Annotated in this window: 104 protein-coding genes, 1 tRNA gene and 1 pseudogene (2 of these 106 only partly in view); 74 read left to right on the top strand and 32 right to left on the bottom strand. The window is 53.0% G+C overall.

Annotation, left to right across the window (positions count from 1 at the left end; genetic code table 11):
- The 3 genes from IPM50_02135 to IPM50_02125 form a co-directional block, all read right to left on the bottom strand.
- Window positions 1–719 carry the 5' portion of a CDP-alcohol phosphatidyltransferase family protein gene (locus tag IPM50_02135; GenBank protein ID QQS33402.1) on the bottom strand. The gene continues 142 nt to the left of window position 1, outside the view, so 719 of the gene's 861 nt are visible here — the first part of the coding sequence; its start codon is at window positions 717–719; its stop codon lies off the left edge, out of view.
- Window positions 716–1324: a phosphatidylserine decarboxylase gene (locus IPM50_02130; protein ID QQS33401.1), complete on the bottom strand. Its 609-nt coding sequence runs from the start codon at window positions 1322–1324 to the stop codon at window positions 716–718. The genes IPM50_02135 and IPM50_02130 overlap by 4 nt, the downstream gene beginning before the upstream one ends.
- A 381-nt stretch (window positions 1325–1705) precedes the next feature.
- Complete coding sequence (locus IPM50_02125; GenBank protein QQS33400.1) at window positions 1706–2512, bottom strand: ZIP family metal transporter; 807 nt, start codon at window positions 2510–2512, stop codon at window positions 1706–1708.
- 398 nt (window positions 2513–2910) lie between these two features.
- On the opposite strand from IPM50_02125, the gene rsmH reads away from it, so the two are divergent.
- The 15 genes from rsmH (at window position 2911) to IPM50_02050 (ending at window position 22536) form a co-directional block, all read left to right on the top strand.
- Window positions 2911–3849, top strand: a complete 939-nt coding sequence (gene rsmH, locus IPM50_02120) for a 16S rRNA (cytosine(1402)-N(4))-methyltransferase RsmH (protein QQS34437.1) — start codon at window positions 2911–2913, stop codon at window positions 3847–3849.
- Between the two features lie 17 nt (window positions 3850–3866).
- Window positions 3867–4382: a hypothetical protein gene (locus IPM50_02115; protein QQS33399.1), complete on the top strand. Its 516-nt coding sequence runs from the start codon at window positions 3867–3869 to the stop codon at window positions 4380–4382.
- Between the two features lie 9 nt (window positions 4383–4391).
- Window positions 4392–6419 carry a penicillin-binding protein 2 gene (locus tag IPM50_02110; GenBank protein ID QQS33398.1) on the top strand — a complete coding sequence of 676 codons (2028 nt, stop codon included), beginning with the start codon at window positions 4392–4394 and terminating at the stop codon, window positions 6417–6419.
- Window positions 6409–7866 (top strand): UDP-N-acetylmuramoyl-tripeptide--D-alanyl-D-alanine ligase, encoded by a 1458-nt coding sequence (locus tag IPM50_02105; protein ID QQS33397.1) that lies wholly within the window; start codon window positions 6409–6411, stop codon window positions 7864–7866. The genes IPM50_02110 and IPM50_02105 overlap by 11 nt, the downstream gene beginning before the upstream one ends.
- 24 nt (window positions 7867–7890) lie before the next feature.
- Complete coding sequence (locus tag IPM50_02100) at window positions 7891–9033, top strand: phospho-N-acetylmuramoyl-pentapeptide-transferase (GenBank protein QQS33396.1); 1143 nt, start codon at window positions 7891–7893, stop codon at window positions 9031–9033.
- Window positions 9034–9046: 13 nt separating this feature from the next.
- Window positions 9047–10429 carry a UDP-N-acetylmuramoyl-L-alanine--D-glutamate ligase gene (gene murD, locus IPM50_02095; protein ID QQS33395.1) on the top strand — a complete coding sequence of 461 codons (1383 nt, stop codon included), beginning with the start codon at window positions 9047–9049 and terminating at the stop codon, window positions 10427–10429.
- A 7-nt stretch (window positions 10430–10436) separates the two neighbouring features.
- The gene (gene ftsW / locus IPM50_02090) at window positions 10437–11597 is read left to right on the top strand and encodes a putative lipid II flippase FtsW (GenBank protein ID QQS33394.1); all 1161 of its coding nucleotides are present in this window, start codon (window positions 10437–10439) and stop codon (window positions 11595–11597) included.
- Window positions 11590–12690: an undecaprenyldiphospho-muramoylpentapeptide beta-N-acetylglucosaminyltransferase gene (gene murG, locus IPM50_02085; protein ID QQS33393.1), complete on the top strand. Its 1101-nt coding sequence runs from the start codon at window positions 11590–11592 to the stop codon at window positions 12688–12690. The genes ftsW and murG overlap by 8 nt, the downstream gene beginning before the upstream one ends.
- 8 nt (window positions 12691–12698) lie before the next feature.
- Entirely contained in the window at window positions 12699–14081 is a 1383-nt protein-coding gene (locus IPM50_02080) for a UDP-N-acetylmuramate--L-alanine ligase (protein ID QQS33392.1), read from the top strand.
- Window positions 14082–14089: 8 nt separating this feature from the next.
- Window positions 14090–14926 (top strand): FtsQ-type POTRA domain-containing protein, encoded by an 837-nt coding sequence (locus IPM50_02075; GenBank protein QQS33391.1) that lies wholly within the window; start codon window positions 14090–14092, stop codon window positions 14924–14926.
- A gap of 3 nt (window positions 14927–14929) precedes the next feature.
- Window positions 14930–16165 (top strand): cell division protein FtsA, encoded by a 1236-nt coding sequence (gene ftsA / locus IPM50_02070; protein QQS33390.1) that lies wholly within the window; start codon window positions 14930–14932, stop codon window positions 16163–16165.
- A gap of 180 nt (window positions 16166–16345) precedes the next feature.
- Window positions 16346–17437: a cell division protein FtsZ gene (gene ftsZ, locus IPM50_02065; protein QQS34436.1), complete on the top strand. Its 1092-nt coding sequence runs from the start codon at window positions 16346–16348 to the stop codon at window positions 17435–17437.
- 9 nt (window positions 17438–17446) lie between these two features.
- Complete coding sequence (gene pdxA, locus IPM50_02060) at window positions 17447–18439, top strand: 4-hydroxythreonine-4-phosphate dehydrogenase PdxA (GenBank protein ID QQS33389.1); 993 nt, start codon at window positions 17447–17449, stop codon at window positions 18437–18439.
- Window positions 18440–18502: 63 nt separating this feature from the next.
- Window positions 18503–19492 (top strand): response regulator, encoded by a 990-nt coding sequence (locus tag IPM50_02055; protein QQS33388.1) that lies wholly within the window; start codon window positions 18503–18505, stop codon window positions 19490–19492.
- 86 nt (window positions 19493–19578) lie between these two features.
- Window positions 19579–22536: a valine--tRNA ligase gene (locus IPM50_02050; protein ID QQS33387.1), complete on the top strand. Its 2958-nt coding sequence runs from the start codon at window positions 19579–19581 to the stop codon at window positions 22534–22536.
- 13 nt (window positions 22537–22549) lie between these two features.
- On the opposite strand, the gene IPM50_02045 is transcribed toward IPM50_02050, so the two are convergent.
- A complete protein-coding gene (locus IPM50_02045; protein ID QQS33386.1) occupies window positions 22550–23041 on the bottom strand; it encodes a hypothetical protein in 492 nt (163 codons plus the stop codon).
- Window positions 23042–23158: 117 nt separating this feature from the next.
- Here IPM50_02045 and nadC point away from each other — a divergent pair, with 117 nt between their 5' ends.
- Window positions 23159–24016, top strand: coding sequence for a carboxylating nicotinate-nucleotide diphosphorylase (nadC, locus tag IPM50_02040; GenBank protein QQS33385.1), 858 nt, complete (start codon window positions 23159–23161; stop codon window positions 24014–24016).
- On the opposite strand, the gene IPM50_02035 is transcribed toward nadC, so the two are convergent.
- Complete coding sequence (locus IPM50_02035) at window positions 23972–24943, bottom strand: CPBP family intramembrane metalloprotease (GenBank protein QQS33384.1); 972 nt, start codon at window positions 24941–24943, stop codon at window positions 23972–23974. The two genes, nadC and IPM50_02035, sit on opposite strands and share 45 nt — an antisense overlap.
- 68 nt (window positions 24944–25011) lie before the next feature.
- Between IPM50_02035 and IPM50_02030 the strand changes: the two genes are divergently transcribed.
- Together IPM50_02030 and IPM50_02025 are read left to right on the top strand one after the other, a co-directional pair.
- Window positions 25012–27147 (top strand): HAMP domain-containing protein, encoded by a 2136-nt coding sequence (locus IPM50_02030; GenBank protein QQS33383.1) that lies wholly within the window; start codon window positions 25012–25014, stop codon window positions 27145–27147.
- The gene (locus tag IPM50_02025) at window positions 27148–28497 is read left to right on the top strand and encodes a sigma-54-dependent Fis family transcriptional regulator (protein QQS33382.1); all 1350 of its coding nucleotides are present in this window, start codon (window positions 27148–27150) and stop codon (window positions 28495–28497) included.
- Between the two features lie 54 nt (window positions 28498–28551).
- Here the strand turns inward: IPM50_02025 and IPM50_02020 are convergent, their stop codons facing one another.
- The 3 genes from IPM50_02020 to IPM50_02010 form a co-directional block, all read right to left on the bottom strand.
- Window positions 28552–30702, bottom strand: coding sequence for a M3 family metallopeptidase (locus IPM50_02020; protein QQS33381.1), 2151 nt, complete (start codon window positions 30700–30702; stop codon window positions 28552–28554).
- A 118-nt stretch (window positions 30703–30820) separates the two neighbouring features.
- A tRNA-Arg gene (locus IPM50_02015) sits at window positions 30821–30897 on the bottom strand.
- Between the two features lie 51 nt (window positions 30898–30948).
- Window positions 30949–31938 (bottom strand): VWA domain-containing protein, encoded by a 990-nt coding sequence (locus IPM50_02010; protein ID QQS33380.1) that lies wholly within the window; start codon window positions 31936–31938, stop codon window positions 30949–30951.
- A 223-nt stretch (window positions 31939–32161) separates the two neighbouring features.
- Here IPM50_02010 and IPM50_02005 point away from each other — a divergent pair, with 223 nt between their 5' ends.
- The 3 genes from IPM50_02005 to IPM50_01995 are packed head-to-tail and all read left to right on the top strand — an operon-like array spanning window position 32162 to window position 35995.
- Window positions 32162–32695, top strand: coding sequence for a hypothetical protein (locus tag IPM50_02005; protein QQS33379.1), 534 nt, complete (start codon window positions 32162–32164; stop codon window positions 32693–32695).
- A 52-nt stretch (window positions 32696–32747) separates the two neighbouring features.
- Window positions 32748–34487: a protein kinase gene (locus tag IPM50_02000; GenBank protein ID QQS33378.1), complete on the top strand. Its 1740-nt coding sequence runs from the start codon at window positions 32748–32750 to the stop codon at window positions 34485–34487.
- Window positions 34488–34507: 20 nt separating this feature from the next.
- Window positions 34508–35995 carry a tetratricopeptide repeat protein gene (locus tag IPM50_01995; protein QQS33377.1) on the top strand — a complete coding sequence of 496 codons (1488 nt, stop codon included), beginning with the start codon at window positions 34508–34510 and terminating at the stop codon, window positions 35993–35995.
- A 6-nt stretch (window positions 35996–36001) separates the two neighbouring features.
- On the opposite strand, the gene IPM50_01990 is transcribed toward IPM50_01995, so the two are convergent.
- Together IPM50_01990 and IPM50_01985 are read right to left on the bottom strand one after the other, a co-directional pair.
- On the bottom strand, window positions 36002–36607 hold the full coding sequence (locus tag IPM50_01990) for a hypothetical protein (protein ID QQS33376.1): 606 nt from the start codon (window positions 36605–36607) through the stop codon (window positions 36002–36004).
- A 418-nt stretch (window positions 36608–37025) separates the two neighbouring features.
- Window positions 37026–37715 carry a sigma-70 family RNA polymerase sigma factor gene (locus IPM50_01985; GenBank protein ID QQS33375.1) on the bottom strand — a complete coding sequence of 230 codons (690 nt, stop codon included), beginning with the start codon at window positions 37713–37715 and terminating at the stop codon, window positions 37026–37028.
- A gap of 240 nt (window positions 37716–37955) precedes the next feature.
- Between IPM50_01985 and IPM50_01980 the strand changes: the two genes are divergently transcribed.
- Complete coding sequence (locus IPM50_01980) at window positions 37956–38822, top strand: hypothetical protein (protein ID QQS33374.1); 867 nt, start codon at window positions 37956–37958, stop codon at window positions 38820–38822.
- Window positions 38823–38839: 17 nt separating this feature from the next.
- A complete protein-coding gene (locus tag IPM50_01975) occupies window positions 38840–40240 on the top strand; it encodes a hypothetical protein (GenBank protein QQS33373.1) in 1401 nt (466 codons plus the stop codon).
- A 47-nt stretch (window positions 40241–40287) separates the two neighbouring features.
- Here IPM50_01975 and IPM50_01970 read toward each other — a convergent pair whose 3' ends face one another.
- Complete coding sequence (locus IPM50_01970; GenBank protein QQS33372.1) at window positions 40288–41247, bottom strand: hypothetical protein; 960 nt, start codon at window positions 41245–41247, stop codon at window positions 40288–40290.
- A 128-nt stretch (window positions 41248–41375) separates the two neighbouring features.
- Between IPM50_01970 and IPM50_01965 the strand changes: the two genes are divergently transcribed.
- The gene (locus IPM50_01965; GenBank protein QQS33371.1) at window positions 41376–42494 is read left to right on the top strand and encodes an O-fucosyltransferase family protein; all 1119 of its coding nucleotides are present in this window, start codon (window positions 41376–41378) and stop codon (window positions 42492–42494) included.
- Window position 42495: 1 nt separating this feature from the next.
- On the opposite strand, the gene IPM50_01960 is transcribed toward IPM50_01965, so the two are convergent.
- Both IPM50_01960 and IPM50_01955 read right to left on the bottom strand, forming a co-directional pair.
- Window positions 42496–43344, bottom strand: coding sequence for a hypothetical protein (locus IPM50_01960; GenBank protein QQS33370.1), 849 nt, complete (start codon window positions 43342–43344; stop codon window positions 42496–42498).
- 45 nt (window positions 43345–43389) lie between these two features.
- Window positions 43390–44169 (bottom strand): PspA/IM30 family protein, encoded by a 780-nt coding sequence (locus tag IPM50_01955; GenBank protein ID QQS33369.1) that lies wholly within the window; start codon window positions 44167–44169, stop codon window positions 43390–43392.
- A 228-nt stretch (window positions 44170–44397) separates the two neighbouring features.
- On the opposite strand from IPM50_01955, the gene IPM50_01950 reads away from it, so the two are divergent.
- The 17 genes from IPM50_01950 (at window position 44398) to IPM50_01870 (ending at window position 67993) form a co-directional block, all read left to right on the top strand.
- Window positions 44398–45738, top strand: coding sequence for a hypothetical protein (locus IPM50_01950; GenBank protein QQS33368.1), 1341 nt, complete (start codon window positions 44398–44400; stop codon window positions 45736–45738).
- An 87-nt stretch (window positions 45739–45825) separates the two neighbouring features.
- A complete protein-coding gene (locus IPM50_01945) occupies window positions 45826–52119 on the top strand; it encodes a hypothetical protein (GenBank protein ID QQS33367.1) in 6294 nt (2097 codons plus the stop codon).
- Window positions 52120–52149: 30 nt separating this feature from the next.
- The gene (locus tag IPM50_01940) at window positions 52150–53151 is read left to right on the top strand and encodes a KpsF/GutQ family sugar-phosphate isomerase (GenBank protein QQS33366.1); all 1002 of its coding nucleotides are present in this window, start codon (window positions 52150–52152) and stop codon (window positions 53149–53151) included.
- 48 nt (window positions 53152–53199) lie between these two features.
- The gene (locus tag IPM50_01935) at window positions 53200–53889 is read left to right on the top strand and encodes a hypothetical protein (protein QQS33365.1); all 690 of its coding nucleotides are present in this window, start codon (window positions 53200–53202) and stop codon (window positions 53887–53889) included.
- Between the two features lie 54 nt (window positions 53890–53943).
- Complete coding sequence (gene der, locus IPM50_01930) at window positions 53944–55317, top strand: ribosome biogenesis GTPase Der (GenBank protein QQS33364.1); 1374 nt, start codon at window positions 53944–53946, stop codon at window positions 55315–55317.
- A 65-nt stretch (window positions 55318–55382) separates the two neighbouring features.
- Window positions 55383–56852 carry a redoxin domain-containing protein gene (locus IPM50_01925; GenBank protein QQS33363.1) on the top strand — a complete coding sequence of 490 codons (1470 nt, stop codon included), beginning with the start codon at window positions 55383–55385 and terminating at the stop codon, window positions 56850–56852.
- Window positions 56849–58033 (top strand): tRNA guanosine(34) transglycosylase Tgt, encoded by a 1185-nt coding sequence (tgt, locus tag IPM50_01920; protein ID QQS33362.1) that lies wholly within the window; start codon window positions 56849–56851, stop codon window positions 58031–58033. Before IPM50_01925 ends, tgt begins: the two co-directional genes overlap by 4 nt.
- Before the next feature lie 58 nt (window positions 58034–58091).
- Window positions 58092–58382, top strand: coding sequence for a preprotein translocase subunit YajC (gene yajC, locus IPM50_01915; protein QQS34435.1), 291 nt, complete (start codon window positions 58092–58094; stop codon window positions 58380–58382).
- Window positions 58383–58407: 25 nt separating this feature from the next.
- Window positions 58408–60096, top strand: a complete 1689-nt coding sequence (secD, locus tag IPM50_01910; protein QQS33361.1) for a protein translocase subunit SecD — start codon at window positions 58408–58410, stop codon at window positions 60094–60096.
- A 34-nt stretch (window positions 60097–60130) separates the two neighbouring features.
- Window positions 60131–61252, top strand: coding sequence for a protein translocase subunit SecF (gene secF / locus IPM50_01905; GenBank protein QQS33360.1), 1122 nt, complete (start codon window positions 60131–60133; stop codon window positions 61250–61252).
- A 266-nt stretch (window positions 61253–61518) separates the two neighbouring features.
- On the top strand, window positions 61519–62337 hold the full coding sequence (locus IPM50_01900) for a TonB family protein (GenBank protein QQS33359.1): 819 nt from the start codon (window positions 61519–61521) through the stop codon (window positions 62335–62337).
- 105 nt (window positions 62338–62442) lie between these two features.
- Window positions 62443–63189, top strand: a complete 747-nt coding sequence (locus tag IPM50_01895; GenBank protein QQS33358.1) for a MotA/TolQ/ExbB proton channel family protein — start codon at window positions 62443–62445, stop codon at window positions 63187–63189.
- 39 nt (window positions 63190–63228) lie between these two features.
- Complete coding sequence (locus tag IPM50_01890; GenBank protein QQS33357.1) at window positions 63229–63666, top strand: biopolymer transporter ExbD; 438 nt, start codon at window positions 63229–63231, stop codon at window positions 63664–63666.
- 45 nt (window positions 63667–63711) lie between these two features.
- The gene (locus tag IPM50_01885) at window positions 63712–64194 is read left to right on the top strand and encodes a biopolymer transporter ExbD (protein QQS33356.1); all 483 of its coding nucleotides are present in this window, start codon (window positions 63712–63714) and stop codon (window positions 64192–64194) included.
- Window positions 64195–64266: 72 nt separating this feature from the next.
- The gene (locus IPM50_01880) at window positions 64267–65232 is read left to right on the top strand and encodes a hypothetical protein (protein ID QQS33355.1); all 966 of its coding nucleotides are present in this window, start codon (window positions 64267–64269) and stop codon (window positions 65230–65232) included.
- 78 nt (window positions 65233–65310) lie between these two features.
- Window positions 65311–67518 carry a bifunctional (p)ppGpp synthetase/guanosine-3',5'-bis(diphosphate) 3'-pyrophosphohydrolase gene (locus tag IPM50_01875; GenBank protein QQS33354.1) on the top strand — a complete coding sequence of 736 codons (2208 nt, stop codon included), beginning with the start codon at window positions 65311–65313 and terminating at the stop codon, window positions 67516–67518.
- A 94-nt stretch (window positions 67519–67612) separates the two neighbouring features.
- Window positions 67613–67993, top strand: a complete 381-nt coding sequence (locus IPM50_01870) for a RidA family protein (protein QQS33353.1) — start codon at window positions 67613–67615, stop codon at window positions 67991–67993.
- A gap of 62 nt (window positions 67994–68055) precedes the next feature.
- Here the strand turns inward: IPM50_01870 and IPM50_01865 are convergent, their stop codons facing one another.
- Complete coding sequence (locus IPM50_01865) at window positions 68056–68250, bottom strand: 50S ribosomal protein L28 (protein QQS33352.1); 195 nt, start codon at window positions 68248–68250, stop codon at window positions 68056–68058.
- Window positions 68251–68374: 124 nt separating this feature from the next.
- Between IPM50_01865 and IPM50_01860 the strand changes: the two genes are divergently transcribed.
- Both IPM50_01860 and IPM50_01855 read left to right on the top strand, forming a co-directional pair.
- Window positions 68375–69622, top strand: a complete 1248-nt coding sequence (locus IPM50_01860; GenBank protein ID QQS33351.1) for a SurA N-terminal domain-containing protein — start codon at window positions 68375–68377, stop codon at window positions 69620–69622.
- Between the two features lie 76 nt (window positions 69623–69698).
- Window positions 69699–71597, top strand: coding sequence for an ABC-F family ATP-binding cassette domain-containing protein (locus IPM50_01855; GenBank protein ID QQS33350.1), 1899 nt, complete (start codon window positions 69699–69701; stop codon window positions 71595–71597).
- A gap of 40 nt (window positions 71598–71637) precedes the next feature.
- Here the strand turns inward: IPM50_01855 and IPM50_01850 are convergent, their stop codons facing one another.
- From IPM50_01850 to IPM50_01840, 3 genes are all read right to left on the bottom strand, one after another.
- Complete coding sequence (locus tag IPM50_01850; GenBank protein ID QQS33349.1) at window positions 71638–72864, bottom strand: M20/M25/M40 family metallo-hydrolase; 1227 nt, start codon at window positions 72862–72864, stop codon at window positions 71638–71640.
- A gap of 125 nt (window positions 72865–72989) precedes the next feature.
- Window positions 72990–74459: an IMP dehydrogenase gene (gene guaB, locus IPM50_01845; GenBank protein QQS33348.1), complete on the bottom strand. Its 1470-nt coding sequence runs from the start codon at window positions 74457–74459 to the stop codon at window positions 72990–72992.
- A gap of 67 nt (window positions 74460–74526) precedes the next feature.
- Entirely contained in the window at window positions 74527–75585 is a 1059-nt protein-coding gene (locus tag IPM50_01840; protein ID QQS33347.1) for a helix-turn-helix domain-containing protein, read from the bottom strand.
- A 186-nt stretch (window positions 75586–75771) separates the two neighbouring features.
- Between IPM50_01840 and IPM50_01835 the strand changes: the two genes are divergently transcribed.
- The 4 genes from IPM50_01835 (at window position 75772) to IPM50_01820 (ending at window position 78751) form a co-directional block, all read left to right on the top strand.
- Complete coding sequence (locus tag IPM50_01835; GenBank protein ID QQS33346.1) at window positions 75772–76164, top strand: BMC domain-containing protein; 393 nt, start codon at window positions 75772–75774, stop codon at window positions 76162–76164.
- Between the two features lie 51 nt (window positions 76165–76215).
- Window positions 76216–77928, top strand: coding sequence for an aldehyde dehydrogenase family protein (locus tag IPM50_01830; protein QQS33345.1), 1713 nt, complete (start codon window positions 76216–76218; stop codon window positions 77926–77928).
- Window positions 77928–78305: a zinc ribbon domain-containing protein gene (locus IPM50_01825; GenBank protein QQS33344.1), complete on the top strand. Its 378-nt coding sequence runs from the start codon at window positions 77928–77930 to the stop codon at window positions 78303–78305. Before IPM50_01830 ends, IPM50_01825 begins: the two co-directional genes overlap by 1 nt.
- Window positions 78306–78430: 125 nt before the next feature.
- Window positions 78431–78751, top strand: coding sequence for a BMC domain-containing protein (locus tag IPM50_01820; protein QQS33343.1), 321 nt, complete (start codon window positions 78431–78433; stop codon window positions 78749–78751).
- A gap of 3 nt (window positions 78752–78754) precedes the next feature.
- Here the strand turns inward: IPM50_01820 and IPM50_01815 are convergent, their stop codons facing one another.
- Both IPM50_01815 and IPM50_01810 read right to left on the bottom strand, forming a co-directional pair.
- Window positions 78755–79834: a VWA domain-containing protein gene (locus tag IPM50_01815; GenBank protein ID QQS33342.1), complete on the bottom strand. Its 1080-nt coding sequence runs from the start codon at window positions 79832–79834 to the stop codon at window positions 78755–78757.
- A 22-nt stretch (window positions 79835–79856) separates the two neighbouring features.
- Window positions 79857–80795 (bottom strand): VWA domain-containing protein, encoded by a 939-nt coding sequence (locus tag IPM50_01810; GenBank protein ID QQS33341.1) that lies wholly within the window; start codon window positions 80793–80795, stop codon window positions 79857–79859.
- Between the two features lie 262 nt (window positions 80796–81057).
- On the opposite strand from IPM50_01810, the gene IPM50_01805 reads away from it, so the two are divergent.
- From IPM50_01805 to IPM50_01795, 3 genes are read left to right on the top strand one after another with little or no spacing between them, the layout of a single operon-like run.
- Window positions 81058–82287 carry a type II secretion system F family protein gene (locus IPM50_01805; protein QQS33340.1) on the top strand — a complete coding sequence of 410 codons (1230 nt, stop codon included), beginning with the start codon at window positions 81058–81060 and terminating at the stop codon, window positions 82285–82287.
- A 12-nt stretch (window positions 82288–82299) separates the two neighbouring features.
- Window positions 82300–83964 carry a type II/IV secretion system protein gene (locus tag IPM50_01800; GenBank protein QQS33339.1) on the top strand — a complete coding sequence of 555 codons (1665 nt, stop codon included), beginning with the start codon at window positions 82300–82302 and terminating at the stop codon, window positions 83962–83964.
- Complete coding sequence (locus IPM50_01795) at window positions 83961–84644, top strand: hypothetical protein (protein ID QQS33338.1); 684 nt, start codon at window positions 83961–83963, stop codon at window positions 84642–84644. The genes IPM50_01800 and IPM50_01795 overlap by 4 nt, the downstream gene beginning before the upstream one ends.
- A gap of 6 nt (window positions 84645–84650) precedes the next feature.
- Here the strand turns inward: IPM50_01795 and IPM50_01790 are convergent, their stop codons facing one another.
- A complete protein-coding gene (locus IPM50_01790; GenBank protein QQS33337.1) occupies window positions 84651–85571 on the bottom strand; it encodes a pyridoxal-phosphate dependent enzyme in 921 nt (306 codons plus the stop codon).
- A 113-nt stretch (window positions 85572–85684) separates the two neighbouring features.
- Here IPM50_01790 and gndA point away from each other — a divergent pair, with 113 nt between their 5' ends.
- From gndA to IPM50_01775, 3 genes are all read left to right on the top strand, one after another.
- Window positions 85685–87091, top strand: a complete 1407-nt coding sequence (gndA, locus tag IPM50_01785; GenBank protein ID QQS33336.1) for an NADP-dependent phosphogluconate dehydrogenase — start codon at window positions 85685–85687, stop codon at window positions 87089–87091.
- A 1064-nt stretch (window positions 87092–88155) separates the two neighbouring features.
- Window positions 88156–88752, top strand: a complete 597-nt coding sequence (locus tag IPM50_01780) for a hypothetical protein (GenBank protein QQS33335.1) — start codon at window positions 88156–88158, stop codon at window positions 88750–88752.
- 326 nt (window positions 88753–89078) lie between these two features.
- Window positions 89079–89807, top strand: a complete 729-nt coding sequence (locus IPM50_01775; GenBank protein ID QQS33334.1) for a hypothetical protein — start codon at window positions 89079–89081, stop codon at window positions 89805–89807.
- A gap of 249 nt (window positions 89808–90056) precedes the next feature.
- Here IPM50_01775 and IPM50_01770 read toward each other — a convergent pair whose 3' ends face one another.
- Window positions 90057–90920, bottom strand: a complete 864-nt coding sequence (locus IPM50_01770; protein ID QQS33333.1) for a UDP-3-O-acyl-N-acetylglucosamine deacetylase — start codon at window positions 90918–90920, stop codon at window positions 90057–90059.
- A gap of 177 nt (window positions 90921–91097) precedes the next feature.
- Here IPM50_01770 and IPM50_01765 point away from each other — a divergent pair, with 177 nt between their 5' ends.
- The 10 genes from IPM50_01765 to IPM50_01720 all read left to right on the top strand — a co-directional run bounded on the left by IPM50_01765 (window position 91098) and on the right by IPM50_01720 (window position 99564).
- The gene (locus IPM50_01765; protein ID QQS33332.1) at window positions 91098–91367 is read left to right on the top strand and encodes a DUF4160 domain-containing protein; all 270 of its coding nucleotides are present in this window, start codon (window positions 91098–91100) and stop codon (window positions 91365–91367) included.
- A 3-nt stretch (window positions 91368–91370) separates the two neighbouring features.
- A complete protein-coding gene (locus tag IPM50_01760; GenBank protein QQS33331.1) occupies window positions 91371–91607 on the top strand; it encodes a DUF2442 domain-containing protein in 237 nt (78 codons plus the stop codon).
- A complete protein-coding gene (locus IPM50_01755) occupies window positions 91608–92183 on the top strand; it encodes a hypothetical protein (GenBank protein ID QQS33330.1) in 576 nt (191 codons plus the stop codon).
- Window positions 92184–92253: 70 nt separating this feature from the next.
- Entirely contained in the window at window positions 92254–92616 is a 363-nt protein-coding gene (locus IPM50_01750; GenBank protein ID QQS33329.1) for a four helix bundle protein, read from the top strand.
- A gap of 60 nt (window positions 92617–92676) precedes the next feature.
- On the top strand, window positions 92677–93081 hold the full coding sequence (locus IPM50_01745) for an EVE domain-containing protein (protein ID QQS33328.1): 405 nt from the start codon (window positions 92677–92679) through the stop codon (window positions 93079–93081).
- A 6-nt stretch (window positions 93082–93087) separates the two neighbouring features.
- Window positions 93088–94446 carry a hypothetical protein gene (locus tag IPM50_01740; protein QQS33327.1) on the top strand — a complete coding sequence of 453 codons (1359 nt, stop codon included), beginning with the start codon at window positions 93088–93090 and terminating at the stop codon, window positions 94444–94446.
- Window positions 94439–95926 (top strand): hypothetical protein, encoded by a 1488-nt coding sequence (locus IPM50_01735; protein QQS33326.1) that lies wholly within the window; start codon window positions 94439–94441, stop codon window positions 95924–95926. The genes IPM50_01740 and IPM50_01735 overlap by 8 nt, the downstream gene beginning before the upstream one ends.
- Before the next feature lie 93 nt (window positions 95927–96019).
- Window positions 96020–97645 carry an acyl-CoA carboxylase subunit beta gene (locus IPM50_01730; GenBank protein QQS33325.1) on the top strand — a complete coding sequence of 542 codons (1626 nt, stop codon included), beginning with the start codon at window positions 96020–96022 and terminating at the stop codon, window positions 97643–97645.
- Window positions 97646–97876: 231 nt separating this feature from the next.
- On the top strand, window positions 97877–98218 hold the full coding sequence (locus tag IPM50_01725; GenBank protein ID QQS33324.1) for a hypothetical protein: 342 nt from the start codon (window positions 97877–97879) through the stop codon (window positions 98216–98218).
- 89 nt (window positions 98219–98307) lie between these two features.
- The gene (locus IPM50_01720; GenBank protein QQS33323.1) at window positions 98308–99564 is read left to right on the top strand and encodes a hypothetical protein; all 1257 of its coding nucleotides are present in this window, start codon (window positions 98308–98310) and stop codon (window positions 99562–99564) included.
- A 10-nt stretch (window positions 99565–99574) separates the two neighbouring features.
- On the opposite strand, the gene IPM50_01715 is transcribed toward IPM50_01720, so the two are convergent.
- Complete coding sequence (locus tag IPM50_01715; protein QQS33322.1) at window positions 99575–100195, bottom strand: inorganic pyrophosphatase; 621 nt, start codon at window positions 100193–100195, stop codon at window positions 99575–99577.
- Window positions 100196–100334: 139 nt separating this feature from the next.
- Here IPM50_01715 and IPM50_01710 point away from each other — a divergent pair, with 139 nt between their 5' ends.
- From IPM50_01710 to IPM50_01695, 4 genes are all read left to right on the top strand, one after another.
- Complete coding sequence (locus IPM50_01710; protein ID QQS33321.1) at window positions 100335–100913, top strand: enoyl-CoA hydratase/isomerase family protein; 579 nt, start codon at window positions 100335–100337, stop codon at window positions 100911–100913.
- A gap of 78 nt (window positions 100914–100991) precedes the next feature.
- Complete coding sequence (locus tag IPM50_01705; protein QQS33320.1) at window positions 100992–101330, top strand: hypothetical protein; 339 nt, start codon at window positions 100992–100994, stop codon at window positions 101328–101330.
- 17 nt (window positions 101331–101347) lie between these two features.
- A complete protein-coding gene (locus IPM50_01700; protein ID QQS33319.1) occupies window positions 101348–101707 on the top strand; it encodes a four helix bundle protein in 360 nt (119 codons plus the stop codon).
- Between the two features lie 87 nt (window positions 101708–101794).
- The gene (locus tag IPM50_01695) at window positions 101795–102550 is read left to right on the top strand and encodes an enoyl-CoA hydratase/isomerase family protein (GenBank protein QQS33318.1); all 756 of its coding nucleotides are present in this window, start codon (window positions 101795–101797) and stop codon (window positions 102548–102550) included.
- Window positions 102551–102553: 3 nt separating this feature from the next.
- On the opposite strand, the gene IPM50_01690 is transcribed toward IPM50_01695, so the two are convergent.
- From IPM50_01690 to IPM50_01655, 8 genes and pseudogenes are all read right to left on the bottom strand, one after another.
- Window positions 102554–103405 carry a carboxypeptidase regulatory-like domain-containing protein gene (locus IPM50_01690; GenBank protein QQS33317.1) on the bottom strand — a complete coding sequence of 284 codons (852 nt, stop codon included), beginning with the start codon at window positions 103403–103405 and terminating at the stop codon, window positions 102554–102556.
- A 131-nt stretch (window positions 103406–103536) separates the two neighbouring features.
- Window positions 103537–103830, bottom strand: coding sequence for a putative addiction module antidote protein (locus tag IPM50_01685; GenBank protein ID QQS33316.1), 294 nt, complete (start codon window positions 103828–103830; stop codon window positions 103537–103539).
- Window positions 103823–104125 (bottom strand): annotated as a pseudogene (locus IPM50_01680) (type II toxin-antitoxin system RelE/ParE family toxin). Before IPM50_01680 ends, IPM50_01685 begins: the two are co-directional and overlap by 8 nt.
- A gap of 38 nt (window positions 104126–104163) precedes the next feature.
- A complete protein-coding gene (locus tag IPM50_01675) occupies window positions 104164–105531 on the bottom strand; it encodes a DUF1446 domain-containing protein (protein QQS33315.1) in 1368 nt (455 codons plus the stop codon).
- A gap of 67 nt (window positions 105532–105598) precedes the next feature.
- Window positions 105599–105928 (bottom strand): hypothetical protein, encoded by a 330-nt coding sequence (locus IPM50_01670; protein ID QQS33314.1) that lies wholly within the window; start codon window positions 105926–105928, stop codon window positions 105599–105601.
- Between the two features lie 29 nt (window positions 105929–105957).
- Window positions 105958–106365 carry a cobalamin B12-binding domain-containing protein gene (locus IPM50_01665; GenBank protein ID QQS33313.1) on the bottom strand — a complete coding sequence of 136 codons (408 nt, stop codon included), beginning with the start codon at window positions 106363–106365 and terminating at the stop codon, window positions 105958–105960.
- A gap of 3 nt (window positions 106366–106368) precedes the next feature.
- Window positions 106369–107097 (bottom strand): hypothetical protein, encoded by a 729-nt coding sequence (locus IPM50_01660; protein ID QQS33312.1) that lies wholly within the window; start codon window positions 107095–107097, stop codon window positions 106369–106371.
- Window positions 107098–107100: 3 nt separating this feature from the next.
- Complete coding sequence (locus IPM50_01655; GenBank protein QQS33311.1) at window positions 107101–107922, bottom strand: sterol desaturase family protein; 822 nt, start codon at window positions 107920–107922, stop codon at window positions 107101–107103.
- A gap of 219 nt (window positions 107923–108141) precedes the next feature.
- On the opposite strand from IPM50_01655, the gene IPM50_01650 reads away from it, so the two are divergent.
- Window positions 108142–108615 carry a heme-binding domain-containing protein gene (locus tag IPM50_01650; GenBank protein ID QQS33310.1) on the top strand — a complete coding sequence of 158 codons (474 nt, stop codon included), beginning with the start codon at window positions 108142–108144 and terminating at the stop codon, window positions 108613–108615.
- A gap of 171 nt (window positions 108616–108786) precedes the next feature.
- Here the strand turns inward: IPM50_01650 and IPM50_01645 are convergent, their stop codons facing one another.
- Both IPM50_01645 and IPM50_01640 read right to left on the bottom strand, forming a co-directional pair.
- Window positions 108787–109977: a putative metal-binding motif-containing protein gene (locus IPM50_01645; GenBank protein QQS33309.1), complete on the bottom strand. Its 1191-nt coding sequence runs from the start codon at window positions 109975–109977 to the stop codon at window positions 108787–108789.
- Between the two features lie 11 nt (window positions 109978–109988).
- A complete protein-coding gene (locus IPM50_01640) occupies window positions 109989–110639 on the bottom strand; it encodes a hypothetical protein (protein ID QQS33308.1) in 651 nt (216 codons plus the stop codon).
- Window positions 110640–111099: 460 nt separating this feature from the next.
- On the opposite strand from IPM50_01640, the gene def reads away from it, so the two are divergent.
- The 6 genes from def to IPM50_01610 form a co-directional block, all read left to right on the top strand.
- Window positions 111100–111630: a peptide deformylase gene (gene def / locus IPM50_01635; GenBank protein QQS33307.1), complete on the top strand. Its 531-nt coding sequence runs from the start codon at window positions 111100–111102 to the stop codon at window positions 111628–111630.
- 4 nt (window positions 111631–111634) lie between these two features.
- On the top strand, window positions 111635–111859 hold the full coding sequence (locus tag IPM50_01630) for a hypothetical protein (GenBank protein ID QQS33306.1): 225 nt from the start codon (window positions 111635–111637) through the stop codon (window positions 111857–111859).
- A gap of 164 nt (window positions 111860–112023) precedes the next feature.
- Window positions 112024–112659 carry a hypothetical protein gene (locus tag IPM50_01625; GenBank protein QQS33305.1) on the top strand — a complete coding sequence of 212 codons (636 nt, stop codon included), beginning with the start codon at window positions 112024–112026 and terminating at the stop codon, window positions 112657–112659.
- A gap of 18 nt (window positions 112660–112677) precedes the next feature.
- Window positions 112678–114246: an L-glutamate gamma-semialdehyde dehydrogenase gene (pruA, locus tag IPM50_01620; protein ID QQS33304.1), complete on the top strand. Its 1569-nt coding sequence runs from the start codon at window positions 112678–112680 to the stop codon at window positions 114244–114246.
- Between the two features lie 24 nt (window positions 114247–114270).
- On the top strand, window positions 114271–115176 hold the full coding sequence (locus IPM50_01615) for a hypothetical protein (GenBank protein QQS33303.1): 906 nt from the start codon (window positions 114271–114273) through the stop codon (window positions 115174–115176).
- Window positions 115177–115197: 21 nt separating this feature from the next.
- Window positions 115198–115343, top strand: the 5' end (the start) of a protein-coding gene (locus IPM50_01610; protein QQS33302.1) for a methionyl-tRNA formyltransferase. The gene runs 787 nt beyond the window's last position; 146 of the gene's 933 nt are visible here — the first part of the coding sequence; it begins with the start codon at window positions 115198–115200; its stop codon lies off the right edge, out of view.

The following is a 115343-nucleotide window of genomic DNA, read 5'->3' as shown; positions in this document are numbered from 1 at the left end:
AGCACAAGGAGAAAGCCCTTTCGGCCTTTGCTGCCCGTCTTTGCGCTCACGTAGCGGATCGTACTCACCATAAGAAGAGCCAAAATTCCGACGAGAGCCATTAGTGCGAATCCATAATACTTTGCGGCGGACTCGCCGAGTGTGGAAAGGGGCATCGGATGAAAATGCACTATCGCCGCAAGCAGGCCGCCGGCCGGAGGGATCGGTAAACCGACAAAATAGTTCTTGTCGACCTTGACAGCACCTTCCATCAGCACCCGCGGGCGCGTGGCCTGCAGATTGAAGCGGGCAAGCCGGAATGCCCCGCACATAAGGAATGCGAACAACAGGAATACACCAATGCCGTATGCACCGCTGTTCTCGTGAAATGTCGGAGCGAACGCCCAACTGAATATCAGTGCTGTGGGAGCGATGCCGAAGGTCAGGACGTCCGCCAAAGAATCAAACTGCACGCCTATCTCGGTCGCTGTGCGAGTTGCTCGAGCGATACGGCCGTCGAATGTATCGAAAAGTATCGCGAGTCCAATCGCGATGGCGGCACGATTGAAGTAAAAGGAAGCGTCCTCGGGCGCAGTTTTTACTAGATCGAATCCTCGGATCGAGTAGAGGACGGCAAAAAAGCCCATCGCTACATTCGCGGCCGTGAAAAGCGTAGGGAGGACATAGAGTCCTTTCTTAAGGCCTCTGTGAGGCGGTATTGAGTCCTCTTTTTCGCTCATAATTGCTCCGGGAGCCTCGCGATCAGCGTTTCACCGCCGCGAACGCGGTCACCGACCTTTACAAGTATCTCCGCCTCTTTTGGCAAAAGCAGATCGGTTCGGGAACTGAATTTTATAAGTCCGAATCGTTGGCCTCTTTCTAAAACATCACCCGCGGACGGCCAGCAAACAATACGTCTCGCCAAAATACCCGCGATCTGTGTGCAGACGATCCTATAGTTCCCGTTTCGGATCGTCAACGCATTCCTCTCATTGTGCAGGCTGGCATCGTCGCTGGTAGCAGGCCGTTTCTTACCCGGCGTGTAAGTAATATCGACGATCTCGCCTGCTATCGGCGAACGGTTGATATGCACGTCCAACGGAGATAGGAATACGCTCACGAACATTCCGCCTTCGCGGTCCTCAATTCTCGTCACTCGGCCGTCTGCTGCGGAAACGACGATGTTGGGTTCTGTCGGTATCACTCTTTCAGGATCGCGGAAGAAATAGGCCATGAATCCCGCAAGCAGGACAAATACCACGACGCCTGTCCAGATCTGAAATACACCAAAGACAAGGGCTGTGATGGCAGGAACCAACACGAAAGGAATACCGTCTTTTACCATATCGGCAACGATTAATGTTACACAAAATCACCCGATTATCGAAATTCGCAAAAAGGCCCGCCGCCTTTTTCAGGCGACGGGCCCGGAGGAGGAACGAATGAAGATCATTCAAGTGCGAACAGGATTATCCTTTGCATAGCTGTATGCGCACCACGCTGCTATGAGATGGACGACCCATCCCAAAAGCCCCGCGGAACCGATCCAGGAGAAACCGGTCAGCACTAGCCATATTATTCCGATAAGTATCCTACCGTTATAAATTTGACCGAGTCCGGGAATCAGTAAGCTCAATATTCCGGCCAGCAATGGTTCTCTCATTTCACTCAAATGCCTCCGTATGAAATTTACGAAGACCGTGCAGGGAAGTTTCAAGAATTTGGGTCAATGGCCGTGGCCGAGAATTTGATGCAGTAAGGATTGGGTGCCGAAAAACAATGCTACTCCTGCGATCACAGAGATCGAGACCAGCGGGCTCTTGCCGCCGTGGTGATTAACCTCAGGAATTAGATCGCTGGCAGCGACATAAAGAGTGACGCCCGCGGCGAGAGGTAATGCATATGCGACGGTGAATCCAAGATTTGCGCCTACCAAATAGAAAAGGATTACGCCGGCAAAGGTCATAAAACCGGTCAGCGATGTTGCGATAATTACCTGACGCACGCCCTTGCCGGCGGCAAGGACCATCGATCCGACAGTGAATCCCTCCGGAAATTTGTGAAGCATGACGGCAAGAAAGACCAAAAGGCCGACCCTAATGTCAATATGAGCGGCTGCTGCGATCGAAACCCCGTCAAAGAAAGTATGGATCAGCAACCCCGCAACCCCCGTATAGGCCGAAGATGTAGAGATCATCTCTCCGGCATGGACCTCTTCGCCTAGGTGGAAATGAGGAGCGATCGTATGTTCGGCAAATTGTGTGATGAGATAGCCCGCTATCAAGAGGGCCATCGGAATATATAGTTGTTCGGCGAAATGATCAGAGTTCTTGGCCCATATTTCAATTGTGTTAGGTAATAGCTCAAAGAACGTCACCGAGAGCATGAATCCTGCGCCGAGAGCCAGCAAATATCTAAGCGATTTCTTGTAAAAGACGTGAAGCCTGGAAGGGAAAAGAACCAGCCCGCCAAGGATATTCGCGCCGCCCGCCAACAGGCCAAAGATCAGGAGCTGTACGAATTCTGAAGACATCTGCTTCGTTCGAAAGACGTTCTATCTTACACAGCCTGACGAACAATGACAAAGGAAATTGCATTGACAGCGGCTCGGGCATGTGGAAATGGCCGCAAATTAGAAAATTCAGACAAATAATCGGCGCAAGTGCTTAAGAAAAGATTTAAACAGAATGAGCTAGGATTTTGCTTGACAAGTGTCTTAAGCCCAAGTAAACTTTGCATTAATTGAAGTACCTGATGTTTCATTCAGGTGGTCTCACGCTAAAAACTAAAGAAACTGTTTAATTAATTAAGCGCATTTGGTGATCGCGCAAGAGGGCTCGACGCCTCTGCCGAAATACCGGGAACGTGGTAGAAAATCTGACGAATGTGCCGGTCGAAAAGAATCAGTTCGATGAACAGCGACACGAGAACGTGCATATCCCAGTATTGTGTGAAGAGGTCATCCACCTGCTTGACGTAGGCAGTGGCGGCTTTTTCGTCGATGCAACGCTTGGGGTCGGCGGCCATTCGGAGGCGATATTGCAAGCCAATGCTGCGTGTACGGTGCTGGGAATTGATCAGGACCCGATAGCCCTTGAAATGGCAATGTCCCGTCTTTCTCGGTTTGGCGACAGATTCACGGCGGTGAGGTCGAATTTCGAAGATATGTCAAAGATCATCGCAGCGAAGGGGGCCGGTCAGCCGAGAGGTATCGTTGCTGATATTGGCGTTTCGTCGCTGCAGCTTGATGATCCGGCACGCGGATTCAGCTTTCGATACGACGCTCCGCTTGACATGAGAATGTCGGCCGACTCCGGAGGTCAGACCGCAGCGGAAATGATTGATCAAATGTCAGAGGCAGAGATCGCGGACATTATATATCTCTACGGCGAGGAGAGGTTCTCACGCCGCATCGCCAGACGAATAGTCGAACGCCGAGAGGCGGGCACACCTGTAGCAACGACGTTCGAACTCGCGAGCCTTGTAAGATCTGCGGTTCCGAAGAGCAAGAAGGAAAAGATCGACCCCGCTACGCGTACATTTCAGGCACTGAGAATTGCCGTAAACCGCGAATTGGACGTGCTCGAGCCTTTCATTCGCGACAGCATAGATGTGATCGCTCCGGGCGGCGTGCTGGCCATCATTACTTTTCACTCGCTCGAAGACCGAATTGTAAAGCATACATTCCAAAGGCTTTCGGGCAAATGTGTATGCCCGCGGCGGGCTCCTGTCTGCTCATGCGGAGCGGTCAAGGCCGGCGAGATCCTGACAAAGAAGCCGATAACGGCATCGGAAGCGGAAATGGCAATAAACCCGCGTTCGCGAAGTGCGAAATTACGCGGATTCAAGAAATTCGAAACGAACAACTGACCTCGGAGGCAACTAAAATGAACGGCAGAAAGAAACGTACACCACGAAGGACCATCAAGAAAAGATCGCGCACAAGGATCACGCCGAGAGCCGTGATAGTGATATGTCTTTTGGCAGCGTTTCTGGTTGCCGGCACCTTTTTCGCCGCCCAACAGCATTTTTACGTGGTTGACTACGGGATGAAGAACTCTCGCTTGAAAAAGCAGATCGACGACCTGGAGGCTGAAAAACGCCGCCTGCTTCTAGCCCGGGAAGTGGCGTTGTCACCGGCAGAACTAAAGCGTGCCGCAAAACGGCTTGGCGTGGTGCCCTCAACAGCAACATCTGACGAAACTGTGAAGGTCTCATCGATCGTCAAAGAAAAAGCCATGCCTCCAAAACCCGCTCAGAATGAGGAAGCCTCATCGGAAGGAAATCCATTTGTGGTAAAGACGGCGGCAACTGCTCCGAACGGCGGGGAAACAAGAGAGCGTAAGGCCGCCGCAAAGCCGTTGGCTGAACGCGGCGAATCACGGCAAAGGATCGCAAATTAGGAGGAGCAGATGCGGCGAAAAAAGAGTGCAAAACTTGACCGGCGGCATCAGGCCTTCACACGGTTCATGATCATTGTCGCAGTGATGGTGATCTGGATGCTCGGCGTTTCTGCAAGGCTCGTCCATCTGCAAGTGACCCAATCCGGATGGCTGCGCGAAAAAGCTCTCGATATTCGGCAGGATATAAAACAAACGAAGCTAATGCGCGGGTCGATCCTTGACCGAAATGGCCGGACCCTGGCGATGAGCGTTCGTGCCAGGACGCTGTATGCGGACGCAACCGAGGTAGAGGACGTGGGAGGCACGGCCGCCGCAGTTGCGAAGGCTCTTAAGATAGATGTCAAACAGCTTTCCGATGCTCTAAGAAAGGGAAAGGAAGGCGGCAAAAAGTTTGTTCCACTTGCCAAAAAGCTCGACGACGAAGTCGTGACAAGGGTGAATCGAGAGTTAGATCGTGCAGAGGCTCGAAAGCCTGATCTTCCCAGTTTCAAGGGACTTCATTGGCGCGAGGACCAGCGCCGCAGCTATCCCTACCAAACACTTGCCTCGCAGACGATCGGATTCAGCGATTCGTCAGATTCAGGCAAAGCCGGTATCGAACAGTCGCTGGATAAGGTCTTGAGAAGCTCGATAGTAGAAAAGGTGCAGGTCCGCGACAGGCTCGGCAGGGTGATCAGAGAAGAGGATGTTGAAAAAGAAGGCCACCCCGGCGATGTTGTCTTGACGATCGACGCGAATTTCCAATACTTCGCGGAACAGGCTCTCGAAAGAGGCGTTGTAGATTCAGGTGCCCGGTCAGGCATGCTGATTGCGATAAAACCGAAAACCGGAGAGGTGCTTGCCCTCGCAAATTATCCAAATTTTGATCCCAATACTGTTACCGAGGCCAATTCAAAATTCGTGCTGAACAACTCGGTTCAGTCAGTGTATTCTCCTGGGTCGGTTTTCAAGCTCGTAACGTATGCGTCTGCTGTAGATAAAGGGCTTTTGAGCGCGGATTCGAGTATCGATGCAGGCAACGGCACTGTTACCGTAGGCGGGCGTACATTTAAGGACAAGCACGGCGGCGGGCCCATCCCGGCGGTCGACGCGATGGCCAAATCAAGCAATGTGTGCGCGATAAAGACAGCCCTCTCGGTCGGCAAGGAAGACTTTCATTCAATGACCCGAAAGATGGGATTCGGCTCAAAAACGGGTATTGAACTGCCGGGCGAAGTTTCGGGTATAATTCGCTCACCGGAGCGGTGGAGCGGCGATTCGCTTGCCTCACAGGCGATAGGTTATGAGATGGGAGTAACCGCGTTGCAAATGGCCGTTTCTTTTGCGACCATAGGCAACAACGGCGTCAGAGTGAGCCCCAATATCGTCAAAGAAGTTCGAACTACGAATACCGAACCGCCTTCAAAAAAGGCTCCGGAGCAGGTGCGTGTTGTCTCGGCAGAAACGGCAGCCGCGATGCGCGAATTGCTCAAAAAGGTGGTCATTTCCGGGACGGGCAAACGCGCGAAACTTGACGGATATTCGGTCGCAGGTAAGACCGGTACTGCCTGGAAGTTCAATCCTGAGACCAAGTCCGTAGATTCAAGCAAGTACATCTCGTCCTTCATCGGAATGGCTCCGGCGGATGATCCGGAGGTCGTGGTCGCGGTGGTAATAGATGAGCCCCGAAATGGCGGACGTGACGGCGGCCAGGTCGCGGCACCTATTTTTCGCGACGTGACGCAGTATTTGCTCGAGCAGTTGGGAGTTCGCGAGGACCAGCCGAAAAGTGCGGTGCCTCCGCAGCCGGTTACAAAGACGGAACCTGCACCTGAGAAAAAGGTGCCGGCCGTTTCCTCGTCAGTTGATAAAGGTGAGAAGACAAAAAAGGCGGAGCCTAAAAAGAGTTTAGAAAAGCCAAAGGAAGTTCAGGCTCCGAAGTCAAAAGATAAGCCCGGAGACGGACGCCCGAGGGTGGTCGAGAAACTAACTGCCTATGACGGGGCGGTTCCATTTCATTTCAGAAAGATACCGTATTTGAGGGAAATTGAAACTTAGTCGCGTCATTGAATACATCGGCTCGCCGCCGGCGGGCATCGACCCCACTTTGCTTGACAGCGAAGTGGGTTCGTTCGTTATTGATTCTCGCGAATCGGGGCCGAACAGCGTGTTTTTCGCACTTTCGCAGCCTGAATACAGACAGAACGGGTTCAATGGCGAATTCGAGGACTCGACAGTTTATGTCACTGCGGCCTTTGAACGCGGAGCCGTCGCTGCGGTCGTTCGGCGGGACCGATTTGAGGAATATCGGGACGAACTGTCAAAGTTTGAGAGCCGTTTGATCTTTGTCGATGATTCGATCGCCGCTTTGCAGCGTTTGGCACACAGGGTCTATCTTGACTGGGGACGAAAGGTGGTAGCTATCACCGGAAGTGCGGGAAAGACAACGGCAAAGGAGTTGACGGCGCACCTGCTTGATTTCGGCGGTAATAAGGTTCTTCGCAATATCAAGAACTACAACAACGGCCTCGGGCATCCGCTGACGGTATTGAATCTCGTCGCCGATTACTCGTACGACATCGCCGTGCTCGAAATGGGCATGTCCACGCCGCTGCACGAGATCGAGCGCCTTTGCCGGATCACGCCGCCGGACATCGCAGTCGTCCTCAACGTTCTGCCGGTTCACAGAGAGCATTTGGGGAGCATAGAGCGGATCGCACAGGCAAAAGCTGAGATCGTCCAAGGCATGAAAGACGGCGGAACGGCGGTCCTGAATGCAGATGATTTCCGTGTCGCGGATATGGCAGCGTTCAGCAAGGGCAGTGTCATTACTTACGGAATGCGTGGGACCGCTGATGTCTCAGCAGAGAATATTATTGTCTCAGGCTTCGGCAGTACAACCTTTGATGTGAATATTCGCGGTGAAAAGCGTTCGGTCGAATTTCCGCTGGACGGGACGCACAATATAATGAACGCTTTGGCGGCATCGGCTGCGGCGTATGCGGCCGGGATGGAAATCGACGCAATTGCGAGGGCACTATCGACGGTTGAAGCACCGCCTCAGAGAGGGGTTTTGATGCACTTCAAGGAGGGTTTCACGATCGTGAATGATTCGTACAATTCCAATCCGGATGCGTTGCTTTCGATGGTGAGAACTCTTATCAGCGGAAGCCCGGCTGATTCGCGAAAGATCGTAGTAGCGGGCGAAATGCTCGAGTTGGGGCCGGATACCGAAAACATACATACTGAAACGGGGCGAAAATTGGGCGCCGAGTCGATCGATATGCTGCTCGGCGTTCGCGGAATGGCGAGGTCGCTTGTATCCGGTGCGATAGAGGCTGGCGTTATTGACGCCCGATTTTGCGAGGATTCTGCATTGGCGGGCGAACTGTTGGCAGATCAGGTCCGCCCGGGTGACGTCGTTTTGGTTAAAGGCTCAAGGGGCGTGAGGACAGAGATCGTCATAGACAAGTTGTTGGAGAGATTCACGTTACGTGGGAAGTAGGCTGCCGGGTCGGCATAGATTGCGATGCTCTATTATTTCCTATATCAGATCCTTTTCCGCCAGTATGGGCAGTTCAGCGAGTCCTGGTTCTTCAAAGGCCTGAATGTATTTCAATATGTGACATTCCGAACCGCGATGGCAGCGATAACTGCCATGCTCATCTCGCTGTTGTTCGGTAACAAGGTCATCGCAAAGCTGAAGGAGCTGAAGTACGGCCAGGAAATTCGCCAGGAAGGGCCTGAATCCCACCAAAAAAAGCATGGAACACCGACGATGGGCGGCACCCTGATGATCGGTTCGGTGATCTTTGCGACCGTTCTATGGGCGCGAGCCGACAGTCTATATATGTGGATCGCTTTGGGTGCGACAATTCTGTTCGCTCTCATCGGATTTGGCGATGATTACATCAAGATCGTAAAAAAGCGCAGCCTCGGGCTCACAGGAAAGCAGAAATTTGCGGGACAGATCACGGTCGTTCTTCTGGTGTGGGCGATACTTTGGGCGTGGGGAAGTTATCCATGGAACCTAAGCATACCGTTCTTTAAGGCCACCGCCGATATAGACGGCATCACATATGTCGGACCGATTATTTATCTGTTTTTCATGATGTTCATTGTGGTCGGTTCGTCGAATGCGGTAAACCTGACGGACGGGCTCGACGGACTCGCCGCAAGCACGACTTTCATTGCGATGGCCGCTTTAACGGGACTCACCTACGTTGCCAGTGATGCGAGATGGGCAGAACGCCTTGATATCACGCACAATCCGGCGGCGGCCGAATTGACCGTATTTTGCGGTGCGATGGCAGGGGCAAGCCTGGGCTTCTTATGGTTTAATGCGCCTCCGGCAGAGGTCTTTATGGGAGACACTGGATCGCTTGCGATCGGCGGAGCTCTGGGGACTGTCGCGGTATTGACGAAGCAGGAATTACTTCTTCCGTTCGTCGGCGGGATATTTGTACTGGAGGCGTTGTCGGTCATGCTGCAGGTCTCGTTCTTTAAGCTGACGAAGCGCGGCGGTCAGCCGGGGCGGCGAATATTCAAAATGACGCCGCTGCATCATCATTTCGAGGTTCTGGGATGGGACGAATCAAAGATCGTTTTTCGTTTCGTCATCGGGGCTATCCTATTTGCACTGTTGAGCCTGACCACACTAAAGCTGCGTTAAAGCTTTGTAAAAGATGGAAGTACTCGGAAAGAAATCGCTCGTTTTGGGAGCCGGCAGGTCCGGTGTAGCCTCTGCGCGTTTTCTGGCCGAAAGAGGTGCGACCGTCGCACTGTATGATCGAAAGCCGGTCGAGGAATGGAGCGATCTAGCCCGATCTCTGAAGGGCTCACACAACATCGGTTTGATCGCCGGCGACCTGCCTTCGTGGCTGCTGGATCAGATCGATCTGGTTGTGATCTCACCGGGCGTGCCGACGAACACCATTCCCGCACGATATGTTGACCGTAAAGACGGTGAGGTGATCGGCGAAGTAGAACTTGCGTACCGTTTCCTTAAAGGCCGCATGGTCGGCATCACCGGTTCGAACGGAAAGACCACCACAACCGCCCTGATAGGGGAGATACTCAAGACAGCGGGATTTGAAACACAGGTTGGCGGCAATATCGGCAACGCGATGATCTCATTGGTCGAAGGCTCAGTCGATGACGGTTGGAGCGTTGTTGAACTATCTAGTTTTCAACTTGAGACGATCCGAGACTTGCGCCCCGATGTCGCAATTTGCCTGAATGTAACCCCCAATCATTTGGACAGATATGATTCGTTTTTCGATTATGCGGCGGCAAAACATCGCCTGTTCATGAATCAAACTGAGCATGACACGGCGATATTGAACGCTGACAACGAGATAACTGCAGAATGGGCGAAAGGACTGCGGTCTCGAACGCTGCTTTTCAGCGTGAAACGCGAATTGGATGAGGGCTGTTTTCTGCGGGGCCAGGAATTGATATACCGGTCCGGCGGTACGGAGACGCGGCTGACCACACGTAACGACATCTTTCTTCCGGGCCTTCACAATGTAGAAAATGTGCTCGCTGCGTTTGCGGCCGGTATTGCTTGCGGTGCTGAGATCGAAAAGATCGCTGAAGCCGTCAGAAACTTCAAAGGAGTAGAACACCGCATCGAATTTGTCGCAGAGGTTTCCGGGATCAAGTTTTACAACGACTCCAAGGCAACATCGGTTGATGCTACGACGAAAGCCCTTGAAGCCCTCGCGGATCAAGAAAGCAAAACCGTACTCATTTTGGGCGGACGCGGCAAGAACGCTCCGTACTCGCCGTTGATCCCGTTGATCGAAGCGTCGGTCTCACATTTGGTCCTGATCGGAGAGGATGCGGACAACATCGAGAAACAGCTGACAGGTATTGCACCGATCACGCGGGCGGCGTCAATGGCAGATGCCGTTAGGACCGGATTTGAGCTGGCGGGCCGCGGGGACCGAGTTCTTCTGGCTCCCGCATGTGCGAGTTTTGACATGTTCTGCAGCTTTGAGCAACGGGGTGAGGCTTTCAAACGGTCAGTTGCTGACATGGCCGCATCGCAGAAAGCAGAAGCGTAATATCAATATGGCTGCAGCTGAGAAAAAATATGATTGGATCATGTTCGCCGTAGCGACGGGACTCGCCTTGTTCGGCGTGATGATGGTCTACAGCGCGTCTGCGATGTTTGCCCTAAAGGAAACTGACAGCGGCAGCCAGTTCACGTATTTTTTCAAACAGCTCATGTTTACGGTCGCAGGTCTTGCGGCGATGTTCGGCATCAGCCGAATGGATTACCGTCACTTAAGGAAAACGTGGGTCGTTATCGCCATCATTTTGGTCACTACGATCTTGTTGATAGCGGTTTTCTGGTTTCCGGAAATAAACGGGGCGAAGCGGTGGATTCGGTTTTCCGGCTTTTCATTCCAGCCTTCGGAACTTGCGAAGATCGCTCTTGCGGTGGCGCTCGCATATTGGCTCGCCCGGCGCGAGGACGAGGTTGGCAGCATCACAAAAGGCGTCATCCCGAGCCTGCTGATATTGGCGCTCCTTGGCGGGCTCGTCTTCATGGAAAAAGACCTGGGAACGACCATAGTCCTCTGCGCGATATTTTGCGCCGTTTATTTTGCTGCCGGGGCGCGAATACTGCATATTGCAAGCGTTGTTGCTGTTTTGGGGGCGATAGGTGTCGGTGCGATCCTGCTGGCGCCTTGGCGGGTCGCAAGAATGATGGCATTTCTTGATCCGCATCAATACGCGAGTAAAGAGGGATATCAGGTTGTTCAGTCACTATATGCGATCGGCTCGGGCGGTATCTTTGGCGAAGGCTATGCAAAGGGGCATCAAAAGCTGTTCTATTTGCCTTATCCATACTCGGATTTTATCTTTTCGGTCGTCGGCGAAGAGTTTGGCCTTATAGGAACGATGGGAGTGGTCCTGGCGTTCGGCGTACTGCTGTGGCGCGGGGCCCGAGCAGCAGTGCTGGCTCCTGACAGGTTCGGGATGCTGCTGAGCATAGGCATCATTACGGGCATAATCGTACAGGCATTGTTCAACATCAGCGTGGTCACTTCGATACTGCCGGCAAAGGGAATCCCATTGCCTTTCATCTCATACGGAGGTTCGTCAGTTTTGGTGACTCTGGTCGGTATCGGCATTCTTTTGAGCGTCGCCCGGCATGCGGAATCAGAAGTATTCGCCGATACGCGTACGCGGACCTCGGCAAAAAGGAGGCGAAAATATGCGTGAATCGCCTCAATTGCGCATCCTTATCGCCGCGGGCGGGACAGGAGGCCACATTTATCCCGGCATTGCAGTGGCTAACGTCCTAAAAGAGCGTAATGCCGATACAGAGATATTGTTCGTCGGTACCGCAAGGGGGCTTGAAACGAGAATTGTTCCTGAGAATGGATTTCAGCTGGCGTTAATTCACAGTGCGGGACTCAAAAACGTCAGTCTGTTAAAAAAGCTGAAGGGAGCCGCTTTGCTGCCCCGAAGTTTTTGGGAAGCTAGGACGCTGATCCGGGAATTCAAACCCGACGTTGTCGTAGGTGCAGGCGGATACGTTTCCGGTCCCGTTTTACTCGTCGCACATTTTATGGGGAAACCCACGCTTGTCATGGACTCGAACGCTTTGCCGGGATTTACGAATCGCCAGCTAGCACGTTTCGTAGATAAAGCTGCTTTGACATTCGATGCCGCGGTACCGTCTTTCGGCGCAAAAGCGGTAGTCACGGGGAATCCCGTGAGGAAAGAGTTCTTTGATATCCCGACGCGTCCGCCGGATGAAAGAGTCGAGGTTTTGATCTTTGGCGGCTCGCAGGGAGCTCGGGCGATCAATGACGCGGTGATCGCAGCCTTGCCATTGTTCGCTGAGGAAAAGGGAAAGCTCTCATTCACACATCAAACAGGCGAGGCTCAATTTGAGGCCGTGCGTAACGCATATACTGCGGAAGGTTGGGACGATGCTGATGTTCGGCCGTACATTTCAGAGATGGTGGCCGCTTTCGATAAGGCTGACCTGATAATTTGCCGTTCGGGTGCGACGACCTGTGCCGAAGTATGTGCGTCGGGAAAACCGGCGGTTATGATCCCATTTCCGGGGGCCGCCGATGATCACCAAAGGAAAAATGCAGAGGCGCTTGTTCAGAAGGGAGCGGCGAGAATGGTCATTCATACCGAATTAACGCCCGAACGGATCGCCGACGAGATCGTCTCTCTTGCCCGCGATCCTGAGACCCTCGGCAAGATGGGCGCCGCCGCTCGCGTTTTGGCTCGGGCAGATGCCGCGGACGCAACAGTTAATATGATAGAGGAATTGGCAGCCGACGGGAAGAATTAGTTTTTTTTATGTTTCGACACGTTACGAAAATTCATTTTATCGGCATAGGCGGCATCGGTATGAGCGGTATAGCCGAGGTGCTGGCTAATCTCGACTTCGAGGTTCGCGGATCTGACGCAAATCGCTCAAAAAATACCGAACGGCTTGAGAGTCTCGGCGTGAAGATCTACGAAGGGCATTCCGCCGAGAACGTGGCAGATGCTGAGGTCGTGGTGTACTCATCTGCTATCAAGAAAGATAATCCGGAGATGGTCCGAGCGAGGGAACTTGGGCTTCCCGTTATACCGCGTGCAGAGATGCTTGCGGAATTGATGACGCTGAAGCCGTATTCGATCGCGGTTTCCGGAACGCACGGCAAGACCTCAACCACGTCGATGATCGCCACGATATTAGGACACGCCGGCGTTGATCCGACGACCATCGTTGGAGGCGTTGTCGATACTCTCGGTTCAAACGCCAGGCTTGGCGAAAGCGAATGGTTCGTCACCGAGGCCGATGAAAGCGACCGGTCGTTCTTGATGCTTTATCCGACCATCGCCGTTGTTACCAATATCGACAAGGAACACATGGAATCGTACAAGGATATGGACGACGTCATTCAGTGTTTCACCGATTTCGTAAACAAGGTGCCGTTCTATGGTGCCGCGGTCATTTGTTTGGACGATGCGAATATTCAAGCTCTGATCCCGAACATCAAACGCCGTCGCATTACGTACGGGCTGACCGCACAGGCAGATGTGTCAGCGAGGAATATCGAATACACGGGCGATTTTGGCTGCGGTTTCGATGTGGTGAAAGGCGACACGTTGTTGGGAAAGATCGATCTGCCCGTGCCGGGTAAGCACAATGTTTACAATGCCTTAGCTGCGACGGCGGTTGCGATGGAGCTTGAGGTGCCGTTCGATCAGATCTCTGCGGCCTTCTCGCATTTCAAGAACGCGAACCGCCGTTTTCAGGTCAAGGGCGAGGTCAATGGAATTCTCGTTGTGGACGATTACGGTCATCATCCGACCGAGATCGTGGCTACGCTCGAAGCTGCAAAAAAGGGATCGGCAGGCCGCCGAACGGTCGTCGTATTTCAGCCGCATCGCTATTCACGCACGCGGGATCTGATGGACGATTTTGTAGTTGCGTTCAACAATGCTGACGTCGTTCTGCTGCTCGATATCTATCCTGCAAGCGAACAGCCGATAGAAGGAATCACAGCAGAAAATCTTGCTGAGAACATCCGCCGCTACGGCCACAAGAGCATCACATATATCGGCGGCATTGAAACGGCTGCGGCAACTGTGGCAGACATTCTGCAGCCGAACGACCTTGTCATAACTCTCGGGGCAGGCAGCGTGACAAAATTGGCGGACGAAATTTTAGCAAGACTCCGATCGAAATAGATAAAGGTATGGCCACGCGAAAACGAAAAACAACTGCAAAAAGCACGGTCGTAAAACGCCGTAAACCGACCCGTAAGCGGACAGCCAAGAATGTATCCGTGGGCGCCGCCACAGCCAAATATGTGATCCCGTCGATATTATCGGTCTTTTTGTTGATAGGCATTGGCTATTTGGGTGTGATGGGATATCAGTCCGCGACGCGATCTGACTTTTTCAGGCTTGAGAATGTTTACGTCGCGGGCAATGACCGTACCGGCGTTGAAGACATTCGCCGAGTGGTTTTTGCCGAAGCGGAAAGCACGGGCGTTTGGAATGCCGATTATGCATCGATGAAGCAGAAGATCGAGAAATTTCCCTTCGTACGCACAGCATCGGTATCGGCTTCGCTGCCGTCAGGCATAAAGGTCGTTCTGGAAGAACGCATTCCGATCGCGGTCGTTCGTACGGCAGCCGGTGACTTTCTCGTTGATAGTGAAGGTGCCTTCTTAGCGAAAGCCGGAGCCGGCGAGAACGCTTTTCCGTTTTACATGAAGGGCTGGGACGAAGCGAAAACTGAAATAGCCCACACGGAAAATTTGGCTCGTCTGAAAATGTTTAAAAAGGTTTTCGACGAATTGAAACAGTTCGGAATAGAGAACAGCGTTGCAGCCGCGGATCTTTCAAATCCGCGAGTTCCCGTAGTCTCAGTGAAGGACGGCGAACGGCCGATCGCAGTGACCCTCGCTCGCGACAATATCGGCAAAGGGCTGAAAACTGCTCTTGACGCGATCAGCGGCAAGGAGGACAGGGTGCGTTCTATTGATGCGGCAGGCGTGTCGCCGGTCATTCAATTTTTGGAGTTTTAATAAATGAGCAATGAGATCCATTCGGTCGGTTTAGACATCGGGACGAGCCGGGTTCGCTGTGTGATCGGCGAAGCCGCCGAAGACGGTCGGATGGCGATCGTCGGAATGGGCGACGCCGAATCAAAAGGGCTGCGCCGCGGCGTCATCACCTCTGCCGAATCCGTAGTTGACGCCGTAGGGAAGGCTGTCATCGATGCTGAGAAGCGTTGCGGCATCGAGGTGTCCTCGGCAACGGTAAACCTGTCCGGCGAGCATCTGCAGGGCGAGAACAAGAACGGGGTTGTCGCGGTAGCGGGACAGGACAAAGAGATCACGATGGACGACGTTGAACGTGCGATAGATTCGGCCAGTGCGATGCCGCTGACGCCGGGCTGGGAAATAGTCAGCCGTTTGCCGCAGGAATTCATCATAGACGGCCAGGACGGCATTACAGAACCCGTCGGGATGCAGGGTTCGCGTCTCGAAGCTTTGGTGCATGTGGTCTCAAGCCCAAGCGCCGGTAAGCAAAATTTGACAAAAGCGGTCACCAAGGCCGGCATTGAGGTAGAGGATCTTGTTCTGGAACCGCTTGCGGCCGCGACCGCGGTCCTGACGGACGACGACAAGGAATATGGCTGCGCGGTAGTCAATATGGGTTCAGAGGTCACGAGTATGATGATCTTCGGCCGCGGTGCGGTGCAGCACACGGCGGTTTTTCCTTTCGGCAGTATGCTTTTCACGAAAGACATTGCGACCGGTCTGCGAGTTTCGATTCCCGAAGCCAACAAGATCAAGCATCAATTCGGCTGTGCAGCGTCGTACTTGTTAACTCCGGAAGAGCGTCAGGACATCATTGAGATCGTGCCATTTGGGCGTGACGAGATACGAACGCTTTCCAAGGAGATCTTGACCGACATTCTCCAGCCGCGCGCAGTTGAATTACTGCAGCATGTGTCAAAGGCGGCCAGAGAGACGGGTTCTCGTTTCTCGGCCGGTGTCTTTTTGACGGGCGGCGGAGCGGCGATCCGCGGCATTGCTGAGATCGCCGAGCAGGTGTTTGATGCGCCTACACGTGTCGGGACGCCGGATCCTTCACGATTTGACGGGCTGCTGAATGAGGTGCGGCATCCGCAGTGGTCGGTTGCTTGCGGGCTTGCATATTGGTCTATGCGTGCCCAGCAGCGGGAAGGCGGCTCCGGCGGCAGATTCTCTGTCGGGCGAATAGTGGAATGGATCGGAAGATTTTCGCGAAAAAGTTAGCTAAGCGTTATTTGTCGGCTGGATTTTCCACGCTAATCGTTGTATGCTTCCATTCCGTCAACACAATATCTTGTTATTCAGGCAAGAACTTCAAAAACACGGTCTTTTTCGTGTCCTTATAATAAAATGGCCAGTTTCATAGAACTAGACGACCTTCAAACCAAGCCGAACGGCATCAAAATGTTCATTGACGAACCGCCTGTCACCGGAGCACGCATCAAGGTGATCGGCGTCGGCGGCGGCGGCGGGAATGTCGTGAATCGCATGATCGAGTCCGGCATTAAAAATGTTGAGTTCATCGTCGCAAATACCGACGTCCAGGCACTAGACGCTTCAAAAGCTCCGATCAAGCTTCAGCTTGGTACAACTTCAACGAGAGGACTCGGAGCCGGTTCAGATCCGGTGGTCGGGCGTAACGCTGCACTCGAGGATCATGAAAAGTTGTTCGAACTTCTCGACGGGGCCGACATGGTTTTTGTGACCGCAGGTCTTGGCGGCGGCACGGGAACCGGTGCGGCACCGGTCGTTGCGTCGTTGGCCATGGAACTCGACATTCTTACCGTGGCGGTCGTTACCAAACCTTTCAAGGTCGAGGGCAAGAAACGGCAGACACAGGCAGAAGAAGGCCTCGCTGATCTTCGCGGCTGCGTAGATACGCTTATCACAATACCGAACTCGAATCTAAGCAGTGTTGAGAAAGATATAACTATCGTCGAGGCTTTTCGCCGTGCGGATGATGTATTGCTTCAAGCGGTTAAGGGTATCACTGAACTTATAACTCGTCCGGGATTGATCAACCTCGATTTTGCAGACGTAAAAACAGTGATGCGGGGCAAAGGCGTGGCATTGATGGGGGTCGGCTCGGCGAAAGGAGAGGATGCTGCATCAAATGCGATGCGCACCGCTCTCGACAGTAAGCTGCTGGAAGAGAATTCTATCAAAGGTGCAAAGGCGGCACTGATCAACATTACGGGCAGCTCAAGCATGGTTTTGACGGAGGTCGAAGATGCCATAGGGATCATCGAGGCTGAAGCCGATGACCATGCCGACATCATTTTGGGCAGCGTGATCGACGAGGAAATGGGCGATGAGGTCCGAATAACGGTCATCGCAACGGGATTTGATTCAGCTGCCGCCGCGAAGCCGTCCGCACCAGAAGCACCACAGGTGAAAATGCCTGTTCCGCCTCCGACTGCCGTATCGCCTGCTCCGGCAATGGCAACCCCGGAGAATATAGAGGTCCCTACTTTCCTTCGCCGACAGGCAGATTAATTTAACGTAATGTCCAATCATTCAGCGGCATCACCCATCGCGATCACGATGGGTGATGCTGCGGGCATCGGTCCCGAAGTTGTGCTGAAAGCACTGGCGGCAGAACCTGCTCTTGCAGAGGTAGCGGTAGTGGTCGGGGATATCGAGCATCTCCGATCACTCGGGGCGAAACTTGGCGTGGAGGCCGAGGTCGCTGATATCTCGGAAAGGCGATCGGACGCTTGTATTCGCGTCCTTGACCTGAAGAATCTCGGTGAACCGTTCAGTCACGGTGCCGATTCGGCTGTTACCGGAAGGGCGGCATCCGAATACATAGTGCGTTCGGTCTCAGGATGCCTTTCAGGTGAATTCGCTGCAGTTGCGACGGCGCCGATCAGCAAGCGTTCGCTGGCTTTGGCGGGCGTGGATTTTCCCGGACATACAGAATTCATCGCACACCTTACGAACACGCCGCGTGTGGCGATGAGCTTTTTTGCGGGAAAACTGCGTGTCGTTCTGCTGTCGACACACCTGCCGCTGACCAGAGCGATCCAGCAGGTCACTAAAGACAATCTCATTGACCTGATCACTTTCTCGGCAGTGCAGCTTGAAGCTATGTTGGGTCGGCGAATAAAGCTTGCAGTTGCCGGCCTGAATCCGCATGCATCTGAAAATGGAATGTTCGGCAGCGAGGAGGCGGACGAGATCATCCCAGCCGTTGACCATTGCCGCGGCGAGAGTATTGAAGTTACAGGGCCATATTCGCCTGACACTATCTTTTTGCGGTGTTTTCGGGGCGAATTCGACGCGGTTATAGCGCTTTATCACGACCAGGCAACCATTCCCGTCAAATCCATCGGTTTCGGCGAGGGAGTCAACGTGACACTTGGGCTGCCGATAATTCGAACTTCGGTCGATCACGGCACCGCTTATGATATCGCAGGTAAAGGTGTCGCTGATCCGTCGAGTATGCGATCCGCGATCCGGCTTGCCCTTGAACTTTCTGCTCAACGATCCTCCTGAATTCCCAATCCGTCCACGCTTTCTGTTAGAATAGCCATTCTTAGGCATGAGCACCTGACCCCGATGACCGAACGACCAAAGATACTTTTAGCAGATGATTCTGTGACCATGCGAAAGGTCGCTGAACTTGCATTTGGTGACGCCGGAATGGATGTGTCTACCGCCATTGACGGGCAGACGGCAATGGAGGCTTTCGTTCGCGAACAGCCGGACATCGTTCTTGCAGACGTTGGACTCACAGGAACGAGCGGCTATCAGATCTGCGAGATGATAAAACAGGATGAAGCGACCAATCACATTCCTGTTCTATTGATGGTGGGAGCGTTTGAGCCGTTCGATCAGGCCGAGGCGGAGCGAGTAGGGGCGGACGGCTTTTTGATGAAGCCATTTAACCCTATTCGCGAAGTCATTTCAAAGATCCGCGAACTCCTTGATCGCGACGGGAACTCCGAGACCGTTTCGTTTAACATCTCCGATAGTGCGTCCGAGGCCCGCAGTGAACTGGACGATATCGAGTCGCTATACGAAAGCAGTCTGGTCGAGACGACGCGGGTCGAAGAGGTTTTCCTCGGCGATATGCTGCCGCCCAATGAAGCCGAGCCGGACGATGATGAACTGATTGAAAAGGAAACTCCGTCAGCCGCCGCTGCAAGCCCGTTCGAACGTATCGTAGATGACGAGATATTTGACGAACCCGAGCAGGGTGACGATCTCCACGCAGAATTTAGCGAGACGATCGAGATCTCGCACCCAACCGAAAATATCGATATCGATCTGCCTGCGATCGAAGCTGAATCGGCGGAAGTTGAGGAGAATTTAAATAAGGTTGAGGAAGAGCCGTCCGAGAGCATAGGGCTCTTTGACGAGCCGGCGACTGCCGATATTCCGCCTCCGCCTGCCGTTGACGTAACTGAAGAGATGATCGATAGGATCGTTGAACGTGTGTTGGCGAAGCTTAGTGACTCGGTCGTTCGCGATGTTGCCCTCGAAGAGGTGCCTCGGGTTGCGGAAAGGCTGATGCGAGAGGCTCTGGAGCAGGAAATAAAAGAATAGGTAGTGTGCAGAAGCCCGCTCACAGTAAGGGCATATAGCGGACGGAAAGATATGCTCTCCGTGTGTGCGGGCTTCCGCATTTGATTATGGAACTTGCGAAAGCATACGACCCGAAAGAGGCCGAATCCCGGCACTATGAACGTTGGGAGCAACTGGGCTGTTTCCGGCCCGAGATAAACGAGGACGCGGAAGCGGAAGCTTATTCGATCGTTATTCCGCCGCCGAACGTGACCGGCTCGCTGCATATGGGCCACGCTCTACAGCATACGATCATGGACGTGCTGGCGCGTTGGAAGCGTATGCAGGGCTATCGCACGCTTTGGCTGCCGGGGACCGATCACGCGGGGATATCGGTTCAGCGAAAGGTCGTCGAGCAACTGCGTGCCGAAGAGAACAAGTCGCCCCTCGATATAGGCCGAGAGGAGTTCCTGAAACGGTGCTGGGCGTGGAAGGAAGAATACGGCAATACCATCATCGAGCAAATGCGCCGCGAAGGAGCGTCCGTAGATTGGACACGGCATCGCTTCACAATGGATCCGGGACTGTCTGCGGCTGTTAGGAGCGTTTTCGTTACGCTTTACGAAGAAGGCCAGATCTATCGCGGGCTGCGGATTGTGAACTGGTGCCCGAAGGACAAGACGGTCCTCTCCGACCTCGAAGTTAAAGAAGAGACCAAGAAAGACGGCAAGCTGTATTACCTAAAGTATCCTGTGTCGGAACCGCCGGTGGTAGCCGGCGGTTTGACCCAGGAAAGCGAAAACATTCAACCACCCGCTACTGCAGGCGGTTCCGACTTTATCGTCGTCGCGACGACGCGGCCCGAGACGATGCTCGGCGATACTGCGGTCGCTGTCAATCCGGGCGATGAGCGTTACAAAGATCTAATAGGAAAGTTCATCGCTTTGCCGCTCACGAACAGGGAAATTCCTATCATCGCGGACGAATACGTTGATGCGGAATTCGGTACGGGTGCCGTAAAGATCACGCCGGCGCACGACCCGAATGATTATCTTGTCGGTGAACGTCACGGCCTGGAACAGCTTCTCGTGATGAACATGGACGGCACGATGAACGAAGCCGCCGGTGCGGAGTTTGAAGGTCTGGACCGCTTTAAGGCTCGCGAAAAGGTCGTTGCGATGTTCGACGAACTCGGCCTGCTCGAAAAGATCGAGGACTACGAGATCACGCTGCCTGTTTGCGAACGCTGCAAGACCGTTGTCGAGCCGATCTTGTCGGAGCAATGGTTCGTCAAAATGGACGAACTCCGCGACATCGGCCTGGATCTGATCAATCGTGAGGGCGTGCCGCGGTTCGTGCCGGAGGTCCCGCACGCCAAGGTTTATACGACGTGGCTCGAAAATTTGAAAGATTGGACGATCTCTCGGCAGCTTTGGTGGGGACATCAAATACCGGCTTGGTACGACAGCGACGGCAACGTTTACGTCGCTCACAGCGAGGAGGAAGCTCGCGAAAAGGCCGGCGGCAGGGAACTCGTGCAGGACAGCGACGTGCTGGATACGTGGTTTTCGTCAGGGCTTTGGGCGTTCTCGACGTTTGGCTGGACCGGCCCGTCAGAACCACCTGCGGTAGCGGGTGGTTCAATGCGAGAAACCCCCAATGTTCAACCACCCGCTACCGCAGGTGGTTCTGACCTCGAGACGTTTTTGCCGACAGACGTATTGGTTACCGGCCGCGACATTATCTTTCTGTGGGTCTCGCGGATGATGATGCTGACGAAGAAGTTCACGGGGCAGACGGCGTTCAAAGATTGCGTGATCACGGGCACGGTGCTCGGCAAGGACGGCAAGCCGATGTCGAAATCGCGAAAGAACGGCGTCGATCCGATCGAGATGTTTGATAAATTTGGCGTGGATGCGACGCGTATCTACCTCGCGTCCATCGCGACCGGAGCCGACATCAAGTGGAATGATCTGCTGATCGAAACATATCGTAACTTCGCGAACAAGATCTGGAACGCGACGCGTTTCTCGCTTATGAACGTCGGACCGCAGGTTGCCAGCCTGCAAGCTGATGAAAGCAGGCTGGCAGCCTGCGCCCCGGCGGCTCCGCTTGCAGATCGCTGGATCATTTCGCGGCTGAACCGCACGGCGTTGGAACTGAATAAGGCTTTGGAAAAGTACGAGTTTCACACCGCGGTTTCGCTGCTGTATCACTTCTTTTGGGACGATTTCTGCGATTGGTATATTGAACTGACCAAGTCAGAACCGCCTGCGGTAGCGGGCGGTTTAACGCAGGATAGCGAAAACGTTCAACCACCGGCTACGGCAGGTGGTTCCGACAGTTCCGGCGTAACTCTGAACGTGCTTGAGACGGCTTTGCGGATGCTGCATCCGTTCATGCCGTATCTGACGGAGGAATTGTGGCAAAAGCTGCCCGGAACGTCAGCCGAGATGCATCACGCGGCGTATAGGTCAGTACCACCTGCCGTAGCGGGTGGTTTAGCGCAGAATAGCGAAAGCGTTCAACCGCCCGCTACCGCAGGCGGTTCTGACAAGACGATAATGCTGGCGGATTTTCCGCGTGGCGACGCGTCGCTGATAGACGAGACGGCCGAATTTGAGATGTCGGCTGTTATCGACGCGATCAAAAAGGCCCGAAACATACGTGCCGAGATGAATATCAGCCCGTCCGTGCGTTTCGCGGTGCATTTGGCGGCGAATTCGGACCTGCAGCGTGTGTTTCGCGAGAACCAACCGCAGATATTGCGGCTTGCAAGAGCAGAAACGCTTGTGATCTCGGACGCCCTAGACGTGCCGAAAGCCTCGGCGAAAGCGGTTTTGACCGCAAACGCGTCGCTGGCGGTGCCGCTCGAAGGGCTTATCGACTTTGACAAGGAGCGGGAACGCCTCGCCAACGCGATCGCCAAGCTTTCCGAAGAAAAAACGCGTCTCGACGCCCAGCTTACTAACGAAAACTTCGTAACGAGAGCCCCGGCCGAAAAGGTCGAGGCACTCAGAGAACGTTCCGCAGAACTAGCCGGACAGATCGAGACGCTCAATGTGAACCTTGCTTCACTGAGTTAGCAGGGGTCAGTTTTTAGTTGTCGTCCTTTTTGTCGCTGTCGCCGCCTTTATCGTCGGCTGCGTCATCGCCGGAATCGTCAGCCGTTTTGGGTGCTGCCGGTGCTGCCTCGATGGTCAGATCGACCGATTTACTGTCCTTTTTCTCGCCTTTATCGTCCAGCATGTCGGCGATGAGCTTGTATTTGCCGCCCGGAAAGGACATCGGAAGCGGTAGAGAGTAATTTGCCTTGCCGTCGGCGCTCAGATCGACGGAAACCTCGCTGCCGGACATCGTTTTGCCTTTGTCGTCCTGCAGATAGATCTTTGTCGTCGTCTTGCCGGGCGAATTCGATATTATGGCGTTCGCGTAAAGCGTTTCACCTGCCTTGAGGGTCGTCGTCTCTTGTTTGCCCTCTTTGTCTTTGGAAGCCTTGAAGCTGCTCATGTTTGCCGTCGAGAAGCTACAGGCGATGGTCATCGCGGCCACGATAGCGGAGGCCGCGAAAAGATTAATGCGTCGTTTCATTCTATTCTCCCTTATTTTTTGAAAAGCCTTGAGGAATATACGCCTGTCCCTTTGCGTTGTCAAAGGCAAATCATTGGGCCGATTGACACGTTCAGCGTGTAACGTAGAATTGTTCCTATGAACTGGCTGGAAGGCAGTGAGATATTGTCCGCGGTGGGACAGTTTTTGGCCGAGGACATCGGCCGCGGCGACATAACGACAAGTTCCACCGTGCCGCAAGATACGCGCGGACTTGGCAGGTTTTTAGCTAAAGAAGATCTCGTACTTTGCGGGCTGGACGTGGCGGAAGCCGTGTTTTTTCACCTTGATCCTGATTCGAGCGAGATCGAATCGACATTCGCTGACGGCGACGAGATCGCATCGGGGACCGTTTTCGCCACACTGAAAGGCTTTGCCGATGTGCTGTTGGTCGGCGAGCGGACCGCCCTGAACTTGATTCAACGCATGTCGGGTATCGCGACGCTGACACGGCAGTTCGTCAAAGCGGTCGAGGGCACCAACGCCGCGATCGTCGATACCCGAAAGACCACTCCGGGGCTGCGGATGCTTGAAAAATACGCCGTCACTATCGGCGGCGGCAAAAATCATCGTATGGGACTCGACGACGGCGTCCTAATTAAAGATAACCACATCGCTCTTGCAGGAGGCATCAATGAGGCCGTTGCGGCCGCGAAAGCGAAGGTCGGCCATCTACACAAGATCGAGGTCGAGGTGACGAATTGGGCTCAGCTTCGCGAGGCGATCTCCGCGGGTGCCGAGATCGTAATGCTCGACAACCAAACGCCGGACGAGGCAGCTAAACTTACAAAAATGGCGCGCGATATGAATCCTGCGGTTATCATCGAGGCCTCCGGCGGAATGGACCTGCAGAACGTGCGGGCGTATGCCGAGGCCGGTGTCGATCTGATCTCGGTCGGTCGGCTGACGCACTCAGCCCGCGCTGTTGATATTTCCTTTAAGATCGCTATCGCCTGACGCCGGGCTCGTCATCGCGAGCATTTTTGGATTGGGCTCGAGGGCCGGCATCATTCGGATTATCAGGATAGACAGCAGCAACGCCGCCGTGCATCCTATACTGGCCTCGATGCCGTAACTGCCGCCCGTCAGCCAGTTGGGGCCGGCGTCGATCTCGTTGAGCAGTGATGGTTTCGATAGGTCGGTCAGGCCGCTCACCTCGATCCCGAATACCGAGCCCTGAAAGAAATTCCACATCAAATGCAGTCCCCAAACGAACCAAAGGTCGCGAGTCCTCATGTATGCGATCCCGAACCAAATCCCTGCGATCGCGGTGTTTGCGGTGGAGAACGCACTGGCTGACGGATTGCCGAGATGAACCGTTGCGAAGAACACCGACGTAAGAATGATCGCGAGCCACGCATATCCGCCGCGTGCGAGAGTCTGCAGGAAATAGCCGCGGAACAACGCCTCTTCGTAAGCCGCCGCCGCCGCGAATATTACGAACGCCGTCGCAAGCGAATAAAGTAACGACTGAAAGCCCACATCCGCGGCGAATTCAAACCTCAAACCGCCGAAAACCATCGCCGGCAACGCCGCAATTACGAGCGTCGCAGCACCGATCGCGACGCCGAGCGACAAATGCCGCAGCCATCCCGCGGAGAACGACGCTCCCAGCGAACGAAACGGCAGCTTTTCGAGCAGCCTTGCACACAAATACCCGACACCCAACGCGGCCGCAAGCGAAACAGCTGACCCGACCGCGATCATCGTAACCTCATATTTCGGATCGGTGGCCTCCACGGCGTCCAATCCAGTGATCGAGAGGAAAACCGCGAACATCGCGGCGTAACTCAAGCCGGAGACGAACGCGAAAGCTAGCAGGAAGAACAACGCCCGCCAGCCGCTGCGGAGTGTGCCGTTGGCGTCGATGAATAGGTGGTTCATACGCGAGTTTTACGATTTGACAGAATAACAGTTTGGAGCCGATTCCACCGAAACGGCGGGCGGCGATTGTGTTAGAATTTCCGTGGGTGACGACTTCCGAAACAGTGAAACGCAGGCGGCGGGCTTCGTGGGTGATCGGCATTTTGACGGTTTCCACGCTGGTATTTCTCGTCTTCTTGCAGTCAAGTAATTTCTGGAAGTCGTTCTCGATCGAGACTGCCAGCGACCTGATCCTGCTCTACATACTTTCGTCGGTCAACTTCATCGCGTTCGTCATTTTTCTTTTCATTCTGCTGCGAAATCTGGTAAAGCTCGCACGCGAACGCCGTTCGTCCGTGCTTGGCGCGCAGATAAAGACGCGGCTGTTGATGTATTTCTTTGCGGTCAGCCTGTTGCCGATCTTTGCAATGGCGGTTTTTTCGTATCTATTCATGAACCGCGCACTGGAACGATGGTTCTCGCAAATTCCGCAAAACGTGATCCGCGAGGCACGCGATATCGAGGAAAGCTCCGAGATCGAACGCGAGCGGCGTGTTGGGGTATTTGCGGGCGTGGTCGCGAGGTCTGTAACGCAGCTTCCAAATGAAAGCGGCCTTCGCGAGATCGCTGCGGCTGCGGGCGTCGAACATTTGCAGGTCATAGAACCCGACGGCAGGACAGTTGCAGTTACAATTGCGGATGAAACGAGAGCCCAAACGCTCCGCGATTTCGCCGAAGAGGTGAAAAAGTCCGGTACATTGCAAAGGAGCGACGACGGATCGATCGGTGCCGTTTCGACGGTCGGCGGCAGAAAAGTGATCGCTGTCGAATCGGGAACCGGGACGGCGGGCACGTCGGGAATCGCGGCGACATCACTAGCCGAGCTTGAACGCCTGAGTCAGCAGCAGCGGACGATCCGCGGGATCGGCATGCTCACGCTCGGGATACTCACATTTTTACTGATCTCAGCGTCGTCGTGGATCGCGTTCTATATTGCGCGTGGTATAACGACGCCGATCAAGGCGCTCGCCGAGGGGGCCGACGAGATATCCAAAGGTAATCTTGGCTACAAGGTCGAGGTTCAGGCTGAGGATGAGCTTGCATTACTTGTCGATGCGTTCAATACGATGTCCGGGCGGCTTGAAGAAAGCTCAACGGAACTTGAAGGCCGTCGCAAATATATCGAGACCTTGCTCCAGAGCCTTCCGACGGGCGTTATTTCCATAACTGCCGATGGCGAAGTAAACACGGCGAACGACGCTGCGCGAAACATCCTCGGGCTCTCGGATGAAAATGCCATGATCACAATCCAAGACCTAGACGCTAACGCGGTCGGCGGTGACATTTCGCGGCTGATCGCGCGTGCGAGGCGTTCCGGTCGAGCTTCGGGACAGGCTGTGATCGGCGGCATCGGCGATGCTATACACGTCACAACCCCGCAAGAGCGGACCATCGCCTTTCTCGCTACGGCTTTGCCTGACAGCGGCGGCGTGGTGTTGGTTTTGGAGGACTTGACCGAGTTGATCTCTGCACAGCGTGCATCGGCCTGGCAGGAGGTCGCCCGCCGTATGGCTCACGAGATCAAAAATCCGCTCACGCCGATACAGCTCTCCGCCGAACGTATCGCAAAGCGATTCGACGCCGATCCCAATGGCGACGCTCAGATCGGCAGCATCGTTAAAGAAAGCACGGGAACCATACTCAGGGAAGTCTCGTCGCTAAAGGCGATGGTGGACGAGTTTTCGCGATTCGCACGCCTACCCGAGGTCGAGCTGGCCGCGGGCGATATCAATGACGTAATTCGGTCAGCAAGCGAACTTTACCGCGAACGCGGCGACGAAGTGGCAATTTCTCTCGACCTGACCTCGGAACTTCCGACGGTCCGACTCGATGCTGAACAATTGAAACGTGTATTCGTAAATCTGATCGACAACGCTATCGAAGCACCCGGAGATGCAAAGAGGATCGTCTCGATCGCGACGCGGCACGACGCCGCTCGTGAAATAGTGATGGCGGAGGTTTCGGATAACGGCGACGGCATCGAACCCGCAGATCTGCAAAAGTTGTTTCAGCCGTATTTTTCAACAAAGGGCCGCGGAACCGGATTGGGACTCGCCATCGTACAAAGGATAATCTCCGAGCATCGCGGTAGAATATATGCCGTTGGGAATTCTGGATCGGGAGCTAAGTTCAGTATTGAATTGCCGATCGCGGAAATTGTATAGATGAAGCGTTCGATACTTATTGTTGATGACGAGCCGGGAATTCGCGATACCCTTCGCGGCGTGCTCGAGGACGAAGGTTTCGCGGTCAAAGCGGTCGCGACGGGGGAAGATTGCCTGGCGGCGACCAAGGAGGAAGATTTTGCCTGTATTCTGCTCGATATTTGGCTCGGCGACGGCATCGACGGGCTGGATACCCTCGAAAAACTCAAAAAGAACAGCGTCGCTGCAGCCGTGGTTATGATCTCAGGACACGGGAATATCGAGACCGCTGTCAGGAGCACAAAACTGGGCGCTTTTGATTTTATTGAAAAGCCGCTCAGCCTGGAACGCACTGTCGTAACGGTCAGGAATGCGATCAAACAGCAGCAGCTTGAGGCAGCGAACGAGCGGCTCCGCAAGGAAATAGCGGATCAGTATATAATGGTCGGCGAATCGGTCGCTATGCGTGCCTTGCGCAAACAGATCTCTATTGTTGCTCCAACCGACGGCCGCATTTTGATCTCGGGCGAAAGCGGCACCGGTAAAGAACTTGTCGCCAGAGCGATCCACGCGCAGTCAACGCGTGCCGCTGCTCCGTTCGTCGAAATTAACTCCGCAGCGATACCTGAAGAGTTGGTCGAAACAGAGCTTTTCGGCCATGCGAAGGGGGCGTTTTCTGGTGCTTCAAAAGCGAAAAAAGGGAAGTTCGAGGTGGCCGACGGCGGCACTCTTTTTTTGGATGAGATCGGCGATATGTCTGCGCGTGTTCAGGCAAAAATGCTGCGTGTTCTCGAGGAGCAGCGGTTCGACCCCGTCGGCAGCAATACGCCTGTCACAGTGGATGTTCGCGTGATCTCCGCGACGAATCAACCGCTAGATGTTTTGCTGGAAAACGGAAATTTCCGGGCCGACCTTTTTTACCGGCTAAATGTCATTCCGTTCCAGGTTCCTCCACTGCGTGAGCGAAAAGAGGACATTCCACTGTTAACTGACCATTTCAATCACCGCTTTTCAGGTGACTACGGTAAGAAACCTCTGAAATTTTCTGCTGAAGCTATAGAACGTCTCGCCGAGCATTACTGGCCGGGCAATGTCCGAGAACTTCGTAATCTTGTTGAGCGGCTCGTGATTGTTCAGGAAAACAGGGAAGTATCGGCCGGCGACATCGGAGCATTGACCACTGAATCCGAGAGGCCCGCGGGCATTGATAACTTTTCAAGCTTTAAAGAAGCTACGGAATCGTATCAGCGTGACTTCATCCGGCAGAAACTCGCTGAGGCGGGCGGCTCTGTTTCAAAAGCCGCTGAGATAATGGGAGTTGACCGCAGCCACCTTTACCGCAGAATGCGCAATCTGGGTATCAAAGGTTGACAAGAAAAAAGAGGCCGCCAGTTAAGACAGCCTCTAACTGCCGCTACTTTCGCTCTAGTTCACGGGAAATCCACGCTTCTTCATAAGTGCGTTAACGTCCGGATCGCGGCCGCGGAACTTGCGATACGCTTCCGCAGGATCCATCGTGTTCCCGACCGAAAAGATGTACTTTATCATCCGCTGTGATACGGCCTTGTCATACGGTCCCTTGCCTTCGGTAAAAGCACCGAATGCATCGGCCGTGATCACATCGGACCAAAGATAGCTGTAATAACCGGCAGAATAGCCGTCGCTCGAAAAGACATGGCCGAACTGCGGAGTACGGTGCCGCATCACGATCTCTTTCGGCATGCCGAGCGATGCCAGCGTTTCGCGTTCAAATTTGTCAGGGTCAATAGTTACATCACCGGCCAGATGCAGCTTCATATCGACCAATGCGCTTGCTAAATATTCCGTCGTCGCAAAACCCTGATTGAACGTCGAGGCACGCTGGATCTTGTCGACGAGCTCTTGCGGTATCGGCTTTCCGGTCTGGTAGTGTAGAGCATATTTCTGCAGTACTTCCGGTGTCTCGAGCCAATGCTCAAGCAGCTGCGAAGGGAATTCGACATAGTCACGAGCTACACGCGTACCGGACAGACTCGGGTAGATCACGTTCGACGCCAGGCCGTGCAGAGCGTGGCCAAATTCATGGAACATCGTCGATGCGTCGTCCCACGAAATGAGTACCGGCTCGCCCGGTTTACCCTTAACGAAATTCGAATTATTGGAGACGATCGTCGTCGTTTCGCCGTCAAACCGCGATTGGCTGCGGTAAGCATTCATCCAAGCGCCGGAACGCTTGCCGTCGCGGGCATACGGATCGAAATACCAAAGGCCGATGTGCTTTCCGCTCTTCTTGTTCTTAACTTCGTAGACAGTGACGTCAGGATGAAAGACAGGGACATTGTTGACCTGAGTGAATGTCATGTCAAAAAGCTCACCGGCGACCATGAACATCGCTTCACGGAGCTTATCGAGCTGCATGTACGGCTTGATCTCATTCTCGTCGAGGTCGAATTTGTCCTTGCGGACCTTTTCCATGTAGTACTTGTAGTCCCACGGCTCTATCTTGATATCCGTTCCCTCTTTGTTGGCGAGAGCCTGCATGTCAGCGACCTCTTCCTTGACGCGGGCGATAGCAGCCGGCCAGACACGTTCCATCAGCTTCATCGCATTTTCAGGCGTTTTCGCCATTGCGTTCTCGAGGCGCCAATGGGCATGCGTCGAAAAGCCGAGCAGTTTTGCACGTTCTACGCGAAGTTTGAGGACCTGAGTGATGATAGAGTTGTTGTCGCGGGCATCGCCATTGTCGCCGCGGTTGACGAACATCTTCCAAACCTCTTCGCGCAGGTCACGGCGATCAGAATACGTGATGAATGGATCGACCGATGAGCGAGTGTTTCGTATCAGCCATGCGCCCTTCATTCCTTTCGAGGCCGCAGCAGCCGCAGCGGCATCACGAAGTGATTGCGGCAGACCGGCGAGATCGTCTTCTTTTTCTAGCTTCACAAACAGCTCGTTCTCGTCGCCCAATAGATTTTGACTGAACTTGGTAAAAAGGCCCGCGAGCTGTTGATTGATCGCAGCGAGTCGAGCTTTGCCTTCTGCCGACAGCTTCGCCCCGGATCGAATGAAGTTGTTGTGATAAAGCCAGACAAGCCGCTGCTGTTCCGGCGTCAAGCGTTTTTTCCGCGGCGAGTTGTAAACCGCTTCGATACGTTTGAATAGTGCTTCGTTCTGCGTGATCTTGTCGGAATGGGCAGCAAGCTTGGGCGCCATCTCGCTCTGAACGGCGGCGAATTCCTTCGTGCTCATGTTCGCGGACCAGATGCCGTAAACGGTCCCGACGCGGTCGAGCATGTCTCCCGCCCGCTCAAGCGGGACGATAGTATTCTGAAAAGTCGGAGCTGAGCGAACACGCGTGATCGCGTCGATCTCACGAAGGTTTTCTTCCATCGCCGCTTCAAGAGCCGGCTTGAAATATTCGACCTTTACTTTGTCAAAAGGAGGTACACCGCCGAAGGGGCCTGTCCATTTTTCCATTATGGGATTCGTTGAAACAGCGGCTTCAGGCATTACCTCCGCCTCAACAGTTGGCTCCATTACGAGATAAGCGGCAGTAGCTGCTGAGATCAACGCTAAAGTTAAAACGTATTTCTTCATTTATGTTTCTCCGGGAAAGTCTATACTTCGATTCTAAATGTAAATGTCTGGTTCGACAAAATGTTTGAACATCGTAATGAAAAAGCCCGACCGCTGACAGCGATCGGGCTCAAAAGGATGGTACACCCGGCATGATTCGAACATGCGACCTCTTGATTCGTAGTCAAGCACTCTATCCAGCTGAGCTACGGGTGCAGGCAAGTGAATAGACTACAAACCCGGCAAGGTTCTGTCAAGAAAAGGCTGTCAGCGGGCGAAATATCCGAGCCTTGTCCGAGGCAACAATTCATCGTCGTCGATGGTGATCCTGATCGAACGCCATTTGCCGTCGCGTCTGCCGTTGGAAGGCGAATATTCAATTGTGTAGAGCGTTTTCAGATCGGCAGCGACCTCGGCATACAGGCGGCTCATCTCTTCGAGCCTGTTGATGGCATTAATGGTGCCGCCCGATCGCTGTGCTAGCAGTTCGAGCCGTTTTCGTGCGGCTGAGTACATTTCGACCTGTCGGGGCGTGGGGTCGGCCAGCTTACCGGGATCGCCTGTGGGCAATGCAAGCGGATAGATGGTGGCACCGATCGCGTCGGACCGGTTGAGAATTCGGATAAGTTCCAAATTTGTGTCGGGTTTCAGTGAGCCCGGAACCGATCCGTCCGGCAATGTCTCCAAAGCCTCTCGGTCGGCATCACGAGCGATGGTGTCAACACCGTCAGTCAGGACGATGATCGCCTTGCGGCGGTTCTTTTCTTTTTCGAGCTTTTCCAAGGCAAGGTCGAGAGCTCTGTACAGATGTGTTTTCCCACGGCCGTTCGCAACATTGATCGAGTTGAAGATCGTGCTGCGGTTGGTAGTGAAATCGTTTCTCAGATTCACCTTGTCGTAGAACTCAATGACCGCGACACGGTCGCTCGGCGATAACGCGTCCACAAATCTGGATGCCGACATTCTTATCAATTGCCGAAAGCTTAGCGTTGAGCCGCTCATATCCAGCATTATGACGACTGAAAATGGCGTATCCGCGGGTTCAAAACGCAATATTTGCTGCTCTACATCATCTTCAAAGATCGAAAAACGGTTCGGAGTCAGGTCTGTGATAGGGCGGCCGCGGCGGTCAACTACGCCGACGTTTAGACGCACGATCGACGATTCTACCTTGATGGGATCGTCGTCCTGCGCCGAAAGGAAGGATGTCGAGGTGACCAGAAAAATAATAGCCGGGAGCAACCGCAACAAGCGCATAACAAAATCTTAGCAATAAGACGCAATTGGGCGAAAGGCAGTTGTATTTGTCTTTTGCTTCGGGAAACAGGGAGCAAAGTGCCGGAGGAACAGATGTCAGCCTCCTAGCACAAGATGCATCGCCGGTTTTCTTAACAATCACAGATAGTTCGTTTATAATTTTCAGTTAATTTTAGAAATTTCGGTTTTTGCAACGGTAGAAGAGAAAGGAAGCCCGGGACGGATGCTTTACCGACCAAAATTCTGTGCCGAATGTGGTGAACGCATAATGCGCGTCGATTGGCCGCTTTTTGCGAGCCGCAGATTCTGCGAACTTTGTTCGTCTATTAACAAAGGTGCAGATCTGCTGCCCAGAGTCGTGGCCGCCATCGGAATTGTTATCGGACTGCTAGGGATCGGGATCGCAATGAGGACTTCCATCAAGCCGAGAACGGACGGGCGGGAAGAAGCGCGAAGGTTTTCTGCGATACCGCCGCCTCAAGATCGCGTTCCGTCCGCTCTGATCAACCAAGCCCCGTCGCCGCCTGCAACACCCGTCGCTGTACCTGAACAGCGAATGGTCCCAACAGTTGCCGCACCGCCAAGCAAGACTGCGGATATCGCCGCACCTATGCCGCCGGTTGAAGATAAGTACCTTTGCGGAGCTCAAACAAAGAAGGGAACGCCGTGCTCCCGGCGCGTTAAAGGCCCGAAACGCTGCTACCAGCATGAAGGAATGCCGGCAATTGTCGGACAAAATGAATTGCGTGTGAAGTAGCATTTGATAGACAATGAGAGTTTAATCGGAACTTATGCAGTAGGTCGGAGCAATGAAACCAATATCACCAAACACGATGATCCAGAACCGCTATCTGGTGGTTCATCAGATAGGCAAAGGCGGAATGGGCGAGGTCTATCTCGCCGTCGATCAGCGGCTAGGCAGTGCCGTCGCTATCAAGCGAATGACCTTGATCGGCGACGATGTTATGGCGGCGGCATTTGAGCGGGAGGCTAAAGTGCTCGGACGCCTTCGGCATCCAGTTCTGCCAAAGGTCATCGACCATTTCGTAGACGCGAACGGACAGTTCCTGGTGATGGAGCATATTTCGGGCGACGACCTGGCAAAACGTCTTGAGACCGCCGGAAAGCCGTTTCCGCTTTCCTGGGTAATGTTCTGGTCGGATCAACTGCTCGACGGACTGAATTATCTGCATTCACACGAGCCGCCGATAATTCATCGGGACATAAAGCCGCAGAACCTGAAGCTTACCGACGAGAATCATATCGTCCTTCTTGATTTTGGCCTCTCTAAGGATTTCGATACCGGAAAGGGCGACAGTCCTGTAAATTCCGCGAGCGTCTCGGGCTATTCACCCGCCTTCGCCCCAATGGAACAGATCCGCGGGTCGGGTACGGATTCGCGAAGTGATATCTATTCTTTCGCTGCCAGTTTTTATCAACTGCTGGCGAATACTATTCCGACCGATGCTCTGGCGCGTGCAGACGCGATGCTTGGCGGGTCGGGCGATCCGGTAGTTCCTCTTAATGTGGCGAATCCGCAGGTGCCTGAGGCAGTGTCGGCCGTATTCATGAAAGCACTTAGCGTGAGACAGGACGAACGCTACGCTACGGCGGCCGAGATGCAGCGTGAATTGAGGAGGGCGTTCAATGCGAGCGGACAGCAGACCGGAGCCGAGACACTCGTCATGCCGGGAGCCTCATCCGAACCGGCGGCGATAAAACCCTCTACCTCAACACAGGGTGGTGAGATCGTTGAAACGCCCACACTTGTAATGGGCGGCGGCCAACCGGCTACCGAGACCGATCCCGGAGTGAGCACCGACCAGATCTCGGTTGATCTCGGCGCAACTATCGTGATGGAGGAAAACGTCCTCACGGAGCAGGCTCAACAAAGCCATATCGAAACCCAGGTATTGCCGGTCGTGCAAGCACCGGTGACGCCGCAGCAGGCAGCACCGGCGACGAACGAGCCTTCGGCTGCCGAAATGCAAAAGACGGTGCCGACATCGCCGCATTCTGCTGAGAGGCCTGATGCCTCGCGAGTAGTGGTGTACACCGAGGTTGAAAGACCCATGGCCGCTGCTGCGGGACTAAAGTCGTCGATCCCGCAGACGGCCTCAGCCTCCACATCTAAGAAGGGCTCGGGAGGTAAACTGGTGGCGATGATCCTCGCTGGGATCGCGGGCTTGGTCGTGGTCGTGGGAGGGGCGGCCGCTGGTCTGTACTACTACACCTTAAACAGAGCAGCCGCACCGGAGCCGGCACCTTCGCCTGTCGTTGCCCCGAATATTGCGGCACAGCCTACGCCCGAACCGACTGCAGAACCGCAACAGCAAGCTTCGGAACCCGAGGCCGCCAAGACTGACCTGTCAAATTCGAACACTGTAGCTGAGGATCGCAAACCCGCTGCAAACAAGCCCGCAGGCCCGGCGCCCCGCCCCGCCACAACTCAACAGCGTGATGTCGCCGGCAGGGAACCAAAACCCGTAACACCAAAAGCCACGCCAAAACCCAAGTCCGGCGATGACCGGACGGTAATAATGCAGTAGTCCGGAGAGGCCAAATACGTATGAAAAAGTTCGCGACCTTTGTTATCACAGTTTTTGTTCTGGGAGCTTTCTCGGCGGATGCACAATCGCGGAAGGACCGTGATCAGGCAAAGAAGCTCCGGGAGCAGGCAGATAAGGCATTTCAGCAAAAGCGTTACCGTGCGGCGTCAGATGACTATTCAAAGGCTCTCTCTCTGGTAGCAAACGATGCACATTCGAATTTTTGGCGCGGATCGGCTCATTACTATCTTTTTCAGGAGTGCGATAAGGCCGTTAAGGAAATAGAGGCTCAGCAAAAGTCGGAAAATGACGCAGCAAGGCGGGCCGCGATCACTTCCGACGCAGCTGCAAAGCGGACGGTTTGCGGCAATGAATTGACCTTGGCGGCAAATTCATTCACCACCGCTCTGACCCTCGGGCATAAACCGCTTGATGTTTTTCGTATAAGGTACTTTGTTTATCAGCAGCAGGAGCGTTATGACCTCGCCCTCATGGATATCGACGCGGCATTAAAGCTTGCTCCGAACGATGCGGCATTTTGGAAGGCACGCGGAGATGTTCTGTTCGCTAGGAAGGATCATGCTAAGGCCTTAGAAGCTTATGTAAAAGCGACGGCCATTGATCCGAATGACGGTAATGCATTTTATTCCGCAGCACTATGCGCGTATCAGACCGGTGATGTGAAAGCTCAGCAGCAGTACGCCGAAATGTCGATCCAAAAAGGTTCACTTTCGCCGGGAAGCGCGTTCTTTCTGCTCGGCGATGCCCACCACAAAGAGCGGCGCTACACGCAGGCGATCGAAGCGTACAGAAGATCCATCGGCGCCAAACAAGATATGTATGAAGCATATCGCAGGTTGGCAGAAGTGCTGCGGGTTGAAAACAGGCTGAATGAGGCCATCGATGTTGCAAGGTCTGCTCTTCGAGTATTCCCGAACGACGGCGGCATTTATACCGACCTCAGCTGGTATTACAGTCTTGCAGATCGGTCAGCCGATGCTGTCGATGCAGGGAAGGCGGCGGTGCTTCTGCTTCCAAATGAGCACATGGGCTATACAAATCTATGCCGAGCGTACAACGATACGAAGCAATATGATCTGGCCATTTCAGCCTGCAATACAGCTCTCCGACTGAAACCGGGTGACGGCGAGACCCATTTTTATCTTGGCCGTGCGTTGAACCTGACAGGCAAAACTATCGAGGCGACGCGTCAATATATGCAGGCCGTAAAAGGACTGGAAGTTTTTGTTGTTGAAAGTCCTGATTACGCCGACGGCTGGTATTTGCTCGGAAATGCTTACTTTGCAGACAATCAGCGTGACAAGGCACAGGCTGCATATCTGCGTTGTTTGGAGATCAGCCCAAAGTTCACAAAGGCTCGCTACAACCTGGGCATTATCTACACAAGGAAAAAGGACAGGGCCGGGGCGATGGGACAGTATCAGGCATTGCTGCAGCTTGACGAAAAGCTCGCAAATGCTCTGAAGGCAGAGATCGACAGGATGTGAACAGGCCTAAGAACGGCGTCGGTCGCTTTGGCGGATATTTACGTTCACCTGCTGATATCTGAATACAACACGCACAATTTCCGGCCGATTTTCCATCTCAGCAGGGACGAAAGGGGCCTCAGAGATGCCCGATTCGATCGCACGCTCAAAGGCCGCCATCGTTCCGGGGTCGCGAGGCCGTTCCACGATAGTCGCGATCTTCGCAAGGCCATTTCCAAAAACGTCCGCGACGACAACTACCTCGTCGTCGGTCATCTCACCCCGAACCAAAGATCTGGATAACGCGACGATAGCTCCCTGCGGATTTATGCTTGGTGACTCGCTCGCGAACAAAAGCCTGCTCTTGGCATATTCTTCCGGAGTGAGCGAATGAGGATCGACGGCCGCCGGCGCTCCGGGGATGAAGATCGTTCTGTCTTGCTGCATCGCCACATCACTAGGCGGCGTATTGAGCGACGCCAGCAACGCGATGCATACAACTATGGATGCAACTGCACTTGCCGCGTAAGGGAAAATATTGAATTTGAACCATTCCCGGGCTGATGTCGAGATCGGGATCATGCGGCCGCGTGCACGGGCGTTTTCGGTCCGCACGGCATCTATGATGGCCATGTTAAGCCCCGCGGGAACTGCAGGTCGCCGTAAAGTGCTAAGTTCCGAACAGACCGCGTTCAGCACCTCGAATTCTTCACCGCAAACCCCGCACACTGCGATGTGGGCTTTAACTTCTGCTGTAAGATCTTCTTCCGCTAATTTTTTTTGAACCTCTGAACAATGCATATCGTTCACCTGATCTTGAATGAATGGCTTTCTCGCCCCGGCCGTCGCGCCGCTCGGCGGACGGCTATAAGCGGTAACTTTCTTCCCGGTCTTGGCGTTGGCCTTTTGCTGTTGGTCGTGTCAAACGGCCATCGTTCATATACCGAGATCTCAGGTTCCCGTTGTTCGTTCCTTTTGACCCATCGTTTGGCACCGATGTCTAAAGAGTCAATTCGGATCTTTCGGGGCGGGAAAACCATTCATTCAATTGTCAAAAACCTTTCAACCTCTTCCTCAGTTCCTCTCGACCGCGGGCGATCCTTGATTTCACGGTTCCGAGTGTTACGCCCAGCGCGGCGGCCGCATCTTCGTAACTGAGGCCTTCTACATCCCGCAAAATGACCGCCTCTCTATATATCTCCGGCAAGTCGAGCAATGCTGCTTCCAAAGCGTTCTCGCGTTCCCTCCGAAGCGTCGCGTCTTCCGCGGTCTCGGACGGATCAGCGATGGTTTCTGAGACCGTAAGGTCCGAGTTGCCGATAGCCGCGTCGAGCGAAAGCGTTGCATCGCGTCGGCGGCGTTTCCACCAGCGATTGCGGTTTCGTGATTCGTTTATCGCGATCCTGAACAGCCAGGTTCTCAGGCTCGAATCACCACGAAACTTCCGAACGGCTCCCAAAGCCTTCAGGAACGTCTCTTGGGTTAGGTCCGCCGCTTCTTCGCTGTTAGAAGTAAGCCTGTACAACATCCCGTAAACGTCTCCGGAATACCGTGTCACCATCTCTTCGAACGCATTTTCGTCGCCCGAACGTAATTTTTCAATATATGCCGGCCTTTCGTTATCCAAGCGAGCCGCCTCTTCCGCCCCGGAGCTGCCGAGATCCTTTTCGGTTAAGGTGAGTGACTTGCCAAAGGTCATCGAAAGCCCCAAAAATGCTGACGTCAGTGGGTCAGCGGTCAAATTGCCGGGTTCGCTTTTCAGGCGAACTCAAATTAATAGACACCGCAGACAGGAAAAAGTTCCCAAGCTTCGGCAGAAATTTTTACCGATCCCTAAGTAGGATGGGCTTTTGCCTTGTGGATTTGCCTCGATCATGTTTGCCCTTCTGCTTCAATTCGGTTAAATTAACACTTTTGGCCAATAGCCGTTCTCCTGCTCAATATAACGCGCTAAGGCACTAAAGATTGCAATTTTTTAACGATGGCTCGAAAAAAACGCAGATTTGAACAATTAGAGGCCGCCGCCGCGACGCCTAAGGAAAAGCAGGTCTATATAAACCCGCTTCACGAAAAGGTCGTTCCTAAAATCGAAGAGGCCGGCAAGGTTTTCGAGGGCAGAGGGCGTCAGATACTCTACGGCGTTGCAGCTCTGGCAGTTCTGGCGATACTGGTAGCTCTTTGGTTCAATTACAGCAAACGTTCTGAGGCCGCCGCTCAGACGGCTCTGGGCAAGGCCATTGAGACCTCCCAAGCTCAGATCAATGAGGCCGGGCCGCTGGCCGGCTCAAATCAAAAGAGTTACAAGTCGGAAAAGGAGCGGGCCGAGGCTGCGATAGCCGAATTCGAGAGCGTCGCTGCAACATACGGCGGTGCCATTGCAGAGAAGGCAAAATATTTCATTGCCGTGAACCGGCTTTACGTGGACCGCGCCGCGGCCATCACTGAACTCGAGGCGATCTCGCAGTCAAGATCGCCTTCCGGCACTTTGGCGAAGTTCGCTCTTGCTCAGACACGGATAGCTGACGGGCGTTATGATGATGCCGTGGCATTGCTGCGCGAATTAGCGGCAGCAGATGACCCGATAGTTGCGAAGGAGACCATACAGTTCGAACTCGCTAAGGTTCTCGAGAAACAAGGAAAAGCCGGTGAGGCCGCCGATATTTACTTTGAGATCGCAAAGGCCGCGAGTGAACTGAAGGACGCAGAAGGCAAGCCTAAGCTGTTCAGCGATTCCGCGACTGAGTCAAAGAAGAGGCTTGAAGAGATAGCTCCCGAACGGGCGAAGGAGATCGTCGAACCTACACCTGAGAATCCTTTTGGCGGAATGCCGGGAATTTCTCTCCAATAGATACTATAATTTGGTTCATGACCACGGTTGAGAACCGAACACTAAGAACAGCGTCGGACGTAAGTTCAGATCGGGCATCGGTTCGGGTCTCGCCTCACAACTATTTCACTGTATTGCTGATGGGAAGTTTCCTGTCAGCATTTTTCTTTTATCTCGAGAACGACCCGGCGGGAATGGCTCTCTTTGTTTTCTCTTGGATCATCGTGCCATTTTTTGCTCTTCGCGACCGCATCGTTTTTGACGGCAGGCGGCTGCGGCGGACGGGACTCGTGCCCAGAGTGTGGTCTGCATTAAATCGTTCTCGAAATACGCTCAAATACCGTGATATTGAACAGGTTGAAACGCACGCGACACGAGCTCTTAGACGCGGCGGTGCCGTGTATTACCGATATCGTACCGTTATAAGGGGCCGCGGTCTCGAGATATCTGTATCTTCCGGCGGGGACGGCTATCGAAAGCTGCTGTCGAAGTTGTTGCCCTTACTGAACGAAGATATCCTCGACCATCGGTCCATAGAACTTCGCGATCATCTCCGTGACCCCAAAGAACTCACTGCATTGGCTGAAGAATTCAAGATACCTTCATCTGAGGTACTCGAGGATACTCTGAAAGCCGTTCGCACGCGGCATTCGCCGCGAGAGGCATCTGTACAAGGGTCTGCATCTGCGGGCGATGTATCTCAACTGAGTGTCTTGGCGAATGGTCTTAGGCTTTCCGGGAATTTTCTGCAGGCTCTGGAAGCATTTCGGCGGGGTCTCGCTCAAAGGCCAAAGGATGCGCGTCTGTTGTTCGATTTTGGTAGGTGTCTTTATACGTTTGCGAGCGTGCGGCGGGATCCGCGGCTCGAACGCCGGGCTTTGGCTGCACTTCGAAGGTCGGAATCTCAGGCCGGCGATGACGGCGAATTGCTGGTGCGGGTCGGAGAGTGGTATTTTCAGATCGGTGAGATAGAACGAGCGGCGATCGTACTGAAAAAGGCCTCATCGCATTTGGGCGAGAGTTTTCGAGCCGCACGCGGCATGGCAGAACTGGCACTGCGTGAAGGTAAACTCGCTCACGTTGTACATCATTTCGCCGCGGCAAATAGGGTGACCGAGTCTGCTGCCTTGAAACGGTGGTCGAGAAATGAGACCGATTATTTCGCTTCGCTAAGCAATGATGATGAGTATCTTGAAACGGAGATCGCCAGAGTAAGGCTGCTTGAGAAGATCCTAACAGGCCGGCGATCCGCATTGAGGATCGCGATGCTTGGATTTCCCGCAATTCTATACGGCGTCATCGCCGAAGATGACCTGATCGCAAACATCGGTTGGGCAATCTCGATGGTCTCGCTGGTAGTTTGGTCGGGCCTGGCGGTCGGTGTCGGGATGCTCAGCCGTCGCATTCCATACAGGATGTTCTCCGAAGAAACAAAATAGGCCCTCGGCATTTCCGAAGGCCCCTAAAAACCGCATTCCAATATAAACTAAGCTTTTTTCGCCGCTTTCTCCGGCGGATTCAGCATTGCCGACCAGCGGTATTCCGGTTTTTCCCAGCCTTCTTCTAATTTCTTGAGAATGAATTCCGTCATATTATCAACGATCCAGCGGTGATTTTTCTCACCGACCGAAGCGAGTTCCGCATCAGGAGCGGGATTCATAAAATCGATCGCGTAGGGAATGCCGTCCTTGATCGCGAATTCTACCGTATTCAGGTCGTATCCAAGAGCGGTGCAAATGGTGATGACATCCTGCTCTACGCGTTTGTGCAGCTCCGGTGTCAGATAGTCGTCGACGTCGACGTACTGCATTCCGCTGAGATACGGTTTCGAAGGATCGTACGGCATGATCAGCACCTTCTCTTTGCCGACGCAGTAGCAACGGACGAAATGATCGTATTCGATGCCTTCCTGCAATGTCATGCAGAGTGTGCCGGAATCATTGTACTCAGTGAAAAGCTCCTCAAGTGAGTTTACCTTTGACACATTCTTCCAGCCGCCGCCGTCGTGCGGTTTGAGGAAAGCGGGGAAGCCGACGTATTCGACGATCTCTTCCCACTTGATCGGGAATTCAAGGTTGCGGAGCGATTCCGAAACGATGTCCTTGATATAGCTGTGCTGGGGCAGAAGAACTGTCTTGGGTATTGCAACACCGATCTTTGCTGCCAGCGAAAAGTTGAAGAATTTGTCATCAGCCGACCACCAAAACGGGTTGTTGATGATATACGTTCCCTCAAGCGCCATTCGCTTGAGCATAGCTCGATAATAAGGAACCTCATGCGATATGCGGTCAATGATCACGTCGTATCTTTTAGGTTCATCAAGCCGAATACCGCCGACCGTAACCATTTCGGCAACTACTTCGCCGCCGCCTTTCTCGTTGATGCTCTTTATAATGGCCTCAGGAAACGTAACCTCGCGTCCTGCCAATATTCCGACCTTTCTCATAGACAATTTTCTCTACTATTTAGTTCTTAATTTGTTCTCGCGGTCTATTTTGGGCCGCGACTTATGTAAAATCATAGTCTAGAACAGCCATTTGGGCATGACAAGCGCATTGCCTCTGACAACGAAAAATGATCTATATTGAGAACGCTTCAATGGGAACCGAGGGATTCAACACCCACGTAATGTCATACACATTCTGCGTTGCGTTCTCGAAATTCCTAGATCGGCCGTTCTTTCTCGACTTTGAGATCCCATCGTCAACGCCGCCGGCGTATGCACTAAAGCCCGAGTTAAAAGACAAATTCGCTTTGCTGATGAACAGCGAGCGAAGCCTTGTTTCCGATCTGCTTGATATTCCGGCAAACCGCGTCTTGGAGATCGATCGAAATGCCGAGAACAAGGCAGAATTCCAGCTACTCTACAGTCATTTTGCGACCACTGAGGAAATGCGTGCCAAATTTGAAGGCACAATGATGTGGGACTTTTTCGGTTTCGGGCGTTTTCCGATCATCCGGGAACAATTGCATGAAAAAGACCTGATCGAATGGACGCACACAAAACTTGCCAATCCGAGCACATTCTATTTCTTACCGCGGAAAGAAAAAGATGAACTTCTCAAAGCTTGCGCGATTTGTTATATCGAGCCGTTGGAAAAACTGGCAGCGAATATCATCGAGCAGGCCGGCAGATTCAACGCTGTGCATTTAAGACTTGGCGATTTCAGAACCAACTACGCCGAGGACGAATTCTCAGTTGACGGTCCGAGGTTCAGGGATTTCGTAAAGGCAAACCTAGCCGATCCGGAACTTCCGGTACTGATCGCAACTGACGGCCTCGATGAAAAGGCGACTTTCGAGGAGATATTTGCCGGTGCAGAGGTCATCTTCATCGACGAACTCATTTTTGATGAATTTCGCGACAGCTACGCCACTCTTCCATTTACTGATTTCAATGCACTTACCGTTCTGAATCAACTGATCTGTGCCGCCTCCGGATCTTTCATAGGCACTTACCGAAGTACATTCACGACCATAATTCACAGGCTTCGGCAGGAAAGATACGGAAAGGCGGACTTTAACTTCTTTCCGGACGGCAGAGTCGCGAGGCTGCTGAACGATGAGATGAGGATCGTTCCGGACAGGTCAGGATTTTTCGATTGGAATCGGTATTCGGTATTTGCTGAGGACCACAGCTCTATGGCGTGGATGCGGGAGTGGGATCACACGAAAACCTCACTCGAAATATGACCTATTTCGCCCCGGGCAGCAATTCGAGATTGCCCATCTGCCGGTTATAGGTGTCGAGAGCTCCAACGTCTTCGGCGGTCGCGTTCAGCATTTGCTTCGTCATCGCAATAGAATCCGAAAGCTGCTCGAAATCAAGCAATGAGAATTTTTCGGGCGTTGAGATCGTTACGATCTCGTCATTGAGGTAGCTGAAGAAATTCTCGATCGACTGAAGCTGACCTTCGACAAGCTTTACACTCCTTTCGATCTCCTCGAACGATGCGATGCGGCGTTTGAGAATTTCTACGTTCGTCTGCTGAATTCGCTTGGTCTTTTCGTCCGTTGCAGATTCCGCCGCACGAAATGCCTGCGATAGCTGATTGTGAACGGCCTGGCGATTTATAGTTTTCAGGTGCTGTTTCCTACGGCGATAGACATCGAGGAGATCAACAAAATCTTCCCAACGCTGGTCTAGTGCCTGCAGGTTCGAAGGCAATGTGCCCGCACCTGTGAACTTGCGATAGTTCTCCTGGATCTTGTTCTTCAGCCAGCGGAGATATTCTACGGCTTCACGCTCACGCGGCGTAAACGATTTGATCAAATTCTCGCGTGTCGCTGTCTGTGCCTCAAGCAACCGCTGACGCTCACGCTGCTGAACAAAACGCCGATACGCGGGCATATTAGGTACTACGATCAGATATACCGCTTCGACAAAGAGGGCGATCAAAAGCGGTATGACGCTGCCTGTGAAGGCAGCCGCCGCCGCAAAACCCGCGAGGCCCCAAAAATTAACGGGCTCCTTCAGCGCGGCTTTCGCGTAGCTTTCGTTGAATCGCTCGATACTTTGATCGATCTTCGCGAGGTCGGCCATAAACAGTTTAGATGCGTCGTTCGTGATGAATGTTTACGGCGAAATTCAGGCCGCGTGTCCGGATTCCTCGTCCTCGATTTCAATTGCAGGCTCAACGACCTCAGCCTCGGTCGCGTCAGACCCTGCTTCGATCTGGCCGACAGGCTTCGCCTCGCCCAGCAGCCCCATTTGCTGCTTATACGACAGAAGCTTGTCCTGCAGCTGAATATCCATGGCTTCACGCTCGATGTCTGCCATCTGATTATCGACCGATGAAGTGCCAAGCTGGAGTTTCGCTTCGGCGGCAGCAACGCGGCGTTCGATCTTTTCGCGCATCTCGTTGAATGTGGATGCGTCGTCGCCGATGTTGAAGCTGTCCATCGTCTGGGCGAGCTGCTCTTGCAGCTTCGCCTGCTTGGCGGCGCTGATGAGCTGCATCGCCTCGGCGCTTTTCTTCTTCATGTTCAGCACGTAATTGTCGCGTGCCTTCAATGCGTTCTTGCTGGCTGAAGATGCGAGTTCAAGCTGTGCAGATGTGCGTTCAAGGTCAAGCTGTGCCTGCTGAAGTTGGCCAATGTACGCGGTCGCGATGTCGTCGCGGCCCATCTTGACCGAGGCCTTGATCTTCGAGTCCAGGTCGACGACCTGCTTTTCGAGATTCTCCTGATTCTTCTGAAGCAGGCGTTCCGTCGCCATCACCTGTGCCACTGAATTGTTCAATTCGGGCACCCGATCCCGCATGTCGCGGATCGTCTGTTGGAGGACGAGTTCCGGATTTTCGATCTTATCGAGAGCGGCTCCTGTGCCGGCCCTGAAGACCCTCTTAATTCGTTGCCACAATCCCATTTCTATTTCGCTCCTCTAAATGTGGTTTGAACATCATCGTACCACCAGAATCTCTACGAGACGCTGTGCGGCAAAGTTGCAAGAACTGACTAAGTATATCAGGAAAATCGCATAATTGAAGCATTTCGAGGGACGCGTGCCGTAAAAGAAGGATTTGTTTGAGGCGTATAGTGCGATAAATTAAAATTAATAAGTGCACCTTTTGAAACAAATAAAATGAGAGAGAAAATGCGAGAACTTGTCGCTGAACTTGACGCGTCGCTTCTTCGAGAGCACGGAAACGATGCGGCATTTCACGACGAGCTGACCGAGATGCAGCGTGATCTCGGCATAATGCACGGCGACCGTCCGATCGCGCCGTTCCTGCGTCCTTATTTTCTCGAAGCTTCGCGATACGTTGAGATCCAAAAGGCGGCAAGATCCGTCTTTGGCGCGTTTAACCGAATGACCGAAGCGGCACTCGCCGACCCCGAGATCCTTGCAGAGCTAGGGCTTACCGAGGACGAGGAAAAATGGGCCCGTCTCCACCCGGGTTATGAAGCAGTTTCGGTCAACAGCCGACTCGATACGTTCCTTTCTGCCGACGGCTTCGCTTTTCTTGAATATAATGCTGAAAACCCGGCGGGCATAGGCGACCAACGTTCGCTTGCGAAGCTCGTTCGGTCGATATCTACTGTCGAAAGATTTCTGAGCGAGGTTCCGCACTATTTTCCCGATCCTCTTGAGAGCCTCTCAACCGCTGTCGAAAGTGCATATCGCGAATTCGGCGGTCAGGAAAGCAGTCCAACAGTCGCCATTGTAGATTGGGAGGGTGTGGACACAGAGGCTGAGTTTCATCTGCTTGCGGCACATTTCGAGTCGAAAGGAATGTCGGCTTTTATCTGCGATCCGCGAGAAATGGATTATTCGGACGAGGTGCTATCAGCCCGCGGCCGCACTGTTGATGTTTTTTTCAAACGCATCATAATTCACGAGTTTCTCGAAAAATTCCGCGACGGCCATGCTCTTTTTGACGCTCTGAACAGCGGCAGCGTCTGTATGATCAACTCCTTCCGTTCGAAGATCCCGCACAAAAAGTCGGGATTTGCCATTCTTACCGATGATCGTTTTGCCCATCTTTTTACATCGGAACAACGAGAGACAATTGCGAAGCATATTCCCTGGACGCGCCGTCTGGCGGACGTTTCGACCACATATCGAGGCGGCCGTGTCGCGCTCCTTGATCTGATCAGAGGGTATCGCGAAAGGTTCATTCTGAAGCCCAACGACGATTACGGCGGCCACGGCATAAGTTTCGGCTGGGAATCCGACGCTGCCGAATGGGATACTGCGATCGAATCCGCACTGAACGATCACTTCATCGTGCAGGAACGCGTAGCTGTCGAACGTACCGATATTCCGATCTACGCGGACGGGACTGCTGCCATCGAAAGCCTGAATGTCGACCTTGATCCATATCTTTTCAATGGTGATGTTGACGGAGCGATGGTACGGCTGGGCGGCGGCTCACTGGTGAATATCACACAGGGCGGCATGGAAGCGGCGCTGTGTATCCTTGAAGACTTTTGACGCAAGAAGTTTCATTGTTAGGCGTTCTAACCTTTGAGAGCGGGGCCTTGGCCCGTTCAACTAATATTTCGTTGAGAGTTCGTCATAATGAAAAAGACAATTTCCTATCTGCTTTTTGTCGCAATTTATATCGGCCACATTGCTCCGATGGCATCGATCGCCCAAGGACGCACGTCGGGCAAGACCATGGATGAGATCCTGCAAAATACCTCTGGCGGCCTGACGTTCAGGCTAAGCGAAGGCGTCGATTCGCCCGAACCACGCACCGTTCAGACGCCTGCTGCTACTGATCCACTGTCTGATGGTCAAACGTCGGGCCTGCTCGGCAGGCTTCCCGCGATCAAACAGGATCGGGATGACACGTCGGACTTTCAGAAACGCGCCGGAACATTGCCTGCGCCGAAAACCGGCGAAAAGGTGCCGGTCAAGTTTCCTGCCGATGGAGATGCGCCGACGCGTCCCGTGCGGGGCGATGGGAAGACTCTCGAAGTTGTACGTTTCTCGCCTGAAGGCGAAGTTTCGCTCGCTCCGGACCTTTCGATCACATTCTCGCAGCCGATGGTGGCAGTCACTTCGCAGGATGAAGCAGCGAAATATGCGCCGGTTGAGATCTCGCCGCAGGTCGAGGGAAGGTGGCGTTGGCTCGGCACGCGGACGCTGATGTTCGATACGGACAAGCGTTTCCCGATGGCTACGAAATTCACGGCACGCGTTCCGGCCGGAACCAAGTCTGCAACAGGACAGGTTCTGCAAAAGGACTTCTCGTGGACATTCACCACGCCGCCGCCGAAAGCGATTCAAATGTTTCCGAACGGCGGGACGACTCGTCGAAACGTGCTTATGTTCGCGGCATTTGATCAGGCGATCAATCCTGAAGCGGTTCTCAGAATGATCAATGCAACGGGCGGCGGAAAGCGACTGGCACTACGCCTTGCTGCACAGGCTGAGATCGACGCTGACAGCACGGTCTCATATTACAGCAAGCAGGCCCATTCGGGCCGCTGGCTGGCGTTTCGTGCTGTGAATGCTGACGGTTCAACGGAAAACGCATTGCCCGGCGATTCACAGATATCTGTCGTTATCGAGAAGGGAACACCTTCGGCCGAGGGGTCGCTGACGACCAGTGCACCGCAGTCTTTCGGCTTCAGGACATTCGGACCGATGAAATTCGTCCGGGCACAATGCGGATGGAGCAATGATCGCAGCTGCTCGCCCTTTGAGCAGTGGCAAATACAATTCTCGAACTCTATCGATCCTTCTAAATTCGACAAGAAATTGGTGAAGATCGAGCCCGCGATCGAAGACGCGAATATCTATCCGTCCGGAAATTACATTTACATCCAGGGCACGAAGAAAGGGAAGACCGCTTACAGGATCACAGTTGACGGCACTCTCGCCGACATCTACGGACAAGAGCTGGGCACTCCGGCGTCTGCAACGATAAATATCGGCTCTGCCGAGGCGGTTATGTTTGCCCAAGGGCAGCAGATGCTTGTTGTCGATCCGTTCGGAAAGCCCGGCTTTTCTATCTATTCGACCAATCACCGTAATGCAAAGGTGCGGATGTACAAGGTCGGGCCCGACGATTGGCAAGCGTTTCAGCAGTATGTCCGATACATGAATTATGACGACGGCCGCAAACCTGCGATGCCGGGCCGGTTGGTTTTCGACAAGGTCATCCCGATCGCTGCAAAACCCGACGAGATGGTCGAAACGAACATCGAACTCACGTCGGCGCTCGATGGCGGATTTGGTAATGTCATCGTCGACATTGAGCCGACAGTAAAACGCGATCAATACGACCGAACGCGTATTGTGAAATGGATACAGGCGACGCAGATCGGGCTCGACGCTTTTGTTGACAGCCAAGAGCTCGTCGCTTTTGTGACGGAGCTAAAGACCGGCAAACCGATCACGGGCGTTGATCTGAGTATCGGCCCTGACAAAGCTGCATTTTCCTTTGACACGTCGGCTCAGCCCGAAGAGCCCGGTTATCTGACGCGTGCTTGGAACTGGCTGACAAGCTGGGGCAGCAGCCAGGCCGACGAATTTGCCGCCGCCGATGAGCAGGGAAACCGCGTATCGACCGAGACCATCGAAACATCTCAAACCGACAGAACCGGAGAGAATGGAATACTGCGGCTGCCGCTGCCTACAACCGCGGCAAGCAAGGGCCAGAACTATTTGGTTGCACGCAAAGGCAAAGACGTAGCGTTCCTGCCGGAAAACGCTGATTACTATTGGCAAGACACGGGAACCTGGTACAAGCGTTCCGAATCCGACTCGCTCCGATGGTTCGTTTTCGACGACAGGCGAATTTACAAGCCGAAAGAAGAGGTTGCTGTCAAAGGCTATATCCGACTTATCACGGGCGGAAAATTTGGTGACGTGCAGGGCCTGGGCGATGCAGTATCGGGATTCTCTTGGTCGGTCAAGGATCCGAGAAATAACGAGATCGCCAAAGGCGAGGGCAATCTCAACGCCTTTGGAGCGTTCGATCTGAAGTTCAAACTGCCTGACAATGCGAATCTGGGTAACGCACGGATCGATCTGATCGCAACAACAAAATACGGCGGCAGCAGCACGTCGCACCAGTTCCAGATACAAGAGTTTCGACGCCCCGAATTTGAAGTGTCTGCAAAGGTGGAAACCGAAGCTCCGCATTTTGTCGGCGCGAACGCCATGCTTTCCGTCGAGGCGAAATATTACGCCGGCGGCCCGCTGGCAAATGCTGACACGAATTGGGTCGTTACCGCGACCGCGACCAACTATACACCGCCGAATCGTGACGATTTCATATTCGGAACGTGGATACCATGGTGGAGAATGTACGACCGCGGAGGTTTTGGGCGGCCCGGTTTTGGCGGCGGTTCCTCGCAGAGTTTCAAAGGCGTAACGGACGCTTCGGGCAAGCACATTCTCAAGGTTGACTTTGATTCTGTTAAACCGCCGCGGCCATACGCCATCACGGCAAATGCTTCGGTCCAGGACGTCAATCGTCAGACCTGGGCGAGCTCAACCTCGCTGCTCGTGCATCCCGCGTCGCTCTATGTCGGCATCAAAACGCAGCGAACTTTCGTCCCAAAGGGCGAAAAGATGATCATCGAATCTATCGTTGCGGATATCGACGGTAACCTCGTCGAGAATTGCGATGTCGAGATCAAAGCGGTGCTGAAGGACTGGCGTTTTGACGCGGGTTCGTGGAAGGAAGTGACGGTCGATGATCAGACCTGCAATATTAGGTCTTCGCAGACGCCTTCGAAATGTGAGTTTGTGGCGAAAGCCGGTGGACGTTACACGATAACGGCGACCGTTATGGACGACCGCGAGCGTTTCAACCAGAGCGAATTCACGATCTGGGTTCCCGGCGGCAAGACGCCGCCGAAACGCGAGGTCGAGCAGGAAGAGGTCGAAATTATTCCCTCGAAGAAGGAATTTGCACCCGGCGAGACGGCAGAATTGCTCGTCATTGCTCCGTTCGCACCTGCCGAGGGCGTGTTGACGCTTCGCCGCGACGGAATTGTTAAGACCGAGAGGTTCACGATTAAGGATTCGTCGATCACGCTCCGTATTCCTATCGAAGAACGCTATCTGCCGAACATCCACGCGCAAGTGGACCTGACCGGCTCAGCACCGCGAATGACAGACGCCGGCGAGCCCGACGACAAGCTGCCGCGGCGGCCGGCATTCGCTTCGGGCGGCTTGGATCTTTCCGTCTCTACCGCTTCGCGAAAGCTCAGGGTTACCGCTGATCCCGTTGACAAAACGCTCACGCCCGGCGGCGAGACAAAGCTGAACGTCGCCGTCACCGATCACCGCGGCGAACCGGTCGCAAACAGCGAGGTTGCTGTTGTAGTAGTGGACGAGAGTGTGCTGGCGCTAACGCGATACACCGTTGCCGATCCGGTGTCAGTTTTTTACACGGCCCGAGGCGAGGGTGTTAACGACTTCCGTTCGAGAGGTTACATTCTGCTGGGAAATCCGAAGGACATAGCAGCTCAAGCACTTGCCGAATCTGCAAATACGGGTGCAGGCCGAGGCGTTGCGGCGGCCGCGCCGCCGATGGCAGCAGAGATGAGAGATGACGCCAGAATGAAGCGCTCTGAAATGTCACTCGATGGCCAAAGTTCCGGTGAGGAAGCTATTGAGCTTCGTCAGAATTTCGATGCACTCGCCCTGTTTGCCCCGTCGGTCAAGACCGATTCTAACGGCCGTGCCGTTGTGAACGTGAAGCTTCCCGACAATCTGACGCGCTATCGCATCACAGCGGTTTCGGTAGATCAGGGCAAGCGTTTCGGCAAGACCGAATCGAACATCACGGCCCGCAAGCCGCTGATGGTGCGGCCCTCGGCATCGCGATTCATGAACTTCGGCGACCGCATAGAACTTCCTGTCGTTATCCAAAATCAGACCGATCAGGATATGGCCGTGGATGTCGCGGTTCGCGCATCGAACGCTGCTTTCACTGACAGAAGCGATGCGGTACAGACGGCCGGAAAACGCGTTGTCGTAAAAGCGAATAGTCGTGAAGAGCTGCGTTTCCCTGCATCAACTATCAAAGCGGGAACAGCACGATTTCAATTCGCCGTCACCAGCGGCAAGCATTCCGACGCGGCTGAGATATCGCTTCCGGTATGGACGCCGGCGACGACCGAGGCGTTTGCGACATACGGAACGACAGACAAGAACGGTGCGATCTTCCAGCCGGTACAAACGCCGGGCGATGTTTATCCGCAGTTCGGCGGGCTTGAGGTGACGACCAGTTCGACGCAGCTTCAGGAACTGACAGACGCATTTATTTATCTCGCGAAGTATCCTTATGCGTGTTCCGAGCAGATCGCTTCAAGGATGATCTCGACCGCGGCACTCCGCGACGTGCTGCAGGCGTTCAAGGCAAAGGAAACACCGACCGCCGAGCAGCTTGAGGCTCAGTTCAAACGTGATATCGAGATATTGCAGTCTCGACAACGCAGCGACGGCAGTTTCGGTTTGTGGAAGAAGGACCGCGAACGCTACGAGTATCCGTTCCTGACGGTGCATGTCGCCCACGCATTAGCATTGGCCAAATCAAAAGGCTACAAGGTACCGGACGAGATGCTCAACCGCACAAAGCCGTATCTGCGCGATGTTGAGAAGTACTTCAACAATGAGTGGTATCGCAGCTCGCCGAAGGTTCGATGGACAATATCGGCTTATGCCCTATACATCCGCGACATGATGGGCGACCGCGATGCGGCGAAGGCTCGTAAACTGTTGAGTGAAGCGACCATTGAGAAGATGCCGTTTGAGGCTCTCGGCTGGGTGCTTTCAGTGTTGGCTAAAGATAAAGGCGCGACCGAGGATGTTGAATTGAGCGTTCGATTCCTGCTCAACCGCACTACGGAAACCGCGGCGGCGGCGAACTTCGTCACGCAGTATTCCGACGGTGGCTGGTTGGTCATGCACTCAAATAGGCGTGCCGACGGCGTATTACTCGAAGCATTGATCAAGCTGCGTGAGAATGCGGAGGCTTCATATGCTGCCTCCGTTGACGATCTTATTCCCAAGCTTGTCCGCGGCCTGCTTGCGAACCGAACAAAAGGCCATTGGGGCTCGACGCAGGAGAATGTTTTTATCCTGCTGGCACTCGACAAGTATTTTAATGCTTTCGAAAAGGTCACGCCCGATTTCGTGGCTCGCGTTTGGCTTGGCTCGACATATGCAGGAGAGCAGATCTTCAAGGGACGTTCGGTCGATTCGAATCAACTGAATATCCCGATGAGCTACTTGGTAGCGCAGGGCGGATCTTCGGATCTGATCATCGACCGGCAAGGGGCCGGGCGGCTCTATTACCGCATCGGCATGCAATACGCGCCGAAGAATCTCAAGCTTGATCCTGCGGACTACGGATTTACCGTCATTCGAAAATATGAGGCCGTCGATAATGCAGATGATGTTCGCCAGAATGCCGACGGAAGCTGGACGATACGTTCGGGAGCCCGAGTTCGGGTGCGTCTTACGATGGTCGCACAGGCGCGTCGTTATCACGTCGCACTTGTCGATAATCTGCCCGCGGGACTCGAGATACTCAATCCATCGCTCGCGGTTACAGAGTCTATCCCTCGCGATAAAGGCGGCAACACCGGCGTTATCGAGGTCGGAAGTCCTTCTATCGGACGGAACACCTACTGGTGGCGGCAGTATTGGTTCGAACATCAGAATTTCCGCGATGAGCGTGCCGAGGCATTCGCATCGCTGCTCTGGGAAGGTGTTTACAGCTATACCTACGTCGCTCGTGCGACCACGCCGGGACGGTTTGTAGCACCGCCGGCTAAAGCGGAAGAGATGTACAGCCCCGAGACCTTTGGCAGATCGGGGACGGACTTCGTGAACGTCGAATAGCGGCGCCAGCGTGTGTTAGAATGTTCGACGATGAACGAGCCCGCGGCATCAAGAACATTTGACGAGCGAACGCACGTGCAGGAATTTGCCGAGATACTTCGCATCGAGGCGGAAGCGATCGAACTCGTTCGCGGCCGGCTCGATGCGGCTTCTATCTTGGCCGCACTCGAAGCGATCCTTAAGTGCCATGGCAAGGTCATTGTGACCGGAGTCGGCAAATCGGGAATTATCGCAGACAAGATCGCCCAAACGCTGACCAGCACCGGCACGATGTCGGTATATGTACATCCTTCTGACGCATTGCACGGCGGGCTCGGCGTCGTGGCAACGGACGATGTCGTGGTCGCACTCAGCAATTCGGGCGAGACGGAGGAGTTGCTGGCGTTGCTCCCTGCATTGAAACGACGCGGTTCCGAACTTATTGCGATCGTCGGGAATATGGATTCTACGCTTGCCCGATCCGCGGACATTGTCCTGGACGCGGTCGTCAGCGAAGAAGCGTGTCCCTTGAACCTCGCACCAACCGCGTCAACAACGGTCGCTCTTGCTATCGGCGACGCCCTCGCGATGACGCTGATGAGGGCACGCGGCCTCACGCCTGAAGATTTCGCTGCAAATCATCCCGCAGGAAGGCTCGGCAAACGTCTGACACTTCGGGTCGCAGATCTGATGCATCAGAGTCCGAATGTTGGGTTGGAAACAGGCTGGCTGGAGGTTGTCCGGGCTATCTCGGATCACGCGCTCGGCGCCGTAAATGTGGTTTCTGATGACGGCAAACTTGTCGGAATTGTTACTGACGGCGACCTTCGCCGGGCGATCGAACGCAGCGGTGACAAAGGGCTAGGCGGCCTGAAAGCCTCTGACATGATGACCGATTCGCCGATCACAGCGTCGTCTGAAATGCTGGCATTCGATGCGTTGAAGGTAATGGAGGATCGCCCTTCGCAAATATCGGTCCTTCCGGTCGTCGACAATGAAAACATCTGCATGGGAATCATTCGCCTGCACGACATCGTCAAGGCAGGCCTTTAACGATCACACAACCAAGCTGAGATTTCCTTCATCAGACTCTGGGCCGAAATGTTCAAAACCACCTCATTAATTGCCGTCATCGTTCTATTGTTTGCGGGAAACGTTTCTGCACAACAAGCCCCCGTGTGGATAACCTTGAATGAGGATTTCTTTGATTCGTTCCTGAACGCGGTCTTTACCAATTTCGAGCCGCCGCAGTTCTCAATAGCGGCTGTGGATGGTATTCCAAATGAGGCGGCGAATTCCCGTTTTTTTGGCTTTACTAATTCTGCCGCAACTCGCGACGGTTCATGCGGCGAGTCGATAAGAATCCTTCGCGAGAACAGCGGCGTGCGGACCGCAGTGCGTTTTCGCGGCGGTCAAGTGTACGTTCCGTTGGCGTTTTCCGGCAGTTACCGTGCTCCGCTAGTCGGTTGTCTGGAGTTCGCAGGTTGGGCAGAATCGAATCTCGCTTTTGAATTCGAACGCAACGCAGGAAGACTGATTGGCCGCATTACAGTTTCCAATGTTGTTCTGGACGGAACAGAAGGCGTCGGCGGGACGATGGTGGCCCGAATGCTGCAGTCATCGATCGACCGTCGATTGAATCCGATCGAAATTCTGCGCCTCGATAACCTGTCTTTCAATGTTCCGGTTCAGAACGGCGGCTCGCTCAGAATGAAGGCGAGCGATGTGCGTCCGGAATTCGGCGACCGTTCACTTAACGTCCGCATCAATTACACTTTCGAAAAAAATTAGACGCATTCAGTCTTCCGGATGCACAAACCGGCCGGTTCTATTATCCTTTAGAGGATGAAGCAGCCGCTTGTTGCCATTATCGGCCGGCCTAATGTCGGTAAATCCACGCTGTTCAATCGTTTGACGGGCTCGCGTAAGGCCATTGTCGGCGATGAACCGGGAATTACGCGTGACCGCATGTATGGTGATGTCGAGTGGCGGGACGGCGGTTTTCGGCTTGTGGATACAGGCGGGATCGTGCCGGACGATGAAGCGATCATCCCCGCGAATATTTTCAAACAGGCGTCCAATGCTATCAACGAGGCCGCGGCGATCATTTGGGTCGTAGATGCCCGATCAGGAGCGATTCCGCTTGACGAAGAACTCTCCGTATTGCTGAGAAATACCGGAAAGCCCGTCTTTGTCGCCGCGAACAAGGCTGAGTCGTCAAAGGTCGAAGCAGACGCGGCGGAATTCTACCGTTTTGGTTTTGAAATAACTCCTGTCTCAGCTGAGCACGGCAACGGCATTGGAGACCTGTTGGATAAGGTTCTCGATGCTCTTCGCAAAGACGAAGACAGCGATATCGTAGAAGCCGAAGAAGCGGAAAAGGACGACGGCGTCATCAGCCTAGCGATCATCGGGCGTCCGAATGTCGGAAAATCTTCGCTTCTCAACAAGATCCTTGGTGAAGACCGCGTTATCGTGTCCCCGATAGCCGGAACAACCCGCGATGCGATCGACACCGAACTCGAGGTCGAAGGGCAAAAATATCTGCTTATCGATACTGCCGGTATCCGCCGAAAGGGAAAGACCACAGAGATGGCGGAAAAACTGTCTGTGATCATGGCGCGAAAATCGCTCGAACGGGCTGATGTAGCGATCCTCGTCATCGACGCGGTCGAGGGCGTTACAAGTCTGGACGCCAATATCGCGGGTTACGCTGTCGATTCTGGTTGTTCTGTGATCATTGCCGTGAATAAGTGGGATGCTGTTGAAGAGAAAGAAACGAATACCATTTACGAGTTTGAACGCGAGATCCGTCGGAACATGAAGTTTCTGGATTGGGCTCCGATAATCTCGATATCTGCTCTCCTGGGACAGAGAGTTTCAAAAATATTGCCGATGGTGGCTGAGGCATACAAGGCAAGAAATCAGCGGATCCAAACCTCTGTGCTGAATCGGTTCTTCGAAAATGAGATCGCGCAGCCCAAAGGCGGTGCTACGCCATCGCCTGTTAAAGGCGGCCTTTCACGCCTTCGGGTGCAGTTCATAGCGCAGGCAGGAATTCGGCCGCCGCTTTTCATTATTTTTACGTCAGGCGGGAAGCCGGGGCTGCATTTTTCGTACACGCGGTATATCGAAAATCGACTGCGGGAGCAATTCGGCTTTTTCGCAACGCCGATCCGACTTGTCGAGCGGCACAAATCAAAGAAAAAGAGGTCCTGACGCGCCCGCGTTTGTCTTTTAAGGCGGGCGTTTTATAACATTGTTTTCAGTCTAAAGTTTTTGAAATGGAAATAGTTCTCCTCGTAATTAGGCTCGGTCTTGCAGGCGTTATTGGTGTCGCGGGACTTGCAAAAGCTCTTGACCGACAGGGCACTGAAAAAGCTCTTCGTGATTTTGGTGTGCCGGGAACGTTGGTGCCGGCGGCGGCGTTTCTGCTGCCGCTCGCGGAGATCGGTATTGCAGTCGCTTTATTGTTTATCTCGACCTCGTGGTACGGCGCGATCGCATCAGCCGCCTTGTTGGCTCTGTTCACGGTCGCGATGTTATATCAGATGGCGAAGGGCCGCAATCCGGACTGTCATTGTTTCGGCCAAGTTACGAGCACTCCCGTCAGCAACTCCACCGTATTTCGGAACATAAGTCTAATTCTGTTCTCGGCCTTTCTGATATCACGAGGTGCAGCCGAGCAGGGAACACCACTTGTTTCCGGACGTGACGACGCCTTTCCCGTTGTCATAGGGCTCGTACTGACAGCTCTTTTATTTGCGTCTTTTCAAACACTGGTCCGCATACTCAAACGCCAGGATGACATTGTCCGCCGTATCGAGGTAATGGAACTTGTCGCCCGAGATGGCGGCGAGGTAGAACGCGACGAGGCAGGGCATCCGCATGAAGGCCTGCCCATAGGAGGCCACATTGCGGATTTTGAAGCGAAAGACCTTAACGGCGAAAAGATAACACTCGACGGACTTCTTGCCGGCGGCGTTCCGATCCTTTTTCTCTACGTGAGCCCGAATTGTACACCATGCGCTCAGCTCATTCCCGATATTCCTGATTGGGAGAGAAGACTTGCCGGCAAGATCCGGCTTGTTTTCATCAGCTCGGGGGAAAAGAAGGAAAATGCCGCTAAGTTCGGCGAATTTGCAGGTACCATTATTCTGCAGAATGGCAGAGAAGTTTCTGACGTCCTGAAGGCAAAGTGGACGCCGACCGCTGTCATTGTCAGCTCTGACGGGCGAGTTTTGAGCCATCCTGCGGCCGGAGATCAGGCGATACGCGAATTGATAGAACAGATCGCGTCGAACGACCCAAGTGGCCCTTACGCGTATTTTGTGAACGGCACGCGCGATTCCCACATGCTCCGTGTTGGTGAGAATGCGCCGAATTTCGCCGTCAAGGATATCAGCGGCCGCGTGATAAACAACGACTTCCTGAGCGGTAAGCGTACTCTCGTCGCATTTTGGAGCATGACGTGTCCGCATTGCGAGAACATGCTGCCGGCATTGCGTGACTGGGATGCGAACCGCACGGATGCGGATCCGCAGCTGATCGTATTTTCGGACGGCGATGAAGAAGCCCACAAGATGCTCGGTTTGTCGTCGCCGGTAGTTATCGATCCCGGACACGAAACGGCGGGCGAATTCGGCATGTACGGCACGCCGTCAGCTGTGCTGCTGGACGAAGATTCACGTTTTGCGACCGAAACCGCGATCGGCGCGCCAGACATTTGGGCACTTCTCGGCAGGCGTAAATGACCGCGAGACCGATCGAATTCTCTATTGCCGCGACAGACGGCAATGCTCGGGCGGGCACGCTCAGGACCCGCCGCAGCGTCATCGATACGCCGGTTTTCATGCCGGTGGGCACGCAAGCTTCTGTAAAGGGCGTTCGATTCGAATGGCTCGAGAATGAGATAGACGCCCGCATAATTCTCGGCAATACATATCATCTTTTTCTTCGACCCGGTGCCGAAACAATACGGCATTTTGGAGGGTTGCATCGGTTCAGCTCTTGGGAGCGTTCGATCCTGACGGATTCAGGCGGCTTCCAAGTATTCTCGCTCAGTGAACGCCGTAAGCTGACCGAAGAAGGTGTCAAATTCAGTTCGCACCTGGACGGGAGCCCGTGCTTTATCTCTCCCGAAGTCTCGATGGAAATTCAGGCTGCGCTTGGATCGGAGATCGTCATGGCGTTTGACGAATGTCCTCCGGGCGACGCCGGGCACGAGGCTACACGGACAAGCCTCGAACTTACCGCGCGTTGGGCCAGACGGTCTAAGGACAAATTTGACGAACTGCAGGGTGCGGGTCAGGATACGGGTTTTCTTGCTTCTGAAGGCCTTTCGGGAACGCAGGCTCTTTTCGGGATAATCCAGGGTGCAGGGCATTTGGATCTTCGCAGCGAGAGTTTGGAGAAAACTGTCGAGGTCGGTTTCGACGGGTACGCGATCGGCGGATTGAGCGTTGGAGAGGAAAAGAGTGTGATGTATGACGTACTGGCCCACACCGCACCCCTAATGCCCACCGAATCGCCGCGTTATTTGATGGGTGTTGGTACGCCGGAAGATATGCTCACCGCGATCGGGCACGGCGTGGATATGTTCGATTGCGTAATTCCAACACGAAACGGAAGGACGGGTTCTGCGTTTACTTCGAGGGGAAAGCTCAATATACGCAACGCTAAATTCGCACTGGACGACTCGCCGCTGGATCCTGATTGCGGTTGCTCGGTATGCCGGCGGCATACGTGCGGTTTTCTGCGGCATCTTTACCAAGCCGGAGAAATGGCCGCCGCAACTCTCATCTCGCATCACAATCTGTATTTTTATGCATCGCTGATGCGGGCAGCCCGGCAAGCGATCCGCGATGGCAGATTTTCTGCATTTGCCGCGGACACTATCGGGGCAATGAGTGAAATCGATGTAAATGGCGTTTGATTAACGTTCTGTAAATGTATATGATTTCGTTTTTGTCTTTATTTGGCGTTAATTGATGATGTATCTATTGTTTTTTCAAGAAGCCGGCGGCGGAAGTCTGATATGGACTCTGCTGCCATTCGTCTTCATTTTTGGTATCTTTTACTTTTTGGTCATTCTTCCTCAGAAGAAGCAGAAACAGCAGCTTCAGGAGCTGATCAATAATCTTGCGATAAATGACGAGATCGTTACCAACGGCGGAATAATCGGCAAGATAAAAGAGATCAAAGATACGAGCTTCATCATTCAGAGCGCTGAGAAATCTTTTCTGGAGGTGGGCAAAAGCGCGGTCGTCGGCAAGAAGCCGTAAACCATTTGTCCGCTGCAGTAAGTAAATGAAAAATACGGGTTTGTTGATCAGAACGGCGATCATTGTTGTGGTCGCCTTAGTGGGCATCTATGTGGTCTTCGGGCCTCGGCATTCGCCGACGGCGGCAGATTTCTCTTGGGAAGGAATAAAGAAAAACCTTTCTGAGAATATCAACCTCGGGCTCGACCTGAAGGGCGGTTCGCATCTTGTGATGCGTGTTAAGACGGATGAGTACCTTAAGACTCTTACGGAAAACAACGCTCAGGCCGCTTTAACGGCGGCACAGGACGCGAAAATGCCCGCCACGGAGAACCGTGTCACCGCAGAACCCGGCAACTATCAAGTTGACATTGTACTTTCTGACCCTTCGCAGGCAAATGCAACCGCGGAAGAGATCAAGAAAAAGGTCGATTTCTTCAATTGGACCGAGTCTATCGACGGCAACACTATCAGCTGGTCGCTCCCGGTTCAGATGCAGGAACTGCTAAAGCGTCAGGCCGTGGATCAGGCACTTAAGATCATCGAAAGCCGGATCAACGCATTCGGTGTGAAGGAGCCTACGCTGCAGAAGCATGGTGCTGAAAGTGCGGGCCAGATCCTTTTGCAGATGCCGGGAGTCGATGACCCGGAGCGTGTAAAGAACCTGATCGGTGCCGAGTCAAATCTGACGCTGATGAAGATCGTCAGCCCTCCGAATCCTTCGCCCGTTCAGACATATCCGACCGAGGATGCTGCTCGACAATCTCTGGGCGGGACGGTTCCTCCTAATAGAAAGATTTTCCCTTATTCGGAACGCGACGAGCCTACGGCGGGAGCCTCGGCCACGCCGGACCCGAATAGACCAAAATCCTATGTGGTGGTCGAATATCCGGCGATCGTTGACGGCAGCGAACTTCGTGACGCCGCTGCAACATCGCGTACGGGGAGCGACAGGGACTTCGAGATCTCATTCTCTTTGAAGCCCGCGGGTGCACAGAAATTTGGTGATTGGACCGGTAAGAATATCGGAAACTATATGGCCGTTGTTCTAAATGATGAGGTCAAATCTGCGGCATACATTCGCTCGCAGATCTTTGACCAAGGGCAGATCACCGGACGTTTTACGAAGCAATCTGCTGAAGACCTCGCACTCACCCTAAAATCGGGTGCGTTGCCCGCAAAGATCGAATATCAGGAAGAGAGAACCGTCGGCCCGAGCCTCGGCGCTGACTCTATACGTGCGGGTGTTTCCGCATCGTTGGCGGGGTTGGTCTTCATCATCATTTTCATGCTGTTTTATTACCGCGGCTCGGGTATCAATGCGGTGATAGCCCTGCTTTTGAATATGATCCTAACCGCGGCGGCGTTGATCACGATGGATTCTACGCTGACCCTTCCGGGTATCGCAGGTTTCATTCTGGGTATCGGCATGGCGGTCGACGCGAACGTGCTTATATTTGAGCGTATGCGTGAAGAGATCCGCGACGGGCGTGAGATACCGAAGGCGATAAAGAACGGTTTTGACCGGGCGTTCATTACAATTGTCGACTCGAACGTAACGACGATCATCGCGGGCGTGATCCTTTATATGTACGGTTCAGGCCCGATACGCGGATTTGCGGTAACCCTTATCCTGGCGCTGTTGATCAACCTGTTCACGGCTGTATTCGTTTCGAGGACGATCTTTATGTGGCTGCTCGAACGCAATCCGGAAATGAAGAAGTTGAGCATCTAGGCCGACAGAGCTAACAGGGTTTCGAAAGAAAGAAATGTTTCAGTTTTTTACTAACCTCAATATCGATTGGATGGGATGGCGAAAGGTATTCGTCGTTATATCGATAATTGTCTTGATCGCGGGAATGGTGTCCGCCGTTGGCCGCCAGATCACTCCCGGCGGTACCGATGCTTTTAATCTCGGCGTCGATTTTCAGGGCGGAACGGTCATCACGGTCAAGTTCAAGGAGAAGCCGACCGCCGATGCGGTTCGCGCTGCTTTGAACAACGTTGGTATCGGCGATGCGGTGATCCAGGATTCTACTGACAAAGTCGATGAGAAGCTGATCAAGATACCGATAATCGAAGGCAAGGAACTTCCGGCAGCTCAAACAGAGGGCGAAGGCGGGGCTGCCGAGCCGCAAGCCCCTACAACCGGAACGCAAGTTGAGGTCGGCCGCGCAGCTGTGAAGCGGGCACTTGATTCGTTCGGTCGCGAAGCGTCTGCAGAGATGCCTTTGGATCAGGACGCGGAGGCGGCATACAAGATCGTGGGCACGGACTCTGTCGGTCCTGTGGCCGGGGCCCAGCTAAGAGATGCGGCTGTTTTGGCGACGCTTCTCGGCATGGTCGGTATTTTGCTTTTCATAGCCTTCCGATATGACTGGACCTATGCAGGCGGAGCAGTCGTGGCGGTTTTCCACGATGTGCTGGTTACGCTTGCCTTTTTCTCGATCTTCCAATGGGAAGTAAATTTGACCGTTCTCGCGGCCATGCTGACGCTGGTCGGCTTCTCGGTCAATGACAGTATCGTTATCTTCGACCGTATTCGCGAGAACCTTACGCTGCACAGAACCGAGTCGCTTTATTCGTTAACGAATCAGTCGATCAATCAGACAATGTCGCGAACTATCGTGACAAACGGACTGACGACGTTGGCGGTACTTGCTCTAGTGCTGTTCGGCGGAGAGGTCCTGAGGAGTTTTTCGTTAGCGTTGTTTGTCGGAGCAATTGCGGGAACATATTCGACGATCGCCATCGCGAGTCCGATCGCGATTTGGTGGCAGGGGAAGATCGGCGTAGCTGAAGTGAAGGACGTTCTTTCGCCGCAAGAAGAGGGAACAAAACTGGCTTCGAGTTCCAGGCGTTCGGTTACACGGCGGCCGGTAACTCGATAGCTTTATCTATTGATTACTTCGGCGCCGAAATCAGTAAAAAGGTCTTGTTTTATCTTGACTTTCGGATATCAACCTTTTAGACTTCGATTGTTGTTGGTCAATAGATGATTTCACTCTGCTTTGTCCTAATTCGTTGAGGAGAGGTGCGGGTGAATTCTTTTGTATTACGGTTCAAGTCCGAGGGAATTCGGGCGGCCGTTCAGACAAAAACGACCAAGTGGTTTTTGACCCGGTTTGGCACCGATAGTTAAGTGAGGTAGTAAGAAATGCTTGACCAATTAGTAGAATCTAGAGACAACTCCAGCGTTAATAAGAGACGCGGCGAATTCGTCCTCGTGACGTTCATCATCGCAGTTTCAGTATTGCTCGCTTCATGGACCGCAAGTCTTTTCGGAAAGGACTTCAGTGGTGTCAGTGACGGCCTTGAGCTGACGACGCTGGTCGCACCGGTCCCGGTCGCCGAGGAAGAGCCGCCGCCGCCCGAGGAGAAGAAGCCTCAGGAACAGAAGCAGCCTGATGTTGACGTTCGAAAAGAACTAATTCAGAACATCATGCAGTCGCCGGTAAAACCGCCGGACACTATCAGTACGACCAAGAACCAGGTCAAAGAAATGCGTCTTGACCGCATCACCAAGCTGGGTACATCAGATTCTGACACCGGTGCCCGAGTGGATCCGGGAGTAGCTCGTGTTGTCGATTCGGGCGGTACAGGAGGACTTTCTACCGGATCCGGTACGTCTACGCGCGGCCGCGATGATGACGACGATGCACCGCCTCCGCCAAAGCCGACCCCGAAACCCGCCCCCAAAACAGTTTCAGGCGGAGTTTTGAACGGTAAGGCCATCAGCCTGCCGAAGCCGGCCTATCCGCCGGCAGCAAAAGCTGTCCGTGCCGGCGGTTCGGTAAGCGTGCAGGTTTTGATCGACGAGAATGGCAACGTTGTTTCAGCTAACGCCGTAAGCGGCCACCCGCTGCTTCAGGCAGCTGCCGCATCGGCGGCTCGCGGAGCCAGATTCAGCCCGACACTTCTCTCCGGACAACCGGTCAAGGTTTCAGGTGTCATCACATACAATTTTGTGCCGTAATGCGGCATTTCACGCAGGGGTGGTATTTGCCGCCCCTGTAGTTTTGAAAGCATTAGAGTTTTGCAATCGTAGCAGATATTTTTTCAATTCTTTGGAGGAAAAACCATGACTTTTGTTAGCAGCCTGATCGGAACTGACTTTTCGGGCTTATTTTTGATGTTCGCCGGAGAGGGCGTATCTTTCGGTATCTACGATATCGCACAGAGCCTTACGATCCCGGGTTGGGGGGTTATCATTACCCTCCTTATCCAGTCGGTTTACCTGATCGCTGTTGGTATTGAGCGCTGGCTTACCTATAACAAGGCGAAAGCACAGTCCCGTCAGTATGCACCGAAGGTCGCACAGGCCCTTAAGAACAGCAATATCGAGGAAGCGATCAACATTAGCGACAAGCATAAAGATTCGCACCTCGCTATGGTCGTTTCGAGCGGTCTGAAAGAATTCGCAGCTCATCAGGGCAGCGGAGAGATCACCGCGGACGAGATGGAAGCGTCGAAGCGTGCTCTTGACCGTGCAATTGCTGTCAAGACAGCCGAACTCAAACGCGGCCTTTCGGGTCTCGCAACCGTCGGTTCTACCGCTCCGTTCGTCGGACTGTTCGGAACCGTCGTCGGTATCATCGGTGCGTTCCAGGCTTTGGCGGTGAACGAATCGGCCGGTATCGGTGCGGTCGGCGGCGCTATCGCAGAGGCCCTTGTCGCTACAGCGTTCGGTATTCTCGTTGCAATTCCGGGTGTGTGGCTTTTCAACTACTTTACGAATAAGGTCACAAGCTTTAGCGTTGAAATGAACAACTCGGCATCGGAACTCGTCGATTACTTCATCAGACAGCGTGCAAAAGGCGCCCGTTAAGTTAGTTCGTCAGTAGTTTAGGAGAACAATGCTATGGGCATGAGTATCGGTGGAACCGAGGAATATAACTCCGAGATCAACGTGACACCAATGGTGGACGTGATGTTGGTGCTGCTGATCATTTTTATGATCGTCACACCACTTCTACAACAGGGTGTCTCCGTTAATCTGCCCCGCGACATGATGAGTCCTGATGAGGACCCTGATATTGCGAAAGACACGTCGGTCGTTATCGCCATCCCGGACAACAGCAATTTTTACATTGGTAAAGAGCAGTTTCCGTTGGATGCGATGGGCGATGTGGTCAAGCGTCGAATGGAGGGCAGGACGCCCGACAAACGCATCGTGTATATCAAGAGCGGAGTGGATGTTGATTACGGACGTGTGGTTCAAGCCATCGAGACGATTCGACGACAGGACATCGATAAGATAGGCCTTGTCGCGGATAAGAAAAAAGGTGGCGACGGTCAGAATTAAAGGTCCCGCCGCAGTTTCTGCGGCGGTATTGACGCAATTGAAGTTATGGGAATGTCAATGCCGAGCTCCGGAAATGAAGGAGCTTCCCCACATATTAATGTGACGCCGCTGATCGACGTTCTTCTAGTGCTGCTGATCATCTTTATGGTCATCACGCCGATGAAGCCGAGTCGATTTGAGGCGAAAGTGCCGGCCGAACCGAAACCGGAGCAGCAGCAGGCAAATGTTAAGCCTAATCCGCTTACGCTTGTTGTCGCTCTGAATCGGGAGACCGGCGGCATAACGCTGAACAACGAGGCGTTCGGTAATATTACGGATACTGAACCTCTTAGCAATCGCCTTAAAGCGATCTTTCAGGACCGCACCAATAACGGTGTCTTCCGGGAAGGAACAAACGAGGTTGAGAAGACCATATTCATTAAGTCGCCGAAGTCGATGCGATATGGTGATGTGGTGAAGGTTATCGACGCGGCAAAAGTAGCCGGAGCCTCGCCTATCGGCTTACAGATAGACGATCTTGCAAATTGATATGCCGTCTACCGGCTGTTCCTGCAACGTTTGTCGGAACAATGAGGGCCGGATGGCAATGAATGGAGTCAAATGATGAGATTCTCTCGTTTAGGGGTTCTTGTTTTACTAACAATAACCGTTTTGGTCGGAGCGAATTGCTCCTATTACAATCGCGTCCTCGCGCGTAAGAACCTTGTTGACGGTTCAAAGGCTTACAAGGACCGTAAGTTCAAAGAAGCTGAGGAACTCTTCCGAGCGGCTATCGCACGCGACCCGAACGGTGAGTATCTTGAAGGCCAGACCGCACAGGTCTTCCTAGCTAGAACATTGCATTCAGAGTACATCGGGAATCGATCTGACACCGCCAAAGCGGAAGAAGCTATCTCAGAGTACCAGAAGGCCCTAGCGATGAATCCGGGCGATCAGAGTTCGTACAAAGCCATTGCCAGTCTCTACGAGAACCTCCAGCGTAGTGATGACTGGCTCAAATGGGTGACCGCTCGTGCCAACAACAACGACATCGCTCCTGAACAGCGAGCAGAGGCCCTGACCTCATTGTCCGCCAAAAAGAACACGTGCGCCAACGATATCACGGACACGGATAAAACAAAGAAGACCATAACCAAGGATGGTAAACCTGCTTTCCAGTTCGTAAAACCTGAGAAGCCGGAAGAGTTCGAAGAACTTAAGAAATGCGTTGAGGAAGGCCGACAGCTCATTGAACGTGCAGTGGCACTAGAGCCCGATCAGGTGAAGAACGCAAAATCACTCGACATCAAGGGCATGTCTGATGCCGATCTCAAGAAAGCACAGGATCTTCTGAAAGTATTCGAATCTGCTCGTTCGTACAGAGCAAGCCTTATGGTTCAGGCCATGAGGGTAGCTGAAATGGATGGACGCAACGAAGACCGTGATCGTCTGAAGACGGAGTCTGATGCGGCCCGTGATAAATTCCTCGAGATCAGCGATGTGGTCAAAAAGATCCAGGCTGAGATCGAAGAACGCGTTGCAGCGGCAGCAGCTGAAACCAAGAAGCCGGAAGAACAGAAACAATAGCGAAGATTTCTTTTCAACTTACGCGGTGCTCAATTACAATTTAATTGAGCGCCGCTTCTTTTTTCGGCGGCAGACCAAATGATCCGGATCGAGGACATCATAGAAAAGGTTCAGCACAATCGGCCGGGAGCCGATACGGAGATGATCCGTCGAGCCTATTTGTTTTCCGCGTTGCATCATCGTGGTCAGATGAGGGCGTCCGGCGAACCTTATCTTGTTCACCCACTCGAAGTGTCCGACATTCTGGCTGATATGCGGCTCGATGACGTCAGCGTTTCGACCGGCCTTTTGCATGATGTCGTCGAGGACACGCTGGTCGACCTCAAGACGATCAAAGAGTACTTTGGTGACGAGGTCGCTCTGCTGGTCGACGGTCTTACAAAGATCGCTAATATCAGCGATCTCCCGAAAGAGAAACAGCAGGCTGAGAATGTGCGTAAAATGGTTCTTGCCATGATCACGGATGTTCGCGTGGTGCTGATCAAATTGGCCGACCGTCTGCACAACATGCGGACGATGCAGTTCTTAAAACCTGAAAAGCGGGAACGTATATCACAGGAAACATTGGATATATATGCTCCGATAGCACACCGGCTCGGCATGGGTAAGATACGCGGTGAGTTGGAGGATCTGGCGTTTCAAAATCTGTATCCTGACGAATATCGCCGTCTGGCTCGCCAAGTAGATGCACGGCGTCCCGAACTTGAAGCCAATCTTGAGAAGATAAAGTCCACCATCGCTGAAAAACTTCGTGAGAACGATATACCGTTTGTTGCCATCGAAGGCCGCGTAAAGCGCCTCTATTCGCTTTGGAAAAAGCTGAAAAAGCAGAAGATCCGTATAGAACAGGTTTACGATCTGATCGCAGCCAGGGTGATAACGCCGAACGACAAAAAGTATTGCTATCTTACGATGAGTGTCATCCATGACGTGTGGACGCCGGTCCCGGAACGTTTCAAGGATTGGATCGGAATTCCTCGTGACAACCTGTACAGGTCTCTGCACACCTCGGTCATTGGCGAGAACGGACAACCGTTTGAGGTTCAGATCCGTACAGAAGAAATGCATCACATCGCGGAAGAGGGCGTCGCTGCACATTGGCGTTACAAAGAGAAGAAGTTGGGCGCGGCCGAAGAGGAAGAGAATCTCGACGAACTTCGAAAGACCGTCGAACGCCTCTTACTGCCATTGGTAGAAGACTCGGAAAGGGCCAGCGACTCAGAGGATTTTGTAGAAAGTCTGAAGCTCGACCTTTATCCCAAGGATGTTTACACATTTACGCCGCAGGGCAAGGTGATCCAGCTTCCGCGTGGGGCGACGCCGATAGATTTTGCCTACACCATTCACTCGGACATAGGCGATTCCTGTACAGGTGCAAAGGTGAACGGCCGCATCGTTCCTCTTCGCAGTGAATTGCACAACGGGGACGTTGTCGAGATCCTCACTACCAAGGATTCAAAGCCTTCGGGCGACTGGCTTAACTTTGTTCAGACGGCCCGCGCACGTAGCAGGATCCGGCATTGGATATCGCAGGAACAGCGGCGGGAATCAATCGAGCTGGGCCGCAAGATGCTCGAAAAAGAGGCCGAAAGATTTCGTTTGACCGTCAAGAAATTCCTGAATAACGAGGCAGAGATCAAGCGAATCGCCAACGACTATGGACTAAGCCGGCCCGATGACCTATTCGCTTCGGTCGGCTACGGTAAGACCCTGCCGCGCAACGTGATCGCAAAACATTTGGGCGCGGAAAAGTTCAAGGAGCTGGACCCCGAAGGTAGAAAAGAGACTCGGCTGAAGTCAGCGGTCAAGGCGGCCCGCAAGTTCATTGGGATGCCGGATGATGCAATCGTGGTCAACGGCGTCGATAATTTGCTTATTACCCGTGCCAAGTGCTGCAATCCTCTCCGCGGCGAAGAAATTGTGGGTTATATATCCCTAGACAAAGGGATAGTCGTCCATAATAAGCGTTGCAAGAATATGTCCTATTTAATGGTGAACAAGGACCGCATTGTTGATGTCAGTTGGGCCAAGACCACGGACGATCACATACAAGCTGTTCAGCTGCTCGCCACGACCGAAAATCGAACAGGTATGCTCGCCGGGATTACCAATGCCATTGCTGAGATCAAGACCGGCATCCGCGACGCCCGTGCGAATGTGTCACGCGATGACACGGGACTGATCGAGGTCACAGTCGAGGTCCATGACAAGAAGCATTTGGATCGGGTGATCAGCGCGATCGAACAGGTTCCGGGGGTTCTCGCAGTTGAAAGAGTAAATAGCTGATCTGAACGAGCCAATAACATCACGTCTCCTTTTCTTTTGCCCCTCTATTCGCTATAATTTGCCTTTTGCCCGACGTACGGGCAGATCCGTTCTTATGAAGAAGATCGTCTCCACAGAAAATGCTCCGGGTGCGATCGGGCCCTATTCCCAAGCGGTTTCGGTGAACGGCATGGTTTATTGCTCGGGTCAGATACCCATCGATCCGGCGACAGGGGAATTTGTTCCCGGTGGTATCGAAGAGCAGACGAGGCAGGTCCTGAAGAATCTTTCAGCGGTACTCGATGCAGCCGGCAGCAGCATTGGGAATGTGGTCAAGACCACGGTCTTTCTTGCGGATATGAATGATTTCGCGGTTATGAACGAGATCTACGCAGGTGTGTTCGGTGAGTCAAAGCCGGCCAGGGCTACGGTTCAGGCCGCTAGGCTTCCTCGCGATGCTCGGGTCGAGATCGAGTGCGTGGCATTGTTAGATTAAGAAAGCCCGAACCGCGATGAGCCGGCTCGGGCATCCTTGTTATTTGAAAACCTCGGTGGAAGTTAGGCGGCTTTTGTTATCCGGCCTGACTTTATACAACGCGTACAAACCTTCATTTTGGCATTGCCGCCGGCAGGCAGCTGCACCCTTACGGGCTGAAGGTTAGGGTTAAAACGCCTCCGCGTTTTGTTGTTTGCGTGTGAAACATTGTTTCCGAACTGCGGGCCTTTCCCGCATATATCGCAGCGTTTTGCCATAATGTTTTCCTCCCGAGGACGGTTACTTTCAGTTGGGCCGTTGACGGCTCAAACTAATATTTGTATCAAATTGGGTTTTACCCAGTCAAGTTAAGTCAAGATAATGAGAAACACTCAAGGAGTAATGGCACTAGTGCAAAAGTTCAATTTCAGATCTACCCTCGCAATCGCGATCGCCGGGATCTCGGTTTTCGCGGCGGCTTGCGGCAACGGTACACCTTCGGCCGGTGGTCCGGGCAAGGTTGACCCTAACGAAACTGCGGCAAAGGTCAACGGCAAGATCATCACGATGGAAGAGGTTGACCGGTCGGTCAAACAGCAGGCTCAAGGGCAGGAATCAAAATTTTCGCCTCTCGAACTTGCCGGCGCAAGACTTCAGGTCCTTCAGAACCTCATCGAGCAGGAAGTGATGTTCCAGAAAGCCGAAAAGGAGAATCTCGTTCCGACAGATGACGAGATCACGGTTGAGATAAATAAGCGAAAGGTGGAAAGCCGGATGTCGGCCGAGGAATTCGATCGAAGAATGTCGGAAGCCGGGTTAACTGAAAAATCATTTCGTGACGACATCAAGAAGGCATTGGCTATAGCGAAACTCGTTGACAAGGTCACCGGCCGTATCGAGAACCCTAAAGACAGCGAGATCGAGCAGTTCTATAAAGGCAATCCGGAGATGTTCATTAAAAAACGCGGCGTCCGTCTGGCGGCGATCGTCGTCGATCCGGCCGACGGCGGCCAGGGTGACACTACGCGCAACCAGGCCGAAGCGGAACAGAGGGTCAAAGAGGTTCTTGCAAAGGTTTCGCAGCCCGCAAGCGATTTTGGTGCTTTGGCTCGTGAATATAGCGAAGATCCCAGCCGTCTTCAGAACGGGGACATGGGATATCTTAGCGAGGATGATCTGAAGCAAAATTATCCTCAGCTAGCTGCGGGTTTTATGAACCCTCAGTTTACGGTCGGACAAATAACGAATGCTCTGAACATTAGCGGCCGCTACTATATTTTCAAGCTCGTAGAACGCATCGAGAAGGATGAAAATCTTACGCTCGAAAGCCCTGATGTGCGTCCGCAGATACAGCAGCTTCTGGTCGAGAACCGCAAGCAGCTATTGGCAGCGTCGTATCAGGCTGTGGCTATGAACGAAGCTAAGATAGAGAATTTCTTGGCTAAGAAGGTTGTCGACAACCCCAACGAATTGAGCGGGGCACGCCCTGCCGGTTCGATGAACGGTGAGTCGAGCTCGAACACCGCTGCGAATTCGAATACAGCAGCGAATGCGAACTCCGCGGCTAATACGTCAGCAAACGGGAATTCGAATACGGCTTCGAACACCGCAGCAGGGTCAAACGCTGCTAATTCCGCGGAAAAGAAGTAGCGTAGATCGGATACCATTACATCCAAGGCAAAAGGCAGAACGTTGTTTTGCCTTTTGCTTTTTCTGATTGTCCATTGTGTTGTTTCGCTTCTCTGACATCACCAAATCCTACGGAGGCAACGAGGTTCTCCGAGGTGTGTCGTTCCAGATCAACCCCGGCGAAAAGGTCGGACTGGTTGGGCGTAACGGCGCAGGTAAGACCACGCTGTTTCGTTTGCTTACAGGAGCCGAGTCGCCCGACGAGGGGGCGGTCGTAAAGATGAACGGCCTCCGCATCGGCTTGTTGGATCAGCACGTTGATTTTGGGGCCGGTGACACGGTTCACACCGCTGCTTTGTCGGCCTTCAAGCAGATCCATGATATTGAGGCCGAAATGCGACGCTTGGAAAGACAGATGGAAACCGACCATTCTGATGCGATCCTTGAGCGTTACGCGGATCTTCAGACGGAGTTCGAACACGCCGACGGGTTTACTTATGCTGCCAAGGCCGAGTCCGTTCTGCTGGGTGTCGGATTCAGCCGAGAACAGTGGAACATGGACACTGCGATCCTGTCCGGCGGCCAAAAGAACCGGCTGGGAATGGCTAGCTTACTGCTGTCGAATGCGGATCTACTCTTGCTTGACGAGCCTACGAATCATCTTGACGTAAATGCGGTCGAATGGCTTGAGGGGTATTTAAAGGAGATCGACAAGGCGTTTGTGATCATCAGCCACGACCGCTATTTCCTGGATCGCACCGCCGAAAGGATCATTGAGATAGAGAACGGCAAGGCTGTCAGTTATAAGGGGAATTATTCAAAGTTCATCGTTGAGCGCGAGCTTCGACGCGAACAGCAGCAACGTGAATATGAAAACCAGCAGGCGCTGATCAATAAGACGCAGGAATTCATCCGCCGAAATCTGGAAGGTCAAAAGACAAAGCAGGCAAAATCTCGCCGAACCATGCTCGAGCGAATGGAGCGAATCGATGCCGTCCGAAGCGAGAAGCATGGCGGAAACTTCAATTTGAAGAACGTCGAAAGAACAGGCAACAATGTTCTCACTACCGAAGACCTCGCCATCGGCTATGGCGACACAGTCCTTGCAAAAGCGATCAATATCTCCCTGCATCGCGGAGGTGTTCTCGGTGTAATTGGTGCAAACGGTACAGGCAAAACTACACTTTTAAAAACATTACTCGGCCAGATCCGCGAGGTCTCCGGCAGAGTGACGTGGGGAACCAAGGTTAACATCGGCTATTATTCGCAGTCACTCGACGACCTCTATGACGGAAACGACGTGATCGCGGAGTTTCGCCGTGTCGCTCCAATGGTCGAAAATGGTGAGGTCCGGTCGTTTCTGGCACGTTTTCTTTTTTTCGGAGAAGACATCGAAAAGAAGGTACGGGATCTTTCGGGCGGCGAAAAGGGAAGACTGGCCCTAGCAAAACTGATCTACTCTCAGAAGAATGTTTTGATACTCGACGAACCGACGAATCATCTGGACATTCCGGCCCGAGAAGCACTGGAAGCGGCATTGGACGAATATCCGGGAACGATCATAACCGTTAGCCACGACCGCTTTTTCCTTGATCGTATCGCGACACAGATCCTATCGCTGGAGGCAGATGGAACAGTTCTCGATTTCAACGGGAATTACACCGAGTTTCACGATTGGCGGGACAGCAGGCGTGCAGCAAGCGATGATAAGAACGTGAGGTCCAACGTAATTGTAGTGAAATCTGCACCGAACGCCGCCCGAACCAAATTCTCAAAAAACCAACGTCAGCAGATAGAACGGCGGATCGCAGAGATCGAAAAACGGCTTCCGGACATGGAAAAAGAAGTACTGCGGCTGACAAGTGAGATGTCAGAACCGGAAGTAGCTGCGGACTATCCGCGGCTTCAGGAACTAACGGACGCGCTAACTAAAGCCGAAGAAAGCGTCAACGCCCATTACCGGGAATGGGAAGAGCTTAACGCGGAGTTGATCTAGCGTCCGCGAAATCTCGCATTGCACCTGGCCATATTGCTGCCTAACATCTGGTAGCGATCGCAACACATCCCTTAGCAAGTTCACCGATATAGGACAATGCCAGTTTTGAGAAACGAACCGCGTGATTAGCATTATTATTGCTGCGGGCGATCGTGTCATTCGCGGTGTGGATCGCGGAGTTGTCATTGCCGAGAGGCGCCTCAAAAGGGAACGACGCAGGGTAGCTCTTGTTATGCCAAGACGCATGATCTGAACACGCATAGCCGCACGAGGAGTTACCGATGGTCAGGCCCGGTTGATAGGTGGTGAGCAGATCACGGAGGAACTGGTTCTGTGCCGCATTGGTGTTATCCGTGATCATGACCATATCGTAGCCTTGCGTGCCCCGGTAATTGGTCATGTCCAACTGCATTACGCCGAGAACGTTCTTATTGGCATTGCGGTATGAGGTTGCAATTGCATTTGAGCCGCGAAGGCCTACTTCTTCCGCGGCGTATGCCATGAACTGAACCGTTCGTTCAGGCTTGAAGCCGGTTTCCATCATCACACGGATCGTTTCGGTCAAAGTGGCGATCCCGGACGCATCGTCATCGGCGCCGGGAGCCGATGCTGTTTGACCCGATGAATTGATCGAATCCTGGTGGGCCCCTAAGACAATGATCTCGTCCGGAAACCGAGTTCCCCAGATCGTCATGATGATCGAAGGCTGAGGCGAGGTGGCGGTTGGGTGGTTGAAGAACTCGATCGAGATCTGTCCGCGGCTTTGACGAGCCGCAAGCAGTGACCACTTGTCCTTTATCCAGTTAGCCGATTGGAGGCCGCTAGCTTGATTGTAACGGCGGTTCGGAAACGCCGAGAGATCTATAATTGTCTGACGGAGATGCGGCTCGTTGACGTAATTCAACATGGAATTGACCGCGATAGGATTGTCGATAGTGTAGTTTACGAATTGCGACTCGGTCCTGGCTGCGTATTGATCTCGTGCCCAAATTAACGCTTCGTTCTCGTCAGTGTGCGCCACATATCCGCTGCACTTATGAAAGTTGTCGTGCATAGCACGCGACAGATCTTCCATCTGCTCGTCAGTAAGTTTCAGGATCGCTAGGTCGCCAACGACCTGTTCAACGCCGACATCCGAAAGGCTGCTGCGTTTCTTAGAACCGCGGTTCGAAAGGATATGCTGCAGTTCCGACGAGTCAACTGAGATCCAGAACTCCGATGGACCGGCTTTAGTGCTGCCGGTCTGAAGGGCAATAAAAGCGGCCAAACAAAAAACCAGCGAAGAAATAAGAAAAGTTCTTGCGAAGCGCGACATTAAACGGGTTACCTCTCAATATAAGTAATGCGCCAATGATTGAAGATACATCAAAAACCTGCAATTTGCACCCGGCGTTACGATTCCAATCGATAATTTGGTGCTTCTTTCGTGATGATCACATCGTGTACGTGGGATTCACGGAGGCCTGCCGAAGTGATGCGGACAAAGCGCGCATTTGTCTGGAGGTCCTTGATATCCCGGCAGCCGGTATAACCCATTCCTGAACGGAGGCCGCCAACAAGCTGCGTGACCATGTCAGCAACGGTGCCCTTATATGCCACTCGGCCCTCGATCCCTTCCGGAACGTATTTCGAATCGGTTACGGTTCCTTCCTGAGAGTAGCGGTCGCTCGAGCCCTTTTTCATGGCTCCGATCGAGCCCATGCCGCGGTATGTCTTGAAATTTCGCCCTTGGAACAAGATGACCTCGCCCGGAGCTTCTTCGGTTCCTGCAAATAGTGAGCCTATCATCACGCTGTCAGCTCCTGCAGCGATAGCCTTTGCGACATCGCCGGAAAATTTGATGCCGCCATCGGCGATCACCGGAACACCGGACCCGGCGGCTGCCGCAACACATTCCACGATGGCGGATATCTGCGGAACGCCCGCTCCGGTGACGACGCGTGTCGTGCAGATCGAGCCGGGCCCGATCCCGACCTTGACAGCGTCAACACCCTCGAATATCAGTGCTTTCGTCGCTTCGTCGGTGGCGATGTTGCCCGCGATTACATCGATCCCGCTGAATTTGGACTTCACTTGGCTCACAGCCTCGATTACACGGGAACTGTGGCCGTGGGCAGTGTCGATGACGATAGCATCGACCCGCGATTCGACCAATGCTGCCGCACGCTCTAAATAATCTCCCGTAGCTCCAATTGCCGCTGCACAACGAAGACGTCCCAACTCGTCTTTTGCGGCAAGAGGGAAGTTGATCGCCTTTTGTATGTCCTTGACCGTGATCAGGCCTTTCAGATGGCCGTCATCATCGACTACAAGTAGCTTTTCGATACGGTGCTTTTGCAGCTTCACCTTTGCTTCGTCAAGCGTCGTGCCGACCGGGACTGTTACCAGCGGCTGAGGTGTCATGACCTCGGAAACGGGAATATCGGTACGGGTTTCGAATCTAAGATCTCGGTTAGTAATTATGCCGACAAGCAGACCCTCAGAGTCAGTGACCGGCACGCCGCTTATTTTGTAATGCCCCATGATGTTGAGGGCCTCCGAGACGAGAGCTTTATCGTTGATCGTCACGGGGTCGACGATCATTCCGCTCTCACTCCTCTTAACTTTGTCCACCTCTTCTGCCTGGGCCTCAATAGACAGATTCTTGTGAATTACGCCAATGCCGCCCTGCTGAGCGAGGGCTATCGCGAGGGACGCCTCTGTTACCGTGTCCATTGCGGAAGAACAAAGCGGAATATTCAGAGATATGTTTCTTGAAAATTGTGTGCGAGTCTCGGCATCACTCGGTAGGATCTCGGAATATGCAGGGACGAGCAAAACATCATCAAATGTGAGCCCTTCGGCAATTGAGGTGATTTCCATAGCTAATTATATACAAAAATGCCCGCATCAAAACCTGCGGACATTCTATTCGATTCAATCTACCGGCCTACTGGCTTGGCCTGTTTACCGCAGAATTCCGCGGTGAAGCAGGCGTTGATGCCGGTGTTGTTGCCGGCCGCTCAACCGTTGGCCTGGGCGTTGGCCGGACACTATTGGTTCCACGATCAACATTGGAAGCCGGTCTCGGCGTCGGGCGAGGTGTCAACGTTGCCGCCGGTGCAGCGGGTGAAGCGGCAGTGTTTCCTGCTTCGACCGCAGGCGTCCCCGCAGGGGCGGTTGTATCTGCAACAGCCGGTGTTGCCGCCGGAACCTCGTCCGTGATAGTTCCGCTGGACCATATCCGGGCAAGGTTCTCCTTATTTATTTCAAAGTCGATGGCATTACGCCGCGGCTGAAGAGGTTGTGACGGGAGTGCGATCTCTTTGCCGTTTATCAAGAGCTGCACGTTTGCAGCGAGCGAACGGGAATAGCTAAGCTTTAAACTCTCTTTCGGCTCAAAAACGATCGGCGTTCCCGGTACGACGACCGTACTGCTCTGTTTGCCGTCGGAATTCACACTTAGAGAGACCGGTTCAGCGACAGCTTTGAACTCGATCTTAACACTTGCCATTTCTGGGGCAGACGACTCAGGCACCTTCTGTCCGACAGGGCTCTGCTGTTCGGTGTTTGTCGCTGCAGTATTCGAAGACGGTCGGACAGGAATGTCTTCAGCGGGCCGGCGCAAATAATCCACCAAAAACAAAATACCGGCGCTCATTATGCCGAGGATGACGACCGCTCCGATGATCGTTGGGATCGATGAGTTCGAGGTTCTGTCGTCTGTAAGGACCTCAGGCCGATAGGGTAGGTCGGGCTCCTCAGAAATGGCGGGAGACTGAATTCGCGAATAATCAGCAAGAGCCTCCTGCTCGTCAACACCGACGAATTTTGCATACGACTTTACGAATCCCTTGTTGAAGATCCCGCCGGGAAGAGGGCCATAATCGTCATTTTCGATGCACTCGATATAGTGGGGCGAGATCCGCGTCTGCTCCGCTACCTCACTGATGGAAACACCGCGGTCTTCGCGGGCCTGTCGCAGCTTTTCACCCAAAGTTTGTGACATTATAAACGTCCAGGAGGAGCAATTATCCAAGAAAAACGCTAGTCCTTAGGATTGAAATATATCTTTCCAAAGCATTGTGTGTCAATTGATTGAGCCTTTTACCTTCAGCATTTACGCTTTGCTTTTGGCAATATGCATCAGTTGTATTAGTATCTTTCTAGCACTACAACTAGTGAGGATGTCCAAATGAGCTTAGAAGCATTAGGAATGGTTGAGACAAAAGGCTTCGTTTCGGCTGTCGAGGCCGCTGATGCCATGGTAAAGGCTGCAAATGTGAGACTTATCGGCAAAGAATACATCGGCGCCGGTTATGTAACGATTTTCGTACGCGGTGACGTCGGTGCGGTAAAAGCGGCGACAGATGCCGGAGCGGCGGCCGCAAGGCGAGTTGGAGAACTCATAAGTGTGCATGTCATTCCGCGTCCGCACGGCGAAGTCGAGCGCGTGCTGCCCAAAGGCGGATCCGTGGGTCTTAGCCCCGACGAAAAAGCTCTCCGCGGCGGCGGCAAGCAGCTTTCTGCCGGCAGTGCTTCCTCGGAAGCGTCGGGTTCGGCCGCTAGTAAATCGAAATCACGCTAACTTCGGATCGGTTAAATTCGAGAAGTCCTAACATAGGTTTGACCATCGGCGATGGCTGACAAAGACCTAAAATCGATACAGCAGGCTCGCGACGCGGTAGAGGCCGCGTCTCTTGCATTTAAGGCCGTATCTGCGTTTTCGCAGGCTCAAGTTGATGACATTTGCCAGCAGATGTCGCTTGCTGCTCTGAGTGAATCGGCACGGCTTGGCCTGATGGCGCATGAAGAAACGGGTTTTGGAAAACCCGATGACAAACGCGAGAAAAACCGATTCGCGGCCGAAGACGTATGGGCACGATTCAAGGGGCTTCGTACCGTTGGCATCGTAAATGAAACCCCGTCGATCGTTGAAATTGCTTCGCCTCGTGGAGTGGTCGCAGCTATCATTCCCTCGACCAATCCAACGTCTACTGCGATCTTCAAAATTCTGATCTCGATCAAGTCGCGAAATTCGGTGGTTCTCTCACCTCACCCATCGGCGGCCAACTGTATCGCGGAAACGGCCCGGATCATGCGGGATGTGGGCGTTACGGCAGGTCTTCCTCCGGAAGCTATTATTTGTCTGACCGAATCTACCATCGACGGGACCGAGGAACTGATGAAGCACAAACAGACCGCCGTAATACTTGCGACGGGCGGAACCGGGCTTGTGCGTGCTGCTTACTCGTCAGGAAAGCCGGCTTTCGGTGTGGGGCCCGGCAATGTGCCCGTTTTTATTGAACGGTCCGCTAACGTCGAAAAGGCCGTTGCTGACATTCTGACAGGAACATGCTTTGATAACGGCACGATTTGCGCGTCCGAGCAGTCGGTTGTTGTCGATCGTTCCGTTGCGGGTGCCGTTAGGGAACAGTTCAAAGCACAGGGTGCCTGTTTTTTGTCTCCCACCGAAGCCGATGCGGTCGCAAAGGTACTGGTTTCGCCGCAGCGTTCGCTTAATCCGAACATTGTAGGGAAGTCGGCTGAATTCATTGCTCAACTTGCAGGCATAACAGTTCCTGCGGGAACCCGCTGTTTGATCGCGGACTGCGGCGGCGTCGGCCGCGATTTTCCTTGGTCGATCGAGAAACTTTCGCCGACCCTCGCTTTTTTTGAGGTTGGAGGAGTTGATGAAGGGGCTGAACTTTGCCAAAAGATCCTTCATTTCGGCGGTATGGGGCACACTGCGGGAATGCATACAAAAGACCGCACCGCTGCAATCCGTTATGGTGAGTTGATGCCTGCTGCACGCGTGATCATTAATTCGCCCACAACACACGGGGCGATCGGTTTCACAACAGACCTTCCGCCGTCAATGACGCTCGGATGCGGGTCTTGGGGAGGAAACGTTACGTCTGACAACATTTCTCCTCTTCATCTGATGGACATCAAAAGGGTCGCATTTGAAACAAAGCCGATCAATCGAGCTGCAGCAGCTTCTGCCCCGCAGGTCGAGACGTCGTCAAAAGCTGTATCACCGAGACGCCCTGACAGAAAAGAGATCGAGGCGATCGTCGATGGATTTTTGAGCAAAAAGCTTTTGGAAGATCCGCATCCGGAACCTGTTAAGCAGGCACCTGCCGCTCCGCCCCAAGCCGTGATTCATGAGATAAACGAGTCTAATTCCGCCCAAGACCGCGATATCCCGAAGCCGGTCGAATTTGTAAGCGAAGACGATGTTCGGCGAGCTGTGCAGAACGGAGAAAAGATCTACATTTCAAAGAAGACGATACTTACACCGTCCGCGAGAGACCTTGGCGAGGAAAGGGAGGTTTTCGCAAGGATCTGATGTCGGCAACGGTTGAGAAAGCTCTTGGTGAATGCGGAAACTGCGGAATGGCGGTAAGGGAGAATACTTTCTTTTGCTACAACTGCGGACACCAGGTGGCGGAATTACCTGAAAATGGATCGCTTACGGTCGACGAGGTTGAGGCTCGTACGGCACTTGCGGAAATCACAGAAAAGATACACGAAGACGAAAAAGAGGTTCGGGACCTCGAATCTGCGGCAAGAGAGCGAAAGCGTTCGCGTTCAACAAAAAGGAAGAAAACAGAGATCGTTTGGACGCCTGCGTCGAACCGGTCGAATCTTTTTTTGGTCGTCGTCTCGCTGCTGATCGCCGTGATGGTTTTTTCCGCGATCTTTGTGATGGTTCTGTGGAAATAGGATGAAAGGGCTATGGTCGCTCCGATCACGATATTCTTTCTCACGATAGGTCTTGGCCTATTGTTGGTGGGACTGTTCATTATGTTTCTCAAGCAACGTCGAAAATTAAAATAGGTATCAATTGTATGCAGGCACTCGGAATGGTCGAATGTATGGGTCTCGTGGCGATGATCGAGGCGGCTGATGCGATGGTAAAGTCAGCAAATGTTCAATTGGTCGGCTATGAGAAGGTCGATGCAGGACTTGTCACCGCAATTGTCAGGGGCGAGGTCGGAGCTGTAAAAGCCGCAGTGGATGCCGGTGCCGCTGCGGCGAGACGTGTGGGAACCGTGACAGGCATTCATGTGATACCGCGGCCCCATTCGGAGGTAGACGAGGGGATCCCCGTGTTGGTCACCGGTGAGACCAATCGCAAAAAGATCTCGGGTACCGTACCTGAAAACTAGATCCTATTGATTCTTAACTGTCGGGATCGGCTTGCCGCTGCCGGGAGATCCGCCTTCTGCCGTTCTGCCTGCACGCGTTACAGCGATCCGCTTTTGACTGTTCGGGCCGTCAGCTACTGACACTCTGATGCTTCGAAATGTGCCGTCTCGTCGATCGTTCGTCGGAATATAGCCAATTGAATATTGTGTTCTGATCTCGCTGGAAATTTCCTGTGCCAGCCGCGGCAGTTCAGCGGCACTGGTCGGAAAGTATGCTTTTCCACCAGTCTCAGCGGCCATTTTTTCCAGAAGCGCTTTTGATTTTGCCTGCGGGCTTTTGCTTATAAAGCCGCCCTCATTGCTGAGTTCATCCACAAACCCGATCGCATAGATCTGGACCTCCGATTCCCGCAGTAGTTCGATCAACTGCTTTTCGCTGTAGTAGCTGTTTCTGTCCTCACCATCGGTTACAAGGATCAAAGCACGCCTTTTGCGGTCCTCGCGGTCGTTCTTTTCATAAGAATCAACGTTTTCAACGGTCAAATATACAGCGTCAATAACGGCCGTCTGGCCGCCTTCGATGAATAAATTCTCGAGCGCGTCTATCAGGTCCGTCTTGTTAGGCGTAAATGGCTGCTCGATCTCGATCTTGTCCCTGCCGATGAAGCGGACGATCATAGTTTCGTCTTCTGCACGATTAGCGTTAACGAAAACCTTGCCTGCCTCAATAACTTTGTCCAATTGCCGCCTCATCGAACCCGAATTGTCGACTACGATGGCGTAATTTGTAGGAACTTCTGCCTGCGAAAAGAACTCGATCTGCTGCTGAACGCCATCCTCGAATATCCGAAATTCGTTCTGCCGAAGGTTATTGATGGGCCTATTGTTACGATCAATGACGCGGACACTCAAATTGACCAGTTCCGTATCGACCTTGATAACTTCATCTGATTCGTCGGGGGTCGGCGAAGGTTTGATGCTCGGCGGCGTCGCAGTCGGGGACGGCGATGGGGTCACCGTCTGTGCGGTTGTTACATCAAAAGAGACCACCGCTGCAATAACAGCAATGGAGAGGGTGAAGAACAGGATTCTCGGGCTGATCATCGACATTTTCTCGTAACGATTTCTACTTGTAGTTTGTATTCGGCGTAGCGTAATAGCCTTCGCGGCTTCGAACAGTAAGCCTCGGGAGTCCCCGCGGCGGCTTGACTCTGACCTTCACCTTTCTCCATTTACCGTCCGGCTGGAAATCCGTTGGAATATAGCCGACAGAATACTGATGGCGAAGTTCTAATGCGATACGTTCGAAGATCTCGTCCATTTCGACATCCGTTCGGGGGAAAAAGGCCTTTCCGCCCGTGACGGATGTCAACTCCTCCAAGAACGCCTGGCCCTGCATCCCGAGGGCGTTCATCGCGTCCGCACGGTCGATGATCCCGACGGCGTAGGTTATTACATCTGCCTCGCGCATCAAACGCCTGACCTCATTAAAGTTGTAACGGGACGCATTATCCTGACCGTCACTAATAATTAGCAGTGCTCTTTTCTGATGGCTTCCGCGTGTAACACGTTCGATGCCTAAGTAAACGGCATCGTAAAGTGCAGTGTTTGCTTTTGGCTGTACCAATGTGAGCTTTCGAAGCACCGAATCTCCGTCTCGAGTTCGATCCGTCAAAAGCTGGGCCCGGCTGTTGAAAGCAATAAGAAAATACTCGTCATTCGGATGGCTGGTCCGGATGAACCTCTCGAGGGCGTTTCGCGCCTTGCCTATCTTCGTGCCGCTCATCGAGCCCGAAACATCAAATAGAATTCCGATCGAGATAGGAGCGTCGCTGTCGCTGAAGAACACGATATCCTGATCCCGGTTGTTATCAGAGACCGTAAAAGCGTTCCTGGAAAGCCCGGAAACATAGCGTCCGTATTGATCGGTTACTGTAAGAGTGAGAGTCACCAGATCCGTCTTAATGCGCACCGGCGAATCACGGTCATCGGGAGGGGTCGGTGCGGGCGTTTGAGCCCGAATGGCCGCCATGCCTGCGAGCAATAAAACAACGGCCAGAAACATTGAGTTCAAAACTCGCGGATCTGCTTTGATTCCTATTCGACCGACGTAAGATCTCCCCATTTTACAAACCTTGAATGACCTTCATACTATTGGATTGCGGCTACATGTGCAAGACAATCTTTCGATGTCCGCAAGTCTCTAAAAGTTGTTCTTCGCCTCGTTCGCATCGCCGGATGTTTTTGGAACAGCGCGATGACTGATACGTGTTATCATCTAGAGAAAATCGAGTAGTTCGAACTTTTGCATATTTTTTGACCCTCGAATGAACGAATATATCTGCAGGTTAGGTACTCCGTCGGGTGAGGTAATTACACGGGTCGTTGAGGCAACTGGTGTCGCCGAGGCACGCAATGCTCTGGAGAAAGAGGGTTTTAGAGTGTTCGCGGTGTCGTCGCCCGGTGAAGGACTTTCTGCGCTAGTTTCAGGCGGTGCGAAGGGGAAAAAGGTAAAGCAGGCGGATTTTCTGCTTTTCAATCAACAACTATCGGCTCTTTTGCGGGCAGGCATCCCGGTGCTGCAGTCGATCGGCCTGTTGAAGACACGCAGTGCGTCAGCAAATTTGAGGACGGTCCTCGCTGATGTCGAGGACAAGATCAAAAACGGTATTCCGTTATCCGAAGCGTTTGAATCACAGGGCATTTTCCCCAGAATTTACACGGCATCAATCCTAGCCGGCGAGCGAAGCGGCGCATTGGATGATGTCCTTGCCCGTTTTGTCGAATACTTGAGGCGAAGCGTCGGTGTTTCGAGAAAGCTGCGAGGTGCACTGGCATATCCTGCGTTCCTGCTTTTCGCGGCGATGCTGATGGTCGCGTTCCTGACGCTTTATATCGTTCCGCGAATGTCGGACCTGTTCAAAAGCCTAAGCGCGAACAGAACGATGCCGACCATCACGCTTGTGGTCCTGTGGATCTTTAATACGCTCGCCGCAAATATAGTGTGGCTATTGCCGGTTACATTGATCGTAGTACTCGTCCTGGTTTTCTGGCTAAGGACATCCTCAGGTAAGCTTCTGCTGCACAAAGTTCTTTTAAAGGTCCCGATCGGCGGTCAGTTGATCCGGAACATGACTACGGCACAACTCGCCAGGTCACTCTCTACTCTTATCTCGGGCGGTATTACCGTGCCCGAGGCCTGGGATATTTCGTCACAGGCGATCAACAATCTGGAACTTCGCCGCCGCAGCCAGAATGTTCTCCCGATGATCCGGGAAGGTCGCGGATTTACGGAGGCATTGGAAATGGCAAATTGGGTACCGGAGCTGGCCTTGGATATGATCGGAATCGGCGAAAGGTCCGGAAGCTTACGCGAAATGCTCGATGAGGTCGCTACATTTTATGATGCCGAGGCCGAGGTCAGACTTGAGCAGTTCACGACGCTGCTCGAACCGGCGATCCTGCTTTTTATGGCCGGAATCGTCGTTTCGATCCTGCTTGCCATCTATTTGCCGATCATTCAAATGATCTCTGCCGGACCGATGGCGGGCAGATGACACAGCGATACTATGAGTGAAGAAACCATCACCACAAGCATAAAAGGGCTTAACGATACTGAGCACGATCCGCCTGAAGTAGTTGCGGCAAAGCAGTTGGCCTCGAGATACCGGCTGCCCTATATCGATCTGCTTCCGCCCGACCAGCCGTCACCGATCGATGTCGACCAGCTCTCACAGATCCCTGTGGACCTCATGCTTCGGAATCAATTTGTCCCGCTTCGTCGGGAAAACGGAAGCCTGCATGCGGCTATGGCCGATCCGAGTAATCTTGAGCGGCTGGACGAGCTTGAGAATGTTCTGAATGTCCGTATTGTCCCGTATGTTGCGACCGCCGGTGCGATCGATGTCGTGCTGCGTCGCGGTGATTCCACTCAACGTGTTCTTCAAGAGGCCGCATCTACATTCAAAATATCGCTGGTCAAAGAGACGGAACACGGCGAGGAGGTCCTCGATCTGGACCGGCTGGCGTCGGACAGTGATATGTCGCCGATCATCAAGCTCGTCGACACCATCCTTTACAACGCAATGGAATCTCGGGCCTCCGATATTCACATAGAGACAAGAGAACGCGATGTACAGGTCAAGTTCCGCATTGATGGTGCGTTGTATGCGAAGGTCGACCCGATTGACATCGCTTTTCATCAGACGCTGATATCGCGTATCAAGGTAATGTCCGAACTCGACATTGCAGAACGCCGCATTCCGCAAGACGGCCGTTTTCGCGTGATCTACAAGGGCCGCACGGTCGATTTCCGTGTTTCCATAATGCCTACCATTTTCGGCGAGGATGCGGTGATCCGTATTCTCGATAAGGAACAGATCAATGAGAGCTTTAAGAATCTGAATCTGGACGTCGTCGGTTTTGATGACGAGGATGTCAGGCGTTTTAGGATCTATATCAAGGAACCCTACGGCATGGTACTCGTTACGGGGCCGACCGGTTCTGGTAAAACCACGACACTCTACGCTGCCCTGAATGAGATACGCAACGATGAGGACAAGATCATCACCATCGAGGATCCCGTCGAATACCAGCTTCACGGCATTGTGCAGATCCCGGTGAACGAGAAAAAAGGACTAACGTTCGCACGCGGCCTCCGCTCAATTCTTCGACACGACCCGGACAAGATCATGGTCGGCGAAATTCGTGACGAAGAGACCGCTCAGATCGCGATCCAATCGGCTTTGACAGGCCACCTGGTTTTTACGACGGTCCACGCAAATAACGTTATTGACGTCATCGGCCGTTTCTTGAATATGGGCGTCGAGCCCTATAATTTCGTCTCTTCGCTGAACTGCGTACTTGCACAGCGGCTAATTCGACTGTTGTGCCCGACCTGTAAGCGGCCATATCAGCCGGCGGAAGAAGAGCTTGTTGAATCAGCCTTAGACCCGAAGGAATTCATCGGCACCGAATTTTATCGCAGCGTAGGCTGCGATGCATGCAACCATACCGGATACCGAGGACGCTCTGCTATCCATGAACTTCTGGACATGACCGACAATATCCGAGAGATGATCATCGAACGCCGGCCCGGCAGCGAAATACGCCGCCAAGCCGAAAAAGAAGGACTCTCGTCGCTTCGCGAATCAGCCGTCAAAAAGGTCGCCAGCGGACAGACGACGCTTTACGAGATCAATCGCGTGACGTTCGTCGAGGAGATCAGACGATGAGACAGTTCTTTTCTTTGTTAATTACCGTTATTTTTTTGGGATCTATGACCGCAGCCCAAAGTGAGGGAGATCCGGAAAATTGGTGCCGTGCCGGTAAATTTACCGTTGAAACCGAGAATTACCGCCTTGCGTCCGTAAAAGCGATTAAGGGCGGAAGGAGTTATTTTTATAACGATTTTACCGATGATTGTCCTGAAGCTGACAACTGCAGGGAAAAGGCATATGTTGTTTCGGGAGACCAGGTGGTCATCTCGAACGAACGCAACGGATTTGCTTGTGCATGGTTCACGCCCGTAAAAGGAACCGGCTACGTCGGTTGGCTTAAAACGAGCGATCTAAATTATTGGCCGGTCAATAAAAGGCCCGGCATTGCGTCGTGGTACGGCTCTTGGCGATACGGCGAGAACGAGATCAAGTTCGAAGCGACCAGGGTGCGCGGCTATTTGAACGTTATCGGTACCGCGTTTTGGAAAGGCCTCGGTGACAATATCCACATCGGCGAACTTGGGAACAAAGGAAAAGTCGATGCTAATGTCGTTGAGTATTCCGACGGTGAAGATGAATACGACTGCAAAGCGACGATGAGGCTTGTCGGCCAATTTCTCGTTGTCCGCGACAATATGAATTGCGGCGGAGCGAACGTCACCTTTTCCGGTGTTTACCGCAAAGCCAAGAAGTAGCCTCGCCTAGATCAATTCTTTATAAACGGCTGGGTCGACGTTTCCGCCGCTGACAACTAGGCATAGTTTCTTGCCTCTCAATCGTTCAGTATCTTCCAAAATAGCTCCCAGCGTTAGAGCTCCCGTCGGCTCGCATTTCAGGTTCCCGAGGCCGTAATACATTCTAACCGCCTCAGCGATCTTCTCGTCCGAAACCTCGATCATATCCTTCACACCGTCGCGAATGATGGGCCAGTTCAGCTTTCCCAACGAGATCGTCCGTGCGCCGTCGGCGATGGTTGTCGGTTCGGTTTCATTGGGAATCAGGCGGCCTTCGCGAAACGATCGTGTAGCGTCGTTGCCGAGCAGCGGTTCCGCACCGAAAACTTCCGCCGTGTCGCCGTTGCGGCAAAGGCCTGTCACGACACCCGATATCAGGCCGCCGCCGCCGACCGGCACTAGAACAGCGTCAAAACCGCGTCCTGACAGTTCGTCGCCGAGCGTCGAATTGCCCGCGATGACGAATTCATCATCATACGCCGACGCGTGATACGCGTCGGGCATCTTCGCAGCCAACTCGGCAACACGTTCGTTGCGGCCGATGATCTTTGTATCTATCAGATCTACCGTCGCACCGAAATCGCGAACCGCGTCGATCTTGACCTGTGCCGAAGTTTCCGGCATGACAACGGTGCATCGCTTGCCGGTGAGCTTGCACGCGTACGCCAGCGCCTGGCCGAAATTGCCGCTCGACGCGGTCACTATCTCGTCCTGCTCGACGTTTATCGCCAGATTGTACGCAGCCCGAAACTTAAAACTGCCCGTATGCTGAAACGTCTCGCTCGCGATGGTAATGTCGAGCCCGAGCGCATCATTGAGCTTCGACGAAACGACAAACGTCGTCGGCCTAATAGCTTTCAATAATTGCGAATTGATCATCGAAGGCAATTGTAAATTGTAAATTGTGAAATTGTTAATTGGTAAATAAATATCCGGCCTGTCAGATCGCACGATCAGAGATCAGACAAACAATCCGACTTCGCTGTGGCATAATCAAGACTATGACATCGCAATTCGGAATGATCGGTCTCGGCACAATGGGCCGCAATTTTCTCTTGAACGTCACCGAACACGGCTTTTCGGCTGTCGGCTTTGATATTGACGCGGCCAAGCGCGACCTTCTGCTGTCCGAAGGAGTCGGTTTGCCGGTCGATACAGCGCCGGACCTCGCCGAATTCGTCTCAAAGCTCGCCGCGCCGCGCAGCATTATGCTTCTTGTGCCCGCGGGTCCGATCGTTGACAGTGTGATCGCAGAACTCACACCGCTGATTGCCGAAGGCGACCTGATCATCGACGGCGGTAATTCTCACTACACAGACACCGACCGGCGCATGGCCTATCTGGCGGCGAAGGGCATCGGTTTCCTCGGCGTCGGCGTGTCCGGCGGCGAAGAAGGAGCCCGCCGCGGGCCGAGCATCATGCCCGGCGGACCTCGCGACTATTACGACCGCGTCGAGCCTGTTTTTCAGGCGGTCGCGGCGAAAGTGAACGGCGAGCCGTGCGTTGCATATATGGGTTCGGGTTCCGCGGGCCATTTCGTCAAGATGGTCCACAACGGCATCGAATACGGCATGATGCAGCTGATCGCTGAGACGCACGACTATATGCGGCGTGCTCTGCATATGCAGAATACCGAGCTGCACCGCACCTTTGGCGAATGGAACAGCGGCGAATTATCGTCCTTTTTGATCGAAATAACGTCGATCGTGCTCAAAAAGATCGACGCCGAAACAGGCCGTCCGCTTGTCGAACTCATCCTCGACACGGCCGGGCAAAAGGGAACCGGCAAATGGACGTCGCAGGCGGCGATGGACCTCGGGGTTCCTGTGCCGACGATAGATTGTGCGGTCACCCTGCGGCAGATCTCTTCACGCAAACAGCTTCGTCAACAGATCTCTGCGAAATACGACGACATCCACGCCACCGCTGACCTCAGCCGCTCACGCACATCGATAAATGAGCTGAAAGACGGGCTTTACGCCGCGATCGTTTTGACCTACATACAGGGAATGTCGATGCTGCAGGCGGCGTCCGTGGAACGCGGTTACGGCCTGGACCTCGCAGAGATCGCGAAAATATGGCGCGGAGGCTGCATTATTCGTTCAAAATTGCTCGAAACCATCCGCGAAGCCTACGCCGCAAACCCCGCCATCGAGACCTTGCTTCTTGATGACCGTTTTTCACGTATTCTGCTTTCACGCAGCCGCTCGCTGCGAAAGGCCGTCATCTCTTTCAACGAGAATGCCATCCCGTCCGCCTGCATGTCGTCCGCACTGGCGTATTTCGACGCATTCCGCTCCGCAAACCTGCCCGCAAACCTCATCCAGGCCCAACGCGACTACTTCGGAGCCCACACTTACCAGCGGATCGATCAGGAAGGCATCTTCCACACCGACGACTGGGAATAACCGCCGGACCGCAGGCTGCCAGCCTGCAAACCTTTTGCCGCGGGACCGCAGGCAGCTTGCCTTGTCAGAACCACCTGCGGTAGCGGGTGGTTGAACGCATGCGCCTCCGCCGGACCGCCTCCGCCGGACCGCAGGCTGCCAGCCTGCAAACCTTTTGCCGCCGGGACCGCAGGCAGCTTGCCTTGTCAGAACCACCTGCGGTAGCGGGTGGTTGAACGCCTGCGCCTCCGCCGGGACCGCCTCCGCCGGACCGCAGTCTGCCAGCCTGCAACCTTTTGCCGCGGGACCGCAGGCAGCTTGCCTTGTCAGAACCACCTGCGGTAGCGGGTGGTTGAACGCATGCGCCTCCGCCGGACCGCCTCCGCCGGACCGCAGGCAGCCTGCCTGCATCAGAACCGGGGTGGTTGAACGTCCATCAGATCTTCTAGACGGGCATTCCGGCCGTGCGGAAAATTGCGATCGCAGAGTCGCCGATCCTGCAAAGGGCCTTAGTTGCAAAAGCCCGCGCGTCATCAAGGGCGAAACACTCAACGTCATCATCCCAAAACCCCTTCCCGCCGCCAACGCCGACCAACCCATAAATCCTAGAGAAACCGACCCCAGCGATCTCATCGCTACTAATTAATATGTTCTATAAAATAATTCGGCTCGAACCGAATTTAGTGTAATATTTCCCCATGAAAAACATCCTTCTCTCGTCAGTCATTTGCTTGGTTTGTAGTTTTGTATTGATCGGTCAGACCCCGCCGCGAACACCCGAGTTTTCCGAAAACGAGCAGGTCACTACGGCAAACACTCCAAAGGTGGAACCTCGAACACTCGACGAACTCAAATCGCCTATATCATCACGCGTGAACAGGTCGAACAATTGGCCAACGCACAGTAAAGTTGAGATTCGTATCGGCGAAGCGAAGCCTCGCGAGATCAAGCCGAAAATTTTGAAGAGATGGAAGTCGTTGCTGGATGCTACCAAACTAGAAATAAAGAACTAAGTATTCCAACTCGCAGTGACCGTTCGGCAAAAACGCGAGAATATAAGCCGGCTGAGGTATATTGGGATATTTATGGGAATCAAAATCTCAGAAAGCAAACTTCACTGGAACTACTATCTTGCTCTCGAGCGGGATATGGATAAAGTTTCGAGATTTATCGAGTTTAGCAAGCCGAACATGAAGACCTATTCAATCGAGCTTGCCCACTTACTTTTTGCGGCGGCATCTGAGGTTGATGTTGTTTGTAAAAGTCTGTGTAAACTACTTGATGACAATTGCAAACGTGGAAATATAGTAGATTATCGCGCCGTAATCACCGCCAATCTGAAAGAATTTTCAAAAGAAAAGGCATATGCACCACGGCACGGACTACAACTTGATCCGTGGAGTTCGTGGCGAACACGAAATGAGAAATCTAACCCGGTCTGGTGGAAAGCTAATACCCAAGTTAAACACTATCGAAATGAACATTTTCGCCACGCAACTCTAATGAACGCACTGAACGCTTTGGCAGGATTACATATATGCGTGTTTCATTATTATAAACAGTTATTGACGGGAGAGATGGGTGAGATTCCGCGAAATAAGGATGTAAACTTAGAACTGCGACCAGAGCCCCAGTTGATATTTCTTAAAGATGAGTATTATGTTTCAACCGTCGTTATCTAATTTTTCCGAATTCGTTCGTCAGTAACTAATCCCGGGCTTCTCGATGCTGAATTTGGCTGCCTACTGCACAGGAAAATCACTGCTTGACACGCAAAAACCGCTTTTGCTATATTTCCTGCCGTTGGATTTTTGACAATTCGTTTTGTGTTGGGATCGTGGTGAAAACGCTGTTGGGTTGTGGGGTTTTTAGTGAAAGCTGATCGTTTGTGACCCGTGGCCGATGGCGGCCGGATCGGCGGTGATTGACGACGGAACGGATCACGGCGATTTTCCCCAACGCTTGACGATCTTCCCATAGGCGCATCTCACAAACTCAGCTCCCCACAATGGCCTCAGAAGCAGGACACGCACGCAATCTGCAGTACTTTCAGCAATTGATCTCGTTTGTGACCGGATACGGAGCGACATACGATCCGTCGGTTTTGGCGATACAGTTAACAACGCTGCAAACGCTTTACGCTCAGGCCAATACGGCTTTGCACAACGTCACTGACAAGCTGATGGAATGGAAGGTCGCCGTCAATGCTCGCGAAAACGAGTTTGCGGGCATTAGACAACTTGTTTCGCGTGTCGTGAACGCTTTTGCAGTGAGCGGTGCGGCTCCCAATGCGATCGAAGACGCCAAAAGTTTCAAACGTAAGATTGACGGAAAACGCGCAAAGGCAAAACCCGCGGATGACCCTAACACCGATGGTGACGAATCGGCAGGCAATAGCGTGTCGCAACGCAGCTATACGCAATTGGTCGAGCATCTCGAGGGTTTGATAGAGTTGCTGAAAGATGACGGCAATTACGCTCCTAATGAGGCCGAACTTTCGATCGCGGGGCTCGAGGCAAAGGTCGATGCGTTAAAGAACGCAAACAATGCCGTGATCAATACATTCACGCCGATCAGCAACGCTCGCATCGCCCGCAATGCGAAGTTCTATAACGACCCGGATTCGCTCGTTGAGACCGCCCGAAAGGTCAAACTGTACGTTCGTTCGCTCTACGGCCCGACATCGCCGCAATATAAGCAGTTGGTTCCGCTCAAATTCACGTCGTATAAGAAATAAGCCGCGACGCAAACGGGCAGAGGCTTCACGCGAACGGGCAAAGTCTTCACGCAAACGGGCAAAGCGTTTGGCGAAAAGGGCAAAGTCTTCACGCAAACGGGCAAAGCCTTCACGCAAACGGGCAAAGCCTTCACGCAAACAGGCAAAGCCTTCACGCAAACAGGCAGAACCTTTGGCGAAACGGGCAAAGCCTTTGGCGAAACGGGCAAAGCCTTTGGCGAAACGGGCAAGGCCGCCCGCGAAATGCGTTCAGACGATCTCCCAAGCGGATTCGGTCTTCAGCAGTTTGGACATGAGAGCGGCGTGGACGGCGTGGCCGGATTTGTGAGCGGTGATGCGGCCGATCACTGGCATACCGACAAGAGCGACATCGCCAATGATATCGAGTATTTTGTGACGTACGAATTCATCCGGCGTTCTGAGAGGCGTTTTGTTCAACATACCTTCATCGGTCAGCACAATTGCGTTATCCAAAGAGCCGCCGAGTGCGAGATTTGCCTTTCGCAGCATGTCGATCTCGTGAGTAAAGCCGAACGTGCGTGCTGAAGCGATATCGCGGCCGTATGGCGAGGAGACAGATGAGTGATCGCCGTTGGTTTCGGCGTAATGGAATGTTTGAATTCCTATGAAAGGGTGCGGAAAGTCGATGGTGCAGTCGATCTCGAATTTATCCGACGGCTCGATCGACATACGGCGGTCGCCCTGCTCGATCTCGACGCGTTTCTTTACGCGAAGCCGCCGCCGCGGCGCATTCTGCTCTATGATGCCGGCCTTTGCGATCAGCTCGACCCAATCTTCGCTTGATCCGTCGAGTATCGGCACCTCGATGTTGTCCAGATCGATGAAACAATTGTCCACGCCGCTGCCGCGAAGTGCCGAAAGCAGGTGTTCGCAGGTGGAAAGCACCACGCCTTTGCGTACAAGCGTCGTCGCGTACGAACAATGCGATATGTATTCGACCGACGCCGGTATCTCGAAATTATCAAGGTCCGTTCGGACGAATATGTAGCCCGTATTCTCAGGCGCAGGCCGCAGCGTGAGCGAAACTTCGGCCCCGGTATGCAGCCCGACGCCCGAAACGCTTGCCGTTGACGCGAGTGTGGTCTGATTCATCGCAAATTATCATTACAAACCGCGTGCCAACGCCATTTCGCCGGAAAACGCTGTAATTATCACATTCAAACCGCTTTCCACTGTCGCAGATAATCCCCTCTGTCGCGCCACCGCCACAGGGAAGCGGACGAATTTACTAATATCTGTTTACGAATTACAATCTAATCTGGAAACGAAATGCCTGTAATTTCAATCTTCTACGGCGTTACCGTGCTGATGTATTATTTCGATAACAAGCGGCACAATCTCCCGCACATCCACGTGCAACACGGAGATGATGAGGCCGTTATCGGAATACCCGACGGCGATGTGATCGAAGGCAGTTTGAGGCGTGCTCAGTTGCGGTTGGTGCAGGCTTGGATCGAGATCCATAAGGACGAGTTGATGAAGAACTGGGGGCTGGCTATCAACGGTGAATCTGTATCCAAGATCGAACCGTTAAGGTAGATTATGACAAAAGTTATAGATGCAAAAGCGAATGACGACCTGACGCTGGATCTTAAGTTTAGCGACGGTACCTTGCGAAGATTTGACGCGAAACCTTATCTCGATAAAGGGGTGTTTCGCGAACTGAACAACGTCGGTTACTTTAAGAGCTTTACGATCGCCTACGGCACGGTGACTTGGCCCAACGAGCAGGATTTCGCCCCTGAGACACTTTACGTAGAAAGCGAATTATTAAACTAAATGGCTATACAAACCGCCGGTCAAAGGACGGCGAAAACTAATAAGATACGCATTGAGAACGCCGCTTCCATCGATCTGCCGAAAGGTTACGAAGATTCGATAGAAAAGGTGTTCGAATTTTTGCCTGTTGAGCAGTACCGCGGTGTCGAACGCATAAAGATCGTCGATTTTATCAATGATCCGCGGCTAAAGAATATCGACGTTCCGATGAAAGGCGATCTGCCGGGGCTTTATCATCCGCGTGTGCAAAATCAGGCACCCTGGTTCGAGATATCGGCAGGTGCTCTGCTGCAGCCGACGGAGGGATTCTTTAAAAAATGGATGGCGAAAAGCGGATTCAAAGGAAACCTCGCGGGACTGCTGTTCTCGCTCGTCGGACAGCATTATTATCTGACGCTTCGCCATTCGGTCAAGAAGACAGGCCTCGAACCGCAGATCAGACAATACGCGGAGAAAAACCTAAAAGCCTGGGGCGAAAAACAAGCCGAAGGAAGCATTCGAGCGAAGCTGTTCAAACCTTTCCGCCCAGTCCTAGAACGCTGGGCAAAATGGCTGAATAAGAAAGCGAAGAAGTGAGAGTCTGGGAAGTCTAGGAAGTCTAGGAAGTCTAGGAAGTCTAGGAAGTCGAGGAAGTAGGTACCGGGAAATGGCGACGTTTAAGAGATTTGAAGACATTTTGGCTTGGCAGAAAGCGCGAGTTGTTACCGTTGATGTCTATGATCTTTGTCGTAATGATCATTTTTCTAAGGATTTTGACCTCCACAGTCAGATTCGACGATCTTCGACCTCAATAATGGCGAATATCGCTGAAGGTCAGGGCAGACGCACGGATAAAGACTTTGCCAATTTTCTCAATATTTCATTGGGATCGGTGGCAGAAACTAAATCGCACCTATATTTAGCATTTGATCTCGGATACATTGCCCAAACTGACTTTGATAACATTTACGAAAAGCTGGACGAGGTCGGTCGGATGATCTTCAGCTTGGTATCACATTTACGAAAATAGAAGAGCCGACAGAATTGTCTTCCCAGACTTCCAAGACTGTCGAGACTTTCTAGACTTACTATGAACTACTGGATGGTAAAACAAGAGCCCGACAAGTATTCTTGGGATGATTTTGTCGCTGAGGGGCAGACGGATTGGACGGGTGTAAGGAATTATCAAGCTCGTAACAATCTGCGCGAGATGAAAAAGGGCGACAAAGTGCTTTTTTATCATTCGAACGTCGGTAAAGAGGTTGTCGGCATTGCCAAAGTGACAAAGCCTGCGTTCCAAGACCCGACCACCGACGATGATCGCTGGGTCGCAATCGAGTTAACGCCGGTCAAAAAGCTCAAAAAGCCCGTTGGTTTAGCTGACATCAAAGGCAATCTTGCCCTCGCAAACCTAGGCCTGATAAAGCAATCGCAGCTTTCTGTGATCGCTGTTACCAAGGACGAATTCGAAGAAATTTTGAGCATGGCCCAATAAATCACTATGGATCTGCGGACTGCTGTTGAGTATTATCACGAACTTTTGTCGGACAACGAGGTCGCGGCAGCGTCGCTCGCGATGCTGGACGAGCAGCTCGAGTCGTCAAAGCTGATATTTGGCGGACGGCGTCTGACGCCCTATTTACGGCCGCATTTCGTCAGGCGTTCGGATTGGAAACGCGTGGTTGCGATCTGCGAAACTGTATTCGGAGCCCTGCAAAAGGTTAAGGACGCGGCTCTTGAGGACGAGAATATTCTCAATGAACTCGGCCTCACCGAGATCGAAAAGGACCTTATCCGCATCAACCCCGGCTATTCGCACGTTTCGCCTACCGCAAGGCTTGATTCGTTCCTTACGGATGATGCTTACAGTTTTGTCGAGCTTAACGGCGAAAGCCCCGCAGGCATCGCATTTTCAGATTCAGCTACCGAGATATTCAAGCAGCTTCCGGTAATGCGACGTTTCGCAGAGCGATATACATATAGCGGACTCGAAGGCCGCTCAAAGATGCGGCAAGTTTTGCTCGATTGTTACGAAGAGTATCTCGGCCATAAGCCCGAAACACCGCCCACTATTGCGATCGTCGATCTGAAAGACCTTCCGACCATCAAAGAATTTGAGCTTTTCCGCGATCATTTCAACGAAAATGGCTTGCAAGCGGTAATTTGTACGCCGGAAGATCTTTCGTTCGAGGGTTCACGACTTATGTGCGGGGAGCTGGAGATCGACGTTGTTTATAAACGCTTGCTGGTTAACGAGTATTTGCCGATCGCAGATGAGTATCCTGCACTTCTCGACGCGTACCGTGACGGCAAGGTCTGTATGGTCAACAGTTTCTGTGGGAAGCTTGTCCACAAAAAGGCGGTTTTTTCGATCTTGACCGACGAACGATATACACAGCTCTTCAACGACATTGAGCTGGACGCAATAAGGCTACATATCCCGTGGACACGCAATTTCACCTCTCGTGAAACCAGGTATTCCAACGAAGAGGTCGATTTGGTAGAATGGACGAGAGAGAATTCCTCGAAATTGGTCCTGAAGCCAAACGACGATTACGGCGGTCACGGCATCTTCATCGGCTGGAATTCTGACCCTTCTGAATGGGACGAAGCGATAGAGGTTGCCCTCGCCGACGGCGATTACCTCGTTCAAGAACGCGTCCCGACGGCGAAGGAAGTTTTCCCGATGATCACTGATGATTCCGGGAATTGGCAACTTACGGAGCAGCTTGTTGACCTTGATCCGCTTCTTTTTACCGGAAAGGTCGGCTCGGCTTTCACACGACTCTCCTCCAGCGAACTTGCAAACGTAACAGCAGGCGGCGGCATGGTACCGACGTTCATAATTGAAGATGAGTAAGATGAAATTATTAGTGATCTGTTTAACGTTATTCGCTCTTCCGGTGAGCATTACCGCTCAGAGAAATGCGAGTAAAAGCCAAACCCAGACGCCTGCTCTGTTTCGCGTCATTAATGTGTCGGAAGGCCTGGCCCCTGAATCAAGAACTTCGATAGCTGCGGTCAAAGAGGCAGAGATCGTTTTTGACCGGCCGGCGGCGGAATACGCGCGTGCCGCACGTATTGATATTCCGCTGCTTGACGGCAGGGTTTTTCGTGCAGAACGAACTTATGCGGAAACGAGGGCGTTAGACGACCACAGTTGGTTCGGAAAGGCCAAGATCGGAGAATATGAAGGTGACATTACGCTGACCTTCAAAGGCGGATACGTGGCCGGCCGTATATTTACTTTTGAAAAGACATACGAGATAGTGCCGAAGGGAAACAAGCACATTCTCATGGAACTCGACGGCTCCTTGTTTCCGGAATGCGCGGGTGAAGTTAAGGGAGATCCGGGATATATTCGCGAGACGCCCGGAGCAACAGTTGATTCGGGCGACCGTATAGACGTTTTGGTTGTATACACCTCTTCGGTGAGGACCTCGCTTGGCGGCGATGCTCAGGCTCAAACTTTCGCTCAGCAGGCGATCGATGCTTCGAATGGTACGTATTTCAACAGTAAAATACGGCAACGACTTAGGTTGGTCGGAGCTCAGTTGACCGCCTTGAACGAGACCGGCAGTTTTAGCAGCGAGCTTTCAAATCTTCGCAATGATGCTGCTACTGCAACGCTGCGGAATACTACTAACGCCGATATGGTCGCGATGCTGACCAATTCTACCGAAGCTTGCGGCATCGGTTATCTGATGGGTGCACCGGGCGGCAATCCTAATAATGGTTTTTCTGTGACCGCCCGAACTTGTGCCGTCGGCAACCTTACTTTTGCACACGAACTTGGTCATAACATGGGCAGCCAGCACAATCCGGAAAATGGATCAGGCCCGACATATCCTTATAGTTACGGGCATTGGCATAACGGCATGTACCGGACGGTAATGTCCTATGTGAACCCGTGTACAAGCGGCTGCAACCGAGCCCCTTATTTTTCGAATCCGGACATTATTTACGCAGGTCTGCCGACTGGCATCGCGGACGCACGCGATAATGCTCGATCGATAAACAACACCGCAGATTGGATCGCGAATTATCGATACAGCGGCTCTAATTTGATGCTTTCGAATATGAACGGCGGCGGCGTGATGAGGCGAATGGCCAATCAAACTCTGAGTTGGACATCGGATAACATTACGGGCAATGTTCGTATCGAGCTTTCACGCGACGGCGGAACTTCTTGGGAGACCGTTTCCGCAAGTACGCCGAATGATGGCTCGGAAGCCATTCGAGTGTTTGGTAAACCGACGCAACAGGGTCGAATTCGCATCGTTAGCCTCAACAATACGATCATCTCCGATTCCAGCGTGAACAACTTCCGCATTCAGTAGCGTTTTTGCATTCAGCAAGGCCTCGTTTTCCGCAAAAGGGAAAGCGGGGCCTTTTGTTATATAATCTCCTTTGACAGCCTACTACAGTCATCTATGGACGCAACGAACGGTATTTCACGCCTGCGAAGCCTGACCGAAGAGTATTCAGAGCTTGAAAAGAAGCTAAGACTCGGCGGCGGGCCCGAAAAGATCGAAAAACTGCACAAACAGGGCAAGTTGACAGCGCGCGAGCGGATCGAACTCCTTCTTGATGAGAGAACATTCTCGCAGGAAATCGGGCTGCTTGTAGCTTATGAAGAATACGGCGGGCAGGCTCCGGCTGCAGCGGTCGTTACGGTTGTTGGAAAGGTAAATGACCGCGAGTGCGTCGTTGTGGCGAATGATGCCACGATAAAAGCCGGTGCGTGGTATCCCGAAACGATCCGCAAGATATTGCGTGCGCAGGAGATCGCGATGCGTAATCGCGTGCCGATAATTTATCTTGTCGATTCCGCGGGAGTGAATTTGCCGTATCAAGGCGGCGTATTCCCCGGCCAATACGGGGCCGCACGCATTTTTTACTACAATTCGATCATGCGTCGTTACCTGAAGGTGCCGCAGATCGCCGCGGTGATGGGCATGTGCGTCGCGGGCGGAGCTTATCTTCCGGCGTTGTCGGATGTGATCCTGATGGTCGAAGGAACGTCTTTCATGGGGCTCGGCGGCGCAAATCTGGTGAAAGGTGCGACCGGCCAAACCATTGATAACGAAACGCTTGGCGGTGCGATGACGCACAACGCCGTTTCGGGCGTCGCGCACTATCGGACGGCGAATGACGAAGATTGTATCGCGAAAATTCGTGCATTAGTGGCTGAATTACCGGCGAAGGAGCCGTCGCGCGTCGCGACGGGCGAGGTACGAGATCCGAAATTCGACAATACGAAGCTGTATGAGCTTCTTCCCGAAGATCACAAAGCTCCGTACGATATGCACGCGGTTTTGGATACGTTCTTGGACGAAGGGAGCCTCGAAGAATTTCAAGCGGACTTTGCGAAAGAAATGATCTGCGGCACGGCTCGCATCGGCGGAATCACGGTCGGCGTTATCGCCAACAGCCGCGGCATGATAAAGGGTAGACCCGGCGAACCGCCGCGTTTCGGCGGCATCGTTTACACGGAATCGGCCGAAAAGACGGCGTATTTCATTGAAAACTGCGACCGCCACGGCGTGCCGCTGTTATTCGTGCAGGACGTCTCGGGATTCATGGTCGGGGCGGACGCGGAACATTCCGGCATCATTCGCGCCGGTGCGCGGTTCGTTGAGGCGATGGCGACCGCCGCCGTGCCGAAGATCGTGCTGACGATCAATCACGCCAGCGGTGCGGGCTATTATGCGATGGCGGGACAGGGCTTTGACCCCGATTTTATCTTTACGCTGCCGACGGGAAGAATGGGCGTGATGGAAGGCGACAGCGCGGTGCAGGCGATGTTCGGTACACAGTTGGAAAAGCTGAAGGCCGCAGGCGAGACGCCTTCTGCGGAACTGGAGTCCGAAATGCAAAAGGTCCGCGAAACGTACGACCGCGAATTGGACGCAAAGCACGCCGCCGCACGGGGCCTTGTTGACGCCATCGTTACGCCCGAAACGACGCGTGACGCGCTCATCCTCGCACTCGAAACATGCCTGAATACATCAAAACCGCACATCGGCGCCTTCGTGCTTCCGCAGATCGAACATTGAAGATGGCGGGATTTACGGATTTTGCAGGCGATTGTGCGTTTTAACATCGCAAGCAGGGCCGTAACTACTCTTTTGTAGCTCAAAGTTGGAGTTTCGTTCATGTTTCCCCGGCTTTGAACGCGGTCCTGCTCCCGCCAAAAAAGGTCTTCCAATACCTGCTGTAAAAACGCTATAATTGAAGAGCCGGATTCTTACGGCCCGCCTCGCTCCCGCGAAATCCTCTAAAACATCATGAAGAATATACTGCTCAAGACAGTTTGCGTCGCTGCATGCGTTTTCGCATTCACCACCTTTGCCGCCGGGCAGAATGCCTCAAAGGAACCCCGCCCGGACGACGATAATTTCGTTGAGAATGTCCTCGAAGGAACCGGCAAAGCGACCATGGTCGTGGTCAAAACGGCCGGCAAGGTCACATGGAAAACGACCAAATTTACCGCAAAACACATTGCAAAGCCTGTCGCCAAGACAGTATTTCTCAAAGCAGCACCAAAAATTACCGTAATGACGCTCAAGACCTCAGGCGTCGCGGCGAAACATCTCATGCCTATCGCAATGAAGCTCGCGGTGCTTTGATCGATCTGTGAAAATGTGACAGCGCTCACAGTGAGTTTGGACCAGCAGGAGTAGAGTTGACTTGAGGAGTCTTCCACGTCTATTGGGCAATGTCTAGTAAAATCAAGGGTCTGGTGATGCTCACGGCAGCCATTGCGGTCGTGAGCATTTTTCCTTTTGCAAACCGGGCGTCGGCGCAGGATGGGGAGCCAACTCCGGTTGCGTCGCCGGCCGTTTCAGCCGAAAAGGCAAAGTATAACGAACTTAAAAAGGAACTTGATCGGAAAAAAGAGATCGCGTTGAAAGAGGCGGAGATAGCTGAAGCCCGAAAACGCATTAATGACGCGATGCCGCAGCCAAAGGCCAGTCCTCCAACAGGAAGCGCGACGGTGACAGGCGATGATATCGCCGCGGATATTGTCGTGTATGAACAACTTGGAAAGGCATTGGAACGAGCGGCATTGTCGATAAAAGGCAGTGTTCCGCGCGATGCGACGATCATCATTTTCGATTCTACACAGTTTGCCGACTGGGCGTTCTACAAGCGATCATTGCCGCTGTTCAAGATGGTTTTGGATGAACTTGGAGAGGATTATTGCCGCGTTGCGTCCGCAGAGAAACGTCCGCCCACAGGCAATCGATTCGGTGTAGCCGGCATCGCAGGCCGTGTTGCTCAGAGTACGAATCTTGTCGGGCAGTTCGCCGACCTGCTTTCATATTTCAAGGTTGATACCACGACGTCGATCCGAAATGTTGCCGTCAGCGAGGACGCTGTAGTTGCGGCATTCTTTCCCCTTGTTGCCGAGGGTACGAACATTAGTGTGTTGTACCCGAAAAGTTTCCCTATCGATCCGCCGCTCTTTTGCGGTGAGGAGACGGCGTTGCGGCCATGTTGCAAGCCCGGCCCCGAAGACGACTGCAAGGAAACTCGATCCGTCTATTGTTCGCAGGTCGCAAGGTCGTTCGAAAAACTCTATCGGGCTCGGCAAATAGCGTTCGAGGCACGAAAGGAAGACGTCAATCTTAAGAGGCTTGAGCAATATTTTGCTGAGTTTCTTAAACTATTTTCCTCAGAACCGGTCCAGAACATCGAAACTGCGTTGAAGAAGTACATTAACGCGGAACAGTTCGCAACAGTTGCCGATGTTCAAAACACATTCTTCCTGGAGATCAAGACCGTGAAAGCATCCGGCGCGACCCGGCAACGAAAAAATCTCTTCTTCCTGACCGACAAGATCGACTATTCCGGGGGCGTGATCGTTCAGTGGACACTTTACACTAGCAGCGGACGGATCAGGAGCAGCGGCATTGAATCTTCCTTTGACGGCTTTAGAAGTGCAGAAAAAATACGGCCACCAAAGCCATGAGCGTGGAGGATCAGCCGGAAGCCATAGTGAGAGCCTTGTAGTCGGAGACGGCGGCGTTTATTACTTGGTAGCATTCCTCGCGGTCGTAGGAATACGCGATCTGGCAGATATTCGGCGCGTCGGGCAGCGATTTATAGGTCAGAAAATAGTGTTCAAATCGCTCCAGGATGCCTTTTGGCAGCTGCGATATCTCGGTGTATTGTTCAAATACTTTATCTCCTTTGAGCACAGCGATGATCTTGTCGTCGGCTTCGCCGCCGTCGATCAGGCAAAATCCGCCGATGGGCCGGGCCTTCAAAATGATGTCGCCGCGCGGAATGTGATGTTCACTAAGCACGAGAATGTCGAGCGGGTCGTTATCGCCGTCTGAGATCGGAATAGGCGTCTTTGCACGTGCCATCGCCGCAATGCCGCCGCCGCAATATGTTTCCGGAATGAAACCGTAGTTTGCCGGCACGACATTAGAATACTGCTGCGGGCGGTCAATCTTTAGGTAGCCGGTTTCCTTATCAACCTCGTATTTCACTGTATCCCGCGGTACGATCTCAATAAAGACCGTAACTTCGCCCGGAGCGTCATTGCCGATCTCAATACCATGCCACGGATGGGCTTTGTTCGTGCGGAAGTTCATATTTGGAATTTACCATAGAGACCACCGCAGGCACAGAAGCCTCAAAAACATCAAGATAGTTTCATATCGATGCTATTTTGGACTCTTTTCCCTTTTTGCTCTGTGCCCTCTGTGAGCTCTGTGGTTAAATCTGTTTCTAATGTCCGACTTTTTATCCAAGGAAGTAGTCGACGACGCTTTGATATTGCGCTTCACGCGGCCCGAGATACGCAATCCGCTATCACGAGCGGTCGTCGAACGCCTGCACGAGATTGTTGATGGCCTCGACTCAATCGAATGCCGTCGTGTAGTCTTTACGGGCAGCGGCGATGCCTTTGCGAGTGGTGCAAATCTTAAGGAGATCGCCGCTTTGACCGCTGAGGAAGCACCGGAATTTGCTCTCCTCGGTCAATCGCTGATGCAGAAGATCGACAAGCTGCCGCAGCTGGTTATTGCGGCTATAAATGGCCATTGTTTCGGCGGTGCGTTGGATCTGGCGCTCGCTTGTGATAGGCGGATCGCATCGCCAAATGCCACATTCTGCCATCCGGGAGCAGGCCTCGGCATCATCACGGGCTGGAGCGGCACACAGCGGTTGCCGCGGCTTGTCGGAACGGCAAATGCACTCGAAATGTTCTTCACAGCGTCCCCGATCGGTGCTGAAAGGGCATTAAATATTGGACTGGTCGATGTGGTCGCTTTCGATGTTGTTGCTCAGGCTCTTAAGACTTTGCGATAGCTTTGCACCTTTGCGTCTTTGCGGAAAGGGCTTTCCGGGTTTCTAGTCAAATCACACTTTCGACCTTATAATCTTCATATGAAAGTTCAGCTTGTTGATATTGCCCATGCCCGCTCGGGCGACAAAGGCGACACCGCGAACGTCGGGCTGATCGCTTTGAAGCCCGAATATTACCCGATACTAGTCCGCGAAGTTACGGCCGAACGAGTAAAGGAGCATTTCGGACCAATGGTCAAAGGCGACGTCGAGCGTTTCGAATTGCCGAATCTCGGTGCCCTGAATTTTTTATTGCACGGTAGCCTAGGCGGCGGGGGGACGCTGAGCCTAATGACCGATGCTCAAGGGAAAACATTCTCGACCGCGTTGTTGCGGATGTATATTGATGTCGATGACATCGATCTTCCAATTAACAATTAGCCAATTTACAGTTCACAATGAAAGACAATCCCATCGTTTCAAAGTCTCTTGCATTTGCTTTACGGGTCGTGAAATTGTCTCGGCATCTTGCTGAAGAGCATAAGGAGTTTTCGCTCAGTCGTGAGGTGTTAACTTCGGGAACGGGCGTTGGAAAGTTTGTAATACTCGCCGAAAGCGGCGAGTCACCCGAATCTTTTGTTTTGAACATGGCTAAGGCCTTGCAACGAGCCGACGAGACTGAGTATTGGTTGGTATTGATACATTATGCAGGTTTGTTGAAGGATCATGAGTTCGAGTCTATCGAAGCCGACCGAAAGGAACTTGCAAAGATGTTAACCAGCATCGTCAAGACCTCAAAGCGAGACGACAAATTGTAAATTGTTAATTCGCTGATTGTTAATTGGTCAATGAGTAGTCTGCTATCCAATTTACAATCAGCGAATTAACAATTAACAATCAAAGATATGAGTTCAGTTCTGATAGAAAACGACGGCAGTATTCGAATTATCACGCTTAACCGTCCTGACAAGCGTAATGCGTTGAATGACGAGCTTATCGCTGATCTGAAAGCCGCACTGAACGAAGCGAACGCCGATGAATCGGTACGGGCGATCGTTATTCGCGGGGTGGGCAAGGATTTTTGTTCCGGGGCGGATCTTTCGGCTTTGCAGAAGATCGCTAGTGCGTCGCATGAAGAGAATCTTGAGGACGCGCGGTCGCTTGGGGAATTGTACAAACTGATCCGTCGCGTTCGTCAGCCTGTTATTGCTGCGGTAAAGGGCAGGGCTTTGGCGGGTGGTTTTGGGCTGGCGCTGGCGTGTGATGTGATCTTTGCACACGACGAAGCCCGCTTTGGGTTTCCCGAGGTCAAGATCGGATTCGTGCCGGCTATGGTCGCGGCCATTTTGCGTAGGAACATGACGGAGAAAGACGCATTTGCGACTCTCACGTTAGGAAACGAGATCACCGCCGCCGAACTTCGGGATCGCGGTATCGTCGAAGTGATCATTCAAGGCGAAGATCTCGACTCCGAGGTCATCGCGATCGCCAAACAGTACGAAAAACTCAGCGCCTCAGCCGTCCAAATGACCAAACGCCTGCTCTACGACATCGACGAACTCGATTTCGCCTCCGCTATCGAACAAGGTGCCAAAGTAAACGCCGACGCCCGAATGACCGACGACTGTCAGAAGGGAATTGCTAGGTTTTTGGAGAAGTAGTCTTTACGAAATCATCGATGAGAGAAGAAGCGCGGTCCATTTTCCATCGACTTTTCTGAATTCGTAGTTGTCCTCACCGCCCGCCATATTCGCGTCTTCCATTTGTCCTTTGACCGTTCGATTGTTTACAAGGGAAATTGCGACGCATCGTCCTCGCTGAATCGGTTTTGTAAAGGAGTAATATGTTAACTCGCCGTTCTTCTCAGTTATTTCCTGAATGTCAGCCCTGGATAGAATCGCTATTCGTGACCTTTGTTCGGCGAGGAGCCACTTAGACGAAAAGTTGTCGGGCGAGAAGATAATTTTCTCCTTGTTGGTAGATTGCCTTCCGTCTCCGATTAACAGATTGACGAGTACGCGAACTATTTCTGCGTGGTCGTCCTCAGCGAACTTACTTACGCCAGTTATCTCAGGTTCGTCTGAACAGGCAGCGAACGAAAAAACAATATCGACTTTGAGCAACTGGCTTGCAGAAAGCTCAACTGCCTTTTTGAAAGGGCGAGCAAACCCGCTCAATGAAACGGTTAGTTCGTAATTACCTAAGGGAAGACTTTGGAATGAGTATTCACCTTCCGAATTCGTTGTTGTACCACGGGAAGTGCCCGAAGTCGTACTCCCTTGCGATGACAGAAGCACCCTAGCTCCCGGGACGACAGCTCCGTTCGGATCGGTCACACGCCCACGTATCTCACCTTGTCTCTCTTGTGCAATCGCCATATTAACGAGGACAAGCAGAGCAATTAGCGCTGTCAAAGCCGAAATACGTAGCTTCATGGTTTTCATTGATGAATTAGATGCAATCGAGCCTTTAGGTGTTGGCACACCCAGCGAATCATAGCCACGAAAGAAGGCCACTTTCGCGGCCTTTGATAGTTTCAGTTATGGCGTAGGTTTCTTCTTCGTCGGAGACTTGTATTCGCTCTTTTTCTTGATGCCGAGGGCTTGGATCTCGTTTGAGTTGTCGCCGAACTGGCCTTTGACTTGGGTTATGCTGGTTCAGCGTGGATCTTTAGGCCAAGAGCACCGATCACTTTCAAAACGGTTTCAAAACTCGGGCTTCGTTCGCCAGATAGTGATTTATACAGGCTCTCACGCGAAAGGCCGGTTTCGCGGGCGATCTCCGACATGCCTTTGGCTCGGGCGATATTGCCGAGTGCTTTGGCTACGAATGCCGCATCGCCGTTGGCTTCTTCTAGGCATGCTTCGAGATATGCAGCCATTTCTTCGGGCGTGTTTAGATACTCTGCGACATCGTATTTGGTTGTTTTAATCTTAGCCATATTCCTTTAGTTCGCTTGCGATCTCGATTGCATTTTGAATATCGCGAGATTGAGTGCGTTTGTCACCACCGGCTAGAAGTATTATCAATTCCGCGCCTTTCTGGATGAAATACACGCGATAGTCGGGCCCATAGTCAATTCTCATCTAGGATACACCTTCGCCGACAGGCTTTACGTCTCCAGGATTTCCCAGTTCGAGCCGATCGATGCAGGCTTGAATCCTCGCACGAGCCCGAATGTCACGAAGTTTCATCAGCCATCTTGAAAACGTTTCAGTTTGGCGCACTTCAATCATTTCAAGTGTATCCTAGTGGCTACAGAATTACAAACCTATCACGCTTCCACTATGTCAACCTTCGTATGGATCAGGGTCTTAGGAATCAGGGCGGGGAAGTAGGCCATGATCTCTTCGACTTTGGGGCGGCCGCCGGCGAAGCCTGTGACGGCGGGCGGGCCGGTGAGGATGAGTGGGGCGATCTCTTTGGTAAAGCGTTCGACGTCGGCACGGTTTTGGCCGCGGACGCCGACGCGGAGTTGGACTTCGGGGATATCAGGCGACGGTTCACCGGCCAAATGCCCATGAGTCGCATTGACGCCGACGAACTCAGTTAGGATAACGTCGAACTTAAGATCTAGATTATCGAGTCTTTCACGCAAGATACGGTCGGCGACTTGGGCTTTTTCTAGGGCTTGGGGCCATGAATAAACCAGCGTGCCGACGGATTTGTAGCCGCCGGTGTAGGCGATGGAGACTTTGTAAAAGTCGGTTCTTGGGTGGCCGGTTATGCCGTGGACGCGGACGCGGTTTTCGCCGGCGGGCTCAAGGTTGATCGACGCGAAATCGGCGACGACGTCGGGCGTAATGTATTCGTGCGGGTCGCCCATTTCGTAGAGGAGCTGCTCTTTGACGGACTGAATGTTGACGCGGCCGCCGGTGCCTTCGTGTTTGGTGACGATGAATGTGCCGTCGGGCGAGGCTTCGATGATCGGGAAGCCGATGTTCGCCATGTCGGGGATGTTTTGCCAATCGTACTGGCAATTACCGCCGCTCGATTGGGCGCCGCACTCGATGATGTGGCCCGCGATCGTCCCGGCAGAAACGCGGTCCCAGTCGTCAAAGCTCCAGCCAAACTCGTGCATCAGCGGAGCGAGCGTCAGTCCCGTATCGGTCAGACGACCGCCGACGATGACATTCGCACCTTTGCCTAGGGCTTCGACTAAAGCTTCGGCACCGAGATAGACGTTGGCGGACTGGACTTTGTCGCGGATCGCGGACAAAGGCGTGCCGTCGTCCATCGAATTTAATTCAACTCCATCAGCGATAAACTGATCGAGCCGATCGAGAATATCATCGCCGGTGACAACGCCGATCTTTACCTTGCCCGAGAGGCCGAGTTCGACGGCGACATCTTTGATCGCGTTGGCGCAGCCTTCGACGTTGACGCCGCCGGCGTTTGAGAGGACTTTGATATCTTTTTCGACGCAATCCGGCAATATCTCACGCATTAGCGTCACAAAATCACGTGCGTAACCGGCGTTTGGGTCGCGTTGCTTCTGCTTCTGGACGATCGACATCGTTACCTCGGCGAGGTAATCGAGCATCAAATAATCAATCGGACCTTTTCGAACCTGATCGACCGGTGCCGTCAGTAGATCACCCCAAAACCCTTGTCCGCCCGCTACACGCACTTTCTCTTTCATACAACAAAAATAAAGGCTGGAGTTGCTTAAGGCAAACCCCAGCCGATCTAAAGCAGATGTTTCGAATTTAGTAGATAACCTTCTTCGAACGTCGAAATACACGCTTGGTGCCGGTTGCAGATTTTACCGTCACCCATTTGCCTGCCTGCCAGACCCTCTTGGTCACCCATTTACCGCCGCGGTAGGTTCTGACCGTAACCCAACGCCCGCCTTTATATGACGCTTTTGCGCCTTTCTTACCTGCGCGGTACCCGCGGCGGATCAGGCCTACGTTCTGCTGTTTCTTTTTCGTTTGCATAGCAGGCGTCGCCGCTGATGCGCTGCTGCTGCCGCCCACGACGACTAGCGACGCGGCCATAAATACACCGAGTATCAATGCTGTTAATGTTCTTTTCATTGTTTTATCTCCCTTGTCAATTACCACCATTACGACAGGCCGGGCCTGACGTTGCTCTGCAGAAACTTAACGATGTCCTCTGTCGACGTGCCGGGAAGGAATACTTCTGCTATGCCGGCGTTCTTCAAAGGAGCAATATCTTCTTGAGGTATGATGCCGCCAACGACAACAAGGGTGTCATCCATTCCGTTCTCGCGTAAAAGTTCTACGATACGCGGGCATAGCGTCTTGTGTGCTCCGCTGAGAATGGAGATGCCGACGGCATCGACATCTTCCTGAAGTGCAGCCGAAGCGATCATCTCCGGTGTCTGACGAAGACCGGTGTAGATGACCTCCATTCCGGCATCACGCAAAGCACGTGCTATCACCTTTGCACCGCGGTCATGGCCGTCGAGGCCCGGCTTTGCTACTAAAACTCTGATCTTTCTATCTGACATAACTTATCTCGCGGCCTTTGCCAGCAGGCTTCCGGGTTTGATGAACGGCCGCATGTCACGCCACGACAGTTGATAAATGCCGTCCGGTTCGAGAGCCTTCACGACGTGCGGAAACCCGTAATCATAATAGAACGTCACGCCGCGTTCAGTCACCTGGAATGCGTTCAATTCGGCCACGCGGAAATTGGCCCTTGCGAACATTTCATTCGGGTCAAGGTCCTGTGCGTCGGGGTCTTTACGCATCGCACGTCTAGCAGCCGCGATCTCAGCCGCCTGTTTCCGTTTGACGAGGCCGGCGAGAGCGGGCAAGTTGCGGAAAACATCTTTTGGAAACAGGCGGACGCCGCGGACCGTGTCTATATTCAGTTTTTTGGTAACGGAGTCCGGATACGCAGCGACACCGTCGATCCGCAATTCGATGCTCAATATGCCGTTGGTATTGTAATTCACCTCAAAATCGGCCTCAGAAAGCCACTGCAGGTCCTTCTTTTCCTCTTCGATGGTAAAGTCGAATGCCTTCTCATAACTAAGAAGCGATTCGATCTTTGACGCGATCTCGCGCGAAGAGGCAGTGATGCGGGGATAATTCACCGTGAATGTGCTTTTGAATTCACTCGACGGCTCGGGCCTGGTGTAGGTGATTTTTTCGCCTTTGACGCCGACGGACTGGCCTAAAATAGATACAGTGGAGGCTAACAAAAGAATAAAAACAAGTCCGGCGGATCTTTTCATGAATTAATTCGTGGTCTCCAGATTCGGCGAGCCGAAGACGCTTTTCAGCTTCGCCCTGAAACCTCTATTTGAACGGATAGCGGCGAACATTTCAAACCAGGCGTGGGTGTTTATCCACAGCGGGTTGTAGCTTTTGATCGGTTTGATAATGCCGTAACGCGGCTCCTCGGTCTCGGGCACAAAGCTGCCGAACAGCCTGTCCCAGATGATCAGTACACCCGCGTAGTTCTTGTCGAGATACTGTTCGTTGACGCCGTGATGGACGCGATGGTGCGACGGCGTGTTGAGGATCCATTCGAGAGGACCGAGGCGGCGGACGAATTTCGTGTGGATCCAGAACTGATATATCAAATTAAAGCCGTGCATCAGCGCGAACATCCACGGTGCAAAGCCGAGCAGCATAACCGGCGCGTAGAATATCCAATGCAGCAGCCCCGAAAACCAGCTTTGCCGCACGGCGACGCTAAGATTGTAGTGTTCGCTGCTGTGATGCACGACGTGGAAATTCCAAAACAGTCGTATCTCGTGGCTTGCGCGGTGGAAAACGTAATAGGCAAAGTCGTCCACGAAGAAAAGCACGGCCCACGTCCACCACGCGTCGGCGGGGAACTTAAAGGGTGCGAGGTTGTAGCAGAGATCGTAGATGAAGAAGGTGAAAACGCCAAACACCGCGCCCCAGACGACGCTCATAAAGCCCAAAAAAATGTTGGTCCAGGTATCTTTGTTGTCGTTGTATTCGGGGTCGCGGCGGCGGGCGGCGAAAAACGCTTCGGCGGCGATCAGAGCCGCAAATATCGGTATCGCGATGACCGTCGGGTGAAGCATCACCTAAAGGATAAAGGATAAAGGCGAAAGGATAAAGGGAAAATACGGAGCATAATTTCGGAGGTCTGTTGCGTGAGGGATGACCATACAAGACGAAATCTAAACGGCTGAAAGAATCACGGGAAGAATAGATGAATCGGGGCCTAGTCCTTTGTGATATATTTGCCTCATAGAGAGGCGGCGCAAGGCTTTTATACCGATCGGATCGGAGGGACTAAAATGAAAAGGGTAATTAAATACGTCGTTATCGTTCTCGCCGCGGCGTTTGCGGTTCTGCAGTTGTTTCAGATCGACAAAACGAATCCGCCGGTAAACGCCGCGGAAACTATGGAGGCCGCCGTCGCAGTTCCGCCCGACATTTCGATGATGTTGGCACGCAGCTGCAACGACTGCCATTCGCACAAGACGGTCTATCCCTGGTATTCGTACGTTCAGCCCGTCGGCTGGTGGATGCAGGACCATTTTCTCAAAGGCCGAGACGAGCTCAACTTCAGCACCTTCGCACGCATGAACGCAAAACAGCGCTCCCACAAGCTTGAAGAAATGTGCGACGAGGTCCGCGAAGGAAAAATGCCGCTGCCCAGCTACACCTACGGCCATCCTGACGCCGTTTTGTCCGAAACGGAAAAAGACGCGCTCTGCAATTGGGCAAACATAGAAGCAACTTCAGCAGATAGTCGCGAGCAAGATTAATGCTACGCGTGAGGAAGATAGTTTATTTGAGTATCATGCGAAATTCGGCCATAGGTCCTATATTCCGATCATATATGAGTAATTAAGTGTTTCGACGAATTCCAATTGCGATCTAAGGGATGGCCATAAACTTGCAAACGGTTGCAATCAGAAAGAAAAAAGGAATGGACGTTATGGTTGAACAACAGGAAATACATTCCACGCCCACTTTTTGACATGAGCGCCGCGTATATCAAGTACTTTTGCTCTATACTTAAATCGGTTGCCGTGCAGATCTTGTCTTCGTGATTCACGAAATAGCAACTCGATTTGACGAATTTCTGAATGGGGCAACGCTAAAAGTTCGTCTTGTTCTGAAACACCATTGTGTTTGGTGTCCCGCCACAACTGAAGGAACGGAAAGATTGTGTCCCTGTGATCAATACTGCCGTCACCGTTACCGCCATTCGCAGGCTTATCATATTCAGCTAACGCTATAAAACCATTTCCTATTCCGCCTATCGGCGGCACGGGCTGCGGAGTGGAGCATCCAAACAACTCACTGCCGTCATCAATCGTCCCGTTTCCGTTTCGGTCAAGTACTAGGAACGCATCATCGCTACCGAAGGCGGTCCAAGCCGTCCTAACAATTTCGCCATCAGGGCTTGATTTAAAGTAAACTCCGTTGGCCCCGTTCGTTAAGTTGAAACCGTTTCCTGCAACATCAATCACTATCGGCGTCCAACAATTACAATTTGTTTCACAATATTGTCCACCATTGGCGTAACATGCTGCGCAGCACTCTGGCTTACAAAATCCCTGATAAGGGTCAATGAACGAACCGCAACCGTACCCTTGATCGAAACACAACGGTTCGGTTTGTTGCGTACAGCAAACGCCACCCTCATCAATATTCGCATCGCAGTTGTTATCGACCGAATCGCAAACTTCCGTGTCATTAGGGTGAATAGAAGCATTATTGTCGTTACAATCCAACCACGTTCCGCATCCTGGTCTATTCCCGACAAATCCGTCGTAGTCGCGATCACAGCAATATCCTGAGTTGTTCGTGGCAAGACGAACGTCAGGAACCGCACCACCTGACGTGCCAACGCAGTTAGTGCTCCCCTCAACGGCAGCATTTATTCCTTCTCCGGTGGAAACGAACGCTGTCTCTATGTAGTAACCGAGCCCAAACGTTTCATTGTTACCGCAGCCGTGCTCAAAACTGCTAAATTGATCGCACTGAATTGAATATTGTGCGTAAACAGGTTCTGGGCTCCGGAGCCATTGATACCCGATGGCAAACAGTGCTCCAATTCCGAAAAGTATAAAAAAGGGCGTAAATCGCTCACCTGGAAAGTTTGCCAATGCTCTTTGCACACCTTGCCTAGCTATTCCAGTGGAATGAAGCGATTAGGGTCTTTACTATCGCGCCTTAGGTGTGTACCGACGCTCCACGCAGTCTGATCGTCAAAAAGCAAAAAACCAACCTCAAGGCGGGCTTTCTGGATGTCTGCCATGGAGTGCCTGGGACTTACGAATGTTTCAATCTTCGAATACTCGTTTGCCAGTGAAATTCTAGTTCTCGCACCGGGTTCCAGGAGAAATGCGGGACCCCCCCCTTTTGATGGATTTAAGTTTCCAAAAGCGATCTGATAAACCAAAACCGATCCGGAGGCTCTAGTTTCTGGAAGCCACAAATGGATGAGCATGTATTCGATCGACTTTTCTGAAACATTCTCTACAGTAAATGAAACTCGACTCAGCCAATCTGAGGATTCAGCAAAGGTCTCGTTAGACTGTATGTTTCGGCCACCGATCTCCAATTCTTTAATAGTGATTTGCGGCTTCACGACGCCGTCACGAGTGATCGCAATTGACTTGTAATTTGATTGTGAGTAGATAGATATAACCTTAGTCGTTACGACAAATCCCGCAGTTAGAATGGCCACGCCAACAATAATATTCCTACAAAACCTAAATCCAGATTGCAGTCGTTTCGGCGAAGTTTCGTGATGGAAAAAATAGATCGATGTTCTCATGGGCGCTCCTCTAGCCGTGGAATAATGATTTTTTGAAGGCGACTATGGAAAAGGTCTCACTGTAGATGCCTTCTAGAATATATACGCGTGTATGTCAACTTCGCCTTGAGCCTCCGAGCGAGATTCAGAGATGCGGCCGTACGGCGGAAATCAAGTTGCAGAAGCCCGCACGTTAGTAAGGGCGATATCCTGAGCATAATCAGACGGAAAGAACGCAGGTAGAAGATGCGTGCGGTCTTTTCGTTCGTGTCGGTCGGTCGCTGTCGCCCTTGCTCACGCGCGGGCTTATGCAAAAAGGCGGCACGCCCGGCAGCCTTCTTATTCGACGGACCGTAGGCGGCCTTTCCTGCATTCTTTCCGGAAGTTGCCACTTCCTGACGGAAGTGGTTCTCCCTTTATCGGACCGCAGGCTGGCAGGCGCCCGGCCCGGCGCTGACAATTGGCATTAGAATCGCGTAAAATGGCGGTTATGGCGTTGCTGCCGATAGTACATTATCCGGAGCCTGTGCTGCTGACGGTCGGGCGGCCGGTCGCGGAGGGGGAATTTGACGCGGAGCTGGAGCGGCTGGTCGCGGATATGTTCGAGACGATGTCGGACGCGGGCGGCGTTGGATTGGCGGCGCCGCAGGTCGCGGTTTCGAGAAGGCTTTTTGTGATGGACACGCCGAACGAGGACGGTTCACACGAGCGGCACGCGATCATTAATCCGGAGATCATCCGCGTCGAAGGCGAACAGACCGGCGACGAAGGATGTCTTTCGTTCCCGGGGCTGTTTCAGGTGGTAAAACGCGAAATGCGTGTAATTATTGGCGGAAACGACGTCCGAGGCGAGCGTATCGAGCTCGATCTGCAGGGCCTGGCGGCCCGCTGCGCTCTGCACGAGACCGATCACTGCGACGGAATTGTGTTCCTGGATCGGATGTCGGCATTGAAACGCGAGCTTGCAAAGCGTAGAATTAAGAGACTGCAAAAAACCGGCAAGTGGGGATAGCCTTTTGGAGATACAGGACACGAAACTGACCGCCGAATTGACGTCGAGCGGCGAACTTAACAAATATCTGGGCGAAGGCTGGGTGCTGCTGCTCGCATACGTTAAAAGGTTGAACGATTCGCAGCAGCCGCGTTTCGTCGTCGGATGGCCGAACGACGGCCCCGCCGTTTTCCCCGAAATGCTGGACGAGTGGGAGATGCGCGAAATGCGCAGATCGCGAAATTTGTAGCCGCTATTGCGGTGAAACTGCCGTTGGCGAGGCTTGCCCGCCCCGAAACGGCGTTGGTGACGGAGTGCCGAACACGGAGAAGAGAGATGTTCAAGGGGATAAGGCACTGTATTTTTGTGGCCGCGGTATTGATTGCGGTGAGCTCGGCAGCGGCGTCCGCGCAGATGACGATTATCAACACGCCGACGACCGATACGCTTGAGAAAGGACGGTTCTATCTCGAGGCTAATGTCATTTTCAAGCCGAAGAAGTTCGAGAACGGCGGGTTTCAGACATACGGATACCGCACCGTTTACGGATTGGGCAGAAAGACCGATGTCGGCGTGTCGTTTTTTTACACACGCGACGGCAACGATACGCCGCTTGAGATGAATTTCAGCGTGAAACAGAACGTTTATAACAATGAAAAGCACGCCGTCGGTGCCAGCGTCGGGGCCGTCGTTTACGTCCCGCTGCGTCGTTCTCTAGCCGGATCGTCGCAGGTTTTCACCTATGCGAACGTGGGCAAGACCTTCAAGAAGATCGGCGGAGCCCGCGTCACCGCAGGCGCGTATCGTGTATTCAACGGCGGCGATGATTTCGGTTCGAAAGGCGGTGCGACGGTCGCGGTCGAACAGCCCATCTCGCGGCGTTTTACAGCCGTCGGCGAATGGGTCAGCGGCAATAATCGTTTCGGCTACGGCTCGGCCGGGCTTACATATCAGATCAATAGCCGCAGTTTTGTACAGGGAACTTACAATATCGGCAACGTCGGCCGCGGTAACAACTTTTTTGCGATATATTACGGTTATACGTACTAGGTTTTAGGAGATACAGGGATGCAGACAGCAGGAGCTTTGGACGAATTTAGGAACGAGCCTTTTACGGATTTTACGACGCCGGAGAACAAAGCGGCGTTCGAGGCGGCACTCGCGAAGGTTCGCGAAGGGCTCGGGCGCGAATACCCGATAATCATCGGCGGCGAAAAGATAAGCCTGCCGAGTAAATTCGAAAGCCGCTCGCCTTTTGACCATGCTACGGTCGTCGGCGTGTTTTCCGAGGGAGATACGGATACTTCGCTGGTGGAAAAGGCTATCGCAGCGGCGGCGAAGGCGTTTGTGACGTGGCGAAAGGTGCCTGCGGCGGAGCGCGCGGCATATCTTTTCAAAGCGGCCGATATAATGCGGCAGCGCAAGCACGAGCTTTCGGCTCTGATGGTCTTTGAAGTGTCGAAAACGTGGGCTGAGGCCGATGGTGATACCGCCGAAGCCATCGATTTCTGCGAATTCTACGGCAGAGAGATGCTCCGCTGGTCCGAAGAACAACCGCTCACGCGGATCCCAGGTGAAAACAACCATTTTCAGTACATTCCGCTCGGCGTTGGTGCCATCATCCCGCCGTGGAACTTCCCGCTCGCCATTATGGCCGGTATGACGATGGCCGCCGTTGTTGCAGGAAACACAGTTGTGCTCAAGCCTTCGTCGGATTCGCCCGCGATCGCAAGCGCGTTCATGGAAATTCTGGAGGAGATCGGGCTGCCTAGAGGCGTGGTGAACTTCATTTCCGGCAGCGCCGCGACCGGCGAGGCCATGGTGACGCATCCGAAGACGCGTTTTATTTCGTTCACTGGTTCTAAAGGCGTCGGCCTGCACATCAACGAAGAGGCTGCGAAAACGCGCGAAGGACAGATCTGGATCAAGCGCGTCGTCGCGGAGATGGGCGGCAAGGATGCGATCATCGTCGCGGATGACGCAGACGTGGAAAGCGCCGCCGTCGGCGCCGTACAGGCTGCTTTTGGCTTCCAAGGGCAGAAATGCTCTGCTTGTTCGCGGCTCATCGCCGATGAGAAGGTTTACGATGCTCTGCTCGACCGAGTCGTGGAATTGACCGGCAAGCTCAAGGTTGGTTCGCCTCTCGACGCTGATATGAACGTCGCTGCCGTTATCAATAAGCGATCATACGAAACTACGCTCAGTTACATTGAAAAAGGAATCGCTGAGGGCGGACGCCTGATGACCGGCGGCAAAGGCGATGACAGCACGGGCTGGTACATCGAGCCCACGATCATCGCGGACGTTAAGCCCGGCGATACCATCGAACAAGAAGAAATATTCGCTCCGGTTCTCGCCGTTACGAAGGCCCGCGATTTCGAACATGCTCTTGAGATAGCGAACGGGACGGAATTTGGCCTCACCGGTGCACTTTACAGCGGTTCGCAGGAACGCATCGAGCGGGCCAGGGAAGATTTCCACGTAGGCAATCTTTATTTCAACCGCAAATGCACAGGAGCGCTGGTAGGCGTGCATCCTTTTGGCGGTTTTAATATGAGCGGCACGGACTCAAAGGCAGGCGGACGAGAATATCTGCTTCAGTTCATGCAGGGCAAGCTGTCGTCGCAAAAGGTGTGATCGGTAAGCTGACGCGATTAAGATATGAAAAGAATAATGCCGCATTTTGCCTTTGCTGTCCTGATGGCCGGGTTGTTTTTCATGGGCGAAACCCTTGCTCAACGAAACGCCAAGCCCACGCCTCGCAAATCCATCGTTTTCGCCGTTTTGAATGACGGAAAGACGCTGGAGCCCATTGCTTACATTAGCCGCGGTAAGATGCAGGAACCCGTGAACGGCAGCGATGAATTGCGTATCATCACCGCATTCAACAGAACCTATTACAAGCCGGGGCAGAAGTATCGTTTGATCTTTGGCGGCAGCGAGGTCGGCAGCGTTTCTGTAACGAGTTCGGATCCGAAGGCCGAGTGTTCGTCGAATATGGCCACCATCACGACCACGTCCTCCACATTTACGCCTAAAGGCCTTGTTATGGGACTCGCGACGAATCTGCCGGGCAAGTTGGGCACGTCGTTCCGCAAGCGGCCCACCGCAACCGAAAGGGCCGAGGTCGAGGCACTCGTTTCGGCAGAGATCGCAAAGTATAAACTCTCCGGCAAGAATCTGAAATATCACAATTTGACCTCGATCGATGTCGATAATGACGGGGTGGCCGAAATGGTCGGCACATATTGGATCGAGATCGATCCCAAAACACGCGGACTATTCTTTTTCATCGCGGAGAAGGGCAAGAAGCCGAAATACTCACTCGTCGTGAAGGATTTCCGTACTATTGACGAGGCGAACGTCATGAGCGGCGACATCAAATCTGTTGATGAAGGCGTTTACCACGAACTGCTTCTCGACTCGATTGACGTGGACGGAGACGGCGTTCGCGAGGTATTCACCTACGTTCAGTCATTCGAAGGTGCTGGATTTACAGCCTACAGCCGAAAGCAGGGCAAATGGGCCAAGTCATATGAATGGTCTAATTATCACTGCGGATTCTAAGCATCCTCACGCTCGTTCAGAATGAAAATAGTGTTCATGGGTACGCCGGCGGCCGCCGTTGCCTCGTTGGAACGGCTGGTCGCAGATGGCCACGATGTTGTCGCCGTCTATACTCAGCCGGACAGGCCCGCCGGACGCGGTCAGCACTTGACAGTGTCTCCGATCAA

Source organism: Acidobacteriota bacterium (genome assembly GCA_016700075.1).
In the GTDB taxonomy this organism is placed as follows: Bacteria; Acidobacteriota; Blastocatellia; order Pyrinomonadales; family Pyrinomonadaceae; genus OLB17.
Note: the sequence above shows the minus strand (reverse complement) of the source record. Positions and strands in the feature narration are given on the sequence as shown.

Bases quoted from the DNA above. Each gene is read 5' to 3' on its own strand.
- IPM50_02130 (QQS33401.1), bottom strand. From the start codon at position 1,324: ATGGTAAAAGACGGTATTCCTTTCGTGTTGGTTCCTGCCATCACAGCC.
- IPM50_02125 (QQS33400.1), bottom strand. From the start codon at position 2,512: ATGTCTTCAGAATTCGTACAGCTCCTGATCTTTGGCCTGTTGGCGGGC.
- IPM50_02115 (QQS33399.1), top strand. From the start codon at position 3,867: ATGAACGGCAGAAAGAAACGTACACCACGAAGGACCATCAAGAAAAGA.
- IPM50_02110 (QQS33398.1), top strand. From the start codon at position 4,392: ATGCGGCGAAAAAAGAGTGCAAAACTTGACCGGCGGCATCAGGCCTTC.
- IPM50_02100 (QQS33396.1), top strand. From the start codon at position 7,891: ATGCTCTATTATTTCCTATATCAGATCCTTTTCCGCCAGTATGGGCAG.
- murD (QQS33395.1), top strand. From the start codon at position 9,047: ATGGAAGTACTCGGAAAGAAATCGCTCGTTTTGGGAGCCGGCAGGTCC.
- ftsW (QQS33394.1), top strand. From the start codon at position 10,437: ATGGCTGCAGCTGAGAAAAAATATGATTGGATCATGTTCGCCGTAGCG.
- murG (QQS33393.1), top strand. From the start codon at position 11,590: ATGCGTGAATCGCCTCAATTGCGCATCCTTATCGCCGCGGGCGGGACA.
- IPM50_02080 (QQS33392.1), top strand. From the start codon at position 12,699: ATGTTTCGACACGTTACGAAAATTCATTTTATCGGCATAGGCGGCATC.
- IPM50_02075 (QQS33391.1), top strand. From the start codon at position 14,090: ATGGCCACGCGAAAACGAAAAACAACTGCAAAAAGCACGGTCGTAAAA.
- ftsA (QQS33390.1), top strand. From the start codon at position 14,930: ATGAGCAATGAGATCCATTCGGTCGGTTTAGACATCGGGACGAGCCGG.
- ftsZ (QQS34436.1), top strand. From the start codon at position 16,346: ATGTTCATTGACGAACCGCCTGTCACCGGAGCACGCATCAAGGTGATC.
- pdxA (QQS33389.1), top strand. From the start codon at position 17,447: ATGTCCAATCATTCAGCGGCATCACCCATCGCGATCACGATGGGTGAT.
- IPM50_02055 (QQS33388.1), top strand. From the start codon at position 18,503: ATGACCGAACGACCAAAGATACTTTTAGCAGATGATTCTGTGACCATG.
- IPM50_02050 (QQS33387.1), top strand. From the start codon at position 19,579: ATGGAACTTGCGAAAGCATACGACCCGAAAGAGGCCGAATCCCGGCAC.
- IPM50_02045 (QQS33386.1), bottom strand. From the start codon at position 23,041: ATGAAACGACGCATTAATCTTTTCGCGGCCTCCGCTATCGTGGCCGCG.
- nadC (QQS33385.1), top strand. From the start codon at position 23,159: ATGAACTGGCTGGAAGGCAGTGAGATATTGTCCGCGGTGGGACAGTTT.
- IPM50_02035 (QQS33384.1), bottom strand. From the start codon at position 24,943: ATGAACCACCTATTCATCGACGCCAACGGCACACTCCGCAGCGGCTGG.
- IPM50_02025 (QQS33382.1), top strand. From the start codon at position 27,148: ATGAAGCGTTCGATACTTATTGTTGATGACGAGCCGGGAATTCGCGAT.
- IPM50_02020 (QQS33381.1), bottom strand. From the start codon at position 30,702: ATGAAGAAATACGTTTTAACTTTAGCGTTGATCTCAGCAGCTACTGCC.
- IPM50_02010 (QQS33380.1), bottom strand. From the start codon at position 31,938: ATGCGCTTGTTGCGGTTGCTCCCGGCTATTATTTTTCTGGTCACCTCG.
- IPM50_02005 (QQS33379.1), top strand. From the start codon at position 32,162: ATGCTTTACCGACCAAAATTCTGTGCCGAATGTGGTGAACGCATAATG.
- IPM50_02000 (QQS33378.1), top strand. From the start codon at position 32,748: ATGAAACCAATATCACCAAACACGATGATCCAGAACCGCTATCTGGTG.
- IPM50_01995 (QQS33377.1), top strand. From the start codon at position 34,508: ATGAAAAAGTTCGCGACCTTTGTTATCACAGTTTTTGTTCTGGGAGCT.
- IPM50_01990 (QQS33376.1), bottom strand. From the start codon at position 36,607: ATGGCCATCATAGATGCCGTGCGGACCGAAAACGCCCGTGCACGCGGC.
- IPM50_01980 (QQS33374.1), top strand. From the start codon at position 37,956: ATGGCTCGAAAAAAACGCAGATTTGAACAATTAGAGGCCGCCGCCGCG.
- IPM50_01975 (QQS33373.1), top strand. From the start codon at position 38,840: ATGACCACGGTTGAGAACCGAACACTAAGAACAGCGTCGGACGTAAGT.
- IPM50_01970 (QQS33372.1), bottom strand. From the start codon at position 41,247: ATGAGAAAGGTCGGAATATTGGCAGGACGCGAGGTTACGTTTCCTGAG.
- IPM50_01965 (QQS33371.1), top strand. From the start codon at position 41,376: ATGATCTATATTGAGAACGCTTCAATGGGAACCGAGGGATTCAACACC.
- IPM50_01960 (QQS33370.1), bottom strand. From the start codon at position 43,344: ATGGCCGACCTCGCGAAGATCGATCAAAGTATCGAGCGATTCAACGAA.
- IPM50_01955 (QQS33369.1), bottom strand. From the start codon at position 44,169: ATGGGATTGTGGCAACGAATTAAGAGGGTCTTCAGGGCCGGCACAGGA.
- IPM50_01950 (QQS33368.1), top strand. From the start codon at position 44,398: ATGCGAGAACTTGTCGCTGAACTTGACGCGTCGCTTCTTCGAGAGCAC.
- IPM50_01945 (QQS33367.1), top strand. From the start codon at position 45,826: ATGAAAAAGACAATTTCCTATCTGCTTTTTGTCGCAATTTATATCGGC.
- IPM50_01940 (QQS33366.1), top strand. From the start codon at position 52,150: ATGAACGAGCCCGCGGCATCAAGAACATTTGACGAGCGAACGCACGTG.
- IPM50_01935 (QQS33365.1), top strand. From the start codon at position 53,200: ATGTTCAAAACCACCTCATTAATTGCCGTCATCGTTCTATTGTTTGCG.
- der (QQS33364.1), top strand. From the start codon at position 53,944: ATGAAGCAGCCGCTTGTTGCCATTATCGGCCGGCCTAATGTCGGTAAA.
- IPM50_01925 (QQS33363.1), top strand. From the start codon at position 55,383: ATGGAAATAGTTCTCCTCGTAATTAGGCTCGGTCTTGCAGGCGTTATT.
- tgt (QQS33362.1), top strand. From the start codon at position 56,849: ATGACCGCGAGACCGATCGAATTCTCTATTGCCGCGACAGACGGCAAT.
- yajC (QQS34435.1), top strand. From the start codon at position 58,092: ATGTATCTATTGTTTTTTCAAGAAGCCGGCGGCGGAAGTCTGATATGG.
- secD (QQS33361.1), top strand. From the start codon at position 58,408: ATGAAAAATACGGGTTTGTTGATCAGAACGGCGATCATTGTTGTGGTC.
- secF (QQS33360.1), top strand. From the start codon at position 60,131: ATGTTTCAGTTTTTTACTAACCTCAATATCGATTGGATGGGATGGCGA.
- IPM50_01900 (QQS33359.1), top strand. From the start codon at position 61,519: ATGCTTGACCAATTAGTAGAATCTAGAGACAACTCCAGCGTTAATAAG.
- IPM50_01895 (QQS33358.1), top strand. From the start codon at position 62,443: ATGACTTTTGTTAGCAGCCTGATCGGAACTGACTTTTCGGGCTTATTT.
- IPM50_01890 (QQS33357.1), top strand. From the start codon at position 63,229: ATGAGTATCGGTGGAACCGAGGAATATAACTCCGAGATCAACGTGACA.
- IPM50_01885 (QQS33356.1), top strand. From the start codon at position 63,712: ATGGGAATGTCAATGCCGAGCTCCGGAAATGAAGGAGCTTCCCCACAT.
- IPM50_01880 (QQS33355.1), top strand. From the start codon at position 64,267: ATGATGAGATTCTCTCGTTTAGGGGTTCTTGTTTTACTAACAATAACC.
- IPM50_01875 (QQS33354.1), top strand. From the start codon at position 65,311: ATGATCCGGATCGAGGACATCATAGAAAAGGTTCAGCACAATCGGCCG.
- IPM50_01870 (QQS33353.1), top strand. From the start codon at position 67,613: ATGAAGAAGATCGTCTCCACAGAAAATGCTCCGGGTGCGATCGGGCCC.
- IPM50_01865 (QQS33352.1), bottom strand. From the start codon at position 68,250: ATGGCAAAACGCTGCGATATATGCGGGAAAGGCCCGCAGTTCGGAAAC.
- IPM50_01860 (QQS33351.1), top strand. From the start codon at position 68,375: ATGGCACTAGTGCAAAAGTTCAATTTCAGATCTACCCTCGCAATCGCG.
- guaB (QQS33348.1), bottom strand. From the start codon at position 74,459: ATGGAAATCACCTCAATTGCCGAAGGGCTCACATTTGATGATGTTTTG.
- IPM50_01840 (QQS33347.1), bottom strand. From the start codon at position 75,585: ATGTCACAAACTTTGGGTGAAAAGCTGCGACAGGCCCGCGAAGACCGC.
- IPM50_01835 (QQS33346.1), top strand. From the start codon at position 75,772: ATGAGCTTAGAAGCATTAGGAATGGTTGAGACAAAAGGCTTCGTTTCG.
- IPM50_01830 (QQS33345.1), top strand. From the start codon at position 76,216: ATGGCTGACAAAGACCTAAAATCGATACAGCAGGCTCGCGACGCGGTA.
- IPM50_01825 (QQS33344.1), top strand. From the start codon at position 77,928: ATGTCGGCAACGGTTGAGAAAGCTCTTGGTGAATGCGGAAACTGCGGA.
- IPM50_01820 (QQS33343.1), top strand. From the start codon at position 78,431: ATGCAGGCACTCGGAATGGTCGAATGTATGGGTCTCGTGGCGATGATC.
- IPM50_01815 (QQS33342.1), bottom strand. From the start codon at position 79,834: ATGATCAGCCCGAGAATCCTGTTCTTCACCCTCTCCATTGCTGTTATT.
- IPM50_01810 (QQS33341.1), bottom strand. From the start codon at position 80,795: ATGTTTCTGGCCGTTGTTTTATTGCTCGCAGGCATGGCGGCCATTCGG.
- IPM50_01805 (QQS33340.1), top strand. From the start codon at position 81,058: ATGAACGAATATATCTGCAGGTTAGGTACTCCGTCGGGTGAGGTAATT.
- IPM50_01800 (QQS33339.1), top strand. From the start codon at position 82,300: ATGAGTGAAGAAACCATCACCACAAGCATAAAAGGGCTTAACGATACT.
- IPM50_01795 (QQS33338.1), top strand. From the start codon at position 83,961: ATGAGACAGTTCTTTTCTTTGTTAATTACCGTTATTTTTTTGGGATCT.
- gndA (QQS33336.1), top strand. From the start codon at position 85,685: ATGACATCGCAATTCGGAATGATCGGTCTCGGCACAATGGGCCGCAAT.
- IPM50_01780 (QQS33335.1), top strand. From the start codon at position 88,156: ATGGGAATCAAAATCTCAGAAAGCAAACTTCACTGGAACTACTATCTT.
- IPM50_01775 (QQS33334.1), top strand. From the start codon at position 89,079: ATGGCCTCAGAAGCAGGACACGCACGCAATCTGCAGTACTTTCAGCAA.
- IPM50_01770 (QQS33333.1), bottom strand. From the start codon at position 90,920: ATGAATCAGACCACACTCGCGTCAACGGCAAGCGTTTCGGGCGTCGGG.
- IPM50_01765 (QQS33332.1), top strand. From the start codon at position 91,098: ATGCCTGTAATTTCAATCTTCTACGGCGTTACCGTGCTGATGTATTAT.
- IPM50_01760 (QQS33331.1), top strand. From the start codon at position 91,371: ATGACAAAAGTTATAGATGCAAAAGCGAATGACGACCTGACGCTGGAT.
- IPM50_01755 (QQS33330.1), top strand. From the start codon at position 91,608: ATGGCTATACAAACCGCCGGTCAAAGGACGGCGAAAACTAATAAGATA.
- IPM50_01750 (QQS33329.1), top strand. From the start codon at position 92,254: ATGGCGACGTTTAAGAGATTTGAAGACATTTTGGCTTGGCAGAAAGCG.
- IPM50_01745 (QQS33328.1), top strand. From the start codon at position 92,677: ATGAACTACTGGATGGTAAAACAAGAGCCCGACAAGTATTCTTGGGAT.
- IPM50_01740 (QQS33327.1), top strand. From the start codon at position 93,088: ATGGATCTGCGGACTGCTGTTGAGTATTATCACGAACTTTTGTCGGAC.
- IPM50_01735 (QQS33326.1), top strand. From the start codon at position 94,439: ATGAGTAAGATGAAATTATTAGTGATCTGTTTAACGTTATTCGCTCTT.
- IPM50_01730 (QQS33325.1), top strand. From the start codon at position 96,020: ATGGACGCAACGAACGGTATTTCACGCCTGCGAAGCCTGACCGAAGAG.
- IPM50_01725 (QQS33324.1), top strand. From the start codon at position 97,877: ATGAAGAATATACTGCTCAAGACAGTTTGCGTCGCTGCATGCGTTTTC.
- IPM50_01720 (QQS33323.1), top strand. From the start codon at position 98,308: ATGTCTAGTAAAATCAAGGGTCTGGTGATGCTCACGGCAGCCATTGCG.
- IPM50_01715 (QQS33322.1), bottom strand. From the start codon at position 100,195: ATGAACTTCCGCACGAACAAAGCCCATCCGTGGCATGGTATTGAGATC.
- IPM50_01710 (QQS33321.1), top strand. From the start codon at position 100,335: ATGTCCGACTTTTTATCCAAGGAAGTAGTCGACGACGCTTTGATATTG.
- IPM50_01705 (QQS33320.1), top strand. From the start codon at position 100,992: ATGAAAGTTCAGCTTGTTGATATTGCCCATGCCCGCTCGGGCGACAAA.
- IPM50_01700 (QQS33319.1), top strand. From the start codon at position 101,348: ATGAAAGACAATCCCATCGTTTCAAAGTCTCTTGCATTTGCTTTACGG.
- IPM50_01695 (QQS33318.1), top strand. From the start codon at position 101,795: ATGAGTTCAGTTCTGATAGAAAACGACGGCAGTATTCGAATTATCACG.
- IPM50_01685 (QQS33316.1), bottom strand. From the start codon at position 103,830: ATGGCTAAGATTAAAACAACCAAATACGATGTCGCAGAGTATCTAAAC.
- IPM50_01675 (QQS33315.1), bottom strand. From the start codon at position 105,531: ATGAAAGAGAAAGTGCGTGTAGCGGGCGGACAAGGGTTTTGGGGTGAT.
- IPM50_01670 (QQS33314.1), bottom strand. From the start codon at position 105,928: ATGAAAAGAACATTAACAGCATTGATACTCGGTGTATTTATGGCCGCG.
- IPM50_01665 (QQS33313.1), bottom strand. From the start codon at position 106,365: ATGTCAGATAGAAAGATCAGAGTTTTAGTAGCAAAGCCGGGCCTCGAC.
- IPM50_01660 (QQS33312.1), bottom strand. From the start codon at position 107,097: ATGAAAAGATCCGCCGGACTTGTTTTTATTCTTTTGTTAGCCTCCACT.
- IPM50_01655 (QQS33311.1), bottom strand. From the start codon at position 107,922: ATGCTTCACCCGACGGTCATCGCGATACCGATATTTGCGGCTCTGATC.
- IPM50_01650 (QQS33310.1), top strand. From the start codon at position 108,142: ATGAAAAGGGTAATTAAATACGTCGTTATCGTTCTCGCCGCGGCGTTT.
- IPM50_01640 (QQS33308.1), bottom strand. From the start codon at position 110,639: ATGAGAACATCGATCTATTTTTTCCATCACGAAACTTCGCCGAAACGA.
- def (QQS33307.1), top strand. From the start codon at position 111,100: ATGGCGGTTATGGCGTTGCTGCCGATAGTACATTATCCGGAGCCTGTG.
- IPM50_01625 (QQS33305.1), top strand. From the start codon at position 112,024: ATGACGATTATCAACACGCCGACGACCGATACGCTTGAGAAAGGACGG.
- pruA (QQS33304.1), top strand. From the start codon at position 112,678: ATGCAGACAGCAGGAGCTTTGGACGAATTTAGGAACGAGCCTTTTACG.
- IPM50_01615 (QQS33303.1), top strand. From the start codon at position 114,271: ATGAAAAGAATAATGCCGCATTTTGCCTTTGCTGTCCTGATGGCCGGG.